Annotated in this window: 99 protein-coding genes, 1 tRNA gene, 1 other RNA gene and 1 pseudogene (1 of these 102 only partly in view); 64 read left to right on the top strand and 38 right to left on the bottom strand. The window is 57.0% G+C overall.

Features of this window, described 5'->3' with window-relative positions:
• Both G5154_RS06795 and G5154_RS06790 read right to left on the bottom strand, forming a co-directional pair.
• On the bottom strand, positions 1-152 hold the start of the coding sequence (locus tag G5154_RS06795; protein WP_005343942.1) for a patatin-like phospholipase family protein. It extends 718 nt beyond the left edge of the window; only the first 152 of its 870 coding nucleotides appear in the window; it begins with the start codon at positions 150-152; its stop codon lies off the left edge, out of view.
• A gap of 34 nt (positions 153-186) precedes the next feature.
• Positions 187-1,740 (bottom strand): sensor domain-containing diguanylate cyclase, encoded by a 1,554-nt coding sequence (locus G5154_RS06790; protein ID WP_421250600.1) that lies wholly within the window; start codon positions 1,738-1,740, stop codon positions 187-189.
• A gap of 198 nt (positions 1,741-1,938) precedes the next feature.
• Here G5154_RS06790 and G5154_RS06785 point away from each other — a divergent pair, with 198 nt between their 5' ends.
• From G5154_RS06785 to G5154_RS06585, 41 genes are all read left to right on the top strand, one after another.
• Complete coding sequence (locus G5154_RS06785; RefSeq protein ID WP_421250599.1) at positions 1,939-2,988, top strand: efflux RND transporter periplasmic adaptor subunit; 1,050 nt, start codon at positions 1,939-1,941, stop codon at positions 2,986-2,988.
• Positions 2,988-6,092 carry an efflux RND transporter permease subunit gene (locus tag G5154_RS06780; RefSeq protein WP_421250598.1) on the top strand — a complete coding sequence of 1,035 codons (3,105 nt, stop codon included), beginning with the start codon at positions 2,988-2,990 and terminating at the stop codon, positions 6,090-6,092. Before G5154_RS06785 ends, G5154_RS06780 begins: the two co-directional genes overlap by 1 nt.
• A gap of 237 nt (positions 6,093-6,329) precedes the next feature.
• Entirely contained in the window at positions 6,330-6,647 is a 318-nt protein-coding gene (fliE, locus tag G5154_RS06775) for a flagellar hook-basal body complex protein FliE (protein ID WP_005343949.1), read from the top strand.
• Positions 6,648-6,692: 45 nt separating this feature from the next.
• Complete coding sequence (fliF, locus tag G5154_RS06770; RefSeq protein WP_005343951.1) at positions 6,693-8,399, top strand: flagellar basal-body MS-ring/collar protein FliF; 1,707 nt, start codon at positions 6,693-6,695, stop codon at positions 8,397-8,399.
• Entirely contained in the window at positions 8,392-9,453 is a 1,062-nt protein-coding gene (gene fliG, locus G5154_RS06765; protein WP_005343953.1) for a flagellar motor switch protein FliG, read from the top strand. The genes fliF and fliG overlap by 8 nt, the downstream gene beginning before the upstream one ends.
• A gap of 69 nt (positions 9,454-9,522) precedes the next feature.
• Positions 9,523-10,341, top strand: coding sequence for a flagellar assembly protein FliH (fliH, locus tag G5154_RS06760; RefSeq protein ID WP_421263914.1), 819 nt, complete (start codon positions 9,523-9,525; stop codon positions 10,339-10,341).
• Between the two features lie 52 nt (positions 10,342-10,393).
• Positions 10,394-11,725, top strand: coding sequence for a flagellar protein export ATPase FliI (fliI, locus tag G5154_RS06755; protein ID WP_005343955.1), 1,332 nt, complete (start codon positions 10,394-10,396; stop codon positions 11,723-11,725).
• 27 nt (positions 11,726-11,752) lie between these two features.
• Positions 11,753-12,193 carry a flagellar export protein FliJ gene (gene fliJ, locus G5154_RS06750; RefSeq protein WP_337072573.1) on the top strand — a complete coding sequence of 147 codons (441 nt, stop codon included), beginning with the start codon at positions 11,753-11,755 and terminating at the stop codon, positions 12,191-12,193.
• Positions 12,194-12,259: 66 nt separating this feature from the next.
• Positions 12,260-14,191 carry a flagellar hook-length control protein FliK gene (locus tag G5154_RS06745; RefSeq protein ID WP_421250596.1) on the top strand — a complete coding sequence of 644 codons (1,932 nt, stop codon included), beginning with the start codon at positions 12,260-12,262 and terminating at the stop codon, positions 14,189-14,191.
• A gap of 57 nt (positions 14,192-14,248) precedes the next feature.
• A complete protein-coding gene (gene fliL / locus G5154_RS06740) occupies positions 14,249-14,764 on the top strand; it encodes a flagellar basal body-associated protein FliL (protein ID WP_421250595.1) in 516 nt (171 codons plus the stop codon).
• 7 nt (positions 14,765-14,771) lie between these two features.
• Entirely contained in the window at positions 14,772-15,842 is a 1,071-nt protein-coding gene (gene fliM / locus G5154_RS06735; RefSeq protein ID WP_005343961.1) for a flagellar motor switch protein FliM, read from the top strand.
• Positions 15,843-15,891: 49 nt separating this feature from the next.
• On the top strand, positions 15,892-16,284 hold the full coding sequence (gene fliN, locus G5154_RS06730) for a flagellar motor switch protein FliN (RefSeq protein ID WP_005343964.1): 393 nt from the start codon (positions 15,892-15,894) through the stop codon (positions 16,282-16,284).
• Positions 16,281-16,661, top strand: coding sequence for a flagellar biosynthetic protein FliO (gene fliO, locus G5154_RS06725; RefSeq protein WP_216979261.1), 381 nt, complete (start codon positions 16,281-16,283; stop codon positions 16,659-16,661). The genes fliN and fliO overlap by 4 nt, the downstream gene beginning before the upstream one ends.
• Positions 16,648-17,421, top strand: a complete 774-nt coding sequence (gene fliP / locus G5154_RS06720; protein WP_216979260.1) for a flagellar type III secretion system pore protein FliP — start codon at positions 16,648-16,650, stop codon at positions 17,419-17,421. Before fliO ends, fliP begins: the two co-directional genes overlap by 14 nt.
• Before the next feature lie 25 nt (positions 17,422-17,446).
• A complete protein-coding gene (gene fliQ / locus G5154_RS06715) occupies positions 17,447-17,716 on the top strand; it encodes a flagellar biosynthesis protein FliQ (RefSeq protein WP_005343969.1) in 270 nt (89 codons plus the stop codon).
• Entirely contained in the window at positions 17,713-18,510 is a 798-nt protein-coding gene (fliR, locus tag G5154_RS06710) for a flagellar biosynthetic protein FliR (protein WP_421250594.1), read from the top strand. Before fliQ ends, fliR begins: the two co-directional genes overlap by 4 nt.
• Positions 18,503-19,633, top strand: coding sequence for a flagellar biosynthesis protein FlhB (gene flhB, locus G5154_RS06705; protein WP_005343971.1), 1,131 nt, complete (start codon positions 18,503-18,505; stop codon positions 19,631-19,633). Before fliR ends, flhB begins: the two co-directional genes overlap by 8 nt.
• A gap of 107 nt (positions 19,634-19,740) precedes the next feature.
• The gene (flhA, locus tag G5154_RS06700) at positions 19,741-21,846 is read left to right on the top strand and encodes a flagellar biosynthesis protein FlhA (protein WP_421250593.1); all 2,106 of its coding nucleotides are present in this window, start codon (positions 19,741-19,743) and stop codon (positions 21,844-21,846) included.
• Positions 21,847-21,862: 16 nt separating this feature from the next.
• Positions 21,863-23,287, top strand: a complete 1,425-nt coding sequence (gene flhF / locus G5154_RS06695) for a flagellar biosynthesis protein FlhF (RefSeq protein WP_421250592.1) — start codon at positions 21,863-21,865, stop codon at positions 23,285-23,287.
• A gap of 34 nt (positions 23,288-23,321) precedes the next feature.
• Positions 23,322-24,164 (top strand): MinD/ParA family protein, encoded by an 843-nt coding sequence (locus tag G5154_RS06690; RefSeq protein WP_408082997.1) that lies wholly within the window; start codon positions 23,322-23,324, stop codon positions 24,162-24,164.
• Positions 24,157-24,876, top strand: a complete 720-nt coding sequence (locus tag G5154_RS06685) for an RNA polymerase sigma factor FliA (protein ID WP_005343982.1) — start codon at positions 24,157-24,159, stop codon at positions 24,874-24,876. The genes G5154_RS06690 and G5154_RS06685 overlap by 8 nt, the downstream gene beginning before the upstream one ends.
• Before the next feature lie 111 nt (positions 24,877-24,987).
• Complete coding sequence (gene cheY / locus G5154_RS06680; RefSeq protein WP_041234108.1) at positions 24,988-25,371, top strand: chemotaxis response regulator CheY; 384 nt, start codon at positions 24,988-24,990, stop codon at positions 25,369-25,371.
• A 12-nt stretch (positions 25,372-25,383) separates the two neighbouring features.
• Positions 25,384-26,124 (top strand): protein phosphatase CheZ, encoded by a 741-nt coding sequence (locus tag G5154_RS06675; protein WP_005343984.1) that lies wholly within the window; start codon positions 25,384-25,386, stop codon positions 26,122-26,124.
• 11 nt (positions 26,125-26,135) lie between these two features.
• On the top strand, positions 26,136-28,370 hold the full coding sequence (locus G5154_RS06670; RefSeq protein ID WP_421263913.1) for a chemotaxis protein CheA: 2,235 nt from the start codon (positions 26,136-26,138) through the stop codon (positions 28,368-28,370).
• A 32-nt stretch (positions 28,371-28,402) separates the two neighbouring features.
• Positions 28,403-29,518 carry a protein-glutamate methylesterase/protein-glutamine glutaminase gene (locus G5154_RS06665; protein ID WP_421244140.1) on the top strand — a complete coding sequence of 372 codons (1,116 nt, stop codon included), beginning with the start codon at positions 28,403-28,405 and terminating at the stop codon, positions 29,516-29,518.
• Positions 29,519-29,520: 2 nt separating this feature from the next.
• Positions 29,521-30,258 carry a flagellar motor protein gene (locus G5154_RS06660; RefSeq protein ID WP_019444726.1) on the top strand — a complete coding sequence of 246 codons (738 nt, stop codon included), beginning with the start codon at positions 29,521-29,523 and terminating at the stop codon, positions 30,256-30,258.
• Between the two features lie 2 nt (positions 30,259-30,260).
• Positions 30,261-31,181: a flagellar motor protein MotB gene (locus G5154_RS06655; RefSeq protein ID WP_005334698.1), complete on the top strand. Its 921-nt coding sequence runs from the start codon at positions 30,261-30,263 to the stop codon at positions 31,179-31,181.
• Between the two features lie 4 nt (positions 31,182-31,185).
• Complete coding sequence (locus G5154_RS06650) at positions 31,186-31,980, top strand: ParA family protein (protein ID WP_005353663.1); 795 nt, start codon at positions 31,186-31,188, stop codon at positions 31,978-31,980.
• Positions 31,977-32,849 carry a chemotaxis protein CheW gene (locus tag G5154_RS06645; protein ID WP_323910562.1) on the top strand — a complete coding sequence of 291 codons (873 nt, stop codon included), beginning with the start codon at positions 31,977-31,979 and terminating at the stop codon, positions 32,847-32,849. The genes G5154_RS06650 and G5154_RS06645 overlap by 4 nt, the downstream gene beginning before the upstream one ends.
• A gap of 69 nt (positions 32,850-32,918) precedes the next feature.
• Positions 32,919-33,407, top strand: a complete 489-nt coding sequence (locus G5154_RS06640) for a chemotaxis protein CheW (RefSeq protein ID WP_005343991.1) — start codon at positions 32,919-32,921, stop codon at positions 33,405-33,407.
• Positions 33,408-33,435: 28 nt separating this feature from the next.
• Entirely contained in the window at positions 33,436-33,813 is a 378-nt protein-coding gene (locus G5154_RS06635; RefSeq protein WP_216980226.1) for a DUF2802 domain-containing protein, read from the top strand.
• A gap of 293 nt (positions 33,814-34,106) precedes the next feature.
• A complete protein-coding gene (gene ccmA, locus G5154_RS06630; protein ID WP_005343996.1) occupies positions 34,107-34,742 on the top strand; it encodes a cytochrome c biogenesis heme-transporting ATPase CcmA in 636 nt (211 codons plus the stop codon).
• Positions 34,743-34,747: 5 nt separating this feature from the next.
• Positions 34,748-35,416, top strand: a complete 669-nt coding sequence (ccmB, locus tag G5154_RS06625; protein WP_421250590.1) for a heme exporter protein CcmB — start codon at positions 34,748-34,750, stop codon at positions 35,414-35,416.
• Positions 35,417-35,589: 173 nt separating this feature from the next.
• Complete coding sequence (locus G5154_RS06620) at positions 35,590-36,330, top strand: heme ABC transporter permease (protein ID WP_005344000.1); 741 nt, start codon at positions 35,590-35,592, stop codon at positions 36,328-36,330.
• A gap of 2 nt (positions 36,331-36,332) precedes the next feature.
• A complete protein-coding gene (ccmD, locus tag G5154_RS06615) occupies positions 36,333-36,539 on the top strand; it encodes a heme exporter protein CcmD (protein WP_005344002.1) in 207 nt (68 codons plus the stop codon).
• Positions 36,536-37,027: a cytochrome c maturation protein CcmE gene (gene ccmE / locus G5154_RS06610; protein ID WP_005344003.1), complete on the top strand. Its 492-nt coding sequence runs from the start codon at positions 36,536-36,538 to the stop codon at positions 37,025-37,027. The genes ccmD and ccmE overlap by 4 nt, the downstream gene beginning before the upstream one ends.
• On the top strand, positions 37,024-38,979 hold the full coding sequence (locus tag G5154_RS06605) for a heme lyase CcmF/NrfE family subunit (RefSeq protein ID WP_005344004.1): 1,956 nt from the start codon (positions 37,024-37,026) through the stop codon (positions 38,977-38,979). The genes ccmE and G5154_RS06605 overlap by 4 nt, the downstream gene beginning before the upstream one ends.
• The gene (locus G5154_RS06600) at positions 38,976-39,506 is read left to right on the top strand and encodes a DsbE family thiol:disulfide interchange protein (protein ID WP_005344005.1); all 531 of its coding nucleotides are present in this window, start codon (positions 38,976-38,978) and stop codon (positions 39,504-39,506) included. The genes G5154_RS06605 and G5154_RS06600 overlap by 4 nt, the downstream gene beginning before the upstream one ends.
• Before the next feature lie 11 nt (positions 39,507-39,517).
• Positions 39,518-39,997 carry a cytochrome c-type biogenesis protein gene (locus tag G5154_RS06595; RefSeq protein ID WP_005344009.1) on the top strand — a complete coding sequence of 160 codons (480 nt, stop codon included), beginning with the start codon at positions 39,518-39,520 and terminating at the stop codon, positions 39,995-39,997.
• Positions 39,994-41,262, top strand: coding sequence for a c-type cytochrome biogenesis protein CcmI (gene ccmI, locus G5154_RS06590; RefSeq protein ID WP_421250589.1), 1,269 nt, complete (start codon positions 39,994-39,996; stop codon positions 41,260-41,262). The genes G5154_RS06595 and ccmI overlap by 4 nt, the downstream gene beginning before the upstream one ends.
• 86 nt (positions 41,263-41,348) lie before the next feature.
• The gene (locus G5154_RS06585; RefSeq protein ID WP_216951790.1) at positions 41,349-42,161 is read left to right on the top strand and encodes an MlaA family lipoprotein; all 813 of its coding nucleotides are present in this window, start codon (positions 41,349-41,351) and stop codon (positions 42,159-42,161) included.
• 112 nt (positions 42,162-42,273) lie between these two features.
• On the opposite strand, the gene sodB is transcribed toward G5154_RS06585, so the two are convergent.
• Positions 42,274-42,858, bottom strand: a complete 585-nt coding sequence (gene sodB / locus G5154_RS06580; protein WP_005344015.1) for a superoxide dismutase [Fe] — start codon at positions 42,856-42,858, stop codon at positions 42,274-42,276.
• A 288-nt stretch (positions 42,859-43,146) separates the two neighbouring features.
• On the opposite strand from sodB, the gene G5154_RS06575 reads away from it, so the two are divergent.
• The 6 genes from G5154_RS06575 (at position 43,147) to G5154_RS06550 (ending at position 50,411) form a co-directional block, all read left to right on the top strand.
• Positions 43,147-43,491, top strand: coding sequence for a Grx4 family monothiol glutaredoxin (locus G5154_RS06575; protein WP_005344017.1), 345 nt, complete (start codon positions 43,147-43,149; stop codon positions 43,489-43,491).
• Between the two features lie 359 nt (positions 43,492-43,850).
• On the top strand, positions 43,851-44,855 hold the full coding sequence (tdcB, locus tag G5154_RS06570) for a bifunctional threonine ammonia-lyase/L-serine ammonia-lyase TdcB (RefSeq protein WP_005344020.1): 1,005 nt from the start codon (positions 43,851-43,853) through the stop codon (positions 44,853-44,855).
• Between the two features lie 11 nt (positions 44,856-44,866).
• Entirely contained in the window at positions 44,867-46,198 is a 1,332-nt protein-coding gene (gene tdcC / locus G5154_RS06565; protein ID WP_216979252.1) for a threonine/serine transporter TdcC, read from the top strand.
• A 206-nt stretch (positions 46,199-46,404) separates the two neighbouring features.
• On the top strand, positions 46,405-47,613 hold the full coding sequence (tdcD, locus tag G5154_RS06560) for a propionate kinase (protein ID WP_421244136.1): 1,209 nt from the start codon (positions 46,405-46,407) through the stop codon (positions 47,611-47,613).
• A 44-nt stretch (positions 47,614-47,657) separates the two neighbouring features.
• Positions 47,658-49,952 carry a formate C-acetyltransferase gene (pflB, locus tag G5154_RS06555; RefSeq protein WP_421244135.1) on the top strand — a complete coding sequence of 765 codons (2,295 nt, stop codon included), beginning with the start codon at positions 47,658-47,660 and terminating at the stop codon, positions 49,950-49,952.
• A gap of 69 nt (positions 49,953-50,021) precedes the next feature.
• Positions 50,022-50,411 (top strand): RidA family protein, encoded by a 390-nt coding sequence (locus G5154_RS06550; RefSeq protein WP_421244134.1) that lies wholly within the window; start codon positions 50,022-50,024, stop codon positions 50,409-50,411.
• Between the two features lie 106 nt (positions 50,412-50,517).
• Here G5154_RS06550 and G5154_RS06545 read toward each other — a convergent pair whose 3' ends face one another.
• Positions 50,518-51,729 (bottom strand): RsmB/NOP family class I SAM-dependent RNA methyltransferase, encoded by a 1,212-nt coding sequence (locus tag G5154_RS06545; protein ID WP_421250588.1) that lies wholly within the window; start codon positions 51,727-51,729, stop codon positions 50,518-50,520.
• Between the two features lie 222 nt (positions 51,730-51,951).
• On the opposite strand from G5154_RS06545, the gene G5154_RS06540 reads away from it, so the two are divergent.
• The 6 genes from G5154_RS06540 (at position 51,952) to G5154_RS06515 (ending at position 57,931) form a co-directional block, all read left to right on the top strand.
• Positions 51,952-53,967, top strand: a complete 2,016-nt coding sequence (locus tag G5154_RS06540) for a reprolysin-like metallopeptidase (RefSeq protein ID WP_421211549.1) — start codon at positions 51,952-51,954, stop codon at positions 53,965-53,967.
• The gene (locus tag G5154_RS06535) at positions 53,964-54,287 is read left to right on the top strand and encodes a hypothetical protein (protein WP_005344032.1); all 324 of its coding nucleotides are present in this window, start codon (positions 53,964-53,966) and stop codon (positions 54,285-54,287) included. The genes G5154_RS06540 and G5154_RS06535 overlap by 4 nt, the downstream gene beginning before the upstream one ends.
• Before the next feature lie 171 nt (positions 54,288-54,458).
• Positions 54,459-55,097: a pyridoxamine 5'-phosphate oxidase gene (pdxH, locus tag G5154_RS06530; protein WP_216979246.1), complete on the top strand. Its 639-nt coding sequence runs from the start codon at positions 54,459-54,461 to the stop codon at positions 55,095-55,097.
• Between the two features lie 36 nt (positions 55,098-55,133).
• Complete coding sequence (locus tag G5154_RS06525; RefSeq protein WP_421250587.1) at positions 55,134-55,748, top strand: glutathione S-transferase family protein; 615 nt, start codon at positions 55,134-55,136, stop codon at positions 55,746-55,748.
• Entirely contained in the window at positions 55,748-57,385 is a 1,638-nt protein-coding gene (locus tag G5154_RS06520) for a GNAT family N-acetyltransferase (RefSeq protein ID WP_421250586.1), read from the top strand. Before G5154_RS06525 ends, G5154_RS06520 begins: the two co-directional genes overlap by 1 nt.
• A 6-nt stretch (positions 57,386-57,391) precedes the next feature.
• Positions 57,392-57,931: a GNAT family N-acetyltransferase gene (locus G5154_RS06515; RefSeq protein ID WP_216950384.1), complete on the top strand. Its 540-nt coding sequence runs from the start codon at positions 57,392-57,394 to the stop codon at positions 57,929-57,931.
• Positions 57,932-58,027: 96 nt separating this feature from the next.
• On the opposite strand, the gene G5154_RS06510 is transcribed toward G5154_RS06515, so the two are convergent.
• The 13 genes from G5154_RS06510 to G5154_RS06450 form a co-directional block, all read right to left on the bottom strand.
• Positions 58,028-58,441 carry a hypothetical protein gene (locus G5154_RS06510; protein ID WP_421250585.1) on the bottom strand — a complete coding sequence of 138 codons (414 nt, stop codon included), beginning with the start codon at positions 58,439-58,441 and terminating at the stop codon, positions 58,028-58,030.
• A gap of 183 nt (positions 58,442-58,624) precedes the next feature.
• A complete protein-coding gene (locus G5154_RS06505; protein ID WP_335849032.1) occupies positions 58,625-59,755 on the bottom strand; it encodes a cupin domain-containing protein in 1,131 nt (376 codons plus the stop codon).
• Positions 59,756-59,894: 139 nt separating this feature from the next.
• Positions 59,895-61,265, bottom strand: a complete 1,371-nt coding sequence (gene purB, locus G5154_RS06500; protein ID WP_421250584.1) for an adenylosuccinate lyase — start codon at positions 61,263-61,265, stop codon at positions 59,895-59,897.
• A gap of 129 nt (positions 61,266-61,394) precedes the next feature.
• Entirely contained in the window at positions 61,395-62,009 is a 615-nt protein-coding gene (gene hflD, locus G5154_RS06495; protein ID WP_421250583.1) for a high frequency lysogenization protein HflD, read from the bottom strand.
• Positions 62,010-62,222: 213 nt separating this feature from the next.
• The gene (gene mnmA / locus G5154_RS06490; RefSeq protein ID WP_005353619.1) at positions 62,223-63,329 is read right to left on the bottom strand and encodes a tRNA 2-thiouridine(34) synthase MnmA; all 1,107 of its coding nucleotides are present in this window, start codon (positions 63,327-63,329) and stop codon (positions 62,223-62,225) included.
• A 157-nt stretch (positions 63,330-63,486) separates the two neighbouring features.
• Entirely contained in the window at positions 63,487-63,978 is a 492-nt protein-coding gene (locus G5154_RS06485; RefSeq protein WP_064339722.1) for an NUDIX hydrolase, read from the bottom strand.
• On the bottom strand, positions 63,978-64,901 hold the full coding sequence (gene rluE / locus G5154_RS06480; protein WP_421263912.1) for a 23S rRNA pseudouridine(2457) synthase RluE: 924 nt from the start codon (positions 64,899-64,901) through the stop codon (positions 63,978-63,980). The genes G5154_RS06485 and rluE overlap by 1 nt, the downstream gene beginning before the upstream one ends.
• A 104-nt stretch (positions 64,902-65,005) precedes the next feature.
• A complete protein-coding gene (locus tag G5154_RS06475; protein WP_201902712.1) occupies positions 65,006-65,773 on the bottom strand; it encodes a PTS sugar transporter subunit IIA in 768 nt (255 codons plus the stop codon).
• Positions 65,773-66,078, bottom strand: a complete 306-nt coding sequence (locus G5154_RS06470; protein WP_005334611.1) for a PTS fructose transporter subunit IIB — start codon at positions 66,076-66,078, stop codon at positions 65,773-65,775. Before G5154_RS06470 ends, G5154_RS06475 begins: the two co-directional genes overlap by 1 nt.
• 219 nt (positions 66,079-66,297) lie before the next feature.
• Positions 66,298-67,704: a hexose-6-phosphate:phosphate antiporter gene (gene uhpT / locus G5154_RS06465; protein WP_005334609.1), complete on the bottom strand. Its 1,407-nt coding sequence runs from the start codon at positions 67,702-67,704 to the stop codon at positions 66,298-66,300.
• A 567-nt stretch (positions 67,705-68,271) separates the two neighbouring features.
• Positions 68,272-70,179 (bottom strand): PTS fructose transporter subunit IIABC, encoded by a 1,908-nt coding sequence (locus G5154_RS06460; protein ID WP_421250581.1) that lies wholly within the window; start codon positions 70,177-70,179, stop codon positions 68,272-68,274.
• Between the two features lie 657 nt (positions 70,180-70,836).
• Positions 70,837-72,666 carry an AAA family ATPase gene (locus G5154_RS06455; protein ID WP_421250580.1) on the bottom strand — a complete coding sequence of 610 codons (1,830 nt, stop codon included), beginning with the start codon at positions 72,664-72,666 and terminating at the stop codon, positions 70,837-70,839.
• A 388-nt stretch (positions 72,667-73,054) separates the two neighbouring features.
• A complete protein-coding gene (locus G5154_RS06450) occupies positions 73,055-73,318 on the bottom strand; it encodes a hypothetical protein (RefSeq protein ID WP_421250579.1) in 264 nt (87 codons plus the stop codon).
• Between the two features lie 275 nt (positions 73,319-73,593).
• Here G5154_RS06450 and G5154_RS06445 point away from each other — a divergent pair.
• Positions 73,594-73,866, top strand: a pseudogene (locus G5154_RS06445) (aminotransferase class I/II-fold pyridoxal phosphate-dependent enzyme); the annotation flags it as partial.
• 83 nt (positions 73,867-73,949) lie between these two features.
• On the opposite strand, the gene G5154_RS06440 reads toward G5154_RS06445, so the two are convergent.
• A complete protein-coding gene (locus tag G5154_RS06440; RefSeq protein WP_421250578.1) occupies positions 73,950-74,882 on the bottom strand; it encodes a LysR family transcriptional regulator in 933 nt (310 codons plus the stop codon).
• Positions 74,883-75,401: 519 nt separating this feature from the next.
• On the opposite strand from G5154_RS06440, the gene G5154_RS06435 reads away from it, so the two are divergent.
• A complete protein-coding gene (locus G5154_RS06435) occupies positions 75,402-78,503 on the top strand; it encodes a hypothetical protein (RefSeq protein ID WP_421259980.1) in 3,102 nt (1,033 codons plus the stop codon).
• Positions 78,504-78,599: 96 nt separating this feature from the next.
• Here the strand turns inward: G5154_RS06435 and ruvC are convergent, their stop codons facing one another.
• The 5 genes from ruvC to G5154_RS06410 form a co-directional block, all read right to left on the bottom strand.
• Positions 78,600-79,121: a crossover junction endodeoxyribonuclease RuvC gene (ruvC, locus tag G5154_RS06430; protein ID WP_005334512.1), complete on the bottom strand. Its 522-nt coding sequence runs from the start codon at positions 79,119-79,121 to the stop codon at positions 78,600-78,602.
• A gap of 115 nt (positions 79,122-79,236) precedes the next feature.
• Positions 79,237-80,286: an efflux RND transporter periplasmic adaptor subunit gene (locus G5154_RS06425; RefSeq protein WP_421250577.1), complete on the bottom strand. Its 1,050-nt coding sequence runs from the start codon at positions 80,284-80,286 to the stop codon at positions 79,237-79,239.
• A gap of 15 nt (positions 80,287-80,301) precedes the next feature.
• On the bottom strand, positions 80,302-83,364 hold the full coding sequence (locus tag G5154_RS06420) for an efflux RND transporter permease subunit (RefSeq protein ID WP_421250576.1): 3,063 nt from the start codon (positions 83,362-83,364) through the stop codon (positions 80,302-80,304).
• 166 nt (positions 83,365-83,530) lie between these two features.
• Positions 83,531-85,870 (bottom strand): acyl-CoA dehydrogenase, encoded by a 2,340-nt coding sequence (locus tag G5154_RS06415; protein WP_421250575.1) that lies wholly within the window; start codon positions 85,868-85,870, stop codon positions 83,531-83,533.
• A gap of 48 nt (positions 85,871-85,918) precedes the next feature.
• Positions 85,919-86,572: a TetR/AcrR family transcriptional regulator gene (locus tag G5154_RS06410; protein ID WP_421250574.1), complete on the bottom strand. Its 654-nt coding sequence runs from the start codon at positions 86,570-86,572 to the stop codon at positions 85,919-85,921.
• Positions 86,573-87,042: 470 nt separating this feature from the next.
• On the opposite strand from G5154_RS06410, the gene G5154_RS06405 reads away from it, so the two are divergent.
• The gene (locus G5154_RS06405) at positions 87,043-87,783 is read left to right on the top strand and encodes a phosphatase (RefSeq protein ID WP_421250573.1); all 741 of its coding nucleotides are present in this window, start codon (positions 87,043-87,045) and stop codon (positions 87,781-87,783) included.
• A gap of 89 nt (positions 87,784-87,872) precedes the next feature.
• Positions 87,873-87,948 (top strand) — tRNA-Thr (locus G5154_RS06400).
• A 401-nt stretch (positions 87,949-88,349) separates the two neighbouring features.
• Here the strand turns inward: G5154_RS06400 and G5154_RS06395 are convergent.
• The 10 genes from G5154_RS06395 to G5154_RS06350 form a co-directional block, all read right to left on the bottom strand.
• Positions 88,350-88,781: a hypothetical protein gene (locus tag G5154_RS06395; protein ID WP_421263911.1), complete on the bottom strand. Its 432-nt coding sequence runs from the start codon at positions 88,779-88,781 to the stop codon at positions 88,350-88,352.
• Positions 88,781-89,155 (bottom strand): hypothetical protein, encoded by a 375-nt coding sequence (locus G5154_RS06390; RefSeq protein WP_421263910.1) that lies wholly within the window; start codon positions 89,153-89,155, stop codon positions 88,781-88,783. The genes G5154_RS06395 and G5154_RS06390 overlap by 1 nt, the downstream gene beginning before the upstream one ends.
• Positions 89,156-89,380: 225 nt before the next feature.
• On the bottom strand, positions 89,381-89,734 hold the full coding sequence (locus tag G5154_RS06385; RefSeq protein WP_421263909.1) for a hypothetical protein: 354 nt from the start codon (positions 89,732-89,734) through the stop codon (positions 89,381-89,383).
• Positions 89,735-89,939: 205 nt separating this feature from the next.
• On the bottom strand, positions 89,940-90,200 hold the full coding sequence (locus G5154_RS06380; RefSeq protein ID WP_183149709.1) for a recombinase family protein: 261 nt from the start codon (positions 90,198-90,200) through the stop codon (positions 89,940-89,942).
• 76 nt (positions 90,201-90,276) lie between these two features.
• On the bottom strand, positions 90,277-90,636 hold the full coding sequence (locus G5154_RS06375) for a helix-turn-helix domain-containing protein (RefSeq protein ID WP_069784222.1): 360 nt from the start codon (positions 90,634-90,636) through the stop codon (positions 90,277-90,279).
• An 867-nt stretch (positions 90,637-91,503) separates the two neighbouring features.
• On the bottom strand, positions 91,504-91,788 hold the full coding sequence (locus tag G5154_RS06370; RefSeq protein WP_324035087.1) for a hypothetical protein: 285 nt from the start codon (positions 91,786-91,788) through the stop codon (positions 91,504-91,506).
• Between the two features lie 12 nt (positions 91,789-91,800).
• Positions 91,801-92,283, bottom strand: coding sequence for a hypothetical protein (locus G5154_RS06365; protein WP_421263908.1), 483 nt, complete (start codon positions 92,281-92,283; stop codon positions 91,801-91,803).
• A 147-nt stretch (positions 92,284-92,430) separates the two neighbouring features.
• On the bottom strand, positions 92,431-93,765 hold the full coding sequence (locus G5154_RS06360; RefSeq protein WP_421263907.1) for a tyrosine-type recombinase/integrase: 1,335 nt from the start codon (positions 93,763-93,765) through the stop codon (positions 92,431-92,433).
• 352 nt (positions 93,766-94,117) lie between these two features.
• A complete protein-coding gene (gene fdhF, locus G5154_RS06355; RefSeq protein ID WP_421250549.1) occupies positions 94,118-98,308 on the bottom strand; it encodes a formate dehydrogenase subunit alpha in 4,191 nt (1,396 codons plus the stop codon).
• Positions 98,309-98,787: 479 nt separating this feature from the next.
• Positions 98,788-103,986, bottom strand: coding sequence for a RecQ family ATP-dependent DNA helicase (locus tag G5154_RS06350; RefSeq protein WP_421250548.1), 5,199 nt, complete (start codon positions 103,984-103,986; stop codon positions 98,788-98,790).
• Positions 103,987-104,246: 260 nt separating this feature from the next.
• Here G5154_RS06350 and G5154_RS06345 point away from each other — a divergent pair, with 260 nt between their 5' ends.
• Entirely contained in the window at positions 104,247-104,873 is a 627-nt protein-coding gene (locus tag G5154_RS06345) for a class I SAM-dependent methyltransferase (RefSeq protein ID WP_337926474.1), read from the top strand.
• Complete coding sequence (locus G5154_RS06340; RefSeq protein ID WP_421250547.1) at positions 104,857-105,918, top strand: HNH endonuclease; 1,062 nt, start codon at positions 104,857-104,859, stop codon at positions 105,916-105,918. The genes G5154_RS06345 and G5154_RS06340 overlap by 17 nt, the downstream gene beginning before the upstream one ends.
• Before the next feature lie 75 nt (positions 105,919-105,993).
• Here G5154_RS06340 and ssrA read toward each other — a convergent pair.
• Positions 105,994-106,353: a transfer-messenger RNA gene (gene ssrA / locus G5154_RS06335) on the bottom strand.
• 166 nt (positions 106,354-106,519) lie between these two features.
• Positions 106,520-107,008 (bottom strand): SsrA-binding protein SmpB, encoded by a 489-nt coding sequence (gene smpB / locus G5154_RS06330; RefSeq protein ID WP_005334498.1) that lies wholly within the window; start codon positions 107,006-107,008, stop codon positions 106,520-106,522.
• A 169-nt stretch (positions 107,009-107,177) separates the two neighbouring features.
• Between smpB and G5154_RS06325 the strand changes: the two genes are divergently transcribed.
• Together G5154_RS06325 and G5154_RS06320 are read left to right on the top strand one after the other, a co-directional pair.
• On the top strand, positions 107,178-107,612 hold the full coding sequence (locus G5154_RS06325) for an SRPBCC family protein (protein WP_005334496.1): 435 nt from the start codon (positions 107,178-107,180) through the stop codon (positions 107,610-107,612).
• Positions 107,605-107,952 carry an RnfH family protein gene (locus G5154_RS06320; protein WP_058059898.1) on the top strand — a complete coding sequence of 116 codons (348 nt, stop codon included), beginning with the start codon at positions 107,605-107,607 and terminating at the stop codon, positions 107,950-107,952. The genes G5154_RS06325 and G5154_RS06320 overlap by 8 nt, the downstream gene beginning before the upstream one ends.
• 81 nt (positions 107,953-108,033) lie before the next feature.
• Here the strand turns inward: G5154_RS06320 and G5154_RS06315 are convergent, their stop codons facing one another.
• Together G5154_RS06315 and fadE are read right to left on the bottom strand one after the other, a co-directional pair.
• On the bottom strand, positions 108,034-109,308 hold the full coding sequence (locus G5154_RS06315) for an amidohydrolase (protein WP_245095414.1): 1,275 nt from the start codon (positions 109,306-109,308) through the stop codon (positions 108,034-108,036).
• A gap of 178 nt (positions 109,309-109,486) precedes the next feature.
• Positions 109,487-111,943, bottom strand: a complete 2,457-nt coding sequence (gene fadE, locus G5154_RS06310; RefSeq protein WP_335833844.1) for an acyl-CoA dehydrogenase FadE — start codon at positions 111,941-111,943, stop codon at positions 109,487-109,489.
• A gap of 256 nt (positions 111,944-112,199) precedes the next feature.
• On the opposite strand from fadE, the gene lpcA reads away from it, so the two are divergent.
• The 3 genes from lpcA to G5154_RS06295 all read left to right on the top strand — a co-directional run bounded on the left by lpcA (position 112,200) and on the right by G5154_RS06295 (position 114,379).
• A complete protein-coding gene (gene lpcA, locus G5154_RS06305) occupies positions 112,200-112,778 on the top strand; it encodes a D-sedoheptulose 7-phosphate isomerase (RefSeq protein WP_005334485.1) in 579 nt (192 codons plus the stop codon).
• A gap of 164 nt (positions 112,779-112,942) precedes the next feature.
• Positions 112,943-113,752, top strand: coding sequence for a class II glutamine amidotransferase (locus tag G5154_RS06300; RefSeq protein WP_227340991.1), 810 nt, complete (start codon positions 112,943-112,945; stop codon positions 113,750-113,752).
• 291 nt (positions 113,753-114,043) lie between these two features.
• On the top strand, positions 114,044-114,379 hold the full coding sequence (locus tag G5154_RS06295; protein ID WP_421250546.1) for an Hpt domain-containing protein: 336 nt from the start codon (positions 114,044-114,046) through the stop codon (positions 114,377-114,379).
• Between the two features lie 39 nt (positions 114,380-114,418).
• Here the strand turns inward: G5154_RS06295 and G5154_RS06290 are convergent, their stop codons facing one another.
• Positions 114,419-115,333, bottom strand: coding sequence for a gluconeogenesis factor YvcK family protein (locus G5154_RS06290; RefSeq protein ID WP_227340990.1), 915 nt, complete (start codon positions 115,331-115,333; stop codon positions 114,419-114,421).
• Positions 115,334-115,343 lie beyond the last annotated feature (10 nt).

Genomic DNA, 115,343 nt, shown 5'->3' with positions numbered 1-115,343 from the left:
TAGGCGGCACCGACAAAGCTGCCGATGGAGCAGCCAGCGATCAAATCCGGTTTGATGCCGAGACGTTCAAGGGCGCGGATGACGCCGATATGGGCCCATCCTCTGGCGGCGCCGCTCCCGAGAGCGAGTCCTACGCGGGGTTTACGTGGCACGACTTTTCTCCAAAAAGGGGTTTGAGCGACCAGCTTACTCCGAGAGTCGGGATGCGTCACCCCACCATCGCTCACTGCGGTTGCGTCCATTGGCCTTGGCCTGATAGAGCGCCACATCGGCGCGCCGCACCGCTTCGTGCAGAGGAATATCTGGCTGATAAGGGAGATACCCCAGGCTGATCGTAACCTTTAATCCGGGCACGATGGCCTCCCAGTTGTGTTCGGCTACGGCTTCTCGCAGCTGTTCTGCCAGCTCCTCTATCCGCACCTCATCGCTGTTGGCAACCAGCAGCAAAAACTCTTCTCCACCCCAGCGGAGCAAGCGGTCTTGCCGGCCAAGTTGCTGTTGGCAAAGCTGCACCAGCCTGATCAGCACCATATCACCCACGGCATGGCCGAAATGATCGTTGACTCGCTTGAAGTGGTCGGCATCGAACATCAGTATCCCTGCCCGCAGTTGTGCCAGCTCGCCTCCTTGTTTCAGTTGCTCCAGATAGTGGCGATTGAAGGTACCGGTAAGGGCATCGTGGCAGGAGAGGTAGTTGAGTCGCTGGTTGAGACGGCGAGCTTTCAGGTTGGCAAGTGCGGCCAGCAGCAGAAACGCAATAGCCAGAAGAGTTGGCGCAGACTGGCAGAGTATTGCCCGGAACAGCGGCAGCAGCCTCACCTGGTGTACCAGCCGCAAAGGGGTATCGGGGATAGCCAGCGTTAGCTGCCATGCCCCCTGTCGCCAAAGGTATTGGCCGGTTGACAACGGTTCTGGTGGCGGTACGAGCTCGTGCGCACTGCTGGCCAACACCTGATGGTACTGATTGAGCAGCAGATACTGCCCCAGCTCCGGGGTCAGCTTGTCGAGTTGTTGCTGCAGACGTGCGAGCAGCACATCCATACTGATCATCCCTACCAGCGTCCCCTCTTTGTAGAGTGGCTGGGACATGGTGACCATGGGGCCGCGGCCAATAAAGTCATCATAAGGGCGTGAGAGGACGGTTTTCTTGTCCGGGTTGCTGCTGGTCAGAGTGTCTTGCCAAAAGCGTTTTTGGTAGATGCTCGGGTAGAAATGAAACCTGCTGGAGGGCTGCCAGGGGTAGAGATAGATAAAGTTATCCACACCGGTAAAGTAGACCCAGGCGATCTCTTCTCCCAGGCGTTGGCTGGCGGTGGAGAGAAGCGGTGACAGACTCAGTGCCAAGTGAATGCGAGCTTCCCGCTCGCTGCCCGGTGGTGGTAGCGGACCGGTACCAGTGAGATTGCCCACCAAACCTTTGGGCAGGTCGGCAGGAATGTTGTCGAGCGCGAGCCCCTTGCCCGGAAGTTGTTGAATATGGCGATAAAGCTGGCGGGTCAGCACGGAGTGAGGGTCGCTGCGCAGCCGCTCTTCGGCCTGCCCGCGCATCGCTTCCAGAAAAATTTCGCTCTGTCGGAACTGCTCTCGTAGATAAATAGCACTGTTGAGGGTATCGCTCTGATAAAGATTCTCTATCTGTTTCAGACTGTGCTGCAGGGTCACGCCGACCAGCAGTATGGCCAGAGTCAGCAGTAGCCAGGTCAGGTGCACAAGGCGGCGAAGATCGAACACATTGGGCATCGAGAGTCATCTGAATTGGCGAAGAAAGGGCATTAGTGTAAGCGAAGCGCGGTGAAAATGACCAGAATCCTGCACAGCGCGCTGATCTTGCCACGCTCCGGTTACGTTTTGTCACATTTATACATAGTCACGGCATAGTCTGGGGCTAAAATGGCCCCCAATCAGATTTACCCCTCTTAACACTTCATGGATTGTTTGATGAAAATGCGTATCTGGATTGGCCTCGGCCTGCTCTCTCTGATAGCGGCCATCTGGTGGGCGGTTGGCCACTTGCAACCGGCAACCAAAGCCCCTTCCCGCGAGATCAATATTCGTACCCAGACCGTCAAGCAGAGTCTGGCCGAGCCAACTCTCAAGCTGGTAGGCAAGCTGGCGGCCAACAACTCGGTGGTGATCACACCAGAGGTAACCGGACGCCTGATCAAGATTGCGGTACAGTCGGGTCAACAGGTCAACAAGGGCGATACGCTGGTCGCGCTGGATGCGGGCAAGCAACAGGCTGAATTGGCCGAACAGAGTGCCAGTCTGCGCGACGAGAATCGCAAGCTGGCCGAGATGCGCAAGCTGGTCGCTCGTGGTGCCGTCACCCAGTCGGTGCTGGAGGGGCAGGAGGCCATCGTCGATCAGGTGCTGGCGCGGGTCGATGCCGCCCGTTACGAACTATCCCTTCGTACTCTCATCGCCCCCTTTGCCGGCACGGTAAGCCTGATTGATTTGAGCGAAGGGGCGCTGGTCAATAGCGGCGATACCCTGCTGCACCTCGATGATATCGATACCCTGCGCCTCGATCTGGCTGTGCCGGAGCGTTACCTCGCCCTGCTGCGCCCCGGCATGGCGGTGACGGCGACCAGCACAGCCTGGCCGGAGCAACGCTTTAACGGCACCCTCACCACTCTCGATAGCCGCATCTCCAACGAGACCCAGAACATCAAGGCGCGGGTTGAACTGCCCAACCACAACGGTCAGCTGCGCCCGGGCATGCTGCTCAATGTGGAGCTCTCGCTCCCCTCCCGCCAGCTCACCATTATTCCCGCCCAGTCGGTGGAGTACGCCGGCGAGCAGCGCTTCGTCTATCGCCTCGAGGCCGATGGCCGGGTCAAGCGGGTGCCGGTGGTGCTTGGCGAGACCGAGGGGGAGACCGTCTGGGTCACCGAAGGGCTGAAAGTAGGCGATCGCATCGTGGTCGAGGGGCTGGTCAATCTGCGTGATGGCGCCAAGGTCCACGATCTGGCAGAGGTAAATGGCTGATGTGGCTCTCCGATATCTCAGTACGCCGCCCGCTGGTGGCGGTGGTGCTCAGCGCCCTGCTCAGCGTGTTCGGTCTGGTCGCCTTCAGCAAATTGACGGTGCGGGAGATGCCCGATGTGCAGATCCCGTCGGTCTCCATCACCACCACCTATGAGGGGGCCGCCCCGGCAGTGATGGAGAGCCAGGTCACCAAGCCCATCGAGGATCAGCTCTCCGGCATCAGCGGTATCAAGAACATCAACTCGGTGACCCGCAAGGGGCGCTCGATGATCACGGTGGAGTTCAAGCTTGGCTGGAACATGGTGGAGGGGGTCTCCGATGTGCGTGACGCCCTGACCCGTGCCAAGAGCAAGCTGCCGGAGGATGCCGACGACCCGCTGGTGACCAAGGATAGCGGCAGCGGTGATGTGGCGGTCTGGCTCAACTTCAGCAGCAGCCAGATGGACCGCACCGCCATGACCGACTACGCCAACCGGGTGCTGGTCGACCCCCTGAGTCTGGTGGACGGGGTGAGCGAAGTGGAGCTTTCCGGCGATCTCACCCAGGTGATGTATGTGCGGTTGCGCCCGGCCGATATGGCGGCGCGCGGCGTCACTGTGGCGGATGTGCAGGATGCCCTCAAGCGCGAGAACATCGAGCTGCCGGGCGGCGAGATCCGCAATAACTCCATGACCATGTCGGTGCAGATTGCCCGGCTCTACCACACAGCTGAAGATTTCCAGCAGTTGCAGGTGCGTACCGCCGCCAACGGTCAGAGTGTCTATCTGGCCGACATTGCCGATGTGGAAGTGGGGGCCAAGAACGAAGACAGCGCCTACCAGCGCAACGGCCGCGAGAGTCTGGGTATCGGCATCGTCGCCCAGTCCACCGCCAACCCGCTGGCGGTAGCGCAGGGTGTGGAGAAGAAGCTGGTGGAGATGCAGCGCTTCCTGCCGGAGGGGGCCAAGCTGGAGGTTGACTACGACTCCACCATCTTTATCAAGCAGGCCATCGACGAGGTATATGAAACATTGGCCATCTGCGCCGTGCTGGTGGTGGCGGTGCTCTATCTGTTCCTCGGGCAGGGGCGCACCACCCTCATTCCTGCCATCACGGTACCAGTGTCACTTATCTCCGCCTTTATCGGCGCCTGGTATCTCGGTTTTTCCATCAACCTCATCACCTTGCTGGCGCTGATCCTCGCCATCGGTCTGGTGGTGGATGATGCCATCGTGGTGGTGGAGAACATTCACCACCATCTGCAGCGGGGTGAATCACCCCTGCTGGCGGCTTGGCACGGCACCCGCGAGGTGGGGTTTGCGGTCATCGCCACCACGGCGGTGCTGGTAATGGTCTTTATCCCCATCGCTTTTATGGATGGCATGGTGGGCCGGCTCTTTACCGAGTTTGCGATGTTGCTTTCGCTGGCGGTGCTCTGCTCCTCGTTGGTGGCACTCACTCTCACTCCGGCCATGGGCTCCTGGCTGATGCGCCCGCTTGACAAGCCGAATCGGCTGACGGCGGCCCTCGATCGCACTCTGGGCCGGGTGGAAGGGCACTATCGCCACCTGCTGTCGTGGGTGCTGCGTCGCTCGCGTTGGATACCGCTGGCGCTGCTGCTCTGTCTTGGCGGTATCGGTGCTCTGTTCACCCAGCTGCCGAGCAGCCTCACCCCGACCGAGGATCGCGGCGTGGTCTTCGTCTTCGTCAAGGGGGCTGAGGGGACCAGCATCGAGCGGATGAAACGCAACATGCAGCAGGTGGAATCGACCATCATGCCGATGCTGGGCCAGGGGGTAGTCAAGGCGATGAGCTTCAGTACACCCGCCTTTGGCCGCGGCGGCGATCAGACCGGCATGGTGATCATCCAGCTCACCGACTGGGCCGAGCGTGATGTGACCGCCACCGAGTTTTCCCGCTCGCTCGGCGCCAAGCTGTCGGTTATTCCCGATGTGATGATCCGCACCTTCCAGCCAGGCTTTCGTGGCGGCTCTACCGCTGCGGTGCAGTTCGTGCTGCAGGGCAACGACTATGCCGAGCTCTACCAGCAGGGGCTGGAGCTGCAAAAAGCGGCGCAGGCGAGCGGCCTGATGATAAGCCCGGATCTCGACTACGCCGAGAAGACTCCTGAGCTGCAGGTGACCGTCTCGCGCGACAGCGCCAGCCAGCTCGGCATTCCGGTTTCCACCGTCGCCAGCACCTTGCAGGCGATTTTGGGCGGGGTGAGCAAGACCACCTATGTGGACAGGGGCGAGGAGTATGACGTCTACCTGCGCGCTAACCAGAAGGAGTTCAACGGCATATCGGATCTCGGTCGCATCTACCTGAAGGCAGCCAATGGCGAGATGGTGAGCCTCTCGACGCTGGCGACGGTCAAGCAGGTGGCGACCGCCAACCGCCTCAACCACTACCAGCGCCAGAAGGCGGTGACCCTGACCGCCGACGTGGCACCGGATCATACCCTTGGCGAGGCGCTCGACTTCCTCGACGGCTGGGCCAACGAGCATCTGCCGAGCGGCATGACGGTCGATTATGCCGGTGACTCCAAGGATTACCGCGACAATCAGGGGGAGATGGCTATGGTCTTCGGCCTCGCCCTGCTGGTGGTCTATCTGGTGCTGGTGGCCCAGTTCGAGAGCACCCTCACCCCGACCGTGGTGATGATGACGGTGCCGCTCGGCATCTTCGGCGGCTTGCTTGGCCTCTGGCTGACGGAGCAGGAGATGAGTATCTACAGCCAGATCGGCATGATCATGCTGATCGGCATGGTGACCAAGAACGGCATCCTCATCGTCGAGTTCATCAACCAGCTGCGCCAGCGCGGGGAAGGGTTCGAGGAGGCGATTATTGCAGGCTCGGTGCGCCGCCTGCGGCCCATCCTGATGACTTCGCTCACCGCCATTATCGGTGCGGTGCCGTTGATGCTCTCCATGGGGGCGGGCTACGAGAGCCGGATGGCGGTGGGTACCGTGGTTTTCTTCGGTCTGTCGCTGGCGACCCTGGTTACCTTGCTGGTGGTGCCCGCTATCTACCACCTGATCGCCCGTCACGCCGGCATGACCGGGCAGCGGGATCAGCAAGTGGATGAGGCGCTGGCCGCCAGGGGGGACACTTCTGTGCCATAACGGCTGTGTCCGGTGCCTGCTTTGACCGGGGCACCGGAATACATCACGCAAACGCGCAGAGCTTGATAGCCGGCTCTGCTGTTGTAGCCTTCGAGGGGATAGTGACATGATTGAATCGGCACTATCCTACTCACCACCTTTTTCTCCTCTATTTCTGCGGCTTGAGGCCATTTTTACCTGATTGGCACTTTTATTGCTTTCGGTCTGTCAGCGTCAATGAATTGTCTGGGGACGAAAATGGAAATAAGTGCAAGCAGCCTGATGCAAGAGATGCAGGCACTCAAGGTAGAGGCCGGTGCAACCCCGCTGCCACAGCCTGGCCGCCAGGTGACCTCTGATTTTGGCCTGCTGTTGCAGCAAGCTCTCGGTAACGTCAACGAGTTGCAGGGCGCCGCCAATGATCTGCGCACCCGTTTCGATATGGGCGACAAGTCGGTGGATCTGGCCGAGGTGATGATTGCTGGCCAGAAATCCTCTATCGCCTTCGAGGCGACAGTACAGGTGCGCAACAAGATGGTTGAGGCCTATAAAACCATCATGAATATGCCGGTATAAATGATGACTGTGCATCATGACATGTCAGCAATAAGGACATAAATCGTGGCAACTGACCAAAATGGCGATCTGCTGATAAATGATGAGGGCACCGCCGCCCTCGATGCCAACGAGCAGAAGAGCTCGGCACTGGGATTCTTGTCCAATACCGATGTTCTGCGCCAGATCACGCTGATCCTGGGGCTTGCCATCTGTCTGGCCATCGCCGTCTTTATCTTGCTATGGGGCAAGGAGCCGGATATGCGCCCTCTTGGCACCTACACCACCCAGGAGCTGGTCAAGACCCTCGACTTTCTCGATCAGCAGAAGATCCCTTATGAGGTGGACGGTAAGAGCGTGCTGGTCAGTGCCGAGAACTTTGCCAGCATCCGTTTGGCGCTGACCCGGGCCGGTCTCACCAATGCGGCTGATGTGACCAATGGTGGAGAGGATATCCTGCTCAAGGACTCCAGTTTTGGCGTCAGCCAGCGGATGGAGACCGAGCGCCTCAAGCTGAGTCGCGAGCGCCAGCTGGCTAGCGCCATCGAACAGTTCCAGAATGTGGCCAAGGCCCAGGTGCTGTTGGCCATCCCCAAAGACAACGTCTTTGCCCGTAACGAGCGCAAGCCCAGTGCCACTGTGGTTCTCAACCTGAAAGGGGCTGCACTGGGGCAGGGGGAGGTGGACTCTATTGTTGATATGGTGGCCTCTGCGGTACATGGCCTCGAGCCGACCCGTGTCACCGTGACCGATCAGAATGGTCGCCTGCTTAATTCCGGTTCCCAGGATCCCGTCTCTGCCCAGACTCGCAAAGAGTTTGCGATGCAGCAGAAGCAGGAGCTGGAGTACAAGCAAAAAATTGACGCCATTCTGATCCCGGTGCTCGGCGCCGACAACTATACGGCGGAAGTGGATCTCTCTCTCGACTTCTCCCAGCAGGAACAGACTCGCAAAACCTACAATCCCGATCTGCCTGCGGTGCGCTCCGAGATGACGCTGGAAGAGAACAGCTCCAGCGGCAGCAATGGCGGAGTGCCGGGGGCCCTCAGCAACCAGCCGCCTGCCGCGTCCAATATCCCTGAACAGGCCACTGGCGGTGATGGTACAGGTGCGGCGGCTTCGGGTCGTTCTCGCAAAGAGGCGACTCGTAACTTCGAACTGGATACCACCGTCAGCCACACCCGGCGCCAGATGGGTGGCATTCGTCGCATGACCGTTTCCGTTGCCGTGGATTACAAGGCAGTGCCAGGCGCTGACGGGGCCGTGACCCGCGAAGCGCGCAGTCAGGCGGAACTCGATACCCTGCGTCGTTTGCTCAGCGGTGGCCTTGGTTTTGATGTAACCCGTGGTGATACCCTTGAGGTAGTTGCCATTCCGTTCAATCGCCCCGAGCTTGATACCGTCGCCGAGGTGCCGCTCTACGATCAGCCCTGGTTCTGGCGTGCGGTACGGATTGCGGCATCTGTACTGGTGATTATTGTCTTGATCGTCACCGTGGTTCGCCCCATGCTCAAGCGGCTGCTCTATCCGGATGCCAAGCCGGAAGGGGAAGTGGACTTTGACAACCACACCGTACTGGGTGGTGACGACGAACTCAGCTTGTTGGCAGCTCAGGTTGAGGGAGAGCAGGTATTCGGGGTACGCGATGGCCAGCTGAAACTGCCGGATCTGCATCGTGACGAAGATTTGCTCAAGGCGGTGCGTGCCCTGGTGGCGAACGAACCGGATCTGGCCGCTCAGGTCATTAAAGAGTGGGTAACCAAAGATGCCTGAAGAAAGTAAAAACCAGGTAACCGGCAACGATATCACCGATAGCCAGCGTCAGTTGCTGGATCAGATGTCCGGTATGGAGATGGCGGCGGTATTGATGTTGAGCCTTAACGAAGAGGATGCCGCCCAGATCTTCCGCCATCTCGAACCCAAGCAGGTACAGCGGCTCGGTATGTCGATGGCATCCATGTCTGATTTCAGCCACGATCGGGTAGCGGCGGTGCACCGTCAATTCATCGACGATATCCAGAAGTACACCAACATAGGTATCGGCAGCGAAGATTTCGTGCGCAAGGCACTGGTAGCCGCGCTTGGCGAGGACAAGGCGAGCAACCTGGTGGACCAGATCATTCTTGGTTCCGGTGCCCGCGGCCTCGATTCGCTCAAGTGGATGGATGCCCGTCAAGTGGCCAGCATCATCCAGAACGAACACCCGCAGATCCAGACCATAGTGCTCTCCTATCTGGAGCCGGAGCAGTCCGCCGAGATCCTGAGCCAGTTCCCGGAGCAGGTGCGTCTGGATCTGGTGATGCGGATCGCCAACCTTGAAGAGGTGCAACCGGCAGCATTGCAAGAGTTGAACGACATCATGGAGAAACAGTTCGCCGGTGCGGCGGGTGCCCAGGCGGCCAAGATGGGTGGCCTGAAAGCGGCTGCCAACATCATGAACTACCTGGATACCAACATCGAAGGCCAGCTGATGGACTCGATCCGCGAGTCGGACGAAGAGATGAGCCAGCAAATCCAGGATTTGATGTTCGTGTTCGAAAATCTCATCGATGTGGACGACCGCGGTATCCAGACTTTGCTGCGGGAAGTGCCGGGGGATCTGCTGCAGCGCGCCCTCAAGGGCTCCGACGATCAGATGCGCGAGAAGATTTTCAAGAACATGTCGAAACGAGCGGCCGAAATGCTGGCAGACGATCTGGAGGCCATGGGGCCAATCCGGGTCTCCGAGGTGGAGGCTGCCCAGAAGGAGATCCTCTCCATCGCCCGCCGTCTGGCCGATGCAGGCGAAATCATGCTGGGCTCCGGCGGTGGCGAGGAGTTCCTCTAGACCATGACCAACTCATGGAACCTGTCTGCCAGCCCAGTATGCGGTCATGGCAAGGAGCGGCGCGAATAGATGAACAACAAGCTGCGTGGCTATGTACGGCCTGAAGGGGAAGAGACCAGGGTAGAGACCTGGGGCTGGCCCGAAATGGATGTGGCGGTCGAGACCGAGACCAATGCTCTCGGTCTTGCCCCTGACTGGTATCAACAGGAAGAGGAGGTGGTGGAACCGGAGCCCGAACAGGAACCGACTCCCAGCATCACCGCCGAAGAGCTCGAAGCGATCCGTCAGGCGGCTTGGGAAGAAGGAATGGCCGAGGGGCGCGAGGCTGGCTATGCCAAAGGGCTCGAAGAGGGCAAGCTGGAGGGACTGCAACAGGGGCACTCGGCCGGTCTCGAGCAGGGGCGGGAAGAGGGACTGGCCATGGGGCGCGATCTGGTTGAGCAGGAGATCGCTCACTGGCAGGGGCTCGTCGCCCGCCTCGCCAATCCCCTGATTGAGCTGGATCAGGCGGTAGAGCAGCAACTGGTCGCGCTGGTGATGCAACTTTCCCGCGCGCTCATTCGCCATGAAGCCGAGACCTCTCCCCGCATCCTGCTGGAGGCACTCAAGGAGGGGCTGGCATTGTTGCCCGCCGCCGAGCAGGGGGTGACTCTGATGCTGCATCCCGATGATATCACGCGAGTCGAGCAGGCATTTGGCGCTGACGAGTGCGCCAGACGCCACTGGCGGTTGCAGAGTGACCCCACCCTCTCCCCTGGCGATCTGCAACTGGCTACTGAACTCTCCAGCATCGATCTGACCCTCTCCGGGCGCATCGATCAGTTGCTGCGCATCTTCTTGCGGGACAACGCGTCGCAGAACCCGGCTTCGCAGGATCCACGCCCATAACCGATGCCTGACGATGTCGTCCGGTTGCACTTTTTAGTTCCCAGGAGGCCAGATGAGCGGCTCGCTACTGAACCGGTTGCAAGGGTACAAGGTACGCGACAGCGCCCCCAAACCGCCGGTTGCCGGCAAATTGACCAGGGTGGTGGGGCTCACCCTCGAAGCCATCGGTTGCCGTGCCGCCATCGGAGCCTTGTGTCGCATCGACACTCTCGAGGGAACTCTGGAGGCTGAAGTGGTGGGGTTCTCGGGCGATCGCCTCTATCTGATGCCGAGCGAACAGCTCAAGGGGGTGATCCCCGGTGCCCGGGTGGTGCCCGTCACCGAAGAGCATGGCATACCGGTTGGCATGAACCTGCTTGGCCGGGTCATCGACGGTATCGGCCAGCCGCTCGATGGCCTCGGCCCCATTCTCTCCTCCCGGACTGTGCAGTTTGCTCAGCATCGCATCAACCCGCTCTCTCGCCGCCCGATACATCAGCCGATGGATGTAGGGGTACGTGCCATCAATGCTGTGCTGACGGTGGGTCAGGGCCAGCGAATGGGGCTGTTTGCCGGTTCTGGTGTCGGTAAATCGGTGCTGCTTGGCATGATGACCCGCGGCTCGGTGGCGGATGTGGTCGTGGTCGGCCTCATCGGTGAACGGGGCCGGGAGGTGAAAGAGTTTATCGAAGATATTCTGGGGGAGGAGGGGCGTGCCCGCTCCGTGGTGGTGGCGGCCCCTGCCGATGCCTCGCCGCTGATGCGGCTAAAGGGATGTGAAACGGCGCTGGCCATCGCTGAATATTTTCGCGATCAGGGGCTCAATGTGTTGCTGCTGATGGACTCACTGACCCGTTATGCCCAAGCCCAGCGTGAAATCGCCCTGGCGGTGGGCGAGCCGCCGGCCACCAAGGGATATCCACCCTCGGTCTTTGCCAAATTACCTGCGCTGGTGGAGCGAGCGGGAAACGGAAGTGACGGCCAGGGCTCCATCACCGCCTTCTTCACCGTACTGACCGAGGGGGATGATCTGCAGGACCCCATTGCTGATGCGGCGCGGGCGATTCTCGATGGCCACATTGTGTTGTCGCGCGAACTGGCCGACGCAGGCCACTATCCGGCTATCGATATCGAAAAGTCCATCAGCAGGGTCATGCCCATGGTCACTTCGCCGGAACATATGGAGTTGGCGCGGACCCTCAAGCAGTTTTACTCCCTCTATCAGCAGAACCGGGATCTCATTACTATCGGTGCCTACAGCCAGGGTTCTGATCCGCGTATCGACCGAGCCATCATTCAAAAACCCTATCTGGATCAGTTCTTGCAGCAGGGGATGCGTGAGGTCATTCATTACGATGATGGCCTGCAAGCCTTGCAGATGGTGGCGATGCCCTTGATGCGTTGATGACGGTTGGGAAGAGAGGGTGAGGCAATGAGTAAAGGGTTGTTATTGTTGGCTGAGCGGCTGGCTGAGGCCGAGCAGCAGTGTGCTCTGGCTCTGGTAAAAGCGCAGCAGGACCTCAAGCTGTTTATGGATCAGCAAAATGCTCTCAACCAGTACCGCCAAATCTATCACCAGCAGTGGACCGATCGAGGTTTGCAGGGGATCTCGCCCCAGCAAAACAGCCAGTATCACGCCTTTATCAACAAGCTCGAGCAGGCTGCTACCCAGCAATACGAAGGGGTGCTGCAGGTACGTCAGGCTCTGGAGCAACGTCGTGAAGAGTGGCTGGCGGCTCAGCAGCGGCGCAAGGCGGTAGAGCTGTTGCTGGAGAAGCAGGCAAGCCGCGAGCAGCAGAAAGCCCTGCGTCAGGAGCAGAAAATGCTGGATGAGTACGCCATGTTGCGGCGTTTTCATCAAGCTGGCCTGTAACTTGCTTTGATCTGGACATTGTCGGCGGCTATCTCGTTGGGGCCGCCAGAATTCAGGGATGCCATCATGATGCAGACAGTGCTGACACAAACGCCTTCGGTTCCGGCTAACGGATTGGATAAAGCGCCTCTGAACGGCGCTTCCGAGAGCAATGGCATTGATATGGTGGGGAGCGAGAGCAAGGGGGATTTCGCCTCGCTGATTGCAAAGGTCCAGGGCAGTGAACAGGGTGTTGCTGATAGCAATCAGAGCGTTAAGACTCTTCAGTCTGCCAAATCTTTGGCGACCGAGAGTGCCTCTCCCCACGAGGAGCCCAGCAAGGAGCAGGATCCTGACGCCGACAACAAGATGGAGGAGGTTCCCGCTACCGACTTTCTGCTGCGTCTGCAAGACTCCCTCAAGCTTGATACCTCGCTAGTGACACCCCAGCTGGTGGTGGCAGCCCAACAGAGCGCCACTGCGCTAGACGGCAATCCGTTGCCGCAAGAGGGTGAGCAGGAGAGCATTGGGCTTGATGAAAGCGCGCTGGCCCCTGCCGCTTCCAGGATTGTCCGCCAGCTTGCTGGTCAGACCGGGGCGCAATCGCCGTTGGCCACGACCGCCACATCGACCCCGGACACCACAGTATCGCCCTCTGCGGCGCGAGTGGTGGCGCAGGGCGACGCATCATCCTCCGTCGTTCTCTCCCATGCGGCCTTCTCCTCTGAGGAGGAAGCTGTTGCCCCCCCATCGGATCAGCAGTCTGGGGAGAAAGTCTCTGCCAAGGGAGAACCGCTCGGGGTGGATGGCAAGCCAACCAAGCCCCTTACGGGGGCAGAGCGAATGACTCAGCTGGCCAAGGTGCTGCCGGTCGATGAGTCGGCCAGTACTACCAAGTCTGTTGAGTCACTCGTAGCGAAAGAGGGGGACGACAGCAAATCCGGCTCCTCAGCCAATGGTGTGGTGACCGGCAAGGGACCAACGGCGCAAGTCGTGACACAGGGGACTGTACTCAAGACATTCAGCGAGGGGCTCAAGCAACCTGATGCGGGCACCGTAACCACAATCGCTGAGAGCCTTGGCATGGCTGGCAAGGGGGCTGAGAAGCGTGCCGCCGAGGTGAGTCAGCAGACAGCCACTACCACAGTAGCCAATCAAGGCTCGGCACCGGTGATGATGACGCAAAGTGCCGCGGCTCAGGGGAGTGTGACGGTAAATGCGACGACTCAGACCGATAGCACTGCCGCTCCCGTGATGGTGGCGCCGCAGCAGGTGTTGGCCCAGGCCGAATCTCAGGGGCCACAAGCACCGCTGTCGAGCATTTCAGCCGGCATCAAGCAGATGGAAGTGACCGGCACCGACGAGGTGCGCAAAGCGATTCAGCAGGAGCTGAAACCGAAGGTCGGTGAGGCGGAGAAGAGTCTTGTTGCTACAACATCGAACAGTGAGAGCAGCCAGAGCCAGACTGTGCAGCATGGCCAGAACAGTCAGCCCCAGCCACAGGTGGCCGAAAGCCGGGCGCCCGCCACTGAGGCTACGTTGCGCCGTGAACCGCAGAATTTACCCCATCTGAAACTGGCCAGTCAGGAAGCGCCTGCCGAATTGCACCAGAAGGTCAACGTGATGCTGGCCGAAAAACTGCAACAGGCGGAAATTCAGCTTGACCCCCTCGGTCTTGGCAAGATGAAGATCCAAATCCAGATTGGAGCGGACAGTCAGGCTAACGTCCATTTCGTTGTTCAGCATGGACAGACTCGCGAGATGCTGGAGCAGGCGATGCCTCGTCTGCGTGAAATGCTGGCAGGGCAGGGGATCCAGCTTGGCCAGACGCAGGTTCAACAGCAGTCGCAGCAACAGCAACAGCAGGGTCAGCCCACTTTTGGCGGGCAGGGGCAGCAGGGCCAGGGTGGCGGTCAGTCACATGCCGGTAACGGGCTGGTTGAGGGAGAACTCACCACAGCCAACCTCAGTTTGCTGGTGGAATCGACAAACGGCTCTGGAATAGATTTCTATGCTTGATGCAATCCCGAGTAAGTTTATGATATCGAACAAGTTTGAGACTAGGGTGGACAAGGGATGGCTGACGATAACGAATTGACGCTAAAAGACCCGGCTGCGGGCAAGAAAAAGAAGCTGATCATTATCATTGCCCTGGCGGTTATTTTGCTGGGCGGTGGTGGAGCTGGTGCCTGGTTTATGCTCTCCGGCTCGGATGCGCCCCCTGCAGAAGCGGCGGAGGGAGCCGATGCCCAACCCAAGGTGGAAGCACCCCAGCCATCCCTTTATGTCGGGATGCCACGCCCCTTTGTCTTCAACGTCGCGGGTACCCAGCGGGATCGGTTGGTGCAGATCAAGATCCAGTTGATGGTGCGCGGCACCGCCGACGAGACGTTGGCCAAACAGAATATTCCCCTGATTGAAGGTACCTTGCTGCGGGTGTTCAGTGCGGCCAGTGCCGAACAGCTGATGACCTTTGAAGGCAAGGAGAAGCTGCGCAAAGATTCACTGGAAGAGTGCCGTCGGGTGCTCAAGGACCTAGTCTCTTCCCCCGTTATCGAACAAGTGCTGTTTACCGGCTTTGTAATGCAGTAGGTGAAGCGTGAGCGATCTGTTAAGTCAGGACGAAATTGATGCCCTCTTGCACGGTGTCGATGATGTCGAAGAGGAAGAGATAGGCGGCGCCGGAGATCCCGGTGTTGCCCAGTTTGACTTCTCCTCCCAGGACCGCATCGTCCGTGGCCGGATGCCAACCTTGGAGCTGGTGAACGAACGTTTTGCCCGCCACATGCGGATCAGCCTGTTCAACATGATGCGCCGTACCGCCGAGGTCTCCATCAACGGCGTACAGATGCTGAAGTTTGGCGAGTATGTTCACACTCTGTTCGTGCCGACCAGCCTCAACATGGTGCGTTTCCGACCATTGAAAGGAACCGCACTCATCACCATGGAGGCGCGGCTGGTTTTCATCCTGGTGGAGAACTTCTTTGGTGGTGACGGTCGCTACCACGCCAAGATTGAGGGACGTGAATTCACGCCGACCGAGCGCCGGATCATCCAGATGTTGCTCAAACTGGTGTTTGAGGATTACAAGGATGCCTGGGCGCCGGTGATGGACGTAGGGTTTGAGTATCTCGACTCTGAAGTGAACCCGGCGATGGCCAACATCGTCAGCCCGACTGAAGTGATCGTGGTAAGCTCCTTTCACATCGAACTTGATGGTGGTGGCGGTGATTTCCACGTGGCTATGCCTTACTCCATGCTGGAGCCGATCCGTGAACTGCTTGATGCCGGTGTGCAGAGTGACAAGGGTGATACAGACGTGCGCTGGAGCAAGGCGCTGCGCGACGAGATCATGGATGTAAAAGTCGAGTTGAGGGCCAAACTGCTGGAGACCGAGCTTACACTGCGTGAGCTGATGGAGCTGCAGCCGGGAGATATTATTCCGGTCGACATGCCTGAACATCTGCTGGTTTATGTGGAAGATTTGCCCACCTTCCACGCCAAGATGGGGCGGACGAAGGAGAATGTGGCACTCAAGATCACCGACAAGCTCAAGCGCCCGGAAGGGGTCAAGACCGAGATGCATCTGGTGACCCGGGGCGGTGTACGTATCGATGGTGAGGCCGAGCTGGAAGAGCTTGAGCGCAGCATCGAAGAACAACAGCGTTAATCGACGGTTTGCGGTTATGGACTGTCACGAAGCGGTATAAGGAAACAAGATGAGCGGAACAGAGGAAGAGGATCTGATGGCTGATGCCTGGGCGGCAGCACTGGAGGAGCAGGTGACGGCGGAAGCCAAACCGGCTCCGCTGGAAGAGCTCAAGGACGATGCCCCTATCAGTGCCGAGGAGCGGCGCAAGCTTGACACCATTCTGGATATTCCGGTCACCATCTCGATGGAGGTCGGTCGCAGCCAGATCAGCATTCGTAATCTGCTGCAGCTCAACCAGGGCTCGGTGGTGGAGCTGGATCGGGTGGCAGGCGAGCCGCTGGACGTGCTGGTCAACGGTACCCTGATCGCCCACGGCGAGGTGGTGGTGGTAAACGACAAGTTCGGTATTCGCCTGACTGATGTCATCAGCCAGATTGAACGGATTAAGAAACTCAAATGATGCGTCTGCTGCTGTTGTTGCTGCCACTGCCGGTATTTGCCGAGGTGGGGGGGGCAGCAAATGCTCCCAGCCTGAGCTCTTGGCTGATCTCCAGCCTGATGGTGATCGGGCTTATTTTGGTGCTGGGTTTTTTGCTCAAGAAGAGCAAGATTGCCAACGCCATGGGGGGCGGACAGATGAGAGTGATCGCCACGCTGCCAGTGGGATACAAGGAGAAGTTGCTGGTGGTCAAGGTGGGTGAGCAGCAGTTGCTGCTAGGGGTGACGCCACAGCAGGTCAACTTTCTCTATCGGCTGGAGGAGCCGCTGGACGAGCAGCAGCCGCAGGCATTTTCCCAGCAGCTGGGTAAATTGATGGGCAAACATGAAAAAAACTAACGGCTTGTTGTGGCAAACCGGATGGCTGGCTTGCCTGTTGATCCCGCTGTTTTACGCCTGGCCTGCGTTGGCGCAGGATGGTATGTCGGCAGTGACAGTCAAGACCATGGGAGATGGCTCTCAGGAGTACAGCCTGACCCTGCAAGTGCTGGCGTTGATGACCGCGCTCTCCTTCTTGCCGGCCATGGTCATCATGATGACCTCGTTTACCCGCATCATCATAGTGTTGGGTATCTTGCGTCAGGCGATCGGTCTGCAACAGAGCCCCTCCAACCAGGTGTTGATCGGTATTGCCTTATTCATGTCGTTTTTCATCATGTCGCCGGTGCTGGATCGTATCAATGATGAGGCGCTGCAGCCCTATCTGTCCGAAACCATTCAGGCCAAGGAGGCGCTGGAACGGGCTGAATTGCCCATCCACCAGTTCATGCTGGCTCAGACCCGGATAAAGGATCTCAATACCTTCATGGAGATCGCCAACGTACAGGTAGAGAAGCCTGCCGATGTGCCGCTGCGTGTGCTGATCCCGGCCTTTGTTACCAGCGAACTGAAAACAGCCTTCCAGATTGGCTTTATGCTGTTCTTGCCGTTTCTGGTCATCGATCTGGTGGTCGCCAGCATCCTGATGGCGATGGGGATGATGATGCTCTCGCCGATGATCGTCTCGCTGCCTTTCAAGCTGATGCTATTTGTGATGGTGGATGGCTGGAACCTGATCCTGGGATCGTTGGCTAACAGTTTCGGACTGGGTGCCGGTTAACCGGTCGCGAGCAAGGAGCCAGAACATGAGTCCCGAAACCTTTGTCGACGTCTTTCGTGAGGCGCTCTGGCTGGTCAATATCATGGTAAGTGCCGTTATCTTGCCCAGTTTGGCTATAGGTCTGGTTGTCGCCATCTTTCAGGCCGCTACCTCCATCAACGAACAGACCTTGAGCTTTCTGCCACGTCTCATCGTGACACTGCTTGCGCTGGGTGCCGGTGCTCACTGGGGAATGCAGAGTCTGATGGACTTCTTCATCCTGATGGTTAATCAAATTCCCGAGGTGGTGGGGTGACCTATACCACCGCTCTGATCATGGAGTGGTTGTCTGCCATTCTCTGGCCACTGGCCAGAATAAGCAGCCTTTTCATGGTTATGGCGGTATTTGGCAGCCGGCTGGTCGCAGCACGGATCAGGTTGGGGCTGGCGGTAGCCGTGACGTTTCTGGTTGCTCCTCTGCTTCCTCCCATGCCTCCTGTGGAGCTCTTCTCTGCCGGCAGTTTTCTGGTCTTGGGCCAGCAACTGCTCATCGGTATTGCGCTGGGGTTGATGACCCAGTTTCTGATGGAGAGCTTCGTGATGGCGGGGCAGGTGATCGCCATGCAAACCAGCCTGGGTTTTGCCACCCTGGTGGATCCGATGAATGGCCAGTCGGCCCCTGTGGTCGGTCAGATTTATCTGATGCTGGCGACCCTGGTATTTCTGGCGCTCGATGGTCATCTGGTGATGCTGCGCCTGGTGATCCTCAGTTTTGAGACGCTCCCCATCTCTGATAGCGGTTTGTCTGTCTCTTCGATGCAAACACTGAGCGCATTCCTGGGGGTCATGTATCAGGCCTCGCTGGTGATGGCTCTCTCTGCCATCGTGGCTTTGCTGCTTATCAACTTCGCTTTTGGCGTGATGACCCGGGCTGCCCCCCAGCTCAATATTTTCAGTATCGGTTTTGCCGTCAGCATGATGTCGGGTTTGCTTATCCTCTGGCTTACGATCGGCGGCTTCCTCGGCCATTTCGACACCTTGTGGGAGCGGGTGCAGGAGGTCAGTTGCGAGCTGATCGACACCCAATGTTTCGGAGGTGTCAATGGCTGATACCGACCAGGAACGTACCGAACAACCCACGGGCAAACGACTGCAACAAGCCCGTGAAAAAGGGCAGATTGCACGTTCAAAAGAGCTGGGAACTGCCAGCGTACTGCTGTCAGCCGTCTTTGGCCTGCTGTTGATCAAGGGTTACCTGGCGAGCGCCATGCTCAAGGTGGTGACTATGGGCTTCACGCTAAACAGAGAGCAGGCTTTCGATCCCAATGCCATGGTAGCCATGGTGCCGGCGCTGCTGGGGGAACTGGTGTTTCCGCTCGGACTGCTCTTCGCTCTGGTCGCCATCGCGGCTTTTATCGGCAATATCCTGATGGGGGGAATGAACTTCTCCACTGAGGCAATGATGCCGAAATTCAGCAAGATGAGCCCCATCAGCGGGTTCAAGCGAATGTTTGGAGTGCAGTCACTGATCGAGCTGGTCAAGTCCATCGCCAAGGTGGTGTTCATTACTCTGTTTGCCTGGTGGATGCTCTCAAGCCAGTTTAATCATCTGCTCAACCTCTCCATGGAGGGCTTTCCCGGCGGCATCATAGATGCCCTTGACCTTTTTTTGTGGATGCTGATCATCCTTTGCTGTGCCTTGTTGCCTATTGTGGCCATCGATGTGCCGTTCCAGCAATGGAACCATATGCGTCAGCTCAAGATGACCAAGCAGGAGGTGAAGGACGAGTTCAAGGATAGCGAGGGTAAACCCGAGGTAAAGGGCAAGATCCGCCAGTTGCAGATGCAGATGGCGATGCGCCGGATGATGGGGGATGTACCCAAGGCCGATGTGGTGATCACCAACCCGACCCACTACTCGGTGGCGCTCAAGTATGATGCGGGCAAACCCGGTGCCGCACCCAAGGTCGTGGCCAAGGGCACTGATGAAATTGCAATGAAGATCAGGGAGATAGCCAGAGAATACGAGATACCCATCATGCCGTCACCGGCCTTGACCCGGGCTATCTACCACTCTACCGAGTTGGGCCGCGAGATTCCGGAAGGGCTGTTTGCGGCGGTTGCTCAGGTTCTGGCCTATGTCTTCCAGCTCAAGAAATTCCGCCGTGGCCAGGGGCGCCGTCCTCAACCGTTGGCCAAGGATCTCCCCATTCCGACCGAATATCGCAAATGACAAAGTTCTGACGCTGTAAAAGTAAACTCATTGTATTTCAATGTTTTGCATTGTTGGCTTAATGTTTGCTTTAATCTGGCACCAGCAGGTTGACATTGAGAAGAGCGATGGATTTCAAGGCAGTATTGGGCCAGTTAAAACAGTCTCGGGGAGTGTTGAGCAAAGGCCTTGGTACCCCTCTGCTGGTGTTGGCTGCGCTCGGCATGGTGGTGTTACCCATCCCCCCGCTGATGCTGGATGTGCTCTTCTCTTTCAACATTGCGCTCTCTATCGTGGTGCTGCTGGTATCCGTTTATACCCGGCGCCCCCTCGAATTTGCTGCCTTCCCGACCGTATTGCTGCTCGCCACCTTGCTGCGGCTGGCGTTGAACGTGGCCTCGACCCGAGTGGTGCTGCTGGAGGGCCACAATGGCAGTGCAGCGGCAGGCCATGTGATCGAGGCATTCGGTAACGTGGTGATCGGCGGCAACTATGCGGTCGGTATCATCGTCTTTACCATCCTGATGATCATCAACTTTGTAGTTATCACCAAGGGTGCCGGGCGGATCGCGGAAGTGAGTGCCCGTTTTACCCTGGATGCGATGCCGGGTAAACAGATGGCTATCGATGCCGATTTGAATGCCGGTCTCATCAATCAGGAAGAGGCGAAGAAGCGTCGCCTTGATGTAACCCAGGAAGCCGATTTCTATGGCTCCATGGATGGTGCCTCCAAGTTCGTCAAAGGTGATGCGATAGCAGGCATCATGATCCTCTTCATCAACATCATCGGCGGCTTCATCATCGGGATGATGCAGCATCATCTTACCTTCAGCGAATCTGCCGAGATCTATACCCTGCTGGCGATCGGTGACGGTCTGGTAGCGCAGATCCCCTCCCTGCTGCTCTCTATCGCCGCAGCCATCATAGTGACCCGTCAGAATACCGATCAGGATATGGGCACAGCGGTATTAGGCCAACTGTTCGATAACCCCAAGGCCTTGATCATCTCTGCCGGTATCCTGCTGATGATGGGGTTGGTGCCGGGGATGCCGCACTTCGCCTTCCTGAGTCTGGGGGCGCTCGCTGCCGCCGGAGCCTGGTGGCTGCTGCGCCGCGAGAAACTGGCGGTAGCCAAAGCAGCCAGTGGCGAGTTGATGCCGACCAGTGCAGATCAGCCATCGCATGAGCAGAAAGAGTTGAGCTGGGACGATGTGATGCCGGTAGACATCATCGGGTTGGAAGTGGGTTACCAGCTAATCCCGCTGGTGGATCGCAATCAGGGGGGCGAACTGCTCAACCGGATCAAAGGGGTGCGCAAGAAACTCTCGCAAGAGCTGGGCTTTCTGGTGCCTGCTGTCCACATTCGCGACAACCTGGATTTGGCACCCAACCAATATCGCATCACCTTGATGGGAGTCAGTACCGGCGAGGCCAACGTCTACCATGATAAAGAGATGGCCATCAACCCGGGGCAGGTATTCGGCCAGATCCAGGGGATTGCCACTCTGGATCCCGCGTTTGGACTTGAAGCAGTGTGGGTAGCCAAGGAGCAGGTGTCACAGGCGCAGACCCTGGGGTATACAGTGGTGGATACTGCGACCGTAGTTGCCACCCATTTGAGCCAGATCTTGACCAACCATGCGTCACTGTTGCTCGGCCATGACGAGGTACAGCAGTTGCTCGACATGATTGGCAAACATCAGAGCAAACTGGTCGAAGGGCTTGTGCCTGAAGTGATCAGCATGGGTAACCTTGTGAAGGTATTACAGAATTTGCTCAATGAAGGGGTGCCAATTCGCGATATGCGCACTATCCTGCAGACCCTGGTGGAATACGCGCCGCGCAGCCCGGATCCGGAAGTGCTCACCGCGGCTTGCCGGATTGCCCTGCGTCGCCTGATTGTTCAGGAGATTGCCGGCCCTGATCCCGAGCTACCGGTGATTACATTGGCACCTGAATTGGAACGTATATTGCATCAGTCTTTGCAAGCGGGTGGTGGTGATGGCGCCGGTATTGAGCCGGGTCTGGCGGAGCGAATGCAGCGTTCACTGGTGGAAGCCACTCAACGACAAGAATTGGAAGGCCAACCGGCTGTGCTTCTGACATCGGGGATCCTGCGCAATACCCTGGCGAAATTTGTCAAGAATGCCATTCCTGGATTACGTGTGCTGTCCTATCAGGAAGTGCCGGACGACAAGCAGATTCGCATCGTCAGTGCGGTAGGGCAGAACTAGTTAGCGGAGACGACGGGTGAAGATTAAGCGGTTTTTTGCCAAGGACATGCGAACGGCTCTGGCCGAGGTCAAGGAGACGCTCGGGCCCGATGCCGTCATCATGTCCAACAAGAAGGTTACCGGGGGGGTAGAGATAGTCGCCGCTGTTGATTATCAATCCCAGGTTCCGGGCCCCAAAGATGCGCCGGTTCGCCGTCAGCTGAACGATGAGAGCGTCAATATTTCGTCTGCTGCTCGGCAGATGACCCGTCCCGAGCCCGCAAAGGTTCAGGAACAGAACGAACATTATGCTGATACCCTGGCCGCCCTCCTCGCGCGTCAGCAGAAACTGAAGCCTGGCAATGGGGCTCCCATGGGCAACACCCAATCGGCTGGTCTGGCTGCTGCCAATGCAGTGCCCAGAACGCTGGCCGAGCAGGGACAGTGGGGCACAGTCCCGGAACCTGCCAAACCCAAGGCGCGTGTCGTATCCGGCCAACGGGCCCATCAACCTGCCCAGCGGGATCAGGAGATGGAGGGGATGCGCAAGGAGATGGCCAGCATCCGTAAATTGCTGGAGCACCAGATCTCCGGTCTGATGTGGCAGGAGGTTGAACGACGCGAGCCGATGCGTGCCCTGCTCATCAAAGAGCTCAAGAAGATGGGCTTTGACGATGCCTTTTCCGATCAACTGGCGGGGCTGATCCCTGAAGACATGCCTATCCATCAGGCGATGGCCCAGTTGGCTGAAGTGTTGACGGCTCAGCTCAAGATCAGTGAAGACGAAATTTTACGTCAGGGGGGGGCGGTTGCTCTGCTGGGGCCAACAGGGGTGGGCAAGACGACCACCATTGCCAAATTGGCAGCCCGTTTTGCCATGAAGTATGGCGCCGAGCAGGTGGCCCTTATCACCACTGACAATTACCGGATCGGGGCTCATGAGCAATTACAGACTTATGGCCGGATCATGGGCTGTCCGGTTCGTCAGGTGCGTGATGCCGAAGAGCTGGCCAATGCCCTCTATCAGTTCCGCCACCGCCGGCTGGTATTGATCGATACGGCAGGCGTGGGGCAACGGGATATCCGGCTGACCGAGCAGCTCGATACCCTGGTCAAAAATGCCAAGGTGAGGATCCGCAGCTATCTGGTGATGTCGGCAACTTCCCAGCGTCGGGTAATGCAGGAAGCGGTTGACCATTTCCGGCGCATTCCCTTGAGCGGCTGCATACTTACAAAGTTGGATGAGAGTCTGAATCTGGGCGAAGTAATTAACGTGTGTATCCAGAATGTCTTGCCTATCAGTTACATCACTGATGGGCAGCGGGTTCCGGAAGATATTCAGGTTGCCAATGCGGCGCAGCTCGTCGGAGCTGCCATGGGCTCGCTGGAGCGAGAAACAGAGGAGCCCTATTTCTGGGGCACAGGCTTTGGCGAGGCCGAAGATTCGGAGTTTTATGAGTAACATGTATATGGATCAGGCGAGTGGTCTGCGCAAAATGCGTCAAAACAATCGAGTAAAAGTGATCGCCGTTTCCGGTGGTAAAGGTGGCGTAGGCAAGACCAACGTGACCCTGAACGTGGCGGGAGCCATGGCGGCCCAAGGCAAACGGGTGATGGTGCTGGATGCTGACCTTGGTCTGGCAAATGTTGACGTCATGCTGGGGTTGCGGGTTCATCGCAATCTCTCTCACGTGCTGGCAGGCGAGTGCACGATCGACGACATTATCGTTGAGGGACCGTACGGCATGATGATTGTGCCTGCAACCTCGGGGACCCAGTCTATGGTCGAGCTTTCGCCGGTACAACATGCCGGACTGATCCGCGCCTTCAGCGAGATGAAGACCCAGGTTGATATTCTGATGGTGGATACGGCGGCGGGGATCTCGGACATGGTGCTGAGTTTCACCCGCGCCGCGCAGGACATCATGGTGGTGGTGTGTGACGAGCCTACCTCTATTACCGATGCCTATGCCCTTATCAAGATCCTTTCCAAAGAGCACGGTGTATTTCGCTTCAAGGTAGTGGCAAACATGGTACGCAGCCTGCGCGAAGGGCAGGAGCTTTTTGCCAAGCTGACCCGGGTAACGGATCGTTTCCTCGATACGTCACTGGAACTGGTTGCCTGCGTGCCTTATGACACCAATTTACGCGCAGCAGTACGCAAGCAGAAACTGATTGTCGAGGCGTTTCCCAAGTCGCCGGCGGCTTTGGCTTTCCGCGCATTGGCCAACAAAGCGGCTAGCTGGCCGGTACCCAACCAGCCTGGCGGTCATCTGGAGTTTTTCCTGGAGAATCTGTTACAGACTCAGGCCACCACACAGGAAGGTTCCCGTGAATAAAGCCCAAGCGTACTTGCGTCATCAGGATTCCTATCTGCTGGTAGAGCGCCATGCTCCACTGGTCAAGCGGATTGCCCAGCATTTGCTGGCTCGCCTGCCAAGCAGTGTCTTGCTGGATGACCTGATCCAGGCAGGTATGATTGGGCTTCTCGAAGCGTCGCGGAACTTTGATGGTAGCAAGGGGGCCAGTTTCGAGACCTATGCCGGGATTCGTATCCGTGGTGCCATGCTGGATGAGATCCGGCGTGGTGACTGGGTGCCTCGTTCCGTGCATCGAAACAGCCGAGCGATTGCAGAAGCGATCGAAAATGTTGAGCAAGCCAATGGACGGGATGCTCGTGATACGGAAGTCGCAGCGCAAATGGGAGTCTCTCTCGCTGATTATCATGTCATGTTGCAGGATGTCTCCTGCGGCAAGATCATCGGTATCGAGGATTTGGGGGTCAGTGAGGATGTGATCGGTAACCCTGATGAAGCACCGTCAGGCTCCGGGTTTGATGAACTGGCCGCAGAACGATTTCAAATTCAACTGTCGGAGCAAATCGGTCGCTTACCAGAGAGAGAAGCTCTGGTTCTCTCTCTTTACTACGATGAAGAGCTGAATTTACGTGAAATTGGTGAGGTTTTGAATGTAAGTGAGTCGCGCGTGAGTCAGATACATAGCCAAGCAATGCACAGACTGCGCGCTCGTTTGAGAGATTGGCATCTATAAGTGTTTGTACTGGCTACACTGAGATGAAACTCTAAGGCATAATCCGCATGACACAACCCATTTTTAGCATCATGTAAGTGAGCCACTCAGGTGGCTATTGAGGAGGGAATTTTGGACAAGAACATGAAAATCCTCATTGTTGACGATTTTTCAACGATGCGCCGGATTATCAAGAACTTGCTGCGCGACCTTGGGTTCAACAATACCCATGAAGCGGATGATGGCAACACAGCACTGCCGATGCTGAAAAATGGTGATTTCCAGTTTGTGGTTACTGACTGGAACATGCCAGGCATGCAAGGTATCGACCTGCTGAAAGCCATTCGTGTCGATGAGAAGCTCAAGCATCTGCCGGTGCTGATGGTGACGGCGGAAGCCAAACGTGAGCAGATCATTGAAGCCGCGCAAGCCGGCGTTAACGGTTATATCGTCAAGCCTTTCACTGCAGCAACGCTCAAAGAAAAACTCGACAAAATTTTTGAACGCCTTGGCTAAGGAGCAGCAGGGATGATGGCCAAAACGAGAGCAATGATTTCGCTCGACCAGGCAAGGATGCTTGTTGCTCATCTGGAGCAAGGTGAATTCGAGCTGGCCGATGAACTGCTTGCCAATGTATGTGCCCCCAACGCAGCCGATCTGTTTGATAAAGTTGGTCAGCTGACCCGACAACTGCATAACTCACTTCAAGAATTTCGTCTCGACCCCCGAATTCCCGATTTGGCCACCCATGACATTCCCGATGCGCGGGAGCGCCTCAATTATGTCATCGATATGACCGATAAGGCTGCTAATCGCACCATGGATGCTGTTGAGGCTAGTCTGCCGATAGCTGATCGCCTGAATGATAATATCCAGTTGGTGATGCCGAACTGGAATGCACTGATGTCCAGGGATATGAGCGTGGGACAGTTTAAGTCCTTATGCCATCAACTCGATGATTTCATTAAGGCTTCTGAATCAGATGCCGATAAGTTACGACAACTGCTGACAGAAATACTGATGGCACAAGACTTCCAGGATTTGACAGGACAGATGATCCGCAAGGTCATCAAGCTGGTTCAGGAAGTCGAAACAAAATTAATAGAAATGCTGACTATGTTTGGTGAGGCTGCAGCTGAGCATGCAACTCGAACTCTCCCTGCGAACGGGATTGAAGCCGAAGGCCCCATCATGAATCCAGAGGCGCGTGCCGATGTAGTCAATGGTCAGGATGATGTGGACGATCTGCTGTCTAGCTTGGGATTCTAATGGAGTGACGCATGGCCTTCGAAGTTGATGAAGACATACTGCAAGACTTTCTGGTCGAAGCATCCGAAATATTGGAACAGTTGTCTGAGCAACTGGTCGACTTGGAAAAGCGGCCTGACGACAAGAATCTGTTAAATGCCATCTTTCGCGGTTTCCACACTGTAAAAGGCGGCGCCGGTTTCCTGTCTTTGGGTGAGTTGGTTGACGTATGTCACGGTGCCGAAAACGTATTTGATATCTTGCGTAACGGCAAGCGAACAGTGACTGCCGAGCTTATGGATGTAATCCTGCAAGCGCTGGACGCCATAAACGTGATGTTCGCCCAAGTACAAAACCGTGAAGCGCCAAGTCCTGCGTCTGATGATTTGCTCCATGACCTCCACGAGTTGTGCAAGCCTGAAGGAGAAGAGCAACTTCGAACCGCGACCAGCGGTGCTAATGGCATGGAGCCGGAGGCTGTTACTTCTGTTGTTGAGGTTGTCTCTGACCCCGAGGTCGTTGAACCGATAAACCAAGCAAGCGATCCTGCAGCTGTTAACGGGGGCGGCTCCATCGACGAGATTTCAGCTGATGAATTCGAGCGTCTGCTGGATGAGTTGCATGGCGTGGGGGGCACACCAACCACAACCAATAGTGCGGCAGGATCATCTGTTGCTGGCCAATCTGGCGATATCACCGATGATGAGTTTGAGGCCTTGCTGGATCAACTCCATGGTCAGGGACAGCACATGGGGGCGCCAGAGGTGAATCCTCTGAAGTCGGTGCAAAAAGAGGTGGACGAGCTTATCGATGATGATGAGTTTGAGCGCCTGCTTGATGAATTGCATGGTCGTGGTCAAGGGCCTCAGAGTACTCTGGCACCTGCCGCACCTGCCGCACCTGCCGCACCTGCCGCACCTGCCGCACCTGCCGCACCTGCCGCACCTGCCGCACCTGCCGCGGTGACTCCGTCCAAACCGGCCACTCCTGTAGCCAAACCAGCACCGGCTGCTCCCGCAAAATCTGCCGAAGCAGCCAAGGCACCAGCGTCTGCCGCCAAGGCGGCGCCTGCGCCAGTAGAAAATAGTGCTGTGCAAAGCGATACGACGGTGCGGGTGGATACCAAGACTCTCGATGTCATCATGAACATGGTAGGTGAGTTGGTACTGGTCCGTAACCGGTTGGTGAGCCTGGGTATTGCCAGCAATGATGAAGAGATGTCAAAGGCGGTTGCCAATCTGGATGTGGTAACGGCTGACCTGCAAGGTGCGGTTATGAAAACCCGCATGCAGCCAATCAAGAAGGTATTTGGTCGTTTCCCACGCGTGGTGCGTGATCTGGCCAGAACCCTCAAGAAAGAGATTGAGCTGGTGATGGTGGGGGAAGAGACCGATCTTGATAAAAACCTGGTAGAGGCGCTCGCCGATCCTCTGGTTCACCTTGTTCGCAACTCCTGCGATCATGGGGTCGAAATGCCTGATGTGCGGGAGAAAGCGGGCAAACCGCGGCAAGGGACGATCACCCTTAGTGCCTCCCAGCAAGGTGACCATATTCTGCTTTGCATTGAGGATGATGGAGCAGGGATGGATCCTGAGAAACTCAAGTCCATCGCAATCAGTCGCGGTGTTCTGGATGCAGATACTGCTGCTCGCATGAGCGACAACGATGCCTATAACCTGATTTTTGCCCCGGGCTTTTCAACCAAGGCCGAGATCTCCGATATCTCTGGCCGTGGTGTCGGGATGGATGTGGTTAAAACCAGCATTGTCAGCCTCAATGGGTCGGTGCATATAGATTCCACTTGGGGGAAAGGTACCCGTCTCGAAATCAAGGTTCCGTTGACGCTAGCCATTCTGCCGACTCTGATGGTTGAAGTGGGTGAGCAGACCTTCGCACTTCCCCTTGGTTGTGTGAACGAGATTTTCCATCTGGACCTGAAAAAAGCCAACATGGTTGATGGTCAGCTCACCATCATTGTGCGCGAGAAGGCGATACCGCTCTTCTATCTGCACAAATGGTTGATTCGTGGCGCCAACAAACGTTCACGTCAGGATACCGGACATGTGGTAATAGTGCAGATTGGCACTCAGCAAATCGGATTTGTGGTAGACAGCCTGATTGGTCAGGAAGAGGTGGTCATCAAGCCTCTTGATAACCTGCTTCAAGGTACCCCAGGCATGGCTGGGGCGACGATTACCAGTGATGGCGGAATTGCTCTTATTTTGGATGTGCCGAGTCTGCTCAAAGCATATGCGCGTAGACATTAATAGCTCAGGCCCAAGGAGTTAGAAAAACAACAATGGCAGTCAAGGTATTAGTTGTCGACGATTCGAGCTTCTTTCGCCGTCGGGTGAGCGAGATCATTAATCAGGATCCCATGCTGACGGTGATTGATACGGCCCAGAATGGACGTGAAGCAGTGGACAAGGTGATGTCGCTGCGTCCTGATGTGATCACCATGGACATCGAGATGCCCGTGATGGATGGCATCAGTGCGGTGCGGGAGATCATGGCCAAGTGCCCAACCCCCATTCTGATGTTTTCATCCCTGACTCATGAAGGCGCCAAGGCGACACTGGACGCGCTGGACGCCGGTGCTCTCGACTTCTTGCCCAAGAAATTTGAAGACATTGCCAGAGACAAGGACGAAGCAGTCAGACTGTTGCAACAGCGGGTGAAGGAGATCTCCCGCAAGCGCTTCCTGATGACATCCGCTGCCCGTCCCAAAGCACCTGAACCGGTTATTCGTGCTCCGCTGGGAAGCACTGCGCCCAGAACTCCTGATCGTCAGCCTGACCTACAACGTATTGTGCCAAGTGCTTCCTTCAAGCGCAGTGGCAAGAGTTATCAGTTGGTGGCAATCGGCACTTCTACCGGCGGACCAGTTGCTTTGCAAAATGTACTGACCAAGTTGCCGGGGGATTTTCCCCATCCCATCCTGCTTATCCAGCATATGCCAGCCACTTTTACCGCCGCGTTTGCTGCCCGTCTCAACGGGTTATGTCAGATTGGCGTCAAGGAAGCGGAAGATGGCGATGTGCTTAAACCCGGACATGCCTATCTGGCGCCTGGTGGTAAGCAGATGCTGTTGGAAGGTCGCGGTACTGGGGCTCGCATCCGCATCGTGGATGGCAACGACAAGGTAAATTACAAGCCTTGTGTGGACATCACTTTTGCCTCTGCGGCCAAAACCTATGCCGACAAGGTATTGGCGATTGTGCTGACCGGTATGGGCGCAGATGGCCGTGATGGCGCCAGACTGCTGAAAGAGCAGGGATCAACCATCTGGGCTCAGGATGAGGCTTCCTGCGTGGTATATGGTATGCCCCAAGCGGTAGCCAAAGCGGGGATTGCCAGCGAATCACTCCCTCTGGACAAGGTGGCCCAGCGTATTCTGGTTGAGTTGGGGCGCTAATCATGGGCTTGCTCGGTCTGCTCCTGGCATTGGGGGCGATTGCCATTGCCCAACTGTGGCATGGCGGCTCCCTGTTGACGTTGGTGGACGGCCCCGCTTTTTTGATCGTGCTGGGTGGTACCGTTGGTGCCGTCACGTTGCAGACTCCAGCCAAGTACATTCTGCTGGCGTTGCGCCAGCTGTTATGGATTTTTACCCCTCCCCACCAAGATCTCGCGGCGCAGGCCGAACGGTTGCAGTCATGGGCCGTCTTTGCGCGCCAGCAAGGGCTGCTGGCCCTTGAAAATCAGGCCGAGCAGGAGGAAGACAACTTTACTCGCCAAGGGCTTGGCATGATTGTCGATGGGGTCTCCACGGAGGATATTCGCATGTTGCTCGAAGCCGATATCGATATCGAGCAGGAGCGTAATGAACATGCCGCCAGGGTATTTGAAGCAATGGGGGGGTACAGTCCGACCATCGGGATCATCGGTGCCGTGCTGGGCCTGATCCAGGCCATGTTTCATCTCGAAGACCCATCAGCACTGGGAGCTGGGATCGCAGTGGCATTTGTGGCAACCATCTATGGAGTGGGGTTTGCCAACCTCATCTACCTGCCTATCGCCAACAGGCTACGCGCATTTCACTATCACTATGCACTCTTTCAGGAGATGACCCTGGAAGGGCTGCTGGCTATCGCCCATGGTGAAAACGGCTTGCAGGTTGAACGCCGGCTCAGGGCCTATTTGAAAGGAGAGTAGCCATGCGCAAGCGCTATCGGTTGCACTTGCAGGGTCGCGAGCATCTTGACCGCTGGCTGGTCTCCTATGCCGATTATATGACGCTGATCTTTGCCTTGTTCGTGGTGCTCTACTCTGTTGCACTGGTGAACAAGGACAAGTATCGCGCGGTGATTGATGGTATGAGCCAGGCGTTCAGTGTCATGCAGTCTGGCGGCAATGGCTTGCTTGAAGGGCAGGGTAATTCCCTGCTGGATAACCCGGTATCTGCCTCTCCATCATTGCTGGAAAGCCCAGCATCCCCCTCTCCTTCACTTGCTCCTATTTCTGGTGTGCCAGTGCTGCAAGATGGCGCGACACTTGCAAAACTCGATATGCAGTTGCAACAGAGCATGGGCTCGCTGGTAGATGCCGGTATCGTCAAACTGACGCAAGATGAGAACTGGCTGACGGTTGAACTCAGTTCCGGCTTGTTGTTTGGTAGCGGCAGTGCCTTTTTGGGACCAAACGCAGCACCGGTCATTAATACTCTTTCAAGTATTCTCAAACCGGTCGATAACTATGTAAGGGTTCGGGGTTATACCGATAACCAACAGATAAATAATGAAATTTATCGTTCTAACTGGGCGCTTTCTGCTGCTCGGGCCGAAGCGGTACTCAATGGTTTGATTGCCGATGGGATCGCCCCCCAGCGTCTGGCGTTCGAGGCATATGGCGAGTTTTCCCCCTTTGCTGACAACGGCAGCGAGCAGGGCAGACTGCAGAATCGCAAGGTTGTGGTCGCTATCTCCAAATTTGCCTGGGTGCCGCCGGCACCTGTGGTTGCAACGCCTACGGTAGTTGCCGAACCGGTTCCTGCTGTACAACAGGCGGTGGATGCAGGAGAGATAAAGGTGATCACCTTGCCCGGTGGTGGCATACGCATAACAACAAGGCAGGATTGATACAGTGATTGTTTGGACGGTTGCCAACCAGAAAGGTGGTGTGGGTAAAACCACCACAGTGGTCTCGCTTGCGGGGATCCTGGCCCAGCGTGGCCAGCGGGTGCTGTTGATTGATACCGATCCCCATGCTTCGCTGACTGCATATCTTGATTTTGATTCAGATCGCCTGGATGGAACCCTCTATGAGTTGTTTCAAGCTGTCAAACCGACAGCCGAGCTTGTCAATAAACTGACGCTTAAGACCAAGTTCGAAAATATCAACTTACTGCCAGCATCTATTACCTTGGCGACCCTTGATCGGGTGATGGGCAATCGTGAGGGGATGGGACTGGTACTGAAGCGGGCACTGCTGCGCATTCAGGAGCAATATGATTACGTGCTGATCGATTGCCCGCCAGTACTGGGGGTGATGATGGTCAACGCGCTGGCTGCCTGCGATCGCATTCTGGTGCCTGTCCAGACCGAATTTCTGGCCCTCAAGGGGTTGGAGCGGATGATGAAAACATTCGAGATCATGCAGCGTTCCAAGCGTGACAAGTTCCGTTATACCGTGATCCCGACCATGTTCGACAAGCGCACCCGTGCTTCTTTGATGACCTTGAAATCGATCAAGGATCAATATGGGGATTCGGTGTGGAATGCGGTGATCCCTATTGATACCAAGTTTCGGGATGCCAGCTTGCTGCATATCCCCCCGTCTATCTATTCTCCCGGGAGTCGTGGAACCTATGCATATGAAACGCTGCTCAACCATCTGGATGCCCTTGAGCGGCAACGGGTTCATGAGGTGACGGCATGAGAGATACCATTCAAGTACGGGCGATGGATGACTATTTCCACTCCCTGCTGCTCGATGAGCCACTGGTGCTGGATGAGGTGGAAGAGGTTCAATCTGCCCCTGTTTTACAGTTGCAACGTCAGCCCCAAAGCGTCCCTGAGGTAGTCTCCGCACCTTACCTCGAAAGCGATCCACGGCTTGCCCAACTTGGTGAGCTATTGGCTCAGGTGGGACAAGTCCAGTTCGAAAATGATGCCTTCACCCAGGAGATAACACTCACCACTCCGCTGGAGATTGTGGCAGAGGAATCACTGCTGCCGGTGGAGCCTGAATGGCCTGCGGAGGTTCTGCTTCCCGAGGTTGCAGAGCCCCATACTACTATCCTGACCGAGACTGCGCTGGAGGTTGCTCCGGTAGAGGCCAGTGAACCGGTTGCTTGGGAAAATATCGATACCGGTAAAGAGTTTCAGGCCCTTTTCTTTGAAGTCGCGGGTGTGACGTTTGCGGTGCCGTTGACCGAGCTGGGTGGTATTCATCAGTTGGGCGAGATCACCTCCCTGTTTGGCCAGCCTGGCTGGTACAAGGGGATCATGACCTCTCGCGAGCAGAAGATGAATGTGGTCGATACTGCCCAGTGGGTCATGCCGGGTCAGCATCTCGAGATGGATGATTACAAGTATCTGATTATGCTTGGTGAATCGCCGTGGGGATTAGCCTGCCACCATCTCAAAGGGACTGAATTGTTACACCGTGACCAAGTGAAATGGCGCCATCAGGAGGGCAAGCGCCCCTGGTTGGCGGGCATGGTCAAAGAAAAAATGTGTGCCCTGTTACACGTCCGCGAACTGCTCCTGTTGCTGGAGCGTGGGGTTAACATAGAAGGTCGCTGATAACTTCTGCAATCGAGCTGTTTTATTGCTAGTTTTAGCAGTAGACGTTTTCATAAAAGGAATAAAAACATGACAGAAAAGCGCAATATCGCACAGAATCTGGCCGAAGATGAAGTGCTGCAATGGGTAACCTTCCAACTGGAAAACGAAACCTACGGCATCAATGTGATGCAGGTTCAGGAGGTGTTGCGCTACACCGAAATTGCACCGGTGCCGGGTGCGCCTGAGTACGTACTGGGGATCATCAACCTGCGTGGCAATGTGGTGACTGTCATCGATACCCGTTCCCGTTTCGGTCTGCCTTCCGGTGATGTGAGCGAAAATTCCCGTATTGTTATCATCGAGGCCGAGAAGCAGGTGATTGGCATTATGGTCGATAGTGTGGCGGAAGTGGTTTATTTGAAATCTTCCGAAATCGATGCGGCTCCGGCCGTGGGAACCGAAGAGAGTGCCAAGTTCATTCAGGGAGTCAGCAACCGTGACGGTCAACTGCTGATCCTGGTTGACTTGAACAAGCTGCTCTCCGATGAAGAGTGGGAAGATATCGGTTCCCTCTGACAAATAAGGTGATGTTTTGATAATCGAGATGGTTGCCTTGGGGGTGTCCCTGATTGCCTTGGTGTTTGCCTCTTATAACTGGTTCAAGAGCAAGCGTAGCAAGCAGGAGTCCGAGGCCAGTGTGGCAACGCTGCAAGGTCAGTTGGAAAGCTTGCGCAAACAGATGATGGAGCTTCATAGCGGCTCCATTGGCATGGGACAGCGGTTACAGTCGGTAGAAGGCGCGATGCAGCAGGTCAATGAACGCCAGCAAGAACTGACCATGCAAGATCCCGAACGCAGGCTCTACAGTCGAGCGGCTAAGATGGTCGAACTGGGCGCCGATCTTGATGAAGTCATGAGTGAGTGTGAGTTGCCAAAGGCAGAAGCAGAGCTCTTGATATCGTTGCGAAAAGGTCGCTCTTGATTATTCAGGGAGGCAGTCGCCTTCCTGAATTTTTTTCTGCTCCTTGCATACAGCTCTCTGATGTAGCGCGATGTACAGTGAGATGATTGAATTATTATGTTTTAAGATGATTTTTTATTAATCTTTTCGATTTGATGTATTTTGAAGTCGTTGATTGTCATCATTTTTCCCGCCTATTTTCTCTTATGCGCGATCTTCTCCACAAAAACAGTGGATGATGGGCATCTTGGAAAAGACGTATTCCAATACTGTGTTAAGATGCAGGCCGCTTCATTTTCTCTGAAAAAATCTCCATGCTGCTTCAAGTTAACAATCTGAGCTGCGTGCGTGAAGATCGCACTCTGTTTGAACATCTCTCCTTTGCGGTAGTTCCCGGTGATCTGGTGCAAATTGAAGGTCCCAACGGGGTAGGCAAGACCAGCCTGCTGCGCCTGCTGACTGGGCTGTCTCAGCCGTTTGCCGGTGAAGTGTGCTGGAATGGTGAAAATATTCGCCATTGCCGTGATGAGTACCATGCCAATCTGCTCTATCTCGGTCATCAGCCCGGGGTCAAAGCTGCTTTGACTCCGCTCGAAAATCTCGCCTTTTACCAGAAGCTGCATCATGTGTCCCGGCAGACGGTCGATTTGTGGCAGGTGCTTGCCCAGGTTGGGTTGGCCGGTTTTGAAGAGAACCCGACCGGGCAGCTCTCGGCAGGTCAACAGCGCCGGGTGGCTCTGGCCAGGCTTTGGCTCAGTGACAAAGCGGCTCTCTGGATCCTGGATGAGCCCTTTACCGCCATTGACAAGCAGGGGGTCAAGGTGCTGGAGAGGCTGTTTCTGGCTCATGCCGAGCGGGGGGGGATGGTAATCCTCACCACTCATCAGGATATGACGCTGATGCAGGGGCGACTGAAGACCCTCTCGCTTACGCCCTTGCTGCAGGAGTAGTTTCGATGTTGCGTGCCGTCATGCATTTGATCCACCGCGAGTTATTGATGGCCTTGCGCCAGCGTGCAGACATTCTTAACCCGCTCTGGTTTTTCCTTATTGTCATCACCCTGTTCCCACTCGGTATCGGCCCTGAGCCCAAGTTATTGGCTCGCATTGCTCCCGGCATCATCTGGGTTGCGGCTTTGCTGGCGGCCATGCTGTCGCTGGAGCGGCTGTTTCGCGACGACTTTGGCGACGGTTCGCTGGAGCAGCTGATGTTGATGCCCCATTCACTCGGGTTGCTGGCGCTGGCCAAAGTGATTGCTCACTGGTTACTGACTGGATTGCCGCTGCTGCTGATTTCGCCCTTGCTGGCGATTTTGCTGTCGCTGGATATGGACAGTTATCTGGCGGTAGTCGCCACTCTGGCACTCGGCACTCCGGTGCTGAGCCTGCTCGGTGCGGTCGGTGTAGCCCTTACGGTCGGACTGCGCAAAGGTGGAGTGCTGCTCAGTCTGCTGATCCTGCCGCTCTATATTCCGGTGCTGATTTTTGCTACCTCTGCTATTGATGCGGCGGGGATGGGCTTGCCCTATGGCGGTCAGCTTGCCATTCTGGCCGCCATGATGGTTGGTGCCTTGACGCTAACGCCACTGGCCGTTTCGGCTGCCTTGAGGGTCAGTCTTAACTGATGGTCTATTGGTAGAACGCAGTGTGGTTTCGTGTGGGGGCTTTCTTTTCCTGAAATAAAGTTGCGATGGATCAAGCGGATTGCCGCTTATTGCTTTCGAGGTATTTGATGTTATCCCGAGGTCAGTATGTTTAGGCCTCGCCAAACAATTAATAACAAAAAGGTTTGTGAGTTATGTGGAAATGGTTGCACCCTTACGCTAAACCCGAACGGGCATATCGGTTGGCAGGAACCTTGTTACCCTGGTTTGCCGTGATAAGTCTGCTGTCGTTCATCATCGGCACTGTTTGGGGGCTGGCTTTTGCCCCCGCCGATTATCAGCAGGGTGACTCCTTCCGGATCATCTATATCCATGTTCCTTCCGCCATTCTTTCAATGGGAGCTTACTCTACCATGGCTGTGGCAGCCTTTATCGGGCTGGTATGGCAACTGCGGATGGCGGACATGACAGTGGCGGCTATTGCTCCTGTCGGTGCCGTGTTCACTTTTATTGCACTGTTTACCGGTGCAGCCTGGGGCAAACCCATGTGGGGAACCTGGTGGGTGTGGGATGCACGGCTCACCTCCGAGCTGATCCTGCTGTTTCTCTATCTTGGCGTGATTGCCCTCTACAACGCCTTCAGTGACAAGGTTGTTGCTGGCCGTGCCGCCGGCATTCTGGCGCTGGTCGGGGTGATCAATCTCCCCATCATTCACTACTCGGTTGAGTGGTGGAATACCCTGCACCAGGGGGCCACTATTACCAAGTTTGACAAACCCTCTATCTCTCCCGAGATGCTTTGGCCATTACTCATCATGATCCTGGCGTTTGCTGCCTTTCTCGGGGCCCTTACCCTGATGCGTTTTCGAAACGAGCTCTTGATGCGGGAGTGGCATCGTCCCTGGGTTCAAGAGATTGCCGAGCAGGAGAAGTAAGCATGTACTTTGCCTCATTCAGTGACTTTCTGGCGATGGGCGGTTACGCCTTTTACGTCTGGCTCTCCTTCGGACTGACCTTGCTCTGTCTGGTCGGTATCATCATTTCCACCCGTATGAAAACCCGTAGTCTGTTTAATGAGTTACGCAGCAAGCAGGCACGCGAGAGCCGTCGCAAGGCAGCTCGGCAGATGGAGAACACCCTATGAACCCGAGACGCAAAAAACGCCTCACCATTATTCTGGCCATCACGCTGGGCCTCGCTACCGTGAGCGGGCTGGTGCTTTACGCCCTCAGTCAGAATATCGACCTCTTCTATACCCCGAGCGAGCTGGTGGAAGGGAAGGGGCCGGACAAGATCAAACCGGAAGAGGGGCAGCGCCTGCGCATTGGTGGTCTGGTGGTCCCCGGCACAGTCAAGCGTGATCCGAACAGCCTCAAGGTCAGCTTTAACCTGATCGACAATGGTGGTCATCAGGTGATGGTGCAATTTGATGGCATCCTCCCGGATCTGTTCCGCGAGGGGCAGGGGATTGTGGCGCAAGGAACTCTCAAAGATGCCACCACGGTCGAAGCCTTCGAGGTACTGGCCAAACACGATGAAAACTACATGCCGCCAGAAGTGGCCGATGCCACCAGTGGCATGCACTTCAAACCGGAATACACTGATGCGCAGTTGAAGGGGAATAAGCCATGATCCCGGAATTAGGACAGTTTGCGCTGATCCTGGCCTTTGCGACCTCTCTGTTGCTGGGTAGCTATCCGCTGCTTGGTGCAAGTTGGGGGCGTCTTGGCATGATGTCGGCAGCGCGTCCGCTCGCCTATGCCCAGTTTTTGTTACTGCTGCTGTCGTTTCTCTGCCTGACCTGGGCCTTTATCGACAACGACTTCACCGTGCAGTATGTGGCCACTAACTCCAACAGCCTGCTGCCGCTTGCCTATCGCATTTCCGCAGTATGGGGCGCCCATGAGGGCTCTTTGTTGCTGTGGGTGCTGACCCTGGGCGGCTGGACTGCGGCGGTGGCCATGTTCAGCCGCCGTCTGCCGCTCGATGCGGTGGCGCGGGTGCTTGGCGTGTTGGGGCTGATCTCGGTCGGCTTCACCGCGTTCGTGCTGTTCACCTCTGATCCCTTCACCCGCACCTTGCCCTATTTTCCGGTCGATGGCCGCGACCTCAATCCGCTGCTGCAGGATCCGGGTCTGATCTTCCATCCACCGATGCTTTACATGGGCTATGTGGGATTCTCGGTGGCGTTTGCTTTCGCCATAGCCTCATTGATGACCGGTCGTCTCGATGCAACCTGGGCCCGCTGGTCGCGCCCCTGGACCATGGCGGCCTGGGTATTCCTGACCCTCGGCATCGTGCTGGGCTCCTGGTGGGCCTACTACGAGCTCGGTTGGGGCGGCTGGTGGTTCTGGGATCCGGTAGAAAACGCCTCCTTCATGCCCTGGCTGGCGGGTACGGCCCTGCTGCACTCGCTTGCGGTGAGCGAGAAGCGCGCAACCTTCAAGGCGTGGACCGTGCTGCTGGCCCTCTCGGCCTTCTCGTTGAGCCTGCTCGGTACCTTCCTGGTGCGCTCCGGCGTGCTGGTGTCGGTTCATGCGTTTGCCTCCGACCCGACCCGCGGCCTGTTTATTCTCGGCTTTTTGCTGGCGGTGATCGGCTCATCCTTGCTGCTGTTTGCCTTTAAAGGTTCGCAGGTGAAAAGTCACGGCAAGCATGAGCTGTGGAGTCGCGAAACCCTGCTGCTGGCCAACAACATCATGCTGGTGGCGGGCCTGCTCACCGTGCTGTTAGGCACCTTGTTACCGCTGGTGCACAAGGAGCTGGGGCTGGGGAGCATCTCTATCGGTACCCCCTTCTTCAACCATATCTACAGTTGGCTGATCATTCCGTTTGCTCTGCTACTGGGGGTTGGTCCGCTGTTTCGCTGGCGCCGCCAGGAGCTTGGCGAGCTCAAGGGCAAAGTGATCCTTGCGCTGGTGCTGAGCCTGGCTGCAGCCCTGCTGTTGCCGCTGCTCTTGGCCGAAACCTTCAAGCCGTGGGCGGCGGTGGGGATTGGTCTGGGGGTCTGGATCATCGTTACCAGCCTGCAGGAGACCTGGGTGCGGGCCACCCACAAGCACCATTTTGCGGTCGGTGTGCGCAAGCTTGGCAACAGTCACTGGGCGATGATCCTTGGCCATGTGGGGCTGGCAGTCAGCATCATAGGCATCGCCTGTACCCAGAACTACAGCATCGAGAAGGATCTGCGGATGCAGGCGGGTGATCGGGTGCACTTTGCTGATTACGAGTTCGTCTTCACCGGTATCAAGGAGAAGAATGGCCCCAACTATGATGGCTTCAAAGGCGTGCTGGAAGTACACAAGAATGGCAAACAGGTAGCCCTGCTCAAACCCGAGAAGCGGATGTACACAGTGACCCGGATGCCGATGACCGAAGCGGCCATTGATGCCGGTTTCACGCGAGATCTTTATGCGGCCCTTGGCGAGCAGCTAGACAATAATGCCTGGGCTGTGCGGATCTACTACAAGCCGTTCGTGCGCTGGATCTGGTTCGGTGGCGTCTTTATGGCTATCGGTGGCGTGCTGGCGATGCTGGACAAGCGTTACCGTTTCGGCCGTCGTGAGGAGGAAGCCAAGGCATGAACAAAAAGGTCTGGTTGTTTCTAATTCCCTTTATCGTTTTTTTGCTGGGGGCTGTGTTCCTGTTCAAAGGGCTCTACTCCGATCCCACCAAACTCGAATCCGTGATGGTGGGCAAGGAGGTGCCGGTATTTACCCTTCAGGACATTTACGATCTGGGTAAACAGCATGATCGCACCATTCTGACCGGCCGGCCCATGTTGCTCAACGTCTGGGCTACCTGGTGTCCTACCTGTTATGGCGAGCACACTTACCTCAAACAGCTGGCAGGGCAGGGGATCCCCATTATCGGCATGAACTACAAGGATGAACGCGCCAAGGCGATCAAGTGGCTGGCTGAGCTGGGCAACCCCTATCAGGTCAATCTCTATGATCCGGACGGCATGCTGGGGCTTGATCTGGGGGTGTACGGCGCGCCGGAAACCTTCTTTATCGACAGCAAGGGGATAATCCGTTATCGCCACGTGGGGGATATCAACCCCCAGAACTGGGTATCGACCCTCAAACCCATCTTTGATGCCATGAAGTGAGGGGTGTTTCGATGAGAGTGTTTATTGCTTCCCTGCTACTGTTGCTGGGATGGGTGGTACAAGCGCCGGCCATGGCTGCTATCGATGTCTACACCTTCGAAAACGACAATCAGGAGCAGGTCTTTCGCGAACTGACCAAAGAGCTGCGCTGCCCCAAGTGCCAGAACCAGGATATCGCCGACTCCAATGCGGGGCTGGCCAAGGACTTGCGCGACAAGACCTACCAGATGGTGCGCGAGGGCAAGAATAAAGAGGAGATCGTGGACTACATGGTTGCCCGCTATGGCAACTTTATCCTCTATAACCCGCCCCTGATGGCTTCGACCCTGATCCTCTGGCTGGGCCCGCTGTTAGTGATCGTTATCGGTCTCGGCGTGGTGGTGATACGTAGCCGACGCTCTGCGGCAACGTCAGAGCCTGTGGATAGCACCCTGAGCGATGAAGAGCAGCGTCGCCTGGCCGAGCTGCTCAAAGAGGAAGAGAAACAATGACCGCCTTTTGGATTGTGATTGCGGCCCTGCTGGTGCTGGTGAGTCTGGCTCTGGTGTTACCGTTGTGGCGCAGTGAGGGGAACCAGAGCATCAGTCGTTCAGCGCTCAACAAACAGCTCTATCGTCAGCGCTTGCTGGAGATCGGCGAGGAGCGAGAACAGGGTGTGCTTGCCGAGGAGCCCGATTCGCTCATCGAGTTGCAGCGCAGCCTCTTGGATGATATTCCCGATGTGGAGCAGACAGCCCGCAGTGGCAAGAGTCTGAGCTGGATCCCAGGTGTGCTGGTGCTGGTGGTGGTGAGCCTGGGTATCTACTACAAGCTGGGTTCATGGCAGGAGGTGAGCCGCTGGCAGGATGCCAGCAGCCGTCTTGGTGAGCTCAGCAACCGGATTCTTGTGGAGCGTGATGCCCAGGTAACCGAGCAGGATCTGCTGGACTTCACGCTGGCACTGCGTACCCGCCTAAAGGATGAACCGAACGACTACCGCGGTTGGCTGCTGCTGGGACGCTTGGCGCTGGATGGCAATGATCCCGAGATGGCCAACGATGCGCTGTCGCGTGCCTACACGCTGGCTCCCCAGAAATCGCTGGTGGCGGTGCCCTATGCCCAAGCGCTGATGATGACGGGGGAGGAGGTGCAGGCCGATGCACTGCTGCGTGCAGCCATCGCGCAGGAGCCTGATAATATCGAGGCGCGCTCCGTCTATGCCTTTATGGCGCTGCAGAAAGAGGACTTCCAGACCGCGCTGTCTCGCTGGCAGGCGATGTTGCCCTTGATGGAAAAAGGCTCTCCCCGTTATGTGATGGTTGAGCGCTCCATGGAGTATGCCCGCACGCAGCTCAAGCAGCGTGGCATAGAGGTGACGAATTCAGGCGCAGCCAAAACGGGAACAGAGCAGGTAAAGCAGTCTGACGTTAATGAGGGAGAGTTCCCCATCCACATCACGCTGGCTGCGGGCATCCAGATGCCGGAAGATGCTCACCTCTTCGTCTTTGCCGTGGTGCCCAACGGACCACCCATGCCCATCGCGGTGAAACGTATCGCTGGGCCAACCCTGCCTGTCACCCTTTCACTGGGGGATGGTGACGCCATGATGGAGGGCAGCAAGCTGGAAGCGTATCCAGAACTGCAGTTCAAGGCACGTCTCTCCCGCGGTGGCAATGTGATGAACAAGGAAGGAGCCTTCGAAGGGGTATCCGTGCCGGTCAAGACGGCCGAGCCCCCTACTGCTCCGATTGACATCCGTATCGATCACGCCCTCTAATATGTCCTTTGAATAACCCGGCTCCTTGATAGGGGCCGGGTTATCTATACTTCTGATAAATCAAAATAAAACGTCAGGACAATCATATGTATCTTCGTTCAGGGGCCATACTGGCAGCCCTCTTGCTGGCTGGTTGTGCCGGTGGCCCGCCCAAGCCTGGCCCAGAGAGTCTGGATCTCAATCCCGGTATGAATCGTCCGGGCGCCACCAGTACGGCGGCCGACCCGCGTGATCCCTTCCAGGGAGCAAACCGTGCCATGTGGGCGGTCAATTATGATGTGCTGGAGCCCTATGTAGCACGTCCTGTGGTACATGCTTACGCTCGCTATATTCCGGTGGGGGTGAAGGATGGCATTGCCAACTTTGTTGCCAACTTTGATGAACCGAGCAGCATGGTGAACCACCTGATCACCGGTGATTTGAAGGGGGCGGGGACCAACCTGGGGCGCTTTACCCTCAACACCACCGTCGGTCTGCTGGGTATCTTCGATGTGGCCAAACATGCCGGTCTCGAGCGCAACAAGCTGGAGATGGACACAGTGCTGGGCAGGGCCGATATCGGTAATGGTGCCTACATCATGGTGCCTGTCTACGGCCCGACCACCACTCGGGAGCTGGTTGGTGACACCATTGACACCATCTACTTCCCCTATGCCTTGCTGACTATCCCGTTAAGGGTTACTCATTGGGTTCTGGATGGCTTGGGCAATCGCGCCAAGCTGATCGATCAGGAGCGGATCATCGACAACTCCCTCGACCCCTATGCGCTAACCAAGGACTTCTACCTGCAATATAACCAGGGCAAGGTGACGGGCAAGCAGACCGAGCTGAAAGCGTCTCAGCAAGAGCAGGCCGACGATGCCAATCTGGATGAATACATGGACGAGCTGGACCAGTAAACTGGCTATCTCGATATGTAAAAGGCGCCTGCGGGCGCCTCTTTCATTTACGCAGCCATCTAGATATAAAAAAACGCCCCGCAGTGCGGGGCGTTTTGGCAAGCGAGGCTGATTAGGCAGCCAAGTTCTTGGCCACAAATTCCCAGTTAACCAGAGCCCAGAAGGTTTCCATGTACTTCGGACGCAGGTTGCGGAAGTCGATGTAGTAGGCGTGTTCCCACAGGTCAACGGTCAGCAGCGGGGTGGTACCGGCTTCAGTCAGCGGGCAACCTGCGTTGGAGGTGTTAACGATAGCCAGAGAGCCGTCAGCTTTCTTCACCAGCCAGGTCCAGCTGGAGCCGAAGTTACCGATGGCTGATTTGGTGAAGGCATCCTTGAACTCGGCGAAGGAGCCGAATGCCTTGTTGATGGCATCAGCCAAGGCGCCAGTCGGCTCACCACCGCCATTCGGGGAGAGGCAGTGCCAGTAGAAGGTGTGGTTCCAGATCTGGGCTGCGTTGTTGAAGATGCCGCCGCTGGAGGTCTTGATGATCTCTTCCAGAGACTTGCCTTCAAACTCGGTACCCGGCACCAGATTGTTCAGGTTGACCACATAGGTGTTGTGGTGCTTGCCGTGGTGATATTCCAGAGTTTCCTGGGAGATGTGCGGTTCCAGAGCGTTGATTGCATAGGGCAGAGCGGGAAGTTCGAATGCCATTTTCTACTCTCCATTGGCTGGACCGTGCGAAGGCGACGGTTGCAAGACATTGCGTACTCTTTTCTATATCTGAAAAGAGTTGTTTTTAAAATGATGGGGCCGAGTAGCCCAAAGCCAAGGGATTGTAGCAGTATCAAAGATGGCCTAACAACTCTTGATTGGCGCCATGATCGCGATCAAGCCTGAGTAGGTTCTTTGCACAATTCGAGCCGGGTCACCCCTTTGTCAGTTTGTGCTCTGGCAAGATTGCAGTAGAATGGCCGCCGAAATCGCTCTAGTGAGGCACCTATGGAAACTATTGAAAAGATTAAGCAGCAGCTGGCTGACAACCCCATCATCCTCTATATGAAGGGATCCCCAAAGCTACCCAGCTGTGGCTTCTCTGCCCAGGCCTCCCAGGCACTGATGTCCTGCGGCGAGCCGTTTGCATATGTTGATATCCTGCAAAATCCGGATATCCGTGCTGAATTGCCGAAGTTTGCCAACTGGCCGACATTCCCGCAGTTGTGGGTTGAAGGTGAGCTGATCGGCGGCTGTGACATCATGATCGAGATGTTCCAGGCTGGCGAGTTGCAGAGTCTGATCAAAGAGACTGCTGCCAAGTACAAGAAAGATGATGCAGCAGCCGAGTAATCGGTCCTGTGTTGTCTATAGGGAGCCACATCGGCTCCTTTTTTATTATCCCGGTTCTGGCAGGCAAGAAACTGATCACCGGTTGCAAAAAGCAACGCGATTGCCCTGAAAAATCTAATCTTTGCCGCTTTGTTTTGGAGTTGTTAACCATATTGATTTTCCAATCTACGATTACTTTTTTTAATCATTTTGGATTCAAGTGTCGCTGTCATCACATTTTTTGATAATTTCACCGTTACGCAGTCTCTTTGTAGATTTTTTTGTGTTTATGCTCACATTAATTGCAAGTGATAGAACCTAGTATCGCTTCGCCCAGTGAAATAAAACCCTACAAATTAATAAATAAAAAGAGATTTGCGATGAAGATGTATAGCAATCTGCCCATTGGTCTTCATGATATTACCGAAGCCAAAAAAAGACTGACCAACCATATATACAAGACCGCGCAATTACCCTCTAACTATATCAGCGAACGTTGTCATGGCGAGGTTTACCTCAAGCTTGAAAACATGCAACGTACTGGCTCTTTTAAAATTCGCGGTGCTTTCAACAAACTCAGTTCATTAAGTCTGGAGGAGCGTCAAAAAGGTGTTGTCGCCTGCTCTGCCGGTAATCATGCGCAGGGGGTATCTTTGTCCAGTGCCATGCTGGGAATTGATGCCAAGGTGGTCATGCCTTGCTGCGCACCCAAATCAAAAATTGCTGCAACCAGCGATTATTCGGCGGAAGTTATTCTGCATGGCAATAGTTTCAATGACACTATTGCCAAAGTCAGCGAAATCGTGGAAATGGAAGGTCGCGTATTTATACCCCCTTTTGACGATGCAAAAGTGATTGCCGGCCAAGGAACCATTGGCCTGGAAATTATCGAAGATTTGTATGATGTCGATAACATCATAGTGCCGATTGGCGGCGGTGGTCTGATTGCCGGTGTTGCCATGGCCATCAAATCCATCAACCCGACTATCCGTGTGATTGGCGTGCAGTCGGAGAATGTTCACGGCATGGCGGCTTCATACTACGCAGGCACCATTACCAATCATAGAACCAGTAGCACGCTGGCTGATGGCTGTGACGTGGCAAGACCCGGCACCCTGACCTATGAAATTGTCAAAGAGCTGGTCGATGATATTGTTCTGGTGACTGAAGATGATATTCGTCATAGCATGGTTGACCTGATTCAGCGCAACAAGGTGATTACCGAAGGGGCGGGAGCTCTGGCCTCGGCAGCACTGCTCAGCGGCAAACTCAAGCATTATGTCGAAGGCAAAAAGACCGTCAGCATTATTTCGGGTGGCAATATTGACCTGACCCGGATCGTCGAAATTATCGAACAGAACAATATCCGTCAATTTAGCCTGTAAGGAATACAGTCATGATCTTGGATAGTGTCGTTAGCAGCAGTAAAGAGAGTGTCAAAGCATGGCGTAAATCGGATACAACCTGGGGACTCGGTCTGTTTGGTACAGCGATCGGTGCAGGTGTTCTATTTTTCCCCATTCGGGCCGGATATGGTGGCCTGATACCAATATTAATCATGTTGGTGCTGGCTTACCCTATTGCATTTTATTGCCACAGAGCGTTGGCCAGATTATGTCTTTCCGGCAGTAACCCATCGGCAAATATTACCGAGACCGTTGAAGAGCATTTTGGCAAAATGGGCGGGGTGGTAATTACCTTCCTCTATTTCTTTGCCATCTGCCCACTGCTGTGGATATATGGTGTGACAATCACCAATACCTTCATGGCATTCTGGGAACATCAACTGCAAATGGCGCCGCTCAATCGGGGTGTTGTCGCCCTTGGGCTGCTGCTGTTGATGGCCTTCGTGATCTATTTCGGCAAGGATCTGATGGTTCGCGTAATGAGCTATCTGGTCTTTCCCTTTATTGCCAGTCTGATCGTTATTTCTCTCTCCCTCATTCCTTACTGGAACAGTGCCGTCTTTGATCAGGTCAACCTGAGCGAGATATCCATGTTTGGTCACGACGGTATTCTGGTCACCGTCTGGCTGGGGATCTCCATCATGGTCTTCTCCTTCAACTTCTCGCCGATTGTCTCCTCTTTCATCGTTTCCAAACGGGAAGAGTATGAGCATGAGTTCGGTCGCGATTTTACCGAGAAACGCTGCTCCAAAATCATCTCCGGTGCCAGCATGCTGATGGTTGCCGTGGTGATGTTCTTTGCCTTCAGCTGTCTCTTTACCTTGTCGCCGCAAAATATGGCGGACGCCAAGGCCCAGAACATTCCGGTGCTCTCCTATCTGGCCAACCACTTCTCCTCAATGACGGGCAGCAAGTCTGCGTTTGCCACCACTTTGGAGTATGCGGCTTCTATCATTGCGCTGGTTGCCATCTTCAAATCCTTCTTCGGCCACTATCTGGGAACGTTGGAAGGGTTGAACGGCCTCATCCTCCGCTTTGGCTATCAGGGCGACAAAAGCAAGGTTTCCAGTAAAAAGCTGAACATGATCAGTATGTTGTTCATCATGGGTTCTACCTGGCTGGTTGCTTATGTCAATCCCAACATCCTCGACCTGATTGAGGCAATGGGGGCGCCGATCATCGCTTCCCTGCTCTGTCTGCTGCCGATGTATGCCGTCAACAAGACACCGGCACTGGCAAAATATAAAGGTCAGGCCAGCAACCTGTTTGTCACCATCATCGGTGTGCTGACCATCCTGAATATTGTTTCCAAGCTGTTCTGAAAACCTTTTCTGCAAGTCATCAGCCATTCAGACCCTGACCCCTTGGCGGGGTCTGCATGGCGTAGTCAGAAGCGCGCAATAACCGGTTCTTGGTTGGCCCAATTATTTGGGCCGAGGGCAAGGCTATCCGTTATTTGGCCACTAAACACAGTGGCAAAGATGCTCTGACTGCAGTGACTCGACAGCATAAATATCGAGGCGATGTAATGAAGTTTGATTCGTTGGTTCTGGTTATCAATTGTGGCTCTTCGTCGGTCAAATTCTCGGTACTGGATAGTAAAACCTGCGAGGTGGTGATCTCCGGGATGGCCGATGGTATCGAGACCGAACATCCCCAGCTGAAAATTGATAAAAACTCGGCCACCCCCTTGCCGGAAAACAACCATAGCTGTGCATTGGCGGCGATTGCAGAAGAGCTGAAACTGCGCGGTTTACTCGATGCCATCACCCTAGTGGGCCATCGCATTGCCCATGGCGGCAATGAGTTCAGCGAAGCGGCCATCATTGACGAGCGGGTACTGGCCAAAATCAGGCAGGTCTCGCCACTGGCACCGTTGCACAACCACGCCAATTTGAGCGGCGTGATGGCCGCCCGCCAGCTCTTTCCCAACCAGCCCCAAATTGCGGTATTTGATACCGGCTTTCACCAGACCCTGAAGCCGGAAGCCTATGTCTATGCGCTGCCTTACCAATATCTGCAGGATTACGGCGTGCGCCGCTATGGCTTCCATGGCACCTCCCATCGCTATGTTGCCGAGCAGGCCTGTGCATTCATGGGGCTGGACGATCAGCATGCCGGTCTGGTCATCGCCCATCTGGGCAATGGCGCCTCTATTTGTGCGGTACAGGATGGCAAGAGCGTCGATACCTCGATGGGGATGACGCCGCTGGAGGGGCTGATCATGGGCAGCCGCAGCGGTGATATCGATTTTGGCGCGCTGGCCTATATCGCCAGCAAGACGGGCCAATCCATCGAGGATATCGAGCGGGTATTGAACAAGCAGTCCGGCCTGTTGGGTATTTCGGGGCTCTCCTCCGATATGCGGGTATTGGAAGCTGCCTATCACGAAGGACATCCCGGGGCAAAATTGGCCATTCACGCTTTTGTCCATCGTATTGCCCGCCATATCGGCGGTCATGCCACCTCATTGCGCCGGCTGGATGCCGTTATTTTCACCGGCGGGATCGGCGAGAACTCGGCCTTTATCAGAAAGCTGGTATGCGAACGACTGCAGGTATTTGGTGTAGCGATCAGTGAGTCGTTTAACCAGCGTCCCAATAGCGAGGGCTGCCGGGTAATTTCGGCGGCAGAGTCCATGGTACTGGCGGCGGTTATTCCCACCAATGAAGAGAAAATGATCGCGCTGGATGCCATTCGTCTGGGGCAGCAGGTTCGTCAGGCCGAGTGCGTCTGACATCTTCCACTGTAGTGTCATGAGTAGTGAATGAGGTTTATTTGATGAAAGTTGATATGCAATTGGATCAGGATAAATTCCGTCAGGCATGGCAAGGGTTTGCCGGTGAAAACTGGAAGCACGAGATCAACGTCCGTGATTTTATCCAGCAGAACTACACCCCCTATGAAGGTGACGAACAGTTTTTAGCAGATGCGACCGAAGCGACCACCACTTTATGGAACAAGGTGATGGAGGGGATCCGTATCGAGAATGCCACCCACGCACCGGTCGATTTTGATACCAATATTGCCACGACCATCACCGCCCACGGGCCGGGTTATATCGAGCAGGGGCTGGAAAAGATTGTTGGCCTGCAAACCGACAAGCCCCTTAAAAGAGCGCTGCATCCATTTGGCGGCGTAAATATGATTCGCAGCTCTTTTGAAGCATATGGCAGGGAGATGGATCCCGAATTTGAATATACCTTCAGCGAATTGCGCAAAACCCACAATCAGGGGGTGTTCGACGTCTACTCTCCCGAGATGCTGCGCTGCCGAAAGTCAGGGGTATTGACCGGTTTGCCGGATGGTTACGGCCGCGGTCGCATTATCGGAGATTATCGTCGGGTCGCGCTTTACGGCATAGATTATCTAATCCGTGAGCGGGAGCTGCAGTTTGCCGATCTGCAACCGGCTCTCGAGCAGGGAGAGCAGCTGGAGCAGGTGATCCGCCAGCGCGAAGAGTTGGCCGAGCACAAGCGGGCACTGGTGCAGATCAAGCAGATGGCGGCCAGCTACGGCTTTGACATCTCCGGGCCGGCGCGCACTGCCCAGCAGGCGGTGCAGTGGCTCTACTTTGCCTATCTGGCGGCGGTGAAGTCGCAAAACGGTGGCGCCATGTCCCTCGGCCGTACCGCCACCTTCCTCGACATCTATATCGAGAGGGATCTGAAGGCGGGGCTCATCAGCGAGCAGGATGCCCAGGAGCTGGTCGATCATTTCATCATGAAGATCCGCATGGTGCGCTTCCTGCGTACTCCCGAGTTTGACTCCCTCTTCTCCGGCGATCCCATCTGGGCGACCGAGGTGATCGGCGGTATGGGGCTGGATGGTCGTACTCTGGTGACCAAGAACTCCTTCCGTTACCTCAACACCCTCAAGACCATGGGGCCGGCGCCCGAGCCCAACCTTACCATACTCTGGGCGGAAGGGCTGCCACGGGCTTTCAAGACCTATGCCGCCCGCGTCTCCATCGATACCTCATCCCTGCAGTATGAGAACGATGACCTGATGCGCAACGATTTCGAGAGCGATGATTACGCAATCGCCTGCTGCGTGAGCCCCATGGTGATCGGCAAGCAGATGCAGTTCTTCGGGGCCCGTGCCAACCTGGCCAAGACCCTGCTCTACTGCATCAACGGCGGGGTGGACGAGAAGCTGAAGATCCAGGTTGGTCCGAAAGTGGCGCCTATCATGGACGAGGTGCTGGATTACGACACTGTCATGGCCAGCCTCGACAGCTTTATGGATTGGCTGGCGGTGCAGTACATCAGCGCGCTCAACCTTATTCACTACATGCACGACAAGTACAGCTACGAGGCCTCGCTGATGGCGCTGCACGATCGCGATGTCTATCGCACCATGGCCTGCGGCATTGCCGGTCTGTCGGTAGCGGTCGATTCGCTGGCGGCCATCAAGTACGCCAGGGTCAAGCCGGTGCGCGATGCGGACGGGCTGGCAGTCGATTTCGTGATTGAGGGGGAGTATCCCCAGTACGGCAACAACGACGAGCGGGCCGACTCCATCGCCTGCGAGCTGGTCGAGCGCTTCATGAAGAAGATCCAGGCGCTGCCGACCTACCGCAATGCGGTGCCGACCCAGTCGATCCTGACCATCACCTCCAACGTGGTCTATGGCCAGAAGACAGGTAACACCCCGGATGGCCGCCGTGCCGGTGCGCCGTTTGCGCCGGGGGCCAACCCGATGCACGGTCGGGATCGCAAGGGGGCGGTCGCTTCGCTCGCCTCGGTAGCCAAACTGCCGTTCAAATATGCCAAGGACGGGATCTCCTACACCTTCTCCATCGTGCCGGGGGCGCTCGGCAAGGAGCCGGCTAATCGCGAGAACAATCTGGTGGGGTTGATGGATGGCTACTTCCACCATGAGCGGGATGTAGAAGGGGGTCAGCACCTCAACGTCAACGTGATGAATCGCGAGATGCTGCTGGATGCCATCGAGAATCCGGACAAGTACCCCAGCCTGACCATCCGGGTCTCCGGCTATGCGGTGCGCTTCAACGCCTTGACCCGCGAGCAGCAGCAGGACGTCATCTCCAGAACCTTCACCAACATGATGTAACTCTCATGCCCGGGTTGAGCCGGCTTGCTCCGGGCCTACTTTTTGTTTGTCAGCACGAGGAAGTAACAGATGTGGCAGGTTATCAGTACCAAAGCGGCGCCTGGCGCCATCGGCCCCTATGTGCAGGCCACCCGGATTGGCAACATCCTCTATACCTCCGGTCAGATCCCGCTGGACCCGGTGAGCGGCGACATTGCGGAGGGTATCGAAGCGCAAACCCTGCGCTCCCTGCAAAACGTCAAGGCGATTGTCGAGGCGACAGGCGGCCAGGTGCGCAATATCTTCAAGACCACGGTGTTTGTCTCCGATCTGAACGACTTTCCCGCGGTCAACCGGGTCTACAACGACTTCTTCACCGAGCACGATGCCGTGTATCCGGCGCGCTCCTGCGTGGAGGTGGCCCGCTTGCCCAAGGATGTGAAGATCGAGATAGAGGCGATTGCTGCGCTGGAGTCCTGACGCGGCGATCCTTATCAATAAAAAGAGCGGCAGCCCGAGGGCTGCCGCTCTTTTTTCATCGAACCCGCCGTGCGCGATAAGGGCGCAAGGAGCAGATCACGCTGGATCAGGCGATCCGTTCGATACGAGCCATGTAGAAGCCGTCGAAGCCGGTCTCGGCCGGGCTTACGGTGTGATCGTCACGCAGACGGAAGTTCTCGTTGGCAGCGAGGAACTTGTCCACCTGCTGACGGTTCTCCTGGGGCAGAATGGAGCAGGTTGCATAAACCAGCAGACCGCCCACCTTCACCATCTGGCTGTAGCGCTGCAGGATCTCTTCTTGCAGTGCGACCAGTACAGGCAGACGCTCGGCGGTATCACGCCACTTGGCATCCGGATTGCGTTTGAGTACGCCAAGACCGGAGCAGGGCACGTCCAGCAGTACGCGGTCGGCGCTCTCTTTGAGGCGCTTGACGGTCTTGCTGCTGGTGATGACCCGGGTCTCCACATTGTGGGCACCGGCGCGGCGGGCGCGTTGCTTGAGGTTATCCAGCTTCCACTCTTCCACATCCATCGCCAGCAGGCGGCCTTTGCCCTGCATCATGGCGGCGATATGCAGAGTCTTGCCACCGGCACCGGCGCAGGCGTCAATGACACGCATACCCGGGGCAACTTCCAGAGCTGCCGCAACCAACTGAGAGCCAGCGTCCTGTTGTTCGAAGCAACCATCAGCAAAGGCCTTGGTGCGGAACAGGGCGGCGTCGGAAGTGACCTGCAGGGCCGTCTCCACACCTTCAACCGGAATAGTGGTGACCTGCTCTTTGGCCAGAATGGCCTGCAGCTCATCACGGGTGCACTTGAGGGTGTTGACCCGCAGGTAACGCTTGGGCATCCAGGCCAGGGCAGCACGCTCGGCAGGCCAGGCTTCACCCAGCTGTTCGTTGCCCAGTTTCTCCAGCCAGCTCGGGCAACCATCCATCAGCACCGGGTTCTTCTTCGCCTCGGTCAGACGGCGGCGGAAGGCCTCTTCGTTGAAGCGATCCAGCGTCGGGTTGTTGGGCTGGGCGATTTTGTGGAAGGCGTGCCAGCTGTGCAGCAGCGGCCAGACATTCTTCTCGGCCTGACGCACCTGAATACCTGTCAGAGCACAGTAGAGGCTCAGCCGACGCAACAGGTCGCCGGTGACCAGGGCAATCCTTGCCTGTTCTTGCGGTTTGAGTTCGATGCCTGAGAAGTGACGGGCATAGGCACGGTCGAGGGTAAGACCCTGACCGAGCACATCGTCAATAATGGCAACGACCAGATCCCCGAAACGGGGCAACAGTGGGGATTTGAGCATGAGATTAACCTTGGCCAGATAAAGATGAACTGCACCTTTGTGAAGAGGGGCTGTTCTAAAATTGACAAATCCGCGCAATGATAGGGGTTAGACGGGGTTGGCGCAACACTCCCACTCGGGAATGGTGGAAAGGGTTGCTTCAGCTTTGTATTGATGTGGCCGAATAAAAATAAAGTACAGGCCGCAATTCAGGCGATTGCATTAATACAAGGACTAAAAACAATGCATGTGACGAAATACTCTAGGGTGGCCTTGCTGGTTGCCAGCATGCTGGGCTCAACCAGCCTGATGGCCAGCGAATGGAGCACGGTTGCCGCCAGAGCAACAGCTGACGAGGGTTATGAGGTACGGGCTCATCAGTTCCGGGTCGCCAAGGTGCCGCTCGACTATTTTGCCGGGTTGCAAGCGGGGGCCAGCAAGCTGACCTTGCCACTGCCTGATGGGGGGGAGGTTACCTTTGCACTGGAAGCTTACAATGTACTGCCCGCAGACCTTGCAGCCAAGTATCCTCAGATCCGCACCTTCAAGGGGTACAACCCGGCTCATCCGGTTGATACTGGACGCTTCGATCTGGGGCCGCAAGGTTTTCATGCCATGTTCAGCCATCAGGGCAAGATGGTGTTTGTCGATCCGCTGCGCAATGCCGAGGGGTATGCAATTTACTACCAGCAGGATGCCTACAGCCGACTGGAAGAAGACGCCGACAAGGTGATCGGGGCTGACGCCAAAACGTTGGCTCGCAAGGTGCAAGTGGATGGTAATGTTCGCAAACGTTACACCATCGCTATCTCGGCCGCAGGTGAGTACACCCAATATCATGGCGGCTCCCAAGTGCTGGCCCTGGCGGCCATTACTACCCTGCTCAACCGGGTCAACGAGGTGTACCAGCGAGATGTGGGGGCCGAGTTCGTGCTGGCCAGCGGCAACGATTCTGTGATTTTTACCGATCCGGTAACAGACCCTTTCTACAACGGCGATAACCCTGACTACGTGAGCGGCGTGAGCAGCATCTATGAGGCTGATGACACCAGCAAGAACGTCCTGGTACAGGGAGAAGCCTTCGCCAATGGTGAGCTGGGCGCATTCGATATCGGGCATGTGGTCAATACCGGGGGAGGTGGCCTGGCCGGGCTCGGCGTGCTGTGCACCGCGGACAAGTCGGCCGGGATGACGGGCTCCGATAAGCCGGTGGGGGATGCCTTCTTTATCGACTACGTGGCTCACGAGATCGGCCACCAGTTCGGTGCCGACCACACCTTCAACGGCACCACTGGCAGTTGCGGCGGTGGCAATCGGGAGGCGGCACAAGCCTGGGAGCCGGGCAGCGGTACTTCTATCATGGCCTATGCCGGGATCTGCGGGGACGAGAACATCCAGCCCCACAGCGATCCCTATTTTCACAGCAAATCTATCGAGCAGATGCGGGCGCACATGGCGACCGTGCCGGCCTGTGGCACCACCCTGAATCTCGTCAACAACACGCCCCAGGCGGTGGCCGGAGCCAGCCATATCATTCCCGCCAACACGCCATTCGTGCTCAAGGGGGCCGGCGCCGATTTGGACAAGGATCCCCTGACCTACACTTGGGAGCAGATTGATCTGGGCGACCCGTCCAGCAGTGCTCTTGACATGATCGATGACGGCTCCCGTCCGTTGTTCCGCTTCGTGTCGCCGACCGGCTCGCCGGAGCGGATTTTGCCGAGCTTGCCATCCCTGCTCTCGGGCTCGCTCGCCAAGGGCGAGGCATGGCCCACCACTAACCGGGATCTCAACTTCCGATTGACGGTGCGTGACGGCAAGGGCGGTGTCGCCAGCGACGACATGAAGGTCCAGGTGATCAACACTGGCAGTGCCTTCCGATTGACCGCCCCGATTGGGGTGGCATTGACGCCGGGGGCAAGCCTGGCTGTCAGCTGGGATGTGGCCGGCACCACGCTGGCGCCGATCAGCTGCAGCAAGGTAGACCTGTTCATCACCCAAAACGAGGGAACCAGCTGGAGCAATCTGGCGGTCAGCCAGCCCAACAGCGGCGCCGCCACTGTCACCCTGCCGGCGGATCTGGCCAGCTCTGCCCGCCTGAAGGTGGCCTGCAGCGACAACATCTTCTTCGCGATCAGTCCCTCCAAGCTGCCGGTTGTCCAAAGCGGCGGCAGTTCGGGCGGTAGCGGCGGCGGTGGTGCCCTCGGTCTCTGGACTCTGGCGCTGGCCCTGCTGGGTTGGCAACGGAGGCGCGGATGAGGGTTGGCTGGCTGATGCTGGTGTCCCTGCTTGGCGGCTGTCAGGCCGACGCCGATACTCTGGAGCAGGCGGTCAGCGCCAGCCTGGCAAAGCAGGATTACCGGTTGATCGTGCGGGCCGGGCGCGGCGAGGTGGCGCCCGGCATCGCGCCGGAGCAGCAGGCCTCGGCCAAGGCGCGCTGCGGTGTGCGCTACCTCGACGGTCTGGGGGATGTCATCAAGCCCGGACAGGAAGAGGCCCAGGCCAAGCTGGCGGCCTATGCGGCCGATTACAACCGGCGCATGCTGGCGCATTGTCCTGCTGTCGCTGGCAGGCAATAAGCCTGCGCGTACCAAGATCGTGCGAAGGGTATATCAAGGAGGGAGGCGTGAGCCTCCCTCTTTTTTTGCAGCAGCCATTTGCTGGTCACAAGGCTTGTACCCATGGCGTGCTCGTCGCACAATGCCAGCACGCATGGCCGCATGGGCGGCAAAGAGAGAAGGAAAATCAAGATGATGGATGTTGCTGATCTGCGTCGGGAGTATACCCGTGGCGGGCTGCACCGGGCCGATCTGCCGGCCGAGCCGCTGGCGCTTTTCGAGAAGTGGTTGGCGCAGGCTTGTGAGGCCAAACTGACCGATCCCACCGCCATGGTGGTGGCGACCGTCGATGCCGATGGTCAGCCCTGGCAGCGTACCGTGCTGCTCAAGCACTACGATGCCCAGGGGATGGTCTTTTACACCAACATGGGCAGCCGCAAGGCGCAGCAGCTGGAAGGCAATCCCCGTATCAGCCTGCTCTTTCCCTGGCATACGCTGGACAGACAGGTGCATGTGACCGGTCGGGTGGAGAAGATGAGTACCTTCGAGGTGATGAAGTATTTCCACAGCCGTCCCAAGGATAGCCAGATTGCCGCCTGGGTCTCCAAGCAGTCGACCCGCATTTCGGCGCGCGGTGTGCTGGAGGCCAAATTCCTCGAGCTCAAGCAGAAGTTTGCCAATGGCGAAGTGCCGCTGCCGAGCTTCTGGGGCGGTTTTCGGGTGCGGATCGACACGGTCGAATTCTGGCAGGGGGGTGAGCATCGCCTGCACGATCGTTTCTACTACACCCGCGATGGGGATGGCTGGCATATCGAGCGTCTGGCTCCCTGAGTGCGCTGTTCAAATCTGTTTTCACAAGGAGTGTGTATGCGTCTGTATGGTGATCTGCGTTCCGGCAACTGCTACAAGGTGTGGCTGCTGGCCCGCTGGCTGGATCTGCCCCTTGAGTGGGTAGAGGTGGATATTCAGGCGGGGGATACCCGTACCCCCGCATTTTTGGCCATGAACCCCAACGGCAAGATCCCGGTGCTGGAGATTGGCCAGGGCGATACGCTGGCGGAATCCAACGCCATCCTCTTCTATCTGGGGCAAGGCAGTGCCTTGTGGCCAACCGATCTGCGCCAGCAGGCCGAGGTGCTCAAATGGATGTTCTTTGAGCAGTACAGCCATGAGCCCTACATCGCGGTGGCCCGCTTTATCGTTCACTATCTCGGCCGCCCCGAGTCGCAGGAGGCGCGGCTCGACGGGCTGAAAGCCGGTGGCGAGAAGGCGCTGGCGGTAATGGAGCAGCAGCTGAAACAGAGCCCCTACCTGTGCGGTGATGCGCCGACCATCGCCGATATCGCCCTTTATGCCTACACCCATGTGGCAGAGGAGGGGATCTTCTCCTTGCAGGGGTGGCCTGCTATCCGCAGCTGGATCGCCCGTATCGAAGCCCATCCCCGCCATCTGACGCTGCCAGTGGCCTGTCAGGCCAGCTGATGGAATTGCTGATCGAGGCCAGTCTGTGGCAACCGCAGTGGGCTGCGCTGTTGCAGCACTGGCAGCAGCAAGGTCATCGCTGGCAGCTGCTACTGGGCAAAGAGGCGGCCGCCCTCGATCAAACCGATGCACCCTGGGCGAGCAGCCCTCCAGACGGGGTGCTCTGCCCGGGAGCCCTGCTGGCTGCCTGGCTCGATGGGGATCTGCTGACGGATTTTCATGTTGATCCCAGCCGCCAGGTTCTGATCAGTGCCTCTACCTCCCTATTGACCCTCGCCAAGGAGCAGGGACTGCTCACCCTTGGCCCTGTGGGGGCCGATCTGCCGCTCACCCCCGAGGCCGATTTGGGTGTCGTGCTTAATCGCCTGCTGGCGCGCCGCGTGATGATACCGACGTTGGCCGAGGATTCGCACGCCGCTGGCGTCGTGCTGCGACCACTGCAGGCCGCCGATGAGCGCGAGATAGTGCGCTACTGCAGCGACGAGGCGCTGGCCCGCTATACCCTCAATATTCCTCACCCCTATCCGCCGGAGGGGGCCCGCGACTGGCTGGCCCTTAGCTGGCGCAAGGCGGCGCTTGGCCTTGGCTGGAGCTGGGCCATCACCTTGCCAGAGGAGCAAGGGGCGGCGCTGGTTGGGGTGATCTCCTTGCACTGGAATGGCGAGCTCGCCTGGTGGGTGGGCGTGCCCTGGCAGAATCGCGGTCTGGCGACTCGGGCCGCTGGCTTGGTCAAGGAGTTTGCCTTTGACCAACTGCAACTGCCGGCGCTGACGGCTCGCCATATGCCGGACAATTTAGCCTCCGGCCGGGTGATGGCAAAAGTGGGGATGCACTATCGCGGGCGGCGCCATATCAGTGGTCGCCAGCCGTGTGAGGTGAGTTACTGGCGACTGGATCGCGCTCCCTCCTTACCCAATCCTTTGCCCGAGGAGATTTCCCGCTGGCTGGCTGATGAGCGGATCGCCGTGGTGATCCTGTGGGATCCTGTAACGTTGGATCGGCAGAGCGCCAACGGCAAGCTGGCTATCTCGCTCTTTGTGGATGAGAGGGGCGCGGGGGAGGAGTCCTGCTCTATTCGCTGCCCGCCGCATCTTGAGAGGTTGCTGGCGCTGCACTGTTATCCCGTCGATTTGCTGGAGCAGGCCGAACCGGAGCAGTTGTCCCATCTTGGCGGCGTCTTGCTGAAAGACAGGGATGAACAGGGGCTGGCGTGGTTGCTGCAACTGGCCGCGCTGCAGCGGCAGGGGCCCGATCTGCTCAGCCGCGAGAAGCGCGCATCACGGCGCCACTGGTTCAACCAATTGATGGCGCAGGCGCTGGGCGGCAACGGTGACTCATCGCAGATACGCTATCAGCAGTTACGGCTGCTGGTGGAGCTGCCGGAGCTGGTCGACGAGCTGGATGGTTGTTGGCATCAAACGCCCGAACTGACCTTTGAGCGGTTGGCGCGGGAGGCTCCCGCCCTCTGGCTTGCCTACCGGGAGGCGATGAACAGGGCCACCCCGGCTACGCTAACCGCTTTGCAGCAACAGTTTGCAGCTCGTTTTCCTGAGTGCACCCTCCCATTTTTGGACAAAGGTACTCAGAATGACCAGCCGTTGTGTGGAATAATGCCCGCTCTGCTGTACGAGGAGTAATACCTGATGTTGAGAACCGAGCGCCCCGGTGACATGCTGCCGGTCTATGAGCTGCTGAGTGCCGCCTTCGGTCGTTCCGATGAGGCCGAACTGGTCAACCGCCTGCGCGAATGTGGCGCTGCCGTGGTGACCATGGTCGAAGAGGAAGAGTACGAGTTCATGGGGCACCTGATGCTAAGCCCGATCACCATTAACGGCATGGAAGGGCCCTGGCTCGGTCTGGCGCCGGTCGCGGTTCATCCCGACTGGCAAGGCCAGGGGATTGGCTCGGATCTTATCCGTGAAGGGCTTGATACGGCGCTCGAGATGGACTGGAAAGGGGTGGTGGTACTCGGGGATCCGGCCTATTACAGCCGTTTCGGTTTCCGCCCGGCCAGCGAGTTTGGCCTGCACTGCATCTATGAGGTACCTGTCGACTGCTTTATGGCGATGGAGCTGCAGGAGCGCGGTTTTGCGGGTGTGCAGGGTGAGGTGCTCTATCACCCCCTGTTTGATGAACTCCCCGACGAGCTGCCGGACGCGCAGGCAGAAGTGTCCCATTTATAGCGAGACGTCGCAGCGACAAGCCATAGCGAAAAAGCCCTCATTGAGGGCTTTTTCATCTTGTATTGATCCCTGCCGGGCTTATTCGAGCAAATTGGCTCAGGCAATGATGTCGAGCTGGGTGCCCTTGCGAGTATCTTCGCCCACCATGTCACCCATCTGCTGGGCGAGCGGGCTCTGCTGGAATTGCATGTAGTCGCTGAGATTCTGCTGGCGCTGGTAGCGAGTCGCAGCCTGATACATATCAGCCGTGCTCGGGCCCGACTTGCTGTCGCTCTCCTGACCGCTGGCTTCCAGGTAGCGCTCCACCACGGCTTTATCTTGCTGGTTAGCCGTATAAGAGACAGCCAGGGTTCTGCGAGCCGTTGCTTTCTCTTCGCTCTGTGCCTGTAATTCATCCTTCTTGATCAGCGCTTCGTTACGGGCCTGATTGACCTGTTCGGGCGTGACAGCCTGAGAGGAGGGATATTTGCCGTAATCGGGCAGCGGCATGGGCCGGGAGGTGATTTGCATGGTGGCGCTTCTCTTGTGAACAGGGATGGACGCATGATACCCATCCATTTTAGTTCAATAAATCACCACCTGTCGGTTCATCAAGAGTGGGTTCAGCTTCGCGCATCGATTGTTAATTGAACCGCCTCTGAGTGACAAAAAAGGCGCCATAAGGCGCCTTTTAATCCTTCGGTTATCGCCGGATCAGTTGAAGAACCAGTAACCGCGATTGACCAGTCGGGTCAGCAGTTGCAGGAAACCGGCCTGATCGGCCAGCTCCACCATATCGGCCTGAGTGATGATGTCTTTGTCACACAACAGCGAAATGGCTGCCGCATCTTCGCTCTGCAGGGTCCAGGCTTCGCCATCGATATAGCACTGCTGGCTCTCGCCGCTGAACCAGACGCTGCGCAGGCCCGGCACCTTGATGGCAGGCTCGCCCTGGGTCAGCAGGTCTGCTACCTCCTCGGCGCTGTAGTCCGGCTCGACCGGATTGACGTCCAGATCGTGCTTGGCTTCGGAGATCATGGTGCCGAACCACTCCTTGAACAGGGTCTCGTCATCGAGAGCCTGCTGCATCAGCTCGCGCAGACGGTGCAGCTCGTGGGGCTGGATCTCGCCGTGACGGGCACGGGGCTTGAGATCGGCATCGCCGTAACGCTCGGTACGCACCTCGTTGTCGATCAGGTGATCGGCAAAGGAGGAGATAAGCGCCTTGGCATCCGGTGCGCGGAAACCCACCGAGAAGTTCATGGAGGGCTCGATGGCGTAGCCTTCGTGGGGGAATCCGGGTGGAATGTAGAGGATGTCGCCCGGCTCCATGATGACGTCGATGATCGCCTCGAACGGCTCGCAGTGCAGCAGGGCGGCATGGGCGGCGAACTCGTTGAGGGGCTTGGCATCGCCAACCCGCCAGTGGCGTTTGCCCAGACCCTGGGTGATAAACACATCGTAGTTGTCGATGTGGGGGCCGACACCCGCATGGGGGGTGGAGAAGCTCACCATCACATCGTCAAAGCGCCAGCCCGGGATGAACTGGAACGGCACTGCCAGCTCGTTCACCTCGGGGGCCCAGTGGTTGCAAGCCTGTACCAGAATGGTCCAGTTCTCTTCGCCCAGATGGTCGTAGGATTCGAAGGGGCCGTGGGCGGCATCCCACTTGCCGTCGAAACGGGTGACGAGGCGGGACTCGACCACCTCTTCCATGGCCAGGCCCGCCAACTCGTCCGGGCTGATGGGATCCTGAAAGTCCTTGAAGCCACCCTTGATAAGGAGCGGGCGCTTCTGCCAGTAGTGCTCAAGGAAGTGAGCGATATCCAGATTGAGTTCGTACATGCTGTTTCTCGTGTCTCGCAAAGAGGTTTTGCCCAAGGTGGGCTTGGGAAAAGCCACTCGGGATCCTGCCGTGGCAGGGAAAATAACAGGGGCCCTGTGGCATATCGTGCACAGGGCCCCTTCGTCACTGCCGGTTGGCTTACTTCAGCAGATCGACCAGACGCTGGGCGTCACCGATGTAGTTGGCCGGGGTCAGCTTCTTCAGCTCAACCTTGACCGCTTCCGGCAACTCCAGGGTGTCGATAAAGGTACGCATCCCTTCGGCATCGACGCGGCGACCACGGGTCAGCTCCTTGAGCTTCTCGTAGGGCTTCTCGATACCGTAGCGGCGCATCACGGTCTGGATCGGCTCGGCCAGCACTTCCCAGTTGGCATCCAGATCGGCGGCCATGGCGGCGTCGTTGGCTTCCAGCTTGGAGATACCCTTCAGGGTCGCCTGATAGGCAATCAGGGAGTAACCCACCGCCACACCCAGGTTGCGCAGTACGGTAGAGTCGGTCAGGTCACGCTGCCAGCGGGAGATGGGCAGCTTGCTCGCCAGATGCTGGAACACGGCGTTGGCCAGACCCAGATTGCCTTCGGAGTTCTCGAAGTCGATGGGGTTGACCTTGTGCGGCATGGTGGAGGAGCCGATTTCCCCCGCGATGGTGCGCTGCTTGAAGTGGCCCAGGGAGATGTAACCCCACACATCGCGGTCGAAGTCGATCAGGATGGTGTTGAAGCGAGCCATGGCGTCGAACAGCTCGGCGATGTAGTCGTGCGGCTCGATCTGGGTGGTGTAGGGGTTCCAGGTCAGGCCCAGAGAGGTAACAAACTCCTCGGAGAACTGGTGCCAGTCCACATCCGGGTAGGCGCTGAGGTGGGCGTTGTAGTTGCCGACCGCACCGTTGATCTTGCCGAGGATCTCCACCGCCATGATCTGCTTGAACTGGCGTTCCAGACGGTAGGCGACGTTGGCCATCTCCTTGCCCATGGTGCTCGGGGTGGCCGGCTGGCCGTGGGTACGGGAGAGCAGCGGCATGTCACGGTACTCGTGGGCCAGACGCTTGAGCTCGCTGATCAGCTTCTCGCAATAAGGCTTGATGACCTCTTCGCGGGCGGTTTTCAGCATCAGACCGTGGGAGTTGTTGTTGATGTCTTCCGAGGTGCAGGCGAAGTGGATGAACTCGCTGACAGCCGCCAGCTCCGGGTTCACTTCGACTTTCTCTTTGAGGAAGTACTCCACCGCTTTCACATCATGGTTGGTGGTGCGCTCGATCTGTTTGATACGGGCAGCGTCACTCTCGTTGAAGTTGCTTACGATGCCATCGAGCAGGGCGTTGGCGGCCGCGCTCAGGGCAGGGACTTCCGGGATCCCGGCGTGGCTGGCCAGTTTTTGCAACCAGCGCACCTCGACTTCGACGCGAAAACGCAGCAGGCCGAATTCGGAGAAGATAGGGCGCAGGGTATCGGCCTTGTCGCCATAACGACCGTCAATCGGGGAAACAGCAGTCAGCGCGGACAGCTCCATGGGGTGAACTCCTGATGATTTGTGTGGGGGATCCGTATCCACTCGCGCGTGGGGCTGAGTTGTCATCAAGGCTGATGTGCGGCTGTTCACCCTGATGTCGACCTCGCTTGCCCACGCGCGAGCCGATGATTAGTAACGTTTGGCCAGCTCCACCATCTTCTTGCGAGCGAAGATGATCTGGGTGCGGCTGCCACCGAGCTGACGCCACAGCACGCAGGCACGAATGCCCGCCAGCAGCAGGGCGCGCACCTTGTGCTGCACCAGTGGTTGCTGCAGGAACAGCGGGGTACCCGCCACCTGGATGCGTGGCCCGATGGGGCTGATAAGATCGCTGTAGATGCTCGCCATGTTGGCTAAAATCTGCTCGTCGAGCAGATCGAAGTGCTGTTGCTGGCGGCCAATCAGGCTGATCCGCTCACCCAGCATATTGAGAATGTCCTTGCGCTTGGCCAGCTTGCGCTCCAGTGCAATCAGGCTTACCACGTAGCGGGTCAGCTCGGCATTCTTCTGGCTGCCGTCGGCACCCAGCTGCTCGACCAGCGCACGGTAGCCGTCGCGAATGGCCAGATGGGTGTTGTTGAACACCTCGAGCGGCTGGCTCGGGTTGGTCACCAGAATGCTGGAGAGGCTCTCGCGCAGGGCGGCCTCGTCACAGCTGCCGTCTCGGGCCACCTTCTGCACCAGATATGCGGCCTGGCAGATGCCGGCAAAGGCCATTGTTCTGTCTTGGAATTTATCGCTCATATCTTCACAGCCCTGTTCTGTTCATTCACCGGCCGATGCCATGATCCGGCCTGGACGTTACCAATCATGTATCGTTGCCTTGTGCTGTTTTTTTCTTTGTCCCCTCTCCCTCAGGGAGAGGGTCAGGGTGAGGGTGGTTACCCCCTCATCCCCAACCCTTCTCCCGCGAGGGGAGAAGGGAGTACAGCGCGGACGCTCCTGAGCGCCCAGCCCTTAGACCGGATGGCTGAAACGTTGTTCGATGATGCCGCCGCCCAGACACACTTCCCCGTCGTAGAAGACGGCGGACTGGCCCGGGGTCACCGCAGCCTGTTTCTCGTCGAAGATGACCCGGATGGTCTCGTCGTCGATGGGTTGGATCAGGCAGGGGATATCCTGCTGGCGGTAGCGGGTCTTGACGGTGCAGCGGCGGGGCTCGCGAATGGGAGTGCGATCCACCCAGTGCAGCTGGCTGGCGATGAGACCGTCGGAGTAGAGACGGGGATGTTCGCCCTGCGCCACCACCAGCACGTTGCGCTCGACCTCTTTGTCGACCACGTACCAGGCCTCTTCGGTGGCATCTTTGCGACCACCGATACCGAGTCCTTTGCGCTGGCCCAGGGTGTGATACATCAGACCCTGATGCTCGCCGATCACCTTGCCATCCACGGTCTCGATTTTACCGGGCTGGGCGGGCAGGAACTTGGCCAGGAAGTCCTTGAACTTGCGCTCGCCGATAAAGCAGATACCGGTGGAGTCTTTCTTCTTGGCGGTGATGAGATCCAGCTGCTCGGCGATGCGGCGCACCTCCGGCTTCTCCAGATCGCCAACCGGGAACAGGCTCTGACCCACTTGCTTCTCGCTCAGGGTATAGAGGAAGTAGCTCTGATCCTTGTTGGTATCGAGACCGCGCAGCAGGCGAGGGCGGCCGGTGCTGTCGTCACGGCGCACATAGTGGCCGGTGGCGATGTAGGTGGCACCCAGCTCTTCGGCGGCAAATTCGAGGAACGCCTTGAACTTGATCTCCTTGTTGCACAGGATATCCGGGTTCGGCGTGCGGCCAGCCTTGTACTCTTCGAGGAAGTGCTCGAACACGTTGTCCCAGTACTCGGCCGCGAAGTTGATGGTGTGGAGTTTCATCCCCAGCTTGTCGCAGACGGCCTTGGCATCAGCCAAATCCTGGGCGGCAGAGCAGTACTCGTCCGTGTCGTCTTCTTCCCAGTTCTTCATGAACAAGCCTTCGACCTGATAGCCCTGCTGCTGGAGCAGGTAGGCCGAGACGGAAGAATCCACGCCGCCGGACATGCCGACGATCACCTTGATTTGGCTGTTGTCTGTCATTAGTCGAAGTTACCAGTTCGTTTAAACGGGGCGTATTCTACCAGAGTTTTGCGCCCCCGGTCACATATCCATGCCGCAGTTCCCATCAGGAGCCTGATAGCAGGAAATCGTTTTTCTGTTGTTGGCCTTTGTCACCGAAAAAGAGTGTCAAATGGCCTCAGATAAAGGCCTTGAGGGCCGAGAGTGGCAGCCGTGTCCCCGCCAGATAATCCTGAATGCACTGCCATACCAAGGGGCTGCGCAGGGCCGGTTTGCATTCCGCTATTTCTTCCAGAGTGAGCCAGTGGCAAGCCAGCACATCGCCGTCAGGATCCTCTGGATGGTGCTGACCCGGCGCTTTTTCAAGGTCGAAGATGATGGCGGTGCGCACATAGGTGGCCTCGCTGTCGGCCGGTTTGTAGAGATAGGTGCCAAGCCAGGCGGTCGGTGTGGCGGTCAGCCCCGTCTCCTCTTTCAGTTCGCGACAGGCCGCTTCAAGCAGGTTTTCCCCCGGCTCCACATGGCCGGCGGGCTGGTTGAAACGGCGCTGGCCTTTTATCTCCTCTTCCACCACCAGAAAGCGCCCCTGCCACTGCACCAGGGCGGCGACCGTCAGGCGCGCCTCCATGCGGGCGTGGCTGGTGGCCGATTGCTCTGCCTGATTGCTCATCATGACTCCTTGTCGTTGCTATTGGGATTGCCCGCTCGGGCGGGTCTGCGTGCCGTTCCTCGCCCGCTGCTGCGGGTTTTGCCGCCAGTCGGGCTTGAGGTTGAACGCTCGGTTGGGTGAGTGCTGCGGGGACGCTCGTCCCGTCTCGGCTGGCTGGCCCGCCGTGGCGCATCTCCTGCCGGTTTGGCCGGTTTGGCGGTATGAGCGCCTGAACGGGATGAGGAGGGACGAGGGCTGCGGCTGGAGCTCGGCGCCAGCTCGGGGGCGGGCAGGGCGCGGCTCTCGCCGGGTGCCAGACCATCCAGGGTCCAGTCACCGATGGCGTAGCGAATAAGGCGCAAGGTGGGGTGGCCGATATGGGCGGTCATCCGCCGTACCTGCCGGTTGCGCCCCTCGATGATCTTGATCTCCAGCCAGCTGGTGGGGATCTCCTTGCGCTCGCGGATCGGCGGATTGCGCGGCCACACCGCAGGTTCATCCATGATGCGCGCCCCGGCGGGCAGGGTCATGCCGTCATTGAGCTCCACACCGGCGCGCAGGGCGGCCAGTTTCTCCTCGCTCGGGATGCCTTCCACCTGCACCCAATAGGTCTTGGGGGTCTTTTCTCCCGGCTGGGTGAGGCGCGCCTGCAGCTTGCCATCGTTGGTGAGCAGCAACAGCCCCTCGCTGTCGCGGTCAAGCCGGCCTGCGGCATAGATGCCGGGCTCTTTGATGTAATCCTTGAGGGTCTCGCGGCCCGCCTCGTCGGTGAACTGGCAGAGCACCATATAGGGCTTGTTCAGCAGGAGCAATTTGCGATCCGCTGGGGCCAGCTCCGGTTTGCGGGGGGATGCATGGCGGGGTGCGGCTGGTTTGGCCGCCGTGCGCGGGGCGTTATCGCGCGGCGCACGGCTGACAGAGAGACGGGAGCGGGGAGATTTCATCGGATACACACTTCAGACAGACGATGGCAGCGAGTGTACCACAGGGTGCTGAGGGCTGGATGAATGGCTGGCGTTACAGCAAGCAGCGCCCAGAGCCAATTCGCCTAGCTTAGCAGGCTCTCGATCACGATAGCCTGACGGGCGGGGGCCGAGCCCGCCAACAGCAGGGCGTGGCTGACCACATCGTCGATCATCGCCTGCGCCAGTCGGGTGAGGGGCCGCAGGGTCTCCCGTCCGCTACCAATCGGCACCGCCAGCAGAATAATGGTCTGCACCGGCCCGATTTGAGAGCCCCACTCGATGGGCTCCTTGCAATTGAGCAGGGTCAGCGCTGGCTGGCTGATCCCTTCGCTCAATACATGAGGCATGGCAAGGCCGGGGCGGATGATGGTGGCCGAGACCTGCTCGCGCCGCTCCACTGCGGCGGTCAGTGTGGCGCGGTCGGTGATCAGCTCGGTGGGCAGCAGATCGATCAGATGCTCGAGGGCTTCGGCTTTGGTCAGCGGTTCGGGGCTGTGGGCCAGCTGGCGCAGGGCAAAATGGTAGTCGGGCAAGGCGTTTGCCAGTCGCAACTCCGCCAGCGCGGCGGTGCGCGGGCGCACCAGCGGTTGACCCAGCTCCCCGCACCAGCAGGTGAAGGCCATGTGGGCGAGCTCGGCATCGCACCCTTCAATTTGCAACTGGCAGAGATCGCCGGGCTGGGTGGCGAGGGTCAACAGGGAGAGCTGGTTGCTGGCGGCAACGGTCTGGCGCCGGGTGAGGTTGGCACAGCGGATGGTGGATTTGAACATCCCCGCCAGCCGGTTCAACTGCTTGGCCTGGGTGATGCTCAACCCCTGCTGGCAGTAGAAGGTGATTTCGCGGGTCAGCATCAGGCCGGGATCGGCAGGGCCTTGAGTACGGCGTTGGCATCCAGCAGCACGGTTTCCAGTCTCACCTGATGGATGGTGCAGCCGAGGAAGCGCTCTTTCTGCTCAATCTCGATATCGGAAGCAATCAGCACCAGGTCGGCGCTGGCAATATCGCGGGCGGTCAGCATGTTCTCCATGCCCATGGCGCCCTGTGTCTCGACCTTGATCTTGAGTCCCAGCCCAGTGGCGGCTTTTTGCAGGGCATCGGCAGCCATATAGGTATGGGCAATACCGGTCGGGCAAGCGGTGACGGCGACGATCTTCATCTGCTCTCTGTGATGCTGACAAGGGGGAGCAACAAGATAGCGCCAGCGGGGGGCTTTTACCAAAAGCGCATATGAAAAGTGGGATCTTGATGGGGATATGCCTGCCCCTTGAACGGCAGTGCAGGCTCATGCCGGGCCAGTCGGGTGGCTGGTTGCTCCAAACAACAAGGGCCACCCCGGTGGGTGGCCCTGAACAATCTGCGTCTGTTGTTATGGCTATCAGGCGGTCTGGGCGGCCAGTTCGGCGGCTTTCAGTTCGCGCTTGATGCGGCGGATCTTGCGCTCTTCGGCGACCGCGACACAACCCATCAGTACCAGACAGGCGGCGGCTGCGATATCCAGCGCGGCGAAGGTGCCGGTCCAGCCGGTCAGACCGAAGATGGGGGTGCCATCGGCGATCATGCCCAGACCCAGTTTGGCGAAGCTGTCACCGATGAGGTAGGCAAAGGTGCCCTTGACGCCATCAGCCACGCTGATGCCCTGCTTGGGGACGAAGCCTACGGCGGCGACGCCGATCAGCAGTTGCGGACCAAACACCAGGAAGCCTAGGGTGAACAGGGAGCCCAGGAACATAAACTGGGTAGTCGCATGCTGGTAGAGACCCAGGGTGGCGATGATCAGCGCCAGCGCCACGCAGGCAACCAGACCACGACGGCCATTGGCCAGATCGGAGAGGTAACCCCACATCAGGGTGCCGACCAGTGCGCCCACTTCGAAGAAGGTAAAGCCCTGAATAGCCACGTCTTTGGAGAAGCCCAGCTCCTGGTGGGCATAGACGGTGGACCACTGGTCGATACCGATACGCACCACGTAGAGGAAGATGTTGGCAAAGCAGAGCAGCCAGATCACCTTGTTGAGCAGCACGTACTTCACGAAGATCTGCCACTTGGTCAGCTTCTGCTCTTCGGTCGCGATATCCTCTTCGCTCGCCACTTCGTCAAACAGCTCTTCCACCTTGCCAAGGCCATAGGCTTCCGGTGAATCACTACCAAAGCGCAGGCCGATAAAACCGACGATCAGCGCGATGATGGAGGGGAAGATAAACATGCCGAGCACGTTGCCATCGAACAGGTAGTTGGCACCGAACAGCGCCACACCGGCCGCACCGGCACCGCCCACGTTGTGGGAGAGGTTCCACATGCCCAGATAGGTGCCGCGCTTGTTGCGAGGGGTCCACTTGGTGATGGTGGAGTAGCTGCACGAGCCACCACAGCTCTGGAAGAAACCGCTCAGGGCATAGAAGAAGATCATGAAGTAGAGGCTGAAACCGGTGCCGCCCATGCTGGCACTGAAGCCCAGCATGCAGAGCGCGGAGAGGATCAGCATCAGCGGCAGGAACTGCTTGGTGTTCTTGCCGTCGGCATAGTAGGAGACGATGGTCTTGCCCACCCCGTAGGTGATGGAGAAGCCAAGGCCGATCATGCCAAGCTCGGTCATGGAGAGACCGTACTCCTGGATCATGTCATTTTGCGCAATGTTGAAGTTCTTGCGGATCAGATACATGGTCAAATAGCCAATAAATACAACCAGATAAGATTGCATAAACGGCTTGAACCAGAGCTTGCGCCGGGCTTCGACCGGCAGGTCGAGGGTGGGGACCCGGACCTGTTGGAGCAATTTCAACATCTTCGTTCATCCTCTGCGAGATAGACGGTATTTCCGCCGCGCCCCTCATTTGTAGATAGGTTGTTCGAGGTCACGCCACGGAAGGGGGAACGGAACGTCGGGGCTGTCAGCCGTTGCTGCGCTCGACGCTCCATCCATATAAACCCGGGCCCGGCACGGGATGACGGGGCACATTGCCCGTCGCGGTGCGGGTCACGACATCAGGTGGGGTGACTCTAATAAGAGGGGCAAAAAATGGCTTGAGAGCCATCCCTAGTGGGGCTAGGAAATTTTCCTAGTTTTTGCGCTTTCGCGGACAAAGCGTGAGAAACATCACACCGCTGACGCCAGATTGCTGCCATTTCAGCCAGTTTGGCGCTCTGTGTGAGTGCTGGGCTGGGCTGGGCTGGGCTGGGAAGGGTGCCAGGGAAAGGCAAGGGGAGAGGTGAAGGGAGAGTGCTTATCGACCACTATTTCTCGGGGGGCGATTTTGGGAAATACGGCTCGTCAGCCATCCCAAAAAACAAGAGGCCACCCCGTGGGGTGACCTCTTTTTATGCTCTACGAGACGACATGGCGATGGAGGCCTCAGGCCGCCTTGGCCAGAGTTACCTCATCACTCTTTTTGACCCGCAGTTTTTTCAGGGCAACCGCCACCACGCCGGTGACGATGGCACCGCAGATCATGCAGAGCAGGGCCAGCAGCGGCTTGTTGACCGCACCCAGCAGGGCCACGATGGGGCCACCGTGGGCGACGCTGTTGGTGATGCCAAACAGGAAGGCCATCACCGCTGCGGTCATGCTGCCCAGCACGTTGGCCGGGATCACGGCCAGCGGGTCACGGGCGGCGAACGGAATCGCCCCTTCGGAGATCCCCACCAGACCCATGGCACCGGCGGCTTTGCCCGCTTCGATTTCAGAAGCATCGAAGATTCCTAGCTTGCGACCGAGCACGGTCGCCAGCGACATGCCAAGGGGCGCAGCCGGGATGGCGCAGGCCATGGCACCCATAAACTGGGTCTGACCGGAGGCGATCATGCCGACGGAGAAGAGGAAGGCCACCTTGTTGACCGGGCCACCCATATCAAAGCCGGCCATACCCCCCAGCACGATACCCAGCAGCACCAGACTGCCACCGCTCATGGAGAGCAGCATGGCGTTGAGGCCGGTCATCATGTCGGCAATCGGGGCGCCGATAATGAAGATGAATACTGCCGCGATAAAGAGCGACCCGACGATGGGGGCGATCAGGATCGGCACCAGCGGTTGCACCATCTTGTGGTACTGGCGGGTGGCAATCCAGCGCACCAGATAGCCGACCAGCAGGCCCGCAATGATGGCACCGATAAAGCCGGTACCTGCGTCAGCGCCGTAGAAACTGCCGTTATTGGCGATCCAGCCACCGATAAAGCCCGGTGCTAGCGCCGGACGATCACCGATGGCGTAGGCGATATAGCCCGCCAGAATGGGGATCATCAGGGTGAAGGCGGCCACGCCGACGTTGAGGATCTGGTTCCACATGCTCCCTTCCGGGATTTGCATGCCGCTCGGGGTCGGGTTGCCGCCGATGGCCAGTGCCAGCGCAATCAACAGACCGCCGGTCACCACGAACGGGATCATGTGCGATACACCGTTCATCAGGTAGCGATAGAGATCGGAACTGCCGCCCGCGCTCTTCTCCTCACCTTTTTTATCTTCTTTGCCAGCCACATAGGCGGGGGCTTTCAGGGCCTGCTCGATCAGACCCTTGCCATCCTTGATGGGGGCCTTCACGCCGGTCTTGATGAGCGGCTTGCCGTTGAAACGGGCCATATCCACCTGCTTGTCACAGGCGACCACGATGGCGGTGGCGCGGGCGATCTCGTCCGCGGTCGGGCTGTTCTTGACGCCGATGGAGCCGTTGGTCTCCACCTTCACCTCATAACCCAGCTCCTTGGCGGCGCGCTCCAGCGACTCGGCAGCCAGATAGGTGTGGGCGATACCGGCCGGGCAGCCGGTGACACCGATGATAAAGCCCTTGCTGGTGGTCGGGGCCGCGATCTGCTCCTCTTTCTTGGCCAGCAGCAGCGCCAGCGCATCGGCCGGGGTGTTGGCCGCCAGCAGTTTGGCGATAAACCCCTCTTCGATCAGCTTGCCGGAGAGCTCGGCCAGCACCTCGATATGGTGGTTGGCGCCGCCATCGGGGGAGGCGATCATAAAGAAAATGTGGGACGGCTTGCCATCTTCGGCGCCGTACTCGATGCCGTTGCGGCTGATGCCGATGGCGACCGCCGGGTTGCAGACCGCTGTACTCTTGGCGTGGGGCAGGGCCACGCCCTCTTCAAAGCCTGTGTTGCCCAGCTCTTCGCGGGCCCACAGATCCTTGATAAAGGCCTGCTCGTCGCTGACCTTGCCTTGCGACGCCAGCAGGCGGGCCATCTCGGTGAAGACCTCTTCCTTACGCGTCGCTTTCAAATCGAGGTTGATCAGATGTTCATTGATCAAGGTGGTTATCATGGCGCTCTCCCCGCTCCGTTGCCGGAGCCTGTTGGCATGCCGCCCTTGCAGGCCGGCATGCAGACAAAATTGACCCGACTATTATCGCGCCGAGGGAGAGGTCACCCTATCGGACAAATGTGCGAATAACTGGATTTTTGTGCGCCATCACTTTGAGTGTGACCCTGATCGCAAAGCTGAACAGCTGCTGAAATGGGGGCGGATTGAATCGCTCATATTTTTATTGATGATTAAAATCAATTGTTTGTGTTTGTTCGTGGTTCAGCGTTTTGGCCGTGCGGTGAGTTTTTACGCAGTGGATGGGCGCGCTCTTTCTATAAATTTGTGAGGTGAAAAATGGCTGCTGGATGTGAGCCAACGCACAGAAATGGCCTCGCTGGCGGGATGCGAGGGGCGGACGCAGAGGAGGTGCGAGCAGAACAAGCTGGATAAATGGGTTGCACCATCGGTGCCAGACAGCTCACCACAACGGGCAAGAAAAACCACAGCCATTGGCGCACCATAGGGTGCAATAAACAAAGTGAATTGCACCGCTTGTTTGGGCAGGCTGGGTGGTGGCAAAGATAGAGGTGCAATGCGCTGCGCTTATTGCACCCTACTGGATTGATGTTGATTACGCGAATGTCTGAATATGCTTCGCTACCCAAGCCTATGAGCTCATTGGATCGGTTTTAGATGGTCCAAATATGGTGCACATAATTCTAAAAAAATGGTTTTCCAGCGTTCAGGAAGACCATTAAAATCATTGTCCCAATTTTGGGATATATGTTGAAATGCTTTGTATGGTTTTTCACTCGATGGAGCATCATAGCCTAGAAGGTCTTCAATACACTCTTCAATCATAATTCTTCGATCAGCTCCAGTTTCAGCCAAAATAGGTGCATTCATCGCTTCGGCTTTAGCTGTTCCCGCATCTCTATCATGCATAAAAATATATTCAACATCTAATGCATTAAGATACTTGGCTATGGATATCAATACGGCTTTTCCTCTAGCTCTTAAAAATTCACAGTTACCGATAACTCGAGCTTTATCTTCGGGAGATAATCTCTTAATAGTTTCGCGCACAACAACTTCTTCAGTATCGCCTTCAACAAAGACACACTTGTTCGTAAAAAACATTCGAGATATATAATCATCTATCTTGAGTAGCATTTTAAGATTTTGTTTTTCATTGTCTTGAAGGTTTGAAAATGCGCTTTCTAAGTTGAATGAAGTCGTGTCAGTAAATCGGTCTGCATTATAGGAAAATTTAGTTAAGCTCACACTTTTTTCCGTGCCTAGATTAACCATGTATGGTGAGTGAGTTGTTGCTACTATTTGACAGCTTGGCCCGGCTAAATCATAGAGTGAATCTCTTAATTGATTTGCCGCGGAAGGATGCAAATAAATTTCAGGTTCTTCAAAACAAAATATTGTACTTCTTGGATTATCTGCCGTTCTATTTACAAACTCTTGAACAAAGCGTAGCAGTTGAAATGCAGTTGCACGTATCATTCCATGGCCTTGATAAGAAACCTCAGTCTTGACGTTACTTTCTAACTCAACCGAAAATTGAGGTTTTATTGTTTTTTCTGGTTTGTCTAGGGCTGCTGAAACATGAACAGATGAATCTGGAAATAGATTGTGAGCCATTCCATTCAACTCTTCTATGAGCTTGCCAAAGTCAGTTTCTATATCATTTGGGTTGAGCTCTAAAGCCAATCTGTTTAGAAATATTTGTGCTTGTTCGTAGTTTTCAGATGTGGAGCGCACTTGTTCAAATAAATCACCTAAGAGTGAATGTAATGCTCCACTGCTAGATGTAAGTTCTGATACGCAGGATTCAGCAGGAATAATTACAATGCGTGGTAATTTAGATAATACGTTGCCTGGTATTCCACCAGGATTTTCAACCCATTTCGGTTCTTGATTATCTTGAACCTCCCAGTAATCGGTTAGGTCTTCCAGTTTTTCTTGATTAGCTTTTAGGGATATTTTTTTGTCGAAGTTAGTGTCACCAAAAAACTCTCTCAAGAAGTCTGCTGAGAATGTTTCACTAACCAAATCTGATACATTTATTACATTTGAAAAAACATCCTTTGGTTTTTTAGGATATTCTAACATGTAAAATTTGGGTTTTGACTGTTTGATAGACCATACTTTTTTATATACGATACTGTTAGATGTTTCATTTTTTAGTGGTGTATCGACATGAATAACTCGACCTTTAAAACCTATCCACTCCTTCGCGTCATCCGGTAAGTTGTGATATCGGGCGATAATTTCTATTTCTTCTGCATACTCATAGAGCTCTTGCTCATCGTTGTATGTCTTTGAATAGTCTTCTCGTATGGCGTTACCAGCACTATGTAATAGTTTAATTGCAGAGAATACACTGGATTTACCTGCATTATTAGCACCTATTAAAAATGTTGAATCTCTAAAATGAATGGTGCAATCTCTAAGCTTCCTAAAATTCTTAATGCTTATTTCATGTAATCTCATATAGTTACCGTCATTGAGATGATGTGATAATTAAATGTAAAAATAAAATTTTTTGTCGAGAGATAATGATTAATTCGGAATGATATATAAATTATGAATACTATTTATCTCTTCTTTTTAAGACCAATTTTCACTATTTGTAGACTATGGTCTCTACTCTGCAGCAGTAATTCGTCCATATAAAATGGTGGCCAAACAGCTTGATGCATAAACCTAGGTAGGCCGGTTTCCAACTGAGGCATATTAATCTCGATTAAAATTGAATGAAACCATGACAGGGCAAAAACCTGCCAGAGATCAATAAATTACTCATTAAGTGGGTGTTATCTGTCCGCCTGGCGCTGTGAGTGCAAGCTGAGCTTCACCTCTTGCCGGGTACTACCGCCACTCAATACTCCAGAAACTTCTCCCCGCAGCGTTCGCAAATTAGATGTTTTACATGGGTGGTCTGGTAGGCCAGTGTTTCACCAAACGCCCAGTTGGTGATGCTGCTGGAAGTAAAGGCTTGCCAGAAGGCTTTGCGCGGATCCTTGGGCATGATGTCCTGGCAGTGATCGCGGGCGACCAGCACCACGATATGACGGGTACGCTCCCTGCATTTGTCACAGCGATGGATTTCAGTTGGCGGATTCTGGTCGTGCGGGTTGCTCATAAAGGGGCTCGTGAAGAGATGCGGGCGCCCATCATATTCCTCTCCACTTGACTCTCAATCTCTCCTTGCCAGCGCAGTGAGCAGGCTCACATTTTGCGCCCCCTCTTTGTTATTTGCCCGCGCGCCGCAGCCGTGTGCCTCTGGTCGATGCTCGCTTTTGCGGTTTGCTGGTGAGCCGTGATGATATGGCGGGTGGGGCGAGCTCGGGTTGCTGCATCTGGGTCAGCATCCGCCTTGCCGTCTGACGACCGATTTCACGGGCCGCCTATCTGCAGCGGCTCAACGCGGCTTTCCCCGCCATCGACTATCGGGTGCCCGAGGGAACCTATCTCGCCTGGATTGATTTGAACGGCCTTGGCATCGACTCCACCGAACGGATGGATGCGCTGCAAGCTTTGCTGGTGGAGAAATACCGGGTCGCCATCATGCGCGGCGACACCTACGGCCCAGAAGGCACAGGCTATATCCGCCTCAACGTCGGCTGCCCTCGCTCGAAAGTAGATCAAGGACTCGACGCCCTGATCGGCGCGCTGGGGGAGGTGGGGTAAGGGTTGGGATATCTGGCTGGATGAGCTGTTGATTCATCCAGCCGGTGACCTTGATAGAGGCGTTCGGCTCGGTTATTGCGGGCTCAGAAGGTGGCGATCAAGGGGCTATTGCAAGTGACCTGAGCCTGAAGGTCCTGGCACAACATCTGAATGTGGGGCTCATCGATCTTCTCGCGAGGGATATAAATACCGATAGTCCCCTTGTTGTACTCTTCGCCCATATTCAGCTGGCCAATACCGAATCGGGAAAAATAACCAGCCATGCTCACCGGATAAGGCATGACAGCATTGCTGTTATTGACAATATCAATGCTGGTGAGCAGGGAGTTGCTGCTATAAATGATTTTGTCATTTAACTTCATGGCGGCGCGTTCCTGCTTTTTTCTCGCCAAATCATCGACCAGATGCAGATATTTATCCTCATCCGGCGTCACCAGCAGGCTGGGATAATCGACCAGGTCCTGCTTGCTGCATATTTTCCCTGTGAGGGGATGGCCCGCTCTGACAAATACCCCATCGTGAGAAATAAATAGCGGGATAAATATCAGGCTGTAATTTTTGGCCAGCCCGTGAATTTCATGTCCGAGAAACAGATCGATATGATTGCCCAACAGCAGATCGAGCAGACGCAGATGGTTGCCGACTTCAATATTGATGGCGCAGGATGGGTTGGCCTGCTGATAGCGGGCGGTGACAGGCTGCAATACCGGTTGCCACCATGCATGTCCGGTGCCCACGTTTAGCGGTCGTGCGGTGCGCTCGCGCAGGGTGGCCAGCTGCCTGAGGGTATCATCGTAGATCCGCTGCATCATGCGCGCCTGCTCCAGCAGCAGCTCTCCAGCAGCGGTGAGCGTCACGCCGCCCGCGTGCCTGACCAGCAAGGTCGTTTCCAGACTCTCCTCAAGTTTTTTCATGTTGTGTGTCAGCGTCGGCTGGCTGAGTCCCATTTGCCTGGCGGCCAGACTGACATTTTTGTGGGTGGCTACTGCAATAAATTGTCTTAGATGCTTGTCCACGAATATGGCGTCCGGTCATGGGCGGGTGGTGCGCCAAGCTAGTGTAATCACCATGGGCTGTCAAATAATCCTCTTCGCTGACAGGCTATTTTATGTGGCTCCCTTCACGTTGTTTTCAATACATTTTTGCCACCTGATAGCCGGTTTGGTGCTGGGGATCACGTAATTTCATCTGGTTATAGATGTTATCTATGCCTATTGGGTTGCAGTCTATTTTTCTGGTGAATGTTGACCACGTAGACTGGCAAAAACAGTTTTACTCAATGCTGTTTCAATAACAAAACAAAAAAGTAACGAAGGGAATATATGAAAATTCGTCCATTGGCATTATCCGTGGCGTTATGCTGCGGCGGGGTTCTTTTGTCCGGTTGTAACGACAGCTCATCCAGCGGCAACGATAACGGGGCCAAACCCGAGGTGAAGGCGCCCTGGAATTTTGATCTCTATATGGTCGGTGAGTTTAGCGGCTGGGGTCGTGAGGAGAAGTTCAAACTGACCTTCAAGGATGGTGTCTATCGTCTGGACAACCTGAAAATGAACTCGGGTATGTCCCCGTTCAAAGTGGCTGGCCCCGAGTGGACCAAATATCCCGATTTCTCTGCGGATTCCCGCAAGGAGACCAGCATCTTCCCCGGTCAGGTCTATCCCATGTACTACCAGAACAACGGGCAGAACAACCGTCTGGTGGTGACGGAAAAGGGGCTGCTCGACATTCAGGTCAAGGTGACCAATGCCGATCTGGCTGCACCGGCCATCGAGTTTTCCATGGTGCGTGATGACCCCAATTACAGCGAGAGTCTCTATCTGAAAGGGATTGATGGCAATCTGGAGCCTGTCCTGCAGATGGTCTATCAGGGGGACAAGCAGTATGTGATGGTGGCCAAGCTGACGGCGGGTGAGCACAAGATTAAGATCGCCTCCGCGCAGGAGGGGATCGGCTTTGGGCTCAATGGCGTCATTGCATTGAACAACCCGGTCAAGATGCAGCGCTGCGATGCTCAGTGCCAGCTGGCAACCGTGCGGGTAGAGCAGGAGGGGTATTACAAGTTCCTGCTGGATGCCAGCCAGGATGAGAATGCTCCTCTGTTGCAGGTCAGCGTTGCAGGCGATAGTGATTTGGGCATGATCAATCCCCATGAAGGGCATGAGCTGATCGAGAAGCGTGAGTATGAGACCTATAAGCCCGGAGTGACGGAAACGGCCACCTTCTCGGTCAAGCGGGCCAGTGACGAGTATCGTAGCTATGCGCAGTCGACCACTCAGGAGTTGCGTGATCCGGGTGATAGCTTTACTACCTATCAGGAGCAAGCGGATCTGCCCCGCCTGCGCTCCGGCAACATGGTCTTTGATGCCCTGTTTGCGCTGGCTACCCACGAGATGCGCCAGAACAGCGTGGCGCAGGTCAAGGATGGCAGTTACAACGGGGGTCAGGCGATCCCGTGCGACTGTTTTGAAACCGGCGCCAAGTGGCATTACGTCTGGACGCGGGATCTCTCCTACGCCACCGATCTGGGGCTGGGGGCGCTTGATCCTCAGCGTGCGCGTAACTCCCTGCGATTCAAGCTCTCGGATTTCAGAGCCGAGCTGAAAAGCGATCTGGACAATTTGATCCCGCAAGGACGCCAGATCATCCAGGATACCGGTACCGGGGGCAGCTGGCCCATCAGTACCGACCGCATGAGCTGGGCCCTGGGGGCCGAGCGGGTGCTGGCCGCCCTGCCTGATGCCGAGCGCAGTGCGTTCTTGCCCGAGGTCTTTGAAGGACTGAGCAACACCATAGAGAGTGATCGTCTGGCCGCCTTCGATAGCGCAGATGGTCTCTATGTCGGCGAGCAATCCTTCCTCGATTGGCGCGACCAGACCTATGCCAAGTGGATCACCGCCGATATCGCTCACATCGGCATGAGCAAATCTCTCTCCACCAACGTGACCCACTATCAGGGGTTGCTGCTGGCCGCGCGGGTGGCGGGCGAGCTGGGGCACGATGAGCTGGCGATCCGCTATAACCAGTGGGCGGGAGATCTGAAACTGGCGATTAATCGCGCTTTCTGGCTGGCGGACGAGAAGATGTATGCCAGCCTGATCAACACCACTACCGATCAGAGCCCGGCCTACAAGTTCGATCTATTGGGGGAATCCCTCGCCATTCTGGCCGGTGTTGCCGATGAGGCGCAGGCCAAAGAGATCATCAGTCGCTATCCCATGGGCCCTTATGGTGCGCCGGTCTACTTCCCGCAGCAACCCGATATGCCGGTTTACCATAACCGCGCCATTTGGCCCTTTGTCTCCGCCTACGGGCTGAAGGCGGCGGCCATGGTGCAGAACGTTGCCGTGGTCGATCACCATATCGACTCCCTGATGCGCGGTGCCGCGCTGAACCTATCCAACATGGAGAACCTCGAGTGGCTCTCCGGCCAGCCCTCCCTGATGGATCTGACCCATCCCGATTTGACGGGACCGGTGATCAACTCCCAGCGCCAGCTCTGGTCTGTCGGGGGCTACCTTGGCATGGTGACCGACACCACCTTCGGCTACAAGGTGGAAGAGGGGGGGATCCGGATCAAGCCGTTTGTCACCGCTCACTTGCACAAGCTGATGGGGGCCAAGCCCGAGGCTGCACTCAAGGGATTGAACTATCGTGGCAAGCAGATTGACATAGTGCTGCAACTGCCGGAGCTGGGCGGGGAGGGCAGTTACTATCCGGTGCAGAGCGTGACGCTCAATGGCGTTCCGGTGGGGGAGCAGATAAGTGAAAATATGCTGGCCCCTGGCAACCGGATTGAGGTGACGCTCGGTGCCGCCGTGGCTGATGATCAGGAGATCCGCCTGATCAAGGATGTGGCGCCGCTGGATGTCGAGAACCGGCTGGTGTTTGCACCGACCGAGCCGACCCTGCTCGGGGTTAGCGAGCAGAGTGGCAAGCTGGTTGTTGCCCTGCAGGATAGTGTCAACAAGGGGGCGCTCAGCTACAACATCTATCGGGATGGCAAGCAGGTGGCCTCCGGGCTGGATCGGGCGACCAGCTGGGTCGACGACATGGTGTTACAGCCGGGCCAGGCCTATTGCTACAGTGCCGAGGCGGTCTATCCGGAGTCTGGCAACCGCTCCCATCATGCCAAGCCGGTTTGCTATCAGCCTGCGCTGCAACATATCGCCATCGATGCGGCCAACGTCTCCCATACCGGCAGCGTGAGCGCCGCCGATGGGGCCATTCCCGTCCCTTACCTCAAGGATTGGGGCCGCCCCGACGACAGCCTGCTGGTGCAGGGGGTCAAGCTGGATGGCAAGCGTACTATTCGTTTGCAATACAGCAATGCCCAGCATGCCATCAATCTGGGGGTGACCAACGGGGTGAAACGGATCTCGGTGCTTAGTGGTGGCAAGGTTGTCGCCAGCGGCATGGTGCAGATGCCCCATGTGATGAAAGAGGGCGACCTCAAACCGTTGCGTGACTCGACGCCGTTCGTGGTGGATCTGCCCGCCGGAGAGTATGACATTCGGGTGAGCGATTTTTACAACATGAGTTACCTGAAGGCGAACGACACCTACAACGATGCAGGCGGTCAAAAGGGGGCGGTCAATCTGATCGATCTCGCCAGCATCACCGTCTCGGCTCGCTAGGTAGCCAAACAAAACGGCCAAGCAAAACCGCCCCGGAGGTCCGGGGCGGTTTTTTATTTGGTGATACCGAGACGAGTCGTCTGGGTGGGCAGGGGCTCAGCGATAGCGGCCACGTACCGAGCTGCTGGCGCGGCCGGCCATCTTGATCAGGCTCTGGCGGGTGTGCAGGTGGCAGAGCGCGACGCCGAGGGCATCTGCTGCATCCGCCTGCGGGGTGGCGGAGAGTTTCAGCAGATGGGTCACCATATGCTGCACCTGCTCCTTGGCGGCGCCACCGGTGCCCACCACTGCCTGCTTGATCTGGGTGGCAGAGTATTCGCTCACCGGCAGATAGGCGTTGACCGCGGCGACGATGGCGCTGCCCCGGGCCTGTCCCAGTTTCAGGGCCGAGTCGGCGTTGCGGGCCATAAAGACCCGCTCGATGGCAAATTCGGTGGGTTTGAACTGGGTGATGATCTCGCATACCCCGTCATAGACCTGCTTGAGGCGCTCCGGCAGCTCGCCGCAATCGGTGCGGATGCAGCCAGAGCCCAAGTATTCGGCCTTGCCGCCCACGACCCGGATAACCCCGTATCCGGTGATCCGCGAACCCGGATCGATGCCCAAAATAATGCTCATGGGTGTTGATTGCTCTAAACGCGAGTGATGGCCGCCAAGATAGCAAACTGTGGCCCGTTTGGCTGTATGTCCCGGGTCAAGCGGGCAAAGATTGGCCAGCTTGCGTCGGGCCTGGTTAGCCCTTGAACAGCGCTATGGTGTCGCCATCCTGCAGGCTGCCTGCGCCACGCACCACCACCCGATCCCCCTGCTTGAGGGCGCCGCTCACCGCAACTTGCTGGCTGTCGCCAAACAGCACGGTGACCGGCACCCGATTCACCTTGAGCGCCTTGCCGCTTCGCGCCACCTGATAGACCACGCTGCCATCGGTGCCGAGCACCAGAGCGTCCCGGGGCAGCAGCATGCTCTGCTGATCCCCCAGTGGCAGGGCAACCCGTACCGGCGAGCCGATGATAAAGGTGCCCGCTTCCGGTTTGAGGCGCAACTCGATGAGGCGCGACTTGGGATCGGCGCTGGCGGCTCGCTGGTAATAGACGCCGTGACCGCTCAGCTGCTCCCCCTCCACCCGTAGCCGGGTTTGCGGCGCCAGCTGCTGGGCCCAGAGAATGGGGGCTTGCAGGCGGATATCCGGCTGATCCGGATTGACCAGTTCCAGCGCCTGCTCGCCCGCGTCCACATGCTCGCCGGGCTGGATGAAGTGGTTGTTCACCACTCCGTCGAACGGGGCATAGATGTGGCTGCGGCGCAGCTGTTCTTCAATCTGGTTTACCTGTATGGCGGCCAGTCGCTCGGCCAGCGCGGCCTGCTCCACATCGTAGCTGGCCTTGTCGTACTGGCTCTGGGAGGCGCTCTTTTGCTGGTGCAGTCGGGTGATCCGTTGGGATTCGGCGCGAGCGAAGCGCAAGTTGCTCTGCCATTTCGCCTGCTCGGCGCAGGCCAGCTCCAGCGAGAGGCGCAGCGCTGCGCTGTCGAGGCGCAGCAGCTCGTCCCCTTTTTTGACCCGGCTGCCAAATTCGGCGATCCACTCCACCCGGCCGCTCACTTCGGCACTGAGCGCAGCTTGCTGGCGACTCGCCACCGTGCCGCTGACCCAGATATTGGCGGCCGCATCCCCTCGGGTCACATCCGCCAGGGTCACCATCTTGCCCTGATCGGCCAATACCGGTAGCGCACTGCCTGCAATCAGTGCAGCGCCAGCCAACATTCGGGTAATCATATGTGTCATTGATGAGCTCCTTGCTCAGGCCCGCTGGCGCAGGGGTTGTGGGATCGCCACCTGCTCCCCGAGACGCAGGAAGGCAGGCAACAGGATCAGGGTAAACAGGGTGCTGCAACTCATGCCGCCAACAATGACGGTGGCGAGCCCGCGGTAAATTTCGCTCCCCTCGCTCGGGCTCAGCATCAGCGGCAGCATGCCGAAGATGCTGGTGAGGCTGGTCATGGCGATGGGGCGCATCCGGCTTTGCAAGGCATCAGCTACCGCCAGCTGACGGCTCATACCGTCCCGTTCGGCGGTGCGGGTCTGATGCACCAGCAGGATGGCGTTGTTGACCACCAGTCCCAGCAGGATGACAAAGCCGATGATGGTGAGCAGGTCCATAGGCAGCGGCACCAGCAGCCCGCTCAGTTGCAGCGCCAGCACGCCGCCAACCGAGGCAAGGGGCAGGGTGAGCAGCACCAGCAGGGCATCCTTGATGGAGGCAAACACCCCCCACAGCAGCACCAGCAGGATCACCACGGCGAACAGGAAGATGGTCCCCAGATTGTCGAGTGCCTGTTGCAGGCTGTCGGCATTGCCGGCAATGCGCAGCTCGCCACCGGCGGGCAGCAGGGGGCGGATGGCGGCAAAACTGCGGTTTTTCAGGGTGTCGATCACCTGCTCCATGGTCATGCCCGCCGGGGGCGCTATCTGCAGGATGATGCTGCGACGCCCATCGGCCCGGAAGATACTGGCCGGGCCCATGTCGTGCTCCACCCGCAGCAGCTCGCCAAGGGGGACGATGCGCCCGGAGGGGGTGGCCAGCGGCACTGCCTTCAGTTCGTCCGGATTGGCGGAGCTCTGCCCCATCAGCATGATGTCGAGCCGATCCTCGCCGTCGAAATACTCGCCAACCCGCAAGCCGTCGCCAAAGGTCTGGATGATGGTGGGCAGGGGCGTGCGATCCCAACCCACTTCGGCGAGACGCCGATCTTGCGGCACCAGTTTGAGCTCGGGGGCGGTGAAGTCGAGACTCGGTTCGGGCCGGATCTGTGCTCCCGGCAGGTCCTTGCTGAGGATCCCCATGCTGGCTCGGGCCGCCAGATAGAGCTCGGGCAGGTTGCCTCCCTGCAGCAGCAGGGAGACGCCGTTCTCGCTGTCAAAGCCGCCAAACAGCGACCCCTGACCGCCGAACACCCGGGTGTCGGGAATACCCACCAGCAGCTGTTTCATCAACAGGCTCTCCAGCTCCTTGATGCGGGTCTCGTCCTTGGGTCGCACGCCAATCTGGGCGCCCCCCGGGTAGCGCAAGATGTAGTAGTTCTTGAGGGCAGGCTCTTTCTCCCCCTTCATGTAGGGGGCGAGGCGGGCTATCAGGGTATCGATCACCTCTTCGCGCTGGGCCTTGAGGTTGACCCCGGGGGTGAAGTTCATCCAGACATCCACCGCGTCCCGTTTCACGTCCGGCAGATAGTCCATCTTCGGCAGCAGCGCCCAGGTGGCCAAGGCCGGCAGGCTCATCATCAGGGTGATGACCGTCCAGCGCTGGCGTGAGGTCGAGGTCCAGCGGATCACATGACGAGTGGTGCGCTGCCACAGCGACTCATAGGGATCGGTCAGTGTTTCATGTCCCATCCAGCGCGCAGCCACCGCAGGCAGCACGATGACGGCGACCAGCATGGAGACCGTCACGGCGCAGGCGATGGTGAGCGCCAGATCGGCAAACAGCTGACCCTCCACATCGTTGAGCAGCAGCACCGGCAGGAAGATGGCGACCGTGGTGAGGGTGGAGGCGACCAGCGCCGTCCACACCTGACGGGTACCTTCGAGCGCCGCCTCTGCCTTGCTCAAATCCCCCCGCTCGTGGCGCCGGTAGATGCTCTCCAGCACCACGATGGCGGCGTCGAGCACCATGCCGACGGCAAAGGCGATGCCCGCCAGCGAGATGATATTGAGGGTGCGATCCATCACCTTGAGCAGACAGAAGGTGAGCATGATGCTGATGGGGATGGCGAGGGCAATCATCAGGGTCGCCTTGAGCCGGCGCAGGAAGAGCCAGAGGATGGCACAGGAGAGCAGCACCCCGAGCCCCAGGTTGGCAGTGACCATGCTGATGGCGCGATTGATGTAGAGGGAGGCATCGAACGACTGCTCCATGTGCAGCCCGACCGGTTCCAGCACCTCGCGGTTAAGCTCGTTCACCCGGGCCTTGATCGCCTCAAGGGAGGCCAGGGCATTGGCACCGCTCTCCTTGAAGATCTGGGTGGCGATGGCGGTATTGCCGTTCTGGATCCGCAGCACCGGGTTCTCTTCCCGGGCCACCCTTACTTCTGCTACATCCCGCAGATAGATGGGCAGGCCATCGCGCCAGTCCACCACCTTGTCCCCCAGCGACTCGACATCGTAACGACCGGCGAAGCGCAGCTTGTACTCCCAGCGACCGATGTCGAGGGTACCGGCCGACACGTCCCAGCCGGTGGTGGCCCGGCTGGCCAGCACCGGGATCTCCACCCCCAGCTCTGCGGCGCGGTAGGGGTCGAAGCGGATCTGGATCTGGCGCTCGTTGATCCCCTCGACTGCGACTGTCGAGACCCCTTCGATGCGCTCCAGCTCGGGTTTGACCCGCGCCTCGATCAGCGCCTGATGATCATCGATCACCCCTTTGGCACCGGGCAACTGCTGGATGAAGAAGAAGGTGAGGGTATCGTTGCTGCTGTAGTTGTTGACGTAGGGGCCGCCGATCTTGTCCGGCAATCCCGAGACCCGGTTCAATCGCGAAATCACATCGAGTTGGGCCCGTTGCATGTCGGTGCCGAGGGCAAACTCCATGTCGATTTCGGTAAAGCCGGGATAGCTTTTGCTGACAAGGCTCTTGAGCCCTTGCACCCCCTGCATCTCCTGCTCGATGGGGTCGGTGATCTCCGACTCCATCTCTTGCGGCGAGGCTGAACGCCAGCTCACCGAGATGTTGAGGTGTGGACGGTCGATGTCGGGGAACAGCTGGATCGGCAGTCCCCGGATGCTGAGCAGGCCCAGCAGGAAAATCAGCACGATCGAGACCGCCACCCAGATGGGGCGTTCGATCGCCGTTTTGGCGAGGTTCATTCACTCTTCCTGAGTTGTTGTTATCGGCCATTCCGCTGGCCTTGCTTCCAAAGCCCCTGCAACAGGGACTCAAGCATTTAACTGGAATTCTCCCGGCTTGTAAATGCATGGTTAACAAACAAAAAACCGGCCACAAGGGCCGGTTTGGTACTGGTTTGCCAGGGGATCAGGCGGCGTGCTCGACCTTGTTTGGCTGCTTGTTTGCTTGCTGGGAGAAGCCTTCCAGCTCGCCCGGGGCGAAGTTGTCTACCTGGATCGCTTCGTAGCGCAGGGCATCGGCGGCCAGCAGCTTGTCCGCTTCGTCCTTGCTCAGGATGGAACCGGCCAGCGCGGCGGCAACCAACTCCGGCAGCGCCAGTTTGCGGGGCAGTTTGCCCTCTTTCTGGGCCTGCACCAGCTTCTTCTCGTAGGGCTGCACAGCGACCATGGCCTGGAAGGCGCGCTCCATCAGGCCGACCGGATCCGTCTCGTCCTTGCCGACGTAGCACAGCGCCGTCAGACGGTCGCGGAATTCGCCCGGCTTCATCATGGCCAGACAGATGGCGTGGCAGCGGTCGTCGGCCGGCATCTTGTAACCGACACCGAACGGGAATACCACGCGCTTGAGTACGGCACCCACCACCTTGTTCGGGAAGTTCTGGAAAAAGCCCTCGAACGCCTTGCCAATCAGGTAGAGGTTGCGCTCCACCGCGTACTGCACGAACGGCAGATCGGAGACCATACGGCCCTGATCCTCGTAGTGCTTGAGGGTGGCGGAGGCCAGATAGAGGTGGCTCAGCACGTCACCCAGACGGGCGGAGATCATCTCCTTGCGCTTGAGATCGCCACCCAGCATCAGCATGGAGACGTCGGCGCACAGTGCCAGCCCTTTACTCATGCGAGACAACTGCTTGTAGTAACGGGCGGTTTCGCCGGCCACCGGCGCGCTGTTGAATTGACCCAGAGTCAACCCCTGGAACAGGGAACCGAAGAAGTTGCCGGCGCCAAAGGCGATGTGTTTCATCAGCAGGGTGTCAAACTTCTCGAGACCGCGCTCCACGTCGGTATCAGCCGCCGCTTCCAGCTCGGCAAAGACGTACGGGTGGCAGCGGGTGGCCCCTTGCCCGAAGATCATCAGGTTGCGGGTCAGGATGTTGGCCCCTTCCACCGTGATGGCGACCGGAATCCCCATGTAGGCGTAGCCGGTGTAGTTTTTCGGGCCCAGCTGGATGGCACGACCGGCGTGGATGTCCATGGAGTCATCCATGATCTGGCGCGCCATCTCGGTCATGTGGTACTTGGAAATCGCAGTGACGATGGCCGGCGCCTGACCCAGGTCCAGGGAACCGGCGGTCATGCGACGGGCCCCTTCGAGCTGATAGGTGAGGCCGCCGATACGGGCCAGCGCCTCTTGAACACCTTCAAACTTGCCGATGGACATGCCGAACTGCTTGCGCACATAGGAGTAGGCGCCCACGGTGCGGCTCGCCATGTGACCGCAAGCGGTGCCCAGAGCAGGCAGCGAGATGCCGCGACCGGCGGAGAGGCACTCCACCAGCATACGCCAGCCGCGACCGGCGTAATCCGGGCCGCCGATGATCCAGTCGAGCGGAATGAACACATCCTTGCCGAAGGTCGGGCCGTTCATGAACGCCAGACCCATGGGGTAGTGGCGATCGCCAACGCGCACACCCGGGTGGCTGGTGGGGATAAGCGCGCAGGTGATACCGAGCTCTTCCTTGTCACCCAGCAGCTTTTCCGGGTCATAGAGTTTGAACGCCAGCCCCAGCACGGTGGCTCGTGGCGCCAGGGTGATGTAGCGCTTGTTCCAGTTGAGGCGAATACCCAGCACCTCTTCACCCTTGTGCATCCCCTTGCAGACGATCCCCTTGTCAGGAATGGCGCCGGCATCGGAGCCCGCTTCCGGACCGGTCAGGGCGAAGCAGGGCACCTCTTTGCCACTGGCCAGCCCCGGCAGCCAGAAATCTTTCTGGGCCTGGGTGCCATAGTGCATCAGCAGCTCGCCCGGGCCGAGGGAGTTGGGCACCATGACGGTGACCGCCACGCTCAGGCTCTTGGTGGCGATGCGGGTGACGATAGTGGAGTTGGCAATCGCCGAGAACTCGCGGCCGCCATAGGATTTCGGGATGATCAGGGAGAAGAAGCCTTCCTTCTTCAGATAGTCCCAGACCGGCTCCGGCAGGTCTTTGGTCTCGTTGACGATCTTGAAGTCATCAACCATGGCGAGCAGGGTTTCGACCTGATTGTCGATAAAGGCCTGCTCCTCGGCGGTCAGCTCGGCCTTGCCGTAGCCGTGCAGCTTTTTCCAGTCGGGGTTGCCGCGAAACAACTCGCCATCCCACCAGACGGAGCCGGCTTCCATGGCCTCCCGCTCGGTGGCCGACAAGGGCGGCAATATCTTCTTGAAGATGCCGAACACAGGACGGGTTACCCACTGTTTGCGCAGTGAGGGGACGCCGAGCACAACGGCAATCGCCAGCACCAGCAGGATAAGCAATGTGATCATACCGAAGTTCCTTCTATTTCACTGTTTCCGTTGATTTATTGTTGGTTGTTACACGGCCAGGGAGAGCCTGGTCGACTCCACTGGCGCCCCGACTCCGGACGCCAGATAAGGAATGACGTTGCGAACCAGCCCCTCGACATCGAGCTGCTGGCCAAAATCGGCCAGGGCGATGTCGCGCAGCGCATCGGCAGAGGCCATGGTGAAGACGACGGTGCCCAGGGTGAAGTGCAGGCGCCAGAAGAGATCCGCTGGCGACAGGGCCGGGTTGGCTTTGGAGATGGCCTGGGTGATCCGCTGCAAAATGGGGCCATAGTGGGCGGTGATAAAGCGGCGCAGGTGACCCTGGCTATCGATATAGCCGCGCCCCAGCAGCTGCATGAAGATGGCCGGGCCATTGGCCCGCACCGCCGAGAGCTTCATCAGCGGTTCGACAAAGCTTTCAAACAGTTGCAGCAGGGCCAGCTGCTCTTGCTCCATCAGCACCCGCAGGCGGGCATCTAGATCAGGCATAAACAGACTCAGATAGCGGTCGAGCACCGCCTGGATCAGCTCCTTCTTGGAGCCGAAGTGATAGTTCACCGACGCCAGATTGACGTCGGCCTCACTGGTGATCAGACGCAAAGAGGTATCGGCGAATCCCCGCTCGGCAAACAGCACTTCAGCGGCGTCGAGAATACGGTTTTTGGTATCGATTTTACTCACAGGACACCTCACTTAAACGAATGTTTAAAAAGTACGTTTCATAACGTGAAGTGTCAAGAGAATGTGAATGAGTGTTAGCGGAATGTTTTTTGTTAAAAGGGGCAAAAAGATTGGAACTAACTCCACAGCAGGAGACTCTATATCAATGCCACTGCAATTAAACATTAAGTCTCGCCCAACCTGCTTCTTGCTAGTTGGGCATTTTTTTGCCCTGTTGACAGCGATGTGGTGGCAAACAGGTAAAAAAAACCGCCGCAAGGCGCGACGGTGGGGAAAATGAGTTCGTGTCATCCTGACGACAAACTGTCGATGCGAGTTCAGGCGTGTATCGACGGGGGCAGTATGCCAGTCAGGGCCCCTCAGACTATGTCAGTTCCTCGGTATTTTGTGACAAAGTGTGGCAAGTGCCGGCGTGGCCCAATTCCCCCTACTTTGTTATGCTGCCCCTTCAAGATATGAGGGGAGAGAAGATGAAGTACCCGGTCGATACCCACACTCACACCATTGCCAGCACTCACGCCTACAGCACCATCCACGACTATCTGCCCATCGCCAGGGCCAAGGGGATCAAGCTGTTTGCCACCACGGATCACGGGCCCGAGATGGCCGATGCCCCTCATGTCTGGCATTTTGCCAACTTGCCGATCTTGCCAAGAGTGGTGGACGGGGTGGGGATCCTGCGGGGTATCGAGGCCAACATCAAAAACCTGGAGGGGGAGATCGATTTTCCCGAGCGCTATGAGTCGCGCCTCGACATGATCATGGCGGGTTTTCATGAACAGGTATTCCCTCCCTGCGATCGGGCCACTCACACCCAGGCAATGATCAACGCCATCAAGAGCGGCCGGGTCGACATGATCAGTCACCCGGGCAACCCCGCATTTCCCATCGACATTCAGGCGGTGGTAAAGGCGGCTGCGGACTATCGGGTGGCGCTGGAGATCAACAACTCCTCCTTCATTCACTCGCGCCCGGGGAGTGAAGGCAACTGCCGCGCCATCGTGGAAGCTGCGCGAGATCTGGGGGCTTACCTCACCTTCGGCTCCGATTCCCACGTGGCATTTACCCTTGGTGATTTTGACCACTGTCACCGTCTGGTGACCGAAGCCGGCTTCCCGCAAGAGCGGATCCTGGTGCGCGCCCCCCGCGTCCTGCTCGATTTCCTCGAAAGCCGCGGCCGGGCCCATATCCCCGAGTTTGCCGACTTGTAAATCGGGCTCTAATACCATGAGCCAATTCATAAAATCGAGTTGGCTCGATTGACTCGCTGGCCATTTTTCATGAATGTGGATAGCAACAAGCCGGTATAGCTCAGTTGGTAGAGCAGCGCATTCGTAATGCGAAGGTCAGGAGTTCGATTCCCCTTATCGGCACCATATAAAACAAATGGTTAGCTTCTCATCGAAGCAGGCCATTTATGCTCTTTAGCGTATTTGCCCAACACCATGCCCAACACTTCACAGTGTATAGGCTGCCCATGACGGGCGGCTAACTTGCCTTGTACGCAAGAGAGAACACCAGAGGAAAATAAAAGAATCGAGGGGGGATAGGATAGGTCTGTTCGATTACGGGGGAAAATTGCATGGAGGGGAGCAGGGGGTAAGGGGGGTCTTCTTATATATGCAATGAGGCTTGAAAAAATCTCACAGAAAATATGACAAATGGCCCCCTCTGCAAGAGTCAATACAACCCCATGAGCATACTGGCTATAGGGGATAGTAATCAGATGGGGGCTGCATGTCTTGAGAGGCGTGAGGGGTAAAGTACCTCTCCTCTATCACCGGATTACTTCATCTTTCACTGCTTCATAGTAGGAATAGTGGGAGTGTCGAGCGCATAAGGGGCAAGAAATCCGCTCCTCTTGCCAATCTCTCTTCTGAATGAGCGTTACGCCCTTACAAGCTGGACACCGATGGTTGATATTCAGCGCCCTTAGTTCTTCTTGGCGTTCACTGTCAACATTCAGAAAGGCCAAATCAAGCGCCCCTTGTAGCGAACGAGTATTGGTATAGACACCATCACACAAAGCCATATCAAAGCCTTTAAGTTTGGGTGGCGTAATACGGTAAGTGTTCTTGTTACGCTCAATGACAACGCCCTTGTAAGAGAATCTAGTAATTTCTGATTTGTATTCATGGAAGCGGACAGGCTTATCAGCCTGCCCTCCGAACTTGTAATTTGCAGCCTTTGGCGTCTTGATGAGAGACATTAACCACCTCTAAGTTTCCTGAAGAAGTCAGCAGCATCTTGGCTGTTGGTGAGTGGGCTAGGCTTGTAACCAGCTTTCACACGTCTAGCACGCTCCCATTGATTCCATTGCTTGGTTGTCCAATTGGGATTAGCTAATTCATCCCCTGTAAACTCTGTTTTTTGAATAGGATCTGAGAAACCATGTTTACGCATGGCGTCAGTCTTAAGAGAGCGCATGTATTCAATGTGCTCTTTAGACCCTGCACCAATACCAAGAGCTTTCATGCTCTTACTGACTTTAGAGACGTCGCCTTGAGCCTCTTGAATGATGGCTGCAAGCTGGTCATCACTAATTGATTCGTCTTGAAACAGGCCTTTGATTTGTTCATTCATCTTTAGTTTCTCCGAAAGGAATTGGGTGCCCATGTAAAAGGGGCGTCAATGTCATAGTTCTTGAATTTTGAATAATCGCGGTAGTGGTCACAGTGGGTTACAGGAACCCGTTTACGTGTGTTAAGAAAACACCACATAGTAGAGTCCTACTTTGCTAAAAATGGCTGTTTTAAGCCTTGATATACAAGGGCTAGAGAGGAAGTGACATAGGGGGGAGGTACTACCCTACAGGGTAGTGTGAGTGGCACTAATAAGCTCGTTACGCAATCGGTGATAGGTACGTTTAGAGATGCCGTATTTGGTATGTAATACGGAATGAGAACAACCTAGCTTGATCTCTTGCTCTAACTCGGGGGTACGCTGGTAACGTATCCCTTTCGATTTATTCAATTGCTCTTGCTTGGTGAGCAAGGATTCATCGATTGCCTCTGAGAGAGCGTAGGTATCAGTGACTAGCATTCGGCTGTAAAGGCTGGTCGGCCTGATGCCTGCAATAATCTTGATGATACCATTTGCGCTTTGGCGCTCTACGCATACCGCCCTATCTTGTTGGTTGTAATAGACATGATAAAGGTTCATACGGTAACAACCTCCTCGCCAACTACAACCGTGATGCCTTGGGACGAGACGGTGTTGCTAATCTCTCGCATAGCTAGGCTTATGTATTTTTCTGGGAGCTCTTTGTAACTCACCGCGTTATCTAAGCTCCCTGCTAGGAGAATTAATTCACCTGCTCGCTCTCTTTCTACAGCGCAGCAGCGACGATATTTATCGAGGTGCGCTATTATTGTTCTTTGCATTCTTCTTCTGCTCCCACGGTATATAGGCCTAGATTTTTAAGAAGAGTGCGTACACTCTCACGAGTGAAGGGCTTACCTCGTTGGGTTAGATAACCTTTCGCATTCAGTGCTGAAGCCAAAGCCTTGTATCCGTAACCAAACGCCAAGAGCTCTTGCACTGGCTCTAGCAGCTTAGTGAAGTAGGTTGCATTGGCCGCCTCTTTGGCAGTGTTGAATTGTTCATGAGTGGAGTTGTATCGTTGCATTGTCGTTACCTATTGGATTATAAAAATTGAAATCATGTGGGTTAAATAGACTACAAGGGGATATAAAATTAGGATTTTACCAATCATCTAGATCATCCTCCCAAGCATCCCCTTTAGCTTCTGGCTCTGCCGATACTGGCGTCAGCTTGTCTAGGTTAAGGATTAAAATCCGTGTTCGCTTGTTAGCGTCAGGATCAAACTTTGTCTGCCGCTCAATGAGGCCCATTGCCTCCAACCTTACCAAAGCTCGGATAATTGCCCGTTCAGATAGCCTGGTCTGAGCCGCCAACAGGCTATTCGTGGGCCAACAACGAGCGCACTTATCCCGCTCTAGGTTAATGAAGGTGGAGATAACCAGCAGGGTGATCTGTTCGGAGGCGGTAAGATCTTTAGGAAGGTTGCGTAGAATCTTGGTTGTAATTTCTAGTTGCGTCATCACTTATATGTGATCCTCTCTTTTTATTGGCTAAGTCCTTTAGAATCAGGTCCACGATGTAGCGCGTTGCCTTTACACCTTCTGGTAAATGCTTGGCCAGCTCATTGGCGCAAAAGGCAGGTATCTTGACCCGAAGGCCATTTTCTTGGGAATACATTATCTCATTACCTCTATCTTGATTTGGAACGGGCAAGAGCCCACTTACTTGCGTAAGCAGGCTAATTTCAATAGCTTCTATATACTTATACTGGTGCTATAGGTGGTTTTACGACAACTATTTTTAATAGTCAGGTGGGGAATATAGGGAAATCTCTTGTGTTATCCCCCCCAAAAAAAATTTGAGGAATGGAAGGGGCTATAGCCCAGAGTCAGCTTGACGGTGGCTCTTTCTCTTACTTGAGAAGTAATGGATGATACCATTTGTAATTTGGGGGCTAGCTCTAAGTGCAAGGGGGAGTGACAAATTGTCAGGGGGGGGGTGACAAATTGTACCTAATAACAGATAAGTATAACAAATAATATAAAGATTATTATAGGTGACAAAATGTCACCCTCTTGTGCCGAAGGCGTTATAGTGGATTGCTGGAGATATGTGCCTCAGGCCGGCAGGGCCAAGCCAAAGAAGACGCCTAAAAGAAAGAGAGAAAAGACAAACCCCTTCCCCTGTCCTTGTAGCCCTTGGCTACTAGCTACTTACTGTATGGATTTCTTCCCTTCTTTTTGGCGTATCTTTTACTCTTTGCCGAAGGCGTTAGTCTGCGCTATTCACGTATCTAATAGAGTGTCACTAGGCGTAGCCTATGGATTCAACGGGTAATCCTCTAAATCCCATCAGGGATGATTATAGACACCTTCCTGTGTGGCTAATTAATCAGCATTACTTTCTGCAATCACACACAAACGCCCTTTTGTTTGGATCAATATGCGCCTAGGCTTACCACTATCCAATATTCCCCAGACACCAACTAACTCGATTCTATCGTCATAAACCCTGATATCCCGCCCTTCAAAGCTGTAGTGCCCACCTTCTGATTCACATTGGACTTCACCTTTCTCAAAATTTGGATAGAACTTGAAAAGGAATGGCCCTGCCACCAAGGTCAGTAACACTACAATGATCGCTATGAAGGAAGCCTTTCTATAGAAATCCATACAATCCCTACACTAATGTAAAACTAGCTTTGGCGGTTCCCTTGTGCCATCACTGTCAAGATACTCTTCATATTCGGCCATAAAGACAGAGAGGTTTTGGTTGAATCTGCGTAGGTCGTACCCCCGTAATTCAATACCACCTAGTAGTGACTGTGCGATACTTAACGCATGCGTATCTGTACTGATCTGATCAATCAAGAATCCCTGTTTTGCTAGGTGTTGGTGCATCCAATTGATGTCACCAGCACTCTTATACAAACACCAATGGAAGAAAAATATTAGTGCGCCACATTCATAGATGAAGCGGAAAGGATCAGTTGCACTCCCCTCCGTTTTTGCAATCATCAGCCCTAGTTCGTTACCACACTCAGGCCCAAGATCCCCCATCATACGTGATACCAATGATGGGTTAACCCCTAGAGTACGTGACAATATGTCCACTGCCTTTCTTACTGTTTTTGCTTCGGTGAATAGTTGAGAAAGGAGCTTGAGCATTTTTTTAAGTACTCCAAGTGCATTGCTGGCGATTTTGTGAGCTAAGTTAGCACGCTGTTATTGCAAAGAGCTATTGTCACCCTTTATTGAGTAACACCATTAGGGCTCACATTACTATTCATCGTCGCTAAAGCAATGCCTTTGGATTCAGGAAGATAACCCACGCCCCCCAAAGTTGAGAGATACAACGTTGTCAGGCTTGGTTTGCTCTGTTTGCGTAACAGTCTTGATAAAATCTCCCCAGCGTAGAAACAGGGCGCGTAACTTCTCGGCCATGCCCCCCACTTGATAGGTGCGTATCAACCTGTCTTTGGGGACATGGTTGAGCATCAGCTCGATCAGGCGCTCGGGAGCATCCAGATATTCAGCGGCTCCTGTAGCTACGCTACGGCGTAGGTCGTGGGGACTAAACGGCACAAGCTCGGCAAGGTATTTCATTCGCACACGTTCTAGCGCACGGGTTACAGCATCCCCTGTAATCGGGTGTCCTGGCTTGCTGGTTGATTCAAATACATAGGGGCTATTTGATAGGGGCTTTTGCTTCTCTATGATTTCCAGTGCCAACGGGCAGAGAGTGACAACGTGTGAGCGTCCATTCTTAGTCTCGGGGATTGTCCAGCGGTCGCCGTTGATCTGCTCCCAGCGCATCCCTACAGCCTCAGAACGGCGCACAGCGGTCAGGCAAATCATACGTAAGCAGTTAGCCACCCCAAGCGACAAGACCACGTTAGACGCTATTCCACGTCCACCAGCAGACACAGAACCGCCCCCACCGGTTGCCTGTTCAAGTGCTGCCCATAGCTGGCGTAATTCATCCTTGGTTAACCAGCGTTCACGGGGTGGGGGCATAGACGCCCCAAACATCGCGGGCTTGAGTAGGCGAGCAGGATTGATTTCGATGTGACCTTGTAACACAGCATGATCAAGACACTGATTCAGGATGATAAGCCCCTTGCGTGCCCCTTCGGTTGTCTCTACTTGGCGAAAGTGTTCATAGAGCACAGCACGGGAGAGATCACACACTCTGATATTACCTATGGCGGATTCAATGTGGCGTGTATACGTCCCTTCATAATCGCGTAGGGTGCGGGAGCCTATCGGCTTTGACTTGGCTCGCATTGCCATCCAGTCGCGGTAAACCTCACCGAGGGTAGGCATCTGAATATTTTTAGCCTTGGCTTGCTTGGCTACCTTGCGCGGATCAATTCCTTGTTTAACCAAGGCGACGGCTTCGGCGTGTACTGTTCTAGCCTTAGCGAGTGTCATCGCTGGATAAAGCCCGATCTGATAGTCAAACTGCTTACCGTTCAGTCTTGCCCGATAGTTGAATCGTTTGAGGCCATCAGGGCGCACCTCAATGTGAAGGCCCCCACCGTGCTTTGAATAGACGGTGAAGCGACTAACCGCCTTTCCTTCCTCGGTTGTTAACGCCGAAATCTCCCGATCTTGTGTTATCGGTTTTCGTTGCTGCCTGTCTGCCACGATGCCCCCTGTTATGCCCAACTCTATGCCCAACAGATTACATGATATAGGGCGAGTGTTGGTGATACAACAAAGCACGTCGTGACAGATATAAGGCAATGATTTTAATGTAAAAGTTTATTGGTGCGGTGTGTCGTTAGACAAGGGTAAAAATGACGTAAATCTGGATTCGTAATGCGAAGGTCAGGAGTTCGATTCCCCTTATCGGCACCATATAAAACAAATGGTTAGCTTCTCATCGAAGCTAACCATTTGTACTTTTTGGCTGGTGGCCCCTTCTCATACCCCTCTTCTGCTATCGCAACCCCATAAACTCTCCCGGCAGGCGGCTACTCAGGTTTTGCTATTCCCCTCAGGCAACCTCGATGTTTGGCTTGGCCGGTTCCTTCTGCATGGAGAGCTCTCCAGCTTGTGACGGGGATTCCAGCTTGTCGATGCGCACAGCTGCGACCTTGAACTCGGGGATCTTGGCGTGGGGGTCGGTGGCATTGATGGTGAGCCGGTTGGCCGGGGCTTCGGCAAAGTGGAACGGGATAAAGACCACTCCCGGCTGCATCCGTTTGGTGACGAAAGCGGGCAACTCGATATGGCCGCGGCGGCTGGTGACCTTCACTCGCTCACTGTTGCTGATGCCCAACCGCTGCGCATCCACCACGCTCATCATCACTCGCGGGCCAGCCAGTTTGTCGAGCCCCTTGGTCTTGCGGGTCATGGTGCCGGTGTGGAACTGCTCCAGCAGGCGGCCGGTGGTGAGCACGATGGGATAGGTCTCGTCGGGCAGTTCGGCGGCATAGCGGAACGGGGTGGCAACCATCTCCCCCTTGCCACGGGTGAACTGCTTGCCGTGGAGCAGGCGAGTGCCTTCGGGCGCTGCGTCGTTGCAGGGCCACTGTAGCCCTTCTACACCTACCTTATCCCACTGGATGCCGGCGTATTGCGGGGTGACCCGGCAGATCTCGGCGGTGATCTCCTGCGGGTGTTGATAGTGCCAGTCGCCGCCCATGGCGTTGGCAATCTGCTGGATGATCCACCAATCCTCCCGTGCTTCACCCGGCGCCTTGAGGGCGGGGGAGATGCGCTGCACCCGCCGCTCTGTGTTGGTGAAGTGGCCGCTCTTCTCGGCAAAGGAGCAGGAGGGGAGCACCACATCGGCGAGTTGGGCGGTTTCGGAGAGGAAGATATCCTGCACCACCAGAAACTCCAGCTGCTTGAGCACCTCGATGACGTGGTGTTGATCCGGATCGCTCAGCACCGGGTTTTCCCCCATCACATAGAGCCCCTTGATGCTGCCCGCACAGGCGGCATCTATGGTTTCGGTGAGGGTGAGGCCGGGTGTGCGCGGCAAGTCTGGCTGCTGCCAGGCGGCTGCGAAGCGGGCATGCACCTCGGGGTTGGCCACCTTCTGATAGCCGGGCAGGCAGTTGGGCAGCGCCCCCATGTCACAGGCACCCTGCACGTTGGATTGGCCTCGCAGCGGGTTGATGCCGCCTCCTTCGATGCCGATGTTGCCGCACAGCAGTTGCAGGTTGGCGATGGCCCGCACGTTGTCGTGGCCGGTAGTGTGCTGGGTGATCCCCATCGAGTAGTAGATGGCGGTGCGTTCGGCGGTGCCGATGAGGCGCGCGAGCTCGATCACCTGCTCGGCCGGTACGCCGGTGACGAGGGCCACCTTGTCCGGGGCATAGGCGGGGGAGAGCACCTCCGCTTGCAGCGCTTCGAACCCTTCCACCCGATCGGCAATATAGGCCTTGTCGTGCCAGTTGTTCTGGATGATCTGCTGCATCAGGCCGTTGAGCAGCATCACGTCGGTGCCGGGGCGGTGGGCCATATAGAGGCTGGCATGGTCCGCCATCTCGATCCGCTTGGGATCGGCCACTACCAGCCGCGCCTTGCCCGTGGTGACGGCCCGCTTGATATGGGAGCCGATGATGGGGTGGGCCGCCGAGGTGTCGGAGCCGATGATGAAGATGAGATCCGAGTGGTCGATACTCGGGATGTCGTTGGTCATGGCGCCGCTGCCGAGTGACGCCTCCAGCCCGGTGACGGTGGAGGCGTGGCAGAGCCGCGCGCAGTGATCCACGTTGTTGGTGCCCAGCTCCCGGCGCATGAACTTCTGGAACAGGTAGTTCTCTTCGTTGGTGGTTTTGGCCGATGAAAAACCCGCCAGCGCATCGCTGCCATAGCGTTTGCGCAGGGCGGTGAAGCGCTCGGCCACCAGAGCGATGGCCTCCTGCCAGCTGGCGGGCACCAGCTTGCCATCCTTGCGGATGAGCGGTGTGGTGAGGCGCTCCTCGCTCTGGATAAAGTCAAAGCCAAAGCGCCCCTTGACGCAGAGCAGCCCCTGGTTGACCGGTGAGTTGCGGTTCCCCTCCACATAGCGGATGCGGTTGCGCGCCTCATCGACGTAGAGGGTGACACCGCAGCCGACCCCGCAGTAGGTGCAGATGGTATTGACCGGCGTGAGCAGTTCGGTGCGCCCCTGTGACTTGTCGCGGGCATCCACCAGGGCGCCGGTGGGGCAGACCTGTACGCAGGCGCCGCACTGCACGCAGTGGGAGTCGCCCATCGAGAGTCCCGTGTCGAACTGCGGCCGGTTCGAGAGGGTGCCATCGCTGTGCTTGGCAAAGCGCAGCACTCCCTGCACCGCTTGCTCACCACAGGTCTGCACGCACTGGCCACAGCCGATGCAGCGGTTGGCATCGAACACGATAAATTCGCTGCTGTTATCCACCGCAAACTTCTGGCACTGGCTGGTATCGAGAGCGCTCTGCTCGACCTCGTATTCGGTGGCATAGTCGCGCAGCGCGCAATCGGTGTTGGCCTGACAGCCACACTCGAGGCAGCGGCTGGCTTCGCTGCGGGTATCGGCATCACTCAAACCACGCTCCACCTCGGCAAAGCTGCCCTCGCGATCCTGCTCTGCCAGATGGGGCATGATGGTGCGGGCGACTTTTTTCAGGTGAGCAAACTGGGCGGGATCGACCTGCTTGAGTGTGGGGGCCTTGCAGGCGTTGAAAGGACGAACCGGGTCGATCATGTCACCGTGGAGGAACTGATCGATGGCCAGCGCCGCCTTGCGGCCATCGGCAACCGCCTCGATGGCGGTGGCAGGCCCGCGGCGCAGATCGCCGATGGCGAACAGGTTGCCGTGGCCGCTGTGCATGGTCTCGGGGTGGGATTCCAGTGTCTGCCAGCGGGTGAAGGGGAGGGTGAGGGATTCCCCTTCCATAAAGCTGAGATCCGGCTGCTGCGACACTGCCGCAATCACGGTATCAAACTCTTCAATGAGGTACTCGCCGGTTGGCTCCGGGCGGCGGCGACCGGAGGCGTCCGGCTCGCCGAGGGCCATCTTCTCGAGGCGCACCTGACAGACGCGACCAGCCTCATCGGCCAGATTTTCTACCGGATTGGTGAGCATCAAAAAGCGCACCCCTTCGTGCTCCGCCTCGTCGATCTCGTAGGCTTCGGCGGGCATCTCGGCGCGGGTGCGGCGATAGATAAGGGTGGTTTCAGCCCCCAGCCTGACCGCCGTGCGGGCGCAGTCAATGGCGGTATTACCACCCCCGATCACCGCAACCTTCTTGCCAGTGGTGAGCCGCTTGGTGAGCATCTGATCCTTGAGGTAATCGACCCCAAGATAACAACCGGCCAGGGTGCTGCCCGGGTAATCCATCGGTACCGCCTTGGAAGCTCCAACCGCCAGACAGACCGCATCATAGTCGCGGCACAGCGCCGAGAGAGTGATCTGGTGGCCCAGTCGCTGCCTGGTGTGGATCCGCATGCCACTCTGGCACATCAGCGCAATCTCCTGATCGAGGATCGCCTTGGGCAGCCGGTATTCGGGGATGCCGTAGCGCAGCCATCCACCCGCTTCTGGCATTGCCTCGAACAGATCGACCTCGAATCCCTCGTAACCCAGATAGTAACCGCAGGTGAGGCCGCCCGGGCCGCTGCCGATAATGGCAACCCGCTTGCCCTTGGCGGGCTTCTTTGCCGGTTGATAGGGGGCAACCTCTGCCAGATCGAGATCGGCGGCATGGCGCTTGAGCTGACGAATGGCCAGCGGCTCATCCACCAGCGCGCGGCGGCACTCCGCTTCACAAAAAGCGGGGCAGACCCGGCCAATGGAGAGGGGCATCGGCAGGGTCTGTTTTATAACGGCCATGGCCGCTTCGTGCTCCCCTATGGCGATGTGATGCAGATAGGATTGAATGTCCACCCCGGCCGGACAGGCGCGCTGGCAGGGGGCTTCGCAATCGGCGTAGTGGTCCGAGAGGATGCGGCCGAGCGCCTGCTGGCGGTGCGCACGCAGGACATCGCTTTGGGTCGTGATCACCATCCCTGCCTCGGGGCGCGTCTCGCAGGCGCGCCGGATGCCGAGACCGGCAATCTCGACCACGCAGAGATCGCACGGCGTCTTGGGGGCACTGGTGTTGTCACCGCACAGGGAGGGGATGTCGATCTGGTGCTGTTTGGCTATCTGGAGCAGGGTCTGGTTCGGGTTAACCGTCAACTGAGCCCCATCGAGGGTGATGGTGATCATAGCGTCATAACTCGGTTTCAAGGCGCAGAAAATGCTGCATCTGGCTGGGCCAGCAGGGAAGCGATAGAGAAGACCGCTTGGTATGACTTCACCATACCAAAGATGATATGCAACTTTATTTGATTTAACTCAGGTTATTTGTCTAAAAAGAAAACGATTTCACTGGTGGTGATATCCGTGGAGGACGATCTGGATTTTGACTACCTATGTCTAGTTAAAACATCGTATTACCTGCAATTTTATGGCCATTAAAGCAACCATAAACTGTGTGTCATATGGATCTTGCTCATGATGGCACGATGAGAGATATCCTAAAATATGCAACTTTTGTTTCGGTTTGTGGCGAGGAGCAAGCAACATTGGAAATAGCCGAACTGGCAGCACCTTGCGATCGGCAAAATGAATACAGATATGGCTCTGGATGGGCCATCTGATGAAAACTGCCGCTGGTCACCGTTTTGCTGTACTAAGACCTGATGTTACAACTCCAACTCAATGATTGGGATCTCCCAGCGCTCGCTGCATATCTGGGGTTGATACTCTTCTTTCTCCTGTTCTTTACGTCGTTCCACCAGAGCAATCACTCGGGCTTCACGGATGCTATTCATGTCGAATTTCCAGGTCTCTTCGCCGAGCAGGGAGAGGCGAGCTATTTCGTGATTCTGGTGATACACATGAAGCTTGTTGTTTTTATCGGGAGCGATACGCACGGCATCGCCAACCTTTATCTGACTGAGCAGGCGGTGGATACGATGAGTCTCGCTACTGCGTCCGGCATAGCCCAACACCAGTTGCGACATACCCATCATGGCGAAGCGGCGTAGTCTGTCCGGTCGGGTTGCGTTAGGTCTCTGCACGTAGCAGTGGGAGGCGATCAGTGGAATATGGGGATTACGTTGATCGTGGCGAGCCATGAGAACCAGCCTTTCGATAGCACGTGTCATCCCCACATAGAAGAGGCGCCGCTCCTCTTCCAGGTTACAGTTCGATAGCTCCGCTACGCGTTGCCAGCCGCCGTCGAGAAGTATCACATGGCGATACTCCTCCCCCTTAACCCCATGCACCGTACTTAACAACACTCCTTTACCGAAGCGGATCTGGCGTTTTTGCTCGCTCAAATACTCGTAGAGGAACATCAGGAAGTGGTGGGCAGAAAGAGCATGCTCTCCCTGGCTGGCTTGCCACTGAGCAATCAGATCGTGCAGTAGCTCCTCCCAACGGTTGGCCAGTGAGAGTGGAGGGAGAGGTGCAGCAAGTTGCTCCGCTGTCAGCAGGGCATGACCTTGCTGTTGTAGCCAATTCTGATAGCGCAAGATTTCACGGCAGCGATGCACAGGAAAACCGTTCTCTTTATCCAGAGTAAAACGACAGGGAATATCGGCATCTGCCAGCGCTGAGCGAACCCAGGCCAGTTCCTCCTTCTCCAGCCCATTACGGGCCAGCACGGCGATAGATTCCAGTGGGCAAGTGGGAGTCTTCTCACGGATAAGCGCGATATGTCTCACGACCTCGGCTGCCTGTTGGGCTGCATCCTGGCACTGCTGGATGATGACGCGACCCTGTGCTGTCTCCATCCCCTCCCAGTGCCCCCCAGCCACTTCCATCTTACGCCTGTCGTCGATCTCGATGGGATGTGTACGCTTCATGCGATCCTGATTGTGCTCAATCAGGCGGTTGGAGGTCTCGATGATGTGGGCGGTGGAACGATAGTTCCAGGTCAGGAAGTGAGTCTGTGCGTTGTAGTCTTGCTCAAAGCGGCGAATAAAGCTGACGTTCGCGTCGCGAAAGGCGTAGATCGATTGGTCATCATCACCCACAGCCATCAGATGCAGTTGGGCCTCCTCATCCTCTTCGCTTTTGCCCACCAGTGCCGCGATAAGCTGGTATTGTTGTTCATCAATGTCCTGATACTCGTCGACGAGCAGAAATTGCAGTCCTCCCAGCAGTCGTTCTCGCTGCTCTTCCAATTCGAGACCGAGCTGGTTCTGCTCTCCCCGGAGCAGCTTGATTGCGTCATCAATGATGGTGGTAAAGTCGATATCGTCGGATGTCCGGTTTTGCACCGCATTGCCCGTCAGACTCATGGCGAGACCGTGAAAGGTGAATACCGAGACCCTTGCTCCATCGCGTCCGAGCAGTTCGGCCAGGCGTCGGCGCAGGGACATCGCCGCATTATGGTTGTAACAGAGCAACATGATCCGCGAGGGGGAGATCTGCTTGACCCGCATCAGATAGGCGCAGCGGTGGATAATCACCTTGCTCTTGCCTGAACCCGGGCCTGCCAGTACCAGCAAGTTTTGCTCGGGCGGTGCCTGGACGATCTGCTCCTGGGCACGGTTGTGAAGATCTTCGACAATGCGCTTCCAGGAGTGTTCGCTGGTCGCCAGCTCCAGGATCTTGTTGCGCCCTTTGAAGTAGTGACCGAGGAACTTGTCAGCTTCCATGGAGAAGTAGTCTGTCACCAGCTTTTTGGCTTTCTTGAAGTGCTCCAGGCTGATGCGGGCGTATTCATTCATCACATGGATCTGAATCACCTTCTGGCGATAGTGATGCTCAAGCGGCTGATAGTCTGCCTTGTTGTATTGTTGCTGCCGCTCAGCCGTCAGCGTGAGGGTCATGGCGCTTCGGAACACTGCAAGACCATTTTGCAGTACGATGGCGTGTTGCTCATGCAGATAGAGCAGTGCCCGCTCTGCTCCTTTGAGCAACCACTCCTGCTGGCTGCTTGCCTCCCGCTTGTTCATTAGCTGAGCCACATCCATGTCTTCTCGCAGGTATTTGACCAGTTGTTCCAGGGCAAATGACAGCATTACCTGGCGCTGGACACTCTCTTCGCTGCTTGCCAACAGGGTGTAAAGAAAATCGAGGGTGGCGCCTGTGACGCGATGGCGTTGATCAATTGTCTGCTCAATCTGGGACCAGGTTCGGTTGAAGGTGAGTTGGTAAAGATCCCGAGAGAGATATTTGACATCAATGGAGCCTTTCTCGCCCCCCGAGCGACCATCCTGGGCCCAGCTGGTCAGCAAATTGCGCAGCAAGCCAGGGTTACACCGCCCATGCCCCAGATCTTTGATGGCCTGATTGACCAGTCGAATGTTAAAGATCAGCCCTTGCCCTGTATCAGGTTCGGGTTCTCTTTCACGCAAGGTGTCCAGCATCGCCTTTTCAATGCTGTGTACTTGCCCGCAGAGCACCCGGGCATTGTCTCTTCCTTTGGGGCGAAGCCAGGTAGTCAGTAACATCCCCTGAGAGAGCAGACCGACATCCGCCATCTGGGTGAGTACCCGCATCACTTCGCTGGCCTGAACACCACTTCCCTTGTCTGCCATGTATTGGCCTGCCTCTTCGGCGATGGTATCGGCACTGAGGCCATCATCGTCGGCAGCACTCATCAGCGCCTGGATAACCGCTTGCCATATGGCTTTGGCCTTGGGGGCCAGTTTCAGACTCTCTACCCTTTTCATCGCCTCCTCGGTGGATGCAAACAGGGGACGACCCTGAAATACCTGAGTGATGTTGTCACTGCGTTCCAGATAGCCCGCTCGTTCGAGCCAGGCAATAGCTGTCTTGACTTTGGTATCCGCATTGCTGTCATCGGCAGCAAAGCTGGTTTCTACCTCTGGCTGGTTGATGAGCTCTGCACTGGTGGCGACCAGTGGCGAGTTGTTATCCTGCTTGCCTCCTTTGCTGGCCCTGAGTCTTATTCCGCGCAGGATCTGTTTGATATCGCGCAGGCTGACTTCACTCATGGCCTCGAGCTGGAACTGTTTCTCGATATCCTGTTCATCAAACAGCAGTACGCAGTGAGCTTGTGCTGTATCGCGTCCCGCTCGTCCCGCTTCCTGTAGATAGTTTTCGAGGGAGCCGGGGATATCGGCATGGATCACCAAACGCACATCATCCTTGTCGATCCCCATCCCGAAGGCGTTGGTCGCGCAGATGACCCGGATCTCGCCATTGATAAATTGTTCGAGAGTCGCTTTTTTCTGTGCACTGTCCATTCGGGCGTAAAAGCGCGAGACAGGGAGGGATTGTTGCTGACCGAGGAAATCAGCCAGCTCGTCCACGCTGCGCTTGGTTGCGCAGTAGATAACGCAGGAACCGGGCTTTTCCTCACCGAAGAACTGCTCGAGCAGGTTAAGGATATGGCCCTGTTTGTTGAGACCGGGACACTCAACGACGGCATATTCGAGGTTGGTACGTTCAACCCCGCCTTCCAGTCTGAGAAGAGGTCTGGGTTGTTTATCGAGAAACTGGGCGCAAATATCCTCAATCACATCCGGTTTGGCGGTCGCGGTATAGCAGAAGACAGGAGGCATGGGGACCTGCTGTTCCTTGGCAATTGTGGCGATGGCCTTGGCGCAGTAGAGATAGTCAGGGCGAAAATCATGCCCCCATTTCGACAGGCAGTGCGCTTCGTCAAATACCCAGCCACCGATCTGACGTTGTCGTATTGCTTGTTTGACTGTGCGGTTGCGCAGCTGCTCAGGGGAGATATAGAGCAAGGCGATATCCCCCATGCGGATCTGTTCAAGAATCGCGCCTCGCTCTGGTAACGTCAGCAGCCCCGAGATAGCGGCAACCCCTTCAATACCGGCCTTGTGTTTAAGGTTGTCCACCTGATCCTTCATCAGTGCCTGCAGGGGGGATATCACGACCGTGAGAGCACCGCTTCGCTGGTTACGCACCAGTGCCGGGAGCTGGTAGCAGAGCGACTTGCCACCGCTGGTTGGGAGTATGCCGAGCAATGCAACGCCAGCCATGGCTTCCTCGATCAAGGTCTTCTGCAATGGTGTCCCATCAGGCAAGTTGCGGAAGTTGTCGAGCTCGAAAATTCGCTGCAGATGGCGGCGTGCGTCGTGGTTCTCCTGGCAGTAGCTGCAGTCGGCATGACCGCAGTGACGTTCACGAACTGTGTGAATGATCTCTGCAGTCTGGGGGAAGCGGCGCCAAATCCAGGGGGGCAACACGGAGTTCCCGCCAGACACGGGCAACCAGGCGCAGGCATAAGCCAATGGTAACAACAGCATGGGTTGACGCAGGGCATCACCAATCACTCGGTTGAGCTGATTGGGGCACGCTTTCTCATGGGCAATGCTCTTGATGAGAGTGGGTAGCTCCGAGACCCGCACTGGCGGGCGGCCTGTCAGTCTGGCAAACACCAGTGACAGACCCTGAGTCTTGAATTGCGCCATGACTCCCTGGTCGAACAGATATTGATAAAGCTGCAATTGGGGCTGGGGTAAGGTTTGCAGAGCCGTCAACTGTTCCGAGAAGATCTGCAAGGCGAGCCTTGCATCCGCGACCGGATCATTGAGGGTGTCCCGGACCAGTTTGTAATCCTTGACCAAGCGGTGATAGGGGTTTTTGGGAAAGGCAAGGGGAGATAGATAGAGGGTATCTATTACCGGCTTTTCGAGAAGTAACTGAGGGCGTACAGCCTGTTTGGCCAACCAGGGAAGATCAAAATCGAGAATATTGTGACCAAGGATCACATCCGCCCCTTGTGCCAGCGCATTTAACTCCTTGAGTGCGAGATCCTGCGGGCCCTTGAGATTGAGTTCACGACTAGCCAGGCGCGCCCCCAGATGACGGAGTTTTTCGTCCCGGGTCAGTTCAAGGTCAAAGGAAAGAATCTTGTCATCCCCAAACAGGGTCACGACATCAGTCGAGTTCATTAATAGCCATCTCCATCTGGCGTTGACCTCTCATGGCGATAATAAGTGCCAAGAGATCAGTGAGTTGGCCGAATATTACCCGAAATGTTGAATGGTGGCATCATTCAGAGCCCTCTGGCCGCGGTTCTTTTGGCGGACACCCGGTTTTGTAAATGCCGCTGCCCGATTAATCGTTCATGTTGGGAAAGTGTCGTTCTGGCCATGGCCAACTAACTGATCTTGTGAGATTATTTTACTTCCTTTTCCGTTTGGAACGCATTGTGTCCCTCGACTACTACCAGTGCCATGCCACCGAATTGGCGACTCGTTACCAACAGGTATCTGCGCGCGCCGTTCACGGCGACTGGCTCACTCTGCTGGAGCCTTGGCTTTTGGCTGCACCGCGCAGGGTGCTTGATGTGGGGGCTGGCAGTGGTCGGGATGCTGCGTTTTTAGCCGAGCTCCATCAGGGCAACACTGTGGTCGCTGCCGAGCCCTGTCAGGCACTTGCTGCGCAGGGGCAATGTCATACCCGTGAGGCAGCGGTGGCGTGGGTCAATGACGCTATGCCTGCTCTCTCTCGCGTGACCGGTACTTTTGATCTGATTTTGCTCAGTGCTGTCTGGATGCATCTACCCCCGGAGTCTCGACCCTTGGCTCTGGCACGTCTTCATGAGCTGCTCTCACCAGACGGCTATCTGGTACTGAGTCTTCGCCTGACTGTGTCGGAGCTGGAGATGCGGGAGCGAGCCATGTATCCGGTAGCTGTCGATGAAGTGGAGCGGCTTGCATTGGCGGAGGGGATGACACTGCTCCATGTGTCAGAACCACAGGGGGATGCCTTGGCGCGTACCGGGTTGAGTTGGCAGAGTCTGATCCTTGGGAGCGAGCATGCACGCCTCCTCTGAGCAACAACTCGCTTTTATTGCCTATCTGCAACGCATCTTTACCGAAGGCGACTTTGTTGCCACTTACAAGTGCGCCTTGCTTCACGGGATTGCAGATATTGCAATTGAGCGCAGTACCGAGACCCATGAGCTGATGGCGGCGCGCACTATTACGCTGGACGAACTGGCCACCAAGTTTGTGGAGCTCTATTGGCAGCACAGTCTGCCCTACTCGGCGACGGGAGAAACGGCCACCTTGCTCAAACAGAGCAGCGGTCGTCAGGCCATCATGCTGACGGAGTTGTCGCGGCTGCGTGAAGAGGGTGTCCGCTCGGTGACTACACTGCGTCGTCACGACGCCTGGCGGCCTCTTCTTGCCCGAGTTCGGCGGATCCTTGTTGAGGGGCCCTTGTGGCGTCTGCAGATCCTGGGTGGGCGAGAGGAGTGTCACCTCTATCCTCATCAAAGGGGCGCGGATCATATCTGCCTTAACCCCGGCATTCTCTACTGTCTCCACCGCTTTTACGATCTGGTGGTCTCCCTCTCTCGACAGCATTGGTTACAGCTTATCTGCGACATCAAGGGTAATCAGCCACTGATTGGCCCCAGTGTGGGGTTGGAGAATTTTCTATTTGGTTCAAGCCGTCAGGCGCTGGGGCGAGTAGGAGAGGTATTGAGGGACTTGCAGGGGGGAACCTGTTTTTACTGTAACAAGGCGATACACGGGAGTGGTGAGGTAGACCATTTCATCCCCTGGCGTCGTTATCCAATCGATTTGGGCCACAACTTCGTACTGGCACACGCCAACTGTAACCGGAGCAAACGGGATTTTCTCGCCGCTCCCGAGCACAGGGATGCCTGGTATGAGCAGAATATCCTGACCCACGGGGTGTACCTCACGGGCGAGCTGGCTCCCTTGGTGAGCGTCGATGCAGAGCGTTCTACCGCCATCGCAACCTGGGCCTATCAGCAGGCAGTCCGTGAGCATGCCCGGTTGTGGCGAGGTATTGACCAGTTTGTGGACGTGACCGCCCCCAGTGCAGATATTCCCCTGCGCTTTCTATGAGACGTTGAGGCTTTCACCCTGGATAAACTCGATAAAAAAGGGCCACCTCTTGCGAGGTGGCCCTTTCCAAACGTTTGGTGGAGCTGGGGGGATTTGAACCCCCGTCCAAAATTACTACATCCTTGGCACTACATGCTTAGTCACTCTTTACATTCGCCAACCCGCTGCGGAGAGACACGCCACGAATTGACTAGCTCGATTGGTTTTAATGCTTCCGCCCCGAGCAGGACTTCCACACGGTCCTGTGAAGGATGACCTTCCGATTCCCTAGGACACAGGCAAGCTAGGGTAGAAGGGCTCTATGCAGGTTATTAAGCTGCTAGTGCGTAGTTTTCGTCGTTTGCGACTATTTTTTTGCGGTTTATTAACGAGGCCTACCGCACCTCGGCATGCACCTTGGGTTTCGTGAATCTTGTCGAATCCAGAATCAGCCCCAAGTTGTTAATTGCGATTGTACGCAAAAATGCTGTCATAGCAAGGCGTTGATACCCATTCCCTCTGGCAGCCAGTCTGTTTGCCGATTTATTGTACGCAGCTGAACCTGAAGAGCCAGCTGCGCTGGGGGAAGGTGAACTGACGTCCTGATCCTGCCAGTAGCAGGTTAGCCGCGATGCTTGTTCTTCATGATGCGGGCTTTTTCCCGATCCCACTCGCGGGCCTTGGTATCTTCGCGCTTGTCGTGCTCTTTCTTGCCCTTCACCAGGCCGATCTCGACCTTGACCCAGCACTGTTTCCAGTAGAGGGCGAGGGGAACTATGGTGTAGCCCTGACGGGCAATCAGGCTTTCGAGCTTGTCGAGTTCACGACGGCTCAGCAGCAGTTTGCGGGTGCGGGTCGGGTCACATACCACATGGCTGGAGGCCGCTTGCAGTGGCAGGAAGCTGGAGCCGAACAGATAGGCCTCGCCATCGCGGAAGATGACATAGGCTTCGCTGATGTTGGCCTTGCCCGCCCGCAGGGATTTGACTTCCCACCCTTGCAGGGACAGACCCGCTTCGATCTTCTCTTCGATGAAGTATTCGTGGCGCGCGGTTCTGTTGAGTGCAATGGTGCTGGACCCGGCTTTGTTTTTACTGTTTTTTTTGCTCATGACGGGCGATTTCCGGCAATGACTAGGAGGCTCGTATTATACGTAGGCAGGGGCGGCTGTAAAACGCGCAGCAGGTCAAGTGGTGGCTTTCTGAGCGGTTTGGCTGAGGTTTTACCTCCACAACCCCAAACATGGTGATAAAATCGCGCCGATTGGATGAGGAAAAGCCATGCCCCGAATTACGCGCAGTGCCCTGGTGATGTTCAGTGCAGAACAGATGTTCAAGTTGGTTAACGATGTGGATGCCTATCCGCAGTTTTTGCCCGGCTGTGTTGGCAGCCGTGTCCACGAGGCTGGCGATGACTACATGATGGCGTCGGTCGATGTGGCCAAGGCGGGGATTGCCAAGACCTTTACCACCCGCAATCAGCTGGATGTGAACCGCCAGATCAGGATGGAGCTGGTGGATGGCCCGTTCCGCAAGCTGGCGGGCTGGTGGACCTTTACCCCGCTCGATGTCGACGCCTGCAAGGTGGAGTTTGATCTCGATTTCGAGTTTACCTCCAAGCTTATCGAGGTGGCATTTGGTCAAGTATTCCGCGATCTGGTGAGCTCCATGGTCTCCGCCTTCTCCAACCGGGCGAAGGAGGTCTACGGTGTCTGACCAGCTCAATATCGAGGTTGTCTATGCCTTGCCGCAGCAGCAGACGGTGATTGCCCTGCGGGTGGCGCCCGAGACTTGCGTGCTGGCGGCCATCGAGCAGTCCGGCATCGTGCAAAAGCACCCCGAGATTGACTTGTCGGTCAACAAGTTCGGTATCTACAGCCGCCCGGTGAAAGGGAGCGAGCCGCTGCACGACGGCGATCGCATCGAGATCTACCGTCCACTCATCGCCGATCCCCGCGAGATGCGCAAAAAGCGGGCCGAGAAGGCCAAAGAGGAGGGGCGAGCCGATAGCGTGACCGGTGGTCGCCCCGATGTGCATCGCAAACTCCGCGAGTAGCGCTCAGGTTTTTCTTGCAGAAAAAAGGCGCCGAGGCGCCTTTTTTTGATCCCGTTAGCCGGTGAGCTGGCCGAGGGGATATCAAGAGAGGGCTGCTTCTGCCACACCCAGCCGTGCGCGTGCCCAGGCGGCCAGCAGCTCGACCCCGCTTTGCATCACCCGCTCATCGAAATCGAATTCGTTGTGATGGTGCGGCGCCGCCAGATCGGCCCCCAGGATGAGGTAAGCCGCTTCGCCCCCCTGCTTTTGCACCCGCTCCATCAGAAAACCGGCATCTTCGCTGGCGCCAAAGCGGCGAGTCTGGATGGTGGCGAGCCCTTGCTTGCGGGCCAGCGCCGCCAGCTCGGCCTGCAGTGCCGGGCTGTTGTCGAGGGCAATAGCCTCGCCCTGTTTGATGATGCGGTAGGTGACGCCGTGGGCGAGGGCAGTCCCTTCGACGATGCGCTGTACCTGACTGAACATATAGTCGTTGAGCGTGCTGTCGGCGCCGCGGGTTTCACCGCGCAGCTCGGCGTGATCGGGGATGACGTTGCGGCCGCTGCCAGCGTGGAGCTGGCCGACGTTGATACGGGTCATGCCGTCGCGGTGGCGGGGAATGCCGAGCATGGCGGTGGTGGCCATGCAGGCGGCTGCCAGCGCATTGCTGCCAGCGTTGGGTTCGAGCCCTGCGTGGGCGGCGGAGCCCATAAAGTGGACGTCGAACTTGGTGGAGCAGAGGAACTCGGTGGGGTTGATCACCAGCTCGCCGCTGCCAGCGTGAATACCGATATGGAGCGAGAGCAGGGCATCCACGTCATCGAGTGCCCCCCCGGCGGCCAGCGCCTTGCCACCGCGGCACCCCTCTTCGGCGGGCTGGAAGAAGAGCTTGATGCGGCCGCACAGCTGCTCCTTCATCGCCATCAGGCTGCTGGCCAGCCCCATGCCGATGGCGGTGTGGCCATCGTGGGCGCAGGCGTGCATCCACCCCTTGTTGTGGGAGGCAAAACCCTCCTGCTGCGGCTGGTGCTGTTCGGCATCGGACTCTTCCACCTCCACCGCGTCGATATCGAAGCGAAAGGCCAGGGTCGGGCCGGGACGGCCGGTATCCAGCTCCCCCATCAGCCCGGTGACATCGCCGATCCGCTCCAGCCAGTCGGGATGGGCTCCCTGACGGCGGGCACGAGCCTTCTCGGCCGCCACATCCACATCACGCCCCATCATCAGATTGCTGGCCAGCAGTTTGTCGCCGAGCACAATGCGATAACCGAGCTCGCTCAGGTGGTGGGCAATCAGGCTGGTGGTGCGAAACTCTTTCCAGGCGGCTTCCGGCAGGCGGTGCAGGTCGCGGCGCCACAGGATCAGGTGCTCAAGGGTCATCTTGGCTTCCTTGGTGATTCGATTTGTCGGCTATTGTGCCTTTTTTCCCGGCTGACCACACGGGGCCCGCAGCTGGTCGGGGGAGCTGTGAGTGCAAGTGGTGGCTGCGGGGGTCGTGAAAAGTGGTGAGCGCCCATAAAAAACGCCTCCACAAGGGAGGCGTGTCGATAGCTGGTTATCAGGCCGCGTGATGGTAAGCGGAGGCTTCAAACAGCTTCTTGTTGGCCACCAGATCGATGGGGTCAAAATCATCGACGTTGATGGTGCGCAGGCGACTTACCTCGGCGCGGCGCAGCAGCTCGGCTTCGCTCTGGGTCAGTACGCCAGCGGCCAGGCCAATGTCGGCCACCTTGTCCAGCGCCAGGAAGGGGCGCTTGATGCCATCAGCCTTGCAGACTTTCTCGAACAGCGGCTCGGCGGACAGTACGTCATCGAGCGCCTGCTCCAGCAGACCGAAGGGGTTGCCCTCTTCGCGAGTCAGGTATTGCCCCTTGGCCAGGCGGCTGCGGGTTTCGCTCGGGGTTTGCAGCAGGCGGGCCACTTGCTGGTCCAGCTTGTCGCACGGACGGTTCAGGTCACGGCCAAGCGGCAGCACCACGGCGCGAAGGGCCAGACCAATCCAGCGGTTCGGGAAGTTGCGAAGCAGCTCGTCGATCGCCTCTTGTGCCTTGAACATGGCATCTTGCAGTGCCCAGTGCAGCAGCGGCAGATCGGCCTGCTGGCGTCCCTCATCCTGATAGCGCTTGAGGGCACTGGAGGCCAGATAAAGCTGGCTCAGCACGTCGCCAAGACGGGCGGAGACCCGCTCCTTGCGCTTGAGCTCGCCACCCAGGGTGCCCATCGCCATGTCTGACAGGAACGCCAGGTTGGCCGAAAGGCGGGAGAGCTGCTGGTAGTAGCCCTTGGTCTGATCCTTGTACGGTGAAGCGGCAAAGCGGGCGCCGGTGATACCGAGCCAGAAGCTGCGCACCAGGTTGCTGATGGCAAAGCCGACGTGGCTGAATACTGCCTTGTCGAAATCTTTCAGCGCCTGCTCTTTATCCGGGTGGCTGGCAGCCAGCATCTCCGGCAGTACATACGGGTGGCAGCGGATAGCGCCCTGACCATAGATGATCATGCTGCGTGTCAGGATGTTGGCCCCTTCTACCGTAACGGCGATGGGCGCACCCTGATAGCCACGGGCCAGATAGTTGTTGGGGCCCATGCAGATGGCTTTGCCGCCGTGGATGTCCATGGCATCGATGATGCACTTCTGGGCACGGTCGGTGAGGTGGTATTTGACGATGGCGGAGATGACCGAGGGCTTCTCGCCAAGGTCGATGCCGGTCACGGTCAGGTTGGCTGCGGCGCCCATGATGTAGGCATTGCCACCGATGCGGGCCAGCGGCTCTTCAATCCCTTCCATCTTGCCGATGGGCAGCTTGAACTGGCGACGGATGCGGCTGTAGGCACCGCTTGCCAGGGCCAGCATCTTGACGCCGCCGGTGCTGTTGGAGGGCAAGGTGATGCCGCGACCGACCGACAGACACTCGACCAGCATGCGCCAGCCCTGACCGGCCATGGCCGGGCCACCGATGATGAAATCGAGCGGGACGAACACATCCTTGCCCTGGGTCGGGCCGTTCTGGAACGGCACGTTGAGCGGGAAGTGGCGACGGCCAATGCCGACCCCCTTGATGTGTGTCGGGATCAGCGCACAGGTGATGCCGAGCTCTTCCTCTTCACCCAGCAGGTGCTCGGGGTCACGCAGTTTGAAGGCGAGACCCAAGACGGTGGCGATAGGGGCGAGCGTGATGTAGCGCTTGTTCCAGGTGAGGCGCATACCGAGCACCTCTTTGCCTTCCCACTCGCCCTTGCAGACGATACCGAAGTCGGGGATGGAACCGGCGTCCGAACCTGCCTCCGGGCTGGTCAGGGCGAAGCAGGGGATCTCTTTGCCTACCGCCAGGCGGGGCAGGTAGTAATCTTTCTGCTCGTCAGTGCCATAGTGTTGCAGCAGTTCGCCCGGGCCCAGCGAGTTGGGTACGCCGACGGTGGAGGCGAGCACGGCGCTGGCGCCGCACAGCTTTTGCAGGACACAGGACTGGGCGTAGGCAGAGAACTCCAGACCGCCATATTTCTTCTTGATGATCATGGCGAAGAACTTGTTGTCCTTCAGGTATTGCCACACCTCGGGGGAGAGATCCGCGCGCTCGTGGGTCACTTCCCAGTCGCTCACCATGCGGCACACTTCCTCGACCGGGCCATCCATAAAGGCCTGCTCTTCGGCAGAGAGGGTGCTGACCGGAATGGCGTGCAGCTTTTTCCAGTCCGGGTTGCCCGCGAACAGATCGGCTTCCCACCAGGTGGTGCCCGCTTCAATCGCCTCTTTCTCGGTGCGGGACATCTCCGGCATGATCGATTTGTAGATCTTGAACAGCGGCTTGGTTATTTGATTGCGGCGAAATTCCACCAGATTGAGCGGGATGGCGATCACCGCGAACAGCGCCCATACCAGCAAGGGCACATGACCATAGATGGCGCCAAGCACCAGGGCGGCGCCGGTGACCAGGGTGGAGATGAACAGGGATGCCCGGCGATAGGCCAGGGCTCCGATAACCAGGATCACCCCGAGCAGAGTGAGGGTCGTCGTCATTGCTTGCTCCTTGCGTGTATAAATGTGCCAACTTGGTGTAACTCATCCAGAGGTCTGACCTGTTGGATATGGCCCCTGTTGTAATTCATACGCACAAAGTTATCAAGCTGTTTACATCTTCATTACCTTCTCTCTGTGATCCCCATAACGCTCACGCGCCGCCAGCGCTGTGGCTCGCAGGGGGGCGACTGTGCGATTCGCTTGTGCGAGAATAGCCGCGATCTACAAGCACACTAAAAACAGTGGAAGAGACATCATGTACCAAGAATTGATCCGCAATGAACTGACCGAAGCTGCCAGCGTGCTGCAGGCCTTCCTGGCTGATGAGCAGAACCTGAAAAACATCGAAGCGGCCGCCAAACTGCTGGCTGACTCTTTCAAGGAAGAGGGCAAGGTGCTCTCTTGTGGCAACGGTGGTTCCCACTGTGACGCCATGCACTTTGCCGAAGAGCTGACCGGTCGCTATCGCGAGAACCGCCCGGGTTACGCCGGTATCGCCATCTCCGATCCGAGCCACCTCTCCTGCGTCTCCAACGACTTTGGCTATGACTATGTCTTCTCCCGTTACGTAGAAGCGGTCGGCCGCCGTGGCGACGTGCTGCTTGGTATCTCCACCAGCGGCAACTCCGGCAATATCCTGAAAGCCATCGAGGCTGCTCGCGCCAAGGGGATGAAAGTGATCGCCCTGACCGGCAAGGATGGCGGCAAGATGGCAGGTCTGGCGGATGTCGAGATCCGGGTTCCGCACTTTGGCTATGCCGACCGTATTCAGGAAGTGCACATCAAGGTGATCCACATCCTGATCCAGCTGGTCGAAAAAGAGATGGCCAAGTAATCAGGCTGTCACTACCAGACAAGGGCAACGCCGGTAGCATGGTTCGCCATCGGCCGGTTGTTGCCAGTCACAGGGGAAGGGATTGCGCCTTCCCCTGCTGTCTGTCGAACCAGCGTGCTGGTCGAACATGACACAAGCCAAATCATGAAAGGAGTCTGCCGGATATGTGCGAACTGCTCGGCATGAGTGCCAATGTGCCGACCGATATCTGCTTCAGCTTTACCGGGTTGATGCTGCGCGGCGGCAAGACCGGGCCCCACAAGGATGGCTGGGGGATCACCTTTTACGAAGGGAAGGGCTTTCGCACCTTCAAGGATCCCGAGCCCAGCGCCCAATCTCCCATCGCCAGACTGGTACAGGCGCTGCCCATCAAGAGCTGCGCCGTGGTCAGCCACATTCGGCAGGCCAACCGTGGCTGCGTGTCACTGGAAAATACCCACCCCTTTACCCGTGAGCTGTGGGGCCGTTACTGGACCTTCGCCCACAACGGTCAGCTGACCGGTTACAAGAAGCTGCCAACCGGTCGCCACCGTCCGGTAGGGGATACCGACAGCGAACACGCCTTCTGCTGGCTGCTCGACCGGTTGGAGCAGAAGTACCCCAAGCGTCCTGCAAACTTTCCCGCCATGTTTCGCTATATGGCCACCTTGTGTGATGAGCTCAGGGGGCTTGGGGTATTCAACATGCTGCTCTCGGACGGGGAGTATGTGATGACCTACTGCAGCAATAACCTGCACTGGCTGACTCGCTGCGCGCCTTTTGGCGAGGCGAGTTTGCTGGATGAAGAGGTGGTGATCGATTTCCAGAGCGAGACCACACCCAACGATGTGGTGACGCTGGTCACGACGCGGCCGCTGACCGGCAATGAGAACTGGATCAAGATGGCCCCCGGCGAATTCAATCTGTTCCGGCTTGGGGAGCGGGTGGCGACCAATCGGGTTGCGCTTGGGCAAGATAAAAAAATACCAGGGTAGATACCTACCCTGGTTCTTCGCAGCAGCCATAAAAGGCAAAAGGGATGAGAGGTGTTGCTGAGCATCATCACTCTGACGGCATTGAGTGTTGATCAATTGTTAATTTGTGGCAATCAAGTTGTTGTCTTGACGGGCGTTTGAGCATCGCTATTTCGATACGGATCACATTTTTTGCCACTTTATTCCCTGAGTCATCCAATCGGGTGCTTCATCACTGCCTGGTCGTGAGCCACGACATCGAAAACTATCTATAGTATGGTCTGTTTGAATACCGTTCTGGAGGAGCCTCGAATGGAGTGGGTGGATCGCAAGGTGTTGCAGCAGCTGGCAGAGGATATCGGTCCGGATATGCTGCCCGTGGTCATCGCAGTCTTTATTGAAGAGGTGGGCGAGCAGCTGAGTCAGCTCAGACCCCTCTATGAACAGGGAGAGTGGGAGGCGCTGGCTCGGGTGGCGCACAGCATGAAATCATCCTGTGGCAGCTACGGCGCCATGCCGAGCTATCAGCAGGTGATGGCGCTGGAGATGGCCAGCAAGCAGGCCGATGTGGCCGAGGCAGAGCGCCAATTGCAACTGCTGGAGGCCTCCTTGCCCCAAGTGCTCACGTTTCTTGCCGATTATCAGTAACGGCGCCATGCAGGGATGCCGGGGCGCCGTGACCGTTGCCTAACGCTGGTTGAGCAGTTGCTGGATGATCCGGTCCAGCGCCAGTTTCAGCTTCAACCGATCATGCCGATGGGGCAACTCAAGCTCGCCCAGCTCGGCTTCGATCACACGCCCTTGCCAATCCCCCGCATCACCCGCGCCTTGTGGGGCCAGAATGGCATCCAGCCGACCCTGACCGACCCGGCACTCCAGCCAGCGACACTGACTCATCAGATCCAGCTGGCTGGCTGGGCCGTTTTCCGCCACCAGATTGCAGACGAAAACCAGCATGGCGCTGCTCTCGTTGATGGCCTGTGCGATCTCGGCCAGCAGCAGTGGCGGCATGATGGAGGTGAGGAAACTGCCCGGCCCCAGAATGATCATGTCCGCCTGCTGCAATGCCAGCACCGCTTCCCGGGTCGCTTGCACCTCCGGCATCAGGCCGAGGGAGAGGGGCGGTGTTGCCAGTTGATCGATGGATACCTCTCCCAGGATCTGGGTGCCACACTCCATATGGGCGCAGAGATCGGTGGGAAATTCAGACATGGGTAGCAATTGTGACTCGATTTTGAGCATGTCACTGATCAGCTTGATAGCATCAAGAGGACGGACACAGAGATTATCGAGCGCCAGCAGCATCAGGTTGCCAAGGTTGTGGCCCGCCAGCTCGCCTTTGCCGGCGAAGCGGTATTCGAACAACAGGCTGCCGATGCTGGGATCGGTGACCAGCTGGTTCAGGCAGTTGCGCAGATCGCCCCAGGCGATGCACTCCTGACTCTTGCGCAGGCGTCCGGTCGAGCCGCCATCATCTGTGGTGGTGACGATGCCGGTGAGCCGTTGACCGAGAAACGAGAGGGACGAAAGCACTCGTCCCATGCCATGGCCACCACCGATGGCAACGACCCGATCGAAGTCATTGATGTTTTTTTGCCACATATGGGCGTCC

It is taken from the genome of Aeromonas sp. 600527, from assembly GCF_049175415.1.
Classification (GTDB): Bacteria; Pseudomonadota; Gammaproteobacteria; order Enterobacterales; family Aeromonadaceae; genus Aeromonas; species Aeromonas veronii_A.
This window is presented reverse-complemented; position numbering and strand designations above follow the sequence as displayed.

Bases quoted from the DNA above. Each gene is read 5' to 3' on its own strand.
- G5154_RS06790 (WP_421250600.1), bottom strand. From the start codon at position 1,740: ATGCCCAATGTGTTCGATCTTCGCCGCCTTGTGCACCTGACCTGGCTA.
- G5154_RS06785 (WP_421250599.1), top strand. From the start codon at position 1,939: ATGAAAATGCGTATCTGGATTGGCCTCGGCCTGCTCTCTCTGATAGCG.
- G5154_RS06780 (WP_421250598.1), top strand. From the start codon at position 2,988: ATGTGGCTCTCCGATATCTCAGTACGCCGCCCGCTGGTGGCGGTGGTG.
- fliE (WP_005343949.1), top strand. From the start codon at position 6,330: ATGGAAATAAGTGCAAGCAGCCTGATGCAAGAGATGCAGGCACTCAAG.
- fliG (WP_005343953.1), top strand. From the start codon at position 8,392: ATGCCTGAAGAAAGTAAAAACCAGGTAACCGGCAACGATATCACCGAT.
- fliH (WP_421263914.1), top strand. From the start codon at position 9,523: ATGAACAACAAGCTGCGTGGCTATGTACGGCCTGAAGGGGAAGAGACC.
- fliI (WP_005343955.1), top strand. From the start codon at position 10,394: ATGAGCGGCTCGCTACTGAACCGGTTGCAAGGGTACAAGGTACGCGAC.
- fliJ (WP_337072573.1), top strand. From the start codon at position 11,753: ATGAGTAAAGGGTTGTTATTGTTGGCTGAGCGGCTGGCTGAGGCCGAG.
- G5154_RS06745 (WP_421250596.1), top strand. From the start codon at position 12,260: ATGATGCAGACAGTGCTGACACAAACGCCTTCGGTTCCGGCTAACGGA.
- fliL (WP_421250595.1), top strand. From the start codon at position 14,249: ATGGCTGACGATAACGAATTGACGCTAAAAGACCCGGCTGCGGGCAAG.
- fliN (WP_005343964.1), top strand. From the start codon at position 15,892: ATGAGCGGAACAGAGGAAGAGGATCTGATGGCTGATGCCTGGGCGGCA.
- fliO (WP_216979261.1), top strand. From the start codon at position 16,281: ATGATGCGTCTGCTGCTGTTGTTGCTGCCACTGCCGGTATTTGCCGAG.
- fliP (WP_216979260.1), top strand. From the start codon at position 16,648: ATGAAAAAAACTAACGGCTTGTTGTGGCAAACCGGATGGCTGGCTTGC.
- fliQ (WP_005343969.1), top strand. From the start codon at position 17,447: ATGAGTCCCGAAACCTTTGTCGACGTCTTTCGTGAGGCGCTCTGGCTG.
- flhB (WP_005343971.1), top strand. From the start codon at position 18,503: ATGGCTGATACCGACCAGGAACGTACCGAACAACCCACGGGCAAACGA.
- flhA (WP_421250593.1), top strand. From the start codon at position 19,741: ATGGATTTCAAGGCAGTATTGGGCCAGTTAAAACAGTCTCGGGGAGTG.
- G5154_RS06690 (WP_408082997.1), top strand. From the start codon at position 23,322: ATGCGTCAAAACAATCGAGTAAAAGTGATCGCCGTTTCCGGTGGTAAA.
- G5154_RS06675 (WP_005343984.1), top strand. From the start codon at position 25,384: ATGATGGCCAAAACGAGAGCAATGATTTCGCTCGACCAGGCAAGGATG.
- G5154_RS06670 (WP_421263913.1), top strand. From the start codon at position 26,136: ATGGCCTTCGAAGTTGATGAAGACATACTGCAAGACTTTCTGGTCGAA.
- G5154_RS06665 (WP_421244140.1), top strand. From the start codon at position 28,403: ATGGCAGTCAAGGTATTAGTTGTCGACGATTCGAGCTTCTTTCGCCGT.
- G5154_RS06660 (WP_019444726.1), top strand. From the start codon at position 29,521: ATGGGCTTGCTCGGTCTGCTCCTGGCATTGGGGGCGATTGCCATTGCC.
- G5154_RS06655 (WP_005334698.1), top strand. From the start codon at position 30,261: ATGCGCAAGCGCTATCGGTTGCACTTGCAGGGTCGCGAGCATCTTGAC.
- G5154_RS06645 (WP_323910562.1), top strand. From the start codon at position 31,977: ATGAGAGATACCATTCAAGTACGGGCGATGGATGACTATTTCCACTCC.
- G5154_RS06640 (WP_005343991.1), top strand. From the start codon at position 32,919: ATGACAGAAAAGCGCAATATCGCACAGAATCTGGCCGAAGATGAAGTG.
- G5154_RS06635 (WP_216980226.1), top strand. From the start codon at position 33,436: ATGGTTGCCTTGGGGGTGTCCCTGATTGCCTTGGTGTTTGCCTCTTAT.
- ccmA (WP_005343996.1), top strand. From the start codon at position 34,107: ATGCTGCTTCAAGTTAACAATCTGAGCTGCGTGCGTGAAGATCGCACT.
- ccmB (WP_421250590.1), top strand. From the start codon at position 34,748: ATGTTGCGTGCCGTCATGCATTTGATCCACCGCGAGTTATTGATGGCC.
- G5154_RS06620 (WP_005344000.1), top strand. From the start codon at position 35,590: ATGTGGAAATGGTTGCACCCTTACGCTAAACCCGAACGGGCATATCGG.
- ccmD (WP_005344002.1), top strand. From the start codon at position 36,333: ATGTACTTTGCCTCATTCAGTGACTTTCTGGCGATGGGCGGTTACGCC.
- ccmE (WP_005344003.1), top strand. From the start codon at position 36,536: ATGAACCCGAGACGCAAAAAACGCCTCACCATTATTCTGGCCATCACG.
- G5154_RS06605 (WP_005344004.1), top strand. From the start codon at position 37,024: ATGATCCCGGAATTAGGACAGTTTGCGCTGATCCTGGCCTTTGCGACC.
- G5154_RS06600 (WP_005344005.1), top strand. From the start codon at position 38,976: ATGAACAAAAAGGTCTGGTTGTTTCTAATTCCCTTTATCGTTTTTTTG.
- G5154_RS06595 (WP_005344009.1), top strand. From the start codon at position 39,518: ATGAGAGTGTTTATTGCTTCCCTGCTACTGTTGCTGGGATGGGTGGTA.
- ccmI (WP_421250589.1), top strand. From the start codon at position 39,994: ATGACCGCCTTTTGGATTGTGATTGCGGCCCTGCTGGTGCTGGTGAGT.
- G5154_RS06585 (WP_216951790.1), top strand. From the start codon at position 41,349: ATGTATCTTCGTTCAGGGGCCATACTGGCAGCCCTCTTGCTGGCTGGT.
- sodB (WP_005344015.1), bottom strand. From the start codon at position 42,858: ATGGCATTCGAACTTCCCGCTCTGCCCTATGCAATCAACGCTCTGGAA.
- G5154_RS06575 (WP_005344017.1), top strand. From the start codon at position 43,147: ATGGAAACTATTGAAAAGATTAAGCAGCAGCTGGCTGACAACCCCATC.
- tdcB (WP_005344020.1), top strand. From the start codon at position 43,851: ATGAAGATGTATAGCAATCTGCCCATTGGTCTTCATGATATTACCGAA.
- tdcC (WP_216979252.1), top strand. From the start codon at position 44,867: ATGATCTTGGATAGTGTCGTTAGCAGCAGTAAAGAGAGTGTCAAAGCA.
- tdcD (WP_421244136.1), top strand. From the start codon at position 46,405: ATGAAGTTTGATTCGTTGGTTCTGGTTATCAATTGTGGCTCTTCGTCG.
- pflB (WP_421244135.1), top strand. From the start codon at position 47,658: ATGAAAGTTGATATGCAATTGGATCAGGATAAATTCCGTCAGGCATGG.
- G5154_RS06550 (WP_421244134.1), top strand. From the start codon at position 50,022: ATGTGGCAGGTTATCAGTACCAAAGCGGCGCCTGGCGCCATCGGCCCC.
- G5154_RS06545 (WP_421250588.1), bottom strand. From the start codon at position 51,729: ATGCTCAAATCCCCACTGTTGCCCCGTTTCGGGGATCTGGTCGTTGCC.
- G5154_RS06540 (WP_421211549.1), top strand. From the start codon at position 51,952: ATGCATGTGACGAAATACTCTAGGGTGGCCTTGCTGGTTGCCAGCATG.
- G5154_RS06535 (WP_005344032.1), top strand. From the start codon at position 53,964: ATGAGGGTTGGCTGGCTGATGCTGGTGTCCCTGCTTGGCGGCTGTCAG.
- pdxH (WP_216979246.1), top strand. From the start codon at position 54,459: ATGATGGATGTTGCTGATCTGCGTCGGGAGTATACCCGTGGCGGGCTG.
- G5154_RS06525 (WP_421250587.1), top strand. From the start codon at position 55,134: ATGCGTCTGTATGGTGATCTGCGTTCCGGCAACTGCTACAAGGTGTGG.
- G5154_RS06520 (WP_421250586.1), top strand. From the start codon at position 55,748: ATGGAATTGCTGATCGAGGCCAGTCTGTGGCAACCGCAGTGGGCTGCG.
- G5154_RS06515 (WP_216950384.1), top strand. From the start codon at position 57,392: ATGTTGAGAACCGAGCGCCCCGGTGACATGCTGCCGGTCTATGAGCTG.
- G5154_RS06510 (WP_421250585.1), bottom strand. From the start codon at position 58,441: ATGCAAATCACCTCCCGGCCCATGCCGCTGCCCGATTACGGCAAATAT.
- G5154_RS06505 (WP_335849032.1), bottom strand. From the start codon at position 59,755: ATGTACGAACTCAATCTGGATATCGCTCACTTCCTTGAGCACTACTGG.
- purB (WP_421250584.1), bottom strand. From the start codon at position 61,265: ATGGAGCTGTCCGCGCTGACTGCTGTTTCCCCGATTGACGGTCGTTAT.
- hflD (WP_421250583.1), bottom strand. From the start codon at position 62,009: ATGAGCGATAAATTCCAAGACAGAACAATGGCCTTTGCCGGCATCTGC.
- mnmA (WP_005353619.1), bottom strand. From the start codon at position 63,329: ATGACAGACAACAGCCAAATCAAGGTGATCGTCGGCATGTCCGGCGGC.
- G5154_RS06485 (WP_064339722.1), bottom strand. From the start codon at position 63,978: ATGAGCAATCAGGCAGAGCAATCGGCCACCAGCCACGCCCGCATGGAG.
- rluE (WP_421263912.1), bottom strand. From the start codon at position 64,901: ATGAAATCTCCCCGCTCCCGTCTCTCTGTCAGCCGTGCGCCGCGCGAT.
- G5154_RS06475 (WP_201902712.1), bottom strand. From the start codon at position 65,773: ATGCTGACCCGCGAAATCACCTTCTACTGCCAGCAGGGGTTGAGCATC.
- G5154_RS06470 (WP_005334611.1), bottom strand. From the start codon at position 66,078: ATGAAGATCGTCGCCGTCACCGCTTGCCCGACCGGTATTGCCCATACC.
- uhpT (WP_005334609.1), bottom strand. From the start codon at position 67,704: ATGTTGAAATTGCTCCAACAGGTCCGGGTCCCCACCCTCGACCTGCCG.
- G5154_RS06460 (WP_421250581.1), bottom strand. From the start codon at position 70,179: ATGATAACCACCTTGATCAATGAACATCTGATCAACCTCGATTTGAAA.
- G5154_RS06455 (WP_421250580.1), bottom strand. From the start codon at position 72,666: ATGAGATTACATGAAATAAGCATTAAGAATTTTAGGAAGCTTAGAGAT.
- G5154_RS06450 (WP_421250579.1), bottom strand. From the start codon at position 73,318: ATGAGCAACCCGCACGACCAGAATCCGCCAACTGAAATCCATCGCTGT.
- ruvC (WP_005334512.1), bottom strand. From the start codon at position 79,121: ATGAGCATTATTTTGGGCATCGATCCGGGTTCGCGGATCACCGGATAC.
- G5154_RS06425 (WP_421250577.1), bottom strand. From the start codon at position 80,286: ATGACACATATGATTACCCGAATGTTGGCTGGCGCTGCACTGATTGCA.
- G5154_RS06420 (WP_421250576.1), bottom strand. From the start codon at position 83,364: ATGAACCTCGCCAAAACGGCGATCGAACGCCCCATCTGGGTGGCGGTC.
- G5154_RS06415 (WP_421250575.1), bottom strand. From the start codon at position 85,870: ATGATCACATTGCTTATCCTGCTGGTGCTGGCGATTGCCGTTGTGCTC.
- G5154_RS06405 (WP_421250573.1), top strand. From the start codon at position 87,043: ATGAAGTACCCGGTCGATACCCACACTCACACCATTGCCAGCACTCAC.
- G5154_RS06395 (WP_421263911.1), bottom strand. From the start codon at position 88,781: ATGTCTCTCATCAAGACGCCAAAGGCTGCAAATTACAAGTTCGGAGGG.
- G5154_RS06390 (WP_421263910.1), bottom strand. From the start codon at position 89,155: ATGAATGAACAAATCAAAGGCCTGTTTCAAGACGAATCAATTAGTGAT.
- G5154_RS06385 (WP_421263909.1), bottom strand. From the start codon at position 89,734: ATGAACCTTTATCATGTCTATTACAACCAACAAGATAGGGCGGTATGC.
- G5154_RS06380 (WP_183149709.1), bottom strand. From the start codon at position 90,200: ATGCAACGATACAACTCCACTCATGAACAATTCAACACTGCCAAAGAG.
- G5154_RS06375 (WP_069784222.1), bottom strand. From the start codon at position 90,636: ATGACGCAACTAGAAATTACAACCAAGATTCTACGCAACCTTCCTAAA.
- G5154_RS06370 (WP_324035087.1), bottom strand. From the start codon at position 91,788: ATGGATTTCTATAGAAAGGCTTCCTTCATAGCGATCATTGTAGTGTTA.
- G5154_RS06365 (WP_421263908.1), bottom strand. From the start codon at position 92,283: ATGCTCAAGCTCCTTTCTCAACTATTCACCGAAGCAAAAACAGTAAGA.
- fdhF (WP_421250549.1), bottom strand. From the start codon at position 98,308: ATGATCACCATCACCCTCGATGGGGCTCAGTTGACGGTTAACCCGAAC.
- G5154_RS06350 (WP_421250548.1), bottom strand. From the start codon at position 103,986: ATGAACTCGACTGATGTCGTGACCCTGTTTGGGGATGACAAGATTCTT.
- G5154_RS06340 (WP_421250547.1), top strand. From the start codon at position 104,857: ATGCACGCCTCCTCTGAGCAACAACTCGCTTTTATTGCCTATCTGCAA.
- smpB (WP_005334498.1), bottom strand. From the start codon at position 107,008: ATGAGCAAAAAAAACAGTAAAAACAAAGCCGGGTCCAGCACCATTGCA.
- G5154_RS06325 (WP_005334496.1), top strand. From the start codon at position 107,178: ATGCCCCGAATTACGCGCAGTGCCCTGGTGATGTTCAGTGCAGAACAG.
- G5154_RS06315 (WP_245095414.1), bottom strand. From the start codon at position 109,308: ATGACCCTTGAGCACCTGATCCTGTGGCGCCGCGACCTGCACCGCCTG.
- fadE (WP_335833844.1), bottom strand. From the start codon at position 111,943: ATGACGACGACCCTCACTCTGCTCGGGGTGATCCTGGTTATCGGAGCC.
- lpcA (WP_005334485.1), top strand. From the start codon at position 112,200: ATGTACCAAGAATTGATCCGCAATGAACTGACCGAAGCTGCCAGCGTG.
- G5154_RS06300 (WP_227340991.1), top strand. From the start codon at position 112,943: ATGTGCGAACTGCTCGGCATGAGTGCCAATGTGCCGACCGATATCTGC.
- G5154_RS06295 (WP_421250546.1), top strand. From the start codon at position 114,044: ATGGAGTGGGTGGATCGCAAGGTGTTGCAGCAGCTGGCAGAGGATATC.
- G5154_RS06290 (WP_227340990.1), bottom strand. From the start codon at position 115,333: ATGTGGCAAAAAAACATCAATGACTTCGATCGGGTCGTTGCCATCGGT.